We start from the raw sequence: 100003 nt of genomic DNA on the forward strand, positions 1-100003 counted from the left end.
ATCGTAGCTTGGCTTCGGCAGGCTCAGCTCCTCGTCTACGTAAGTGTATAGGAAGCGGTTCGCTCTGCGGATCAAATCCGGATAAAGCGACTGCGGCAGCTCGATTTGCTCATGCTTCACATAATCCTGCCACAGGGCGAATAACACAAGCGCCGTTTCGTCCTCTTGGATCGGCAGCTGCTCGCGGCCCTGATGCAAATACGGATGCCAGGAGGAGCCGACTGTGCCGTCCGGATTGTATTTATGTTGCAAATAGCCGTCTTCCGTAATCGCGCGGGCGCAAAAATGGAAAAAGGGCACGATTGTTCCGTGATAACCGGCCATCGTCATGGCATAAGCCACAAGCGCGCCGTCGCGCGGCCACATATAGCTGTAATGATCGCGGTTGTACTGCATAATGTCCGTGTCGTTGGCGGCAATAATAGCGCCGTTTTCATCCACCTGCGTGCGCACGATTAAGAGACTAAGCTTAAACAGCTTAATCATTTCCGGGGTTAGGTCGGCATAATCGCGTTCCGACTTATTGACCCAGCGCTGCCAGTAAATTTTTACACGGTCGAGCAAATGGCCCGGTCCGCTTTCGCGCACGTACTGATTTAAAGCGTACACCTCATCCAATGAATGTCCGGCCGTCATCCAATAATTGTAGGAAGCTTCGCCGTGCGCCGGGATGGTATGCTGGACACCTATCGTACTGTCCACGGAGCCCTGGGCAATCGGGTTGCCCATAAGGTGGCCGTCCTCGGCGTCACGCCAGGTGCCTTCCGCTTGATGGAATCGCTTGACCCCTGTGGAAAACTGGGTAATGCCTTTGGACTCGGAGCAGGCGTCAAACATGAAATAAGAGTCTTTTTTGTAATGGAATACGGTGTTGTTCTTCGGGTAATAAGCGGCGGTATCGCCGACCTCGGTTTCATTAATCAACAGATCCTGGTGGAAAAAGAGGCGTACCTCTCTAGGCTGAGCGTCATGATTGACGACAGTAACACGGCGCAGAAAAATACAATCACGCTGGTGAACGCCGTCATTAATGTGAAGCGTCAGTCCAAGCTCATGGTTTTGCGCGGTTACTTCCGTGACAAGAGAGTCTTCTGTATACGCAAGGCGAAACGCCCAGCTGCCGTCCTGAAGCCAGGAGAACCGTCCGTCCACCCAGACGCCGAAGCGGCACCAAAAGCCGCCGACATGGTTCAACTGGCCGACAAACGGGAAGTAAATATCCCGGATGTAGCAATTCCGGTCTAAATTGATCAGCATTTTTCCGTTTCCGACCACTAATTGTCTAGGCAAACCTCTCCACATCCTTACCGAAAAGTTTTTTATAAGCGATTTAATGTCTACGTTATTTTAACCTTTCCAGAAAGCCCTTGTTTTACTAATTGAATTGAAGAGGATTGTTCTCGGGCTACGCCTTCACCGGTTTGGTACGAATGATTTCCATCAAAAAATCGTATTTGTTGTCTGATTCGGCGAGCTTTCGGAATTGATTTTCCGGAACGGAGGGACAGACGGAGGCTTCTCCCGTATGATAGTGGACAATGACGGAAGACGTTTCAGCATCATAGCTGACGCAAGCGATTTGCTTGCTGCCGATAGGAATCATTTCCATGGTCACGCACCTCTTCTCATGTAGTGGCTTGCGCAAGGCTTACTAACCCAAAAGATATGCGGTTCCAGCTCGTCATATGTAAGTGGCGGAGAAGGCTGCTGCTAAAATTTGAAAAAAGGAATTTTGCCGTTCAGCATCGAATACGTTTTTGTCAAAAGAGACAACGAATCTATCGTGGAACGCGTCGCCCTGACAGGGAAAAGCGAGGAGGTCGTGCATATGAGTTTTTGTTGCGGAGCAAGTATGATCGGTACGAAAGGAACGGTCAAGCATGACCGGACGCAGATCCACAATGTTCCGTTGTTGTTTTGTCCGGTATGTCACCGGATTGAGGTGCATTATTGGATCGAGAAGGAATACGAGATCCTGTTGGAATATGCGCAAGCGGATGAAGCGTCGGAAGTGGACTTTGAGGAATTCGTGGAGCTTTCAGATGATGATGAAATGTACGAGAACTGCGTAAACCACGATGATGAGGATCCGCTTCGGGTCGTCAAGGATCAAATTGATATGGCGCTCGATTTGCTGGCGGTGGCGAAGCAGATGAGCGACGAGGACTGGTACGAGGAGTTGAAAGTTCGGCTCCGGGTTCTGAGTCAGCGCAAGGAAAAGCTGCTTCGCAAGAAAGCGAAAAAATCGTACCGGTTTTAGCAGCCGGGTTTCTATGGGCGGAGGTTCTCCGCTCTTTTTTTAATGATTAGAAAGCACAGGGCTTCTGCGGGGCTGAAGGTCTTCTTATCGTTGCGATTATACCGGCTTATCGGTAGACCATTCTAGAACATTTTTCACAAAATGTTAAAAAACTTGAAAATGGCTTGTCCGATATCGCAACTTTCGTTATTATTTTACAGTCAAAAGTAGGTGGGAAGACCCCCGCATTGCGCTTCGCGCAAGCGAATCTTATAGATGTGAGGTGGAACGGTGCTACTGGTCCTGTTCAAAAAATTTATCGGCAAACGCGACGCTGCCGGCGCGGGCGGTTCTGCCGATTCTCCGGAGAGCCTCATCGCTCGCATTCAAGAAGGCGATATGAAGCTGCGCAATCGATTTATTGCGGAATATCAGCCTTATGTAGCCAAGGTGACAAGCCGTTTTTGCAAACGATATATTGATCCAGCCAGAGACGATGAATTCAGCATTGCGTTAGCGGCTTTTAACGAAGCGATTAATCAATTTTCCGCTGAAGGAGGCAGATCGTTTCTCGGCTTTGCCGAAACGGTTATCCGCCGCAGATTGATCGATTATGTCCGCAAGGAGCAGCGCTTTACCGGTCAAACGCCGATGAGCTCGTTTGAAGTGGAGGACGAGGAAGATAACGTTGTGAATCCGGTCGAAGTTCAGGAGGCGGTAAGCCGGTATGAAAAGGATCAAACGGCCGAGGCGCGGAGAAGTGAAATCCTCGATTTCACCCGCTGTTTATCCGAATTTGGGATTAGCTTCGAAGACCTGATTTCCGTGTCGCCCAAGCATAGCGATTCACGCGAGAGCTTGTTTCAAATCGCTCATACGCTCGCATCGTCGGCTCCATTAATGCGGCAGCTGCTCGGAACGAAGATGCTTCCGATCAAGGAGCTGCTCGAGAACGTGGAGGTATCGCGCAAAACGTTGGAACGCAACCGCAAATATATCATAGCGACGGCCTTAATTTATTTCGGCCCGTACCCATACTTAAAGGAATATTTACAAATGCCAGGATCCCAGGCTGAAAGGAGTGACACGGATGAATAAAGGGATCGTGATGGACATTCAGGGCAGCGAGCTGATCGTGATGACACCGGAGGGTATGTTTCTCAAAGTGCCCCGGGCAGGCCGGATCTGCGAAATCGGTGAAGAAATTGTATTTAGCCCTGCTGCAAACCGGATTCGACCGCTTGTGATGCGATGGGGAGCAGTTGCCGCCGCGGCGATCGTCATGTGCATCGTGCTGCTGAACGGCTTACCGGGCATGCATAAGGGGAGCTTTACTGTTGTCGCTTATGTGGCAATGGATATTAACCCCAGTGTTGAACTCGGTATTAACGAAAGTAAGGATGTCGTTGAAGCTCAAGGGTTGAATAAGGACGGTATTGAGCTGCTTCAACAGGTTAACATTGAAGGCCAAAAGCTGGAGGAAGCCGCGGCATTAATTATGGAGCAAGCCGAGAAAACCGTACTAAAGGATCAAGAGGATGCAAACATCGTGATTACCAGCACACTGATTAACGACCAAGTGAAGCTGAGCGAATCGGAAATTGTGTCCAGCGTCAAAACGAAGGTTTCCAAGGTCATTCAAGAGCATCACCCGGCTGCACCGGAAAAGCTAGTCGTCACCGCATTGGAAGCTCCTGCGGAAATCCGCGAGGAAGCGATTGTGCAGGGGGTTTCGGCAGGCAAGCTGATGATTTACTTAAAGGCTAAGGATGAAGGAGTTCCGGTAACGATTGAAGAATTCCAGGGCCGCTCGGTCAATGAGGTAGCCAAGGAATACGAAGGCATCGGCAAGCTGCTGTCCTCGGGACCGAAGCTGACGCGGGAAATGGTGAAGCAGCTGTTGGAGGAAGAAAAGAACGGCGAGCTGGATAAGAAGGTAGAGAAGGCGAAATCCGAGGGGAAATCGTCGGGGAAAAACAATAGCGAGAATAAAAAGGTGGAGAAAGTAGAAACCGTCCGCCCGGTTGATACGAGGGAAAGCACGAAGAAAGAAAACACGTCCGAAAAGGATGAGAAGAAAAACGAGAAACCAAATGCGAATTCCAATGGAAATTCAAATGGAAATTCAAATGGGAAACCGGCTTCGAATTCGAATTCCAACTCGCGAAATCATTCGCCGTCCGGCGGTAATAACAGCACCAAGCAGGACGACAGGGACGACGATGAGGATAAGGACGACAAAAAGAACCAAAACAGGGGAGAAAACGGAAACAAAAAAGAGGACAACGACCGGGATCGAAATGCAGGGAATTCGCCGGTCGTTTCCCCTGACGAGATAAAGGAAGGGCTTGAAAAAGCGAAGGAAAAGGTCGAGGAAAAGCTCAAAGAGTCAAAAGAGAAAATGGAAGAAGCGAAGGAAAAAGCAGAAGAAGCGAAGGAAAAGCTTAAAGAAAAGATCGAAGAAAAGATCGAAAAAAAGCAGGAAGAGAAAGGGAAAGACAATGAGAACCAAAAGGGCGGCGAGGGAATCCCTTCTTGGCTTAATACAAAGGAAAAGAATTAAGGATCCTTTTGCGGCGTTCGTGCGTACAAGCACGGGCGCTTTTTTTCATTTTGTGGACATTTGGCTGAATTGAAGTTGAAATTTTTCTGGTGGGAAGGACTTTGATTATTTTATGTCGAAAGTGTGAAGCGGAAATGAAAGTCAGTAAAACGAACCTGCGATAAGTTGTTAGCCCATGAAGTTGACTCATTCAGTCAATCCCTTATAATGAATACTAGGCTGACACTACAAAGACAGGGCGCTTGGACTTCCAAGCGCCCAACTATTTCTCCTGAAGGAGATTTTACGATGTCAGAAATGTTAAAGTCGGAGCAAGTAGTAGTTTTAGGACAATCGCAAAGACAAGGCGAGCTGTATGAGCAGGCCGTTCGGGATTTGAACGCGGTCATTTCCGTGAAGAACAAATACGAGCATATTTTACAGCACATGGATACCTGTGTTTTCTTAGTGGACCAGGCCGGTTTTGTTTCCTTCGTAAATATTCCGATGGCGAAGCTGCTTAAGGTTTCAAGGGCGCTGCTTACCGGCTGCGATTTGAAGACGCTGCTGCGCCATCCGTTGATTCCCCGGTCCAGACGGAAATTAATTTACCGTGTTTATATCGAAATGTTTCAGCGACGACGTACATATTATGAGTTCAGCGACTCGGACAATAGGCATTATTTGGTGACGGTTACATACCCAGACGAGCTGGACGGCGATTACTTAATCAGTGTAAAAGACGTAACCGATTTTCGCAGAATCGAGCAGTCTGCGTACCGTAACGATAAGCTGGCTATGCTGGGCAAAATTGCAGCGGCCATTGCTCATGAAATCCGTAATCCGCTGACTTCGGTTCGGGGCTTTATTCAGCTGCTCCAGCCTTATCTGGCGAAGGTAGGCAAAGAGGAGTACGGCAATGTCATCGTACAGGAAATTGACCGCGCGAATGAAATCATTCATGAATTTTTAAATTCCTCCAAGCCCTCTGCCCCGGTAATTGTAGATACGGATGTCACCTCGCTGCTTAAAGAAGTGATACTGCTGACGGAAAGCTCGGCGCTGCTGGCCGGCTGTGAAATTCGCTTGGAGCATGCCGATGAGGCTTTGCTGCGCGTGGATGCCAAGCAGATTAAGCAGGTGCTGCTGAACGTAGTGAAGAATGCGGTGGAGGCTATCAAGGGCTCGGATAACGATGGAAGAGGAATTGTGCGGATTACATGCCATAAAGCCGGATCGTACGCACAAATTTCTGTTCAGGATAACGGCAGGGGAATGGATGCGGTGACGCAGTCCCGATTGTTTGATCCATTTTTTACGACGAAGGAAGAAGGAACCGGGCTTGGCCTTGCGGTCTGCTACCGGATCATCAAGAACCACTCGGGTTTTGTTCAGGTGGAAAGCGAGCCGGGGATGGGAACGACCATTTTGGTGGTGCTCCCGCTAAAACCAAGATAGTGGTGCAGGAGGGAACCTCTTATGCGATATACGGAGTTTGGAAAAACAGGCTGGAAAACATCGGCGCTAGGCTTCGGCGCGATGAATTTGCCGGGGGTGCCTCTGGAGCAGGCGAGAGAAACACTGCATTATGCACTGGATCAGGGCATTAACTATATCGATACCGCTGCAGGCTACCGCAACAGCGAAGAAATATTAGGAGAATGTATCTCGGGGCGCAGGGATGAATACTTTCTGGCGACCAAGACGAATAAGCGGGATTACGCTTCCGCGAAAGAAGAAATCGAGCGCAGCTTGAAACGGATGAAAACAGACCGAATCGATCTGCTGCAAATCCACTATGTGAATTATCCCGATGAAATGAAGAAGATCATGAGTGAGGATGGAGCGTACCGTGCGGCTCTGGAAATGAAGGAGAAGGGCTATGTGCGCTTTATCGGCATTACCGGCCATCGCCCGGAGCTGCTGGCGCGCTGGATTCAAAAATGGCAATTTGATCAGGTGCTGTTTCATTTGAGCTTGGTGCAGCCGTTTGCGCTGGATGAGCTAATTCCGGCGGCGACGCGGCTTGGGATGGGCAAAACGGCGATGAAGCCGTTGTCGGGCGGCTTTGTCCAGCCGGTAGAAAAGGCGATTCGTTATCCGTACAGCCAGGACGTACATACGACGATTTCCGGAATGGTAAGCATCGACGAAGTAAAGATGAACTTGGCCGCAATGGAGCGGGAGGTCGAAGCGGAGGAGCGCGCGGAGCTTGAGCAGCTTGCCGGGGATTTGTCCGTGCACGACTGCAGGCGCTGCAATTACTGCTCCTGTCCGGTCGGCATCGCCATTCCGGATGTGATGATTTCCAGTGTCATTCGCGATAAGCTGGGCTTGCTGCCGAAGGGCATGGCATTCTTTGAGAAAAATAAGGAAAAGATACTGGCATGCGCCGAACACGAGCCTTGCCGAGACACGCCGCTGTGCGAGCAGAAGTGCCCGTACCAGCTTCCGATGCAGCGCGTGATTCAGGAGGCAGCTTCGTTTTACGGCTAAAAACGGTTGGCGGTGATGATATGACGACGGAATGGACTTGGAGAACCGGCGCCTTGTGCGGCGTCGATGCTTTACCACTGGAGCGCATAGAGGACGCGGAAGCGCGCTATGCGCTTCTTTTGCTGAGCGGGGGCGGCGCCGTGCCGGAGGCGGTACAGGCGCTGCTGCCCGCAGAGCTTGCCGCTGCGCTGCAGGAGGATGCAGCGGCGGCGGGGCGGTTCCGCGGCGAGCTTGGCGAGACGCGGGGGTATTCGGTGTATGGCGGAGGCGCGCTCCGCTATGTGGTGGTTGCGGGGGTGCGCAAGGCCGGCGTTAGGGCGGCCGATGCGCTTCGCTTGGCGGCAGCCGCGGCCGTTCGGGCGGCGGTGCGCGAGGGGCTTCGCGAGGTCCGCGTAGCGTGGACCGCGGATGCGGTTGGCGCAGCCGCAGGCGGCGCGGACGCGCGCAGCGCGAGCATTGGCGCGGGAGCGGAGCGCGTGGGCGGCGCGAGTGCGCGGGCAGGCGCGGCGGTACGCGGCGCCTTTGGCCCCGGCGGGGCCAGCCCGGCTGCAGGCGCAGGCGGCGTCCCGCTGTCTGCGGCGGAGGCCGCTTACGCTGCAGCCGAAGGCGCCCTGCTGGGCGCGTACGCGCCGGCCGCCTACAAGAAGGATAGCGCCCCCCGCAGCTTTGCGCTGCGGGAGCTGCGCATCCTTCTTGGCGGCGCGGACCGCGATGACGCCGTCGCCGCAGACGCGGCCGTACAGCGTGCGCTTGTCGCCGCCGATGCCACAAACTACGCCCGCGATCTAACGAATCTGCCGGGCAATTTCTTGACGCCGGCTCTGCTCAGCGTCGAGGCTCAGCGGATCGCCGAGCAATATTCCGCAGCAGGCCTGCACTGCGAGGTGCTGGAGCGGCCCCAGCTGGAGAAGCTCGGCATGGGCGGTCTGCTCGAGGTGGGCAAAGGCAGCGTTAACGATCCGGTGATGATCGTAATGAAATATCAAGGACTGGCCGAGTGGAAGGAGCCGCTCGGACTGGTCGGTAAGGGCATTACCTTTGACACCGGCGGCATTTCCTTGAAAAAGGGCCCCGGAATGGAAGAAATGGTCAGCGACATGGGCGGAGCAGCGGTGCTGCTTGGTGTAATGGCTGCTGCGGCCGAACGGCGCCTGCCGGTCAACCTGATCTGCGTCATCCCGGCAGCGGAGAACATGCCTTCCGGCGAAGCATACAAGCCCGGCGATGTGATCACGACCTACAGCGGTCGTACCGTCGAGGTGCTAAACACCGACGCCGAAGGACGCATCGTGCTCGCCGATGGTATGACCTATGCCAAGGAGCTTGGCGCGGTGCAGCTTATCGACGTAGCGACGCTAACGGGCGCCGTGCTGATCGCACTGTCCGATGTGGCGACCGCCGCCGTCGGCAACGATCAAAGGCTCATATCGGGGCTGCTCGAATCAGCCGAGGAAGCCGGCGAACGCCTATGGCAGCTGCCTTCCTACCCGGAATACTGGGAGAAGCTGAACAGCCGCATCGCCGATGTGAAAAACGCAACCAGCCCGGACAAATGGGCCGGGGCAATTATGGGCGGGCTGTTCATCGGAACCTTCGCGGACGACACGCCCTGGGTGCACCTAGATACCGGCGGCACGGCCTGGCTCTGGAGCGAACGCGGTGTCGATCCTGTCGGCGGCACAGGCTCCATGGTTCGAACATTAATTCGCTATGTAGAGAAACCGGACCACATCGCCCGGTAGAAAACTATAGTTGATCTATTAGAGGAGCTGCAGCAAATGCACTCCTCTTTTTTATGTTTACTTAGTTGGTGGAGGTTGGAAAACGACTTCTTTATATCATTTTTCGACGAATATTGCTATAATTCGAACTGTGTTATGTCGAAAATTGTAGAATTGAGAACGTGAACAATATAACTATTGGAGTAAATGATATGAAGAATTTCAACAAAGGCTTCACCTTAAAGTTTTTATTCACAACCACGATGTTTGTTTCATTTATTCTAACCTTATTCATTTGTGCCATTATTGGGTATCGAAGTGAAATGGCTTCACTCATTAAAAACTCGCTTGATCATAATCAGATCCATGCCAACAAGCTGGCGGCAACCGCAGACGTCTTGTTAATTTCAGCGAAGCGTTCGTTAGCGATCGTCTCCAAGAGTGTTGGTGAAGGAGACTCCGCCAATGATTTGCAAAGCAAGCTGGACTTAGCCATGGCAGGGAACAATGTATACAACTCCGTGTTTATAACGGATAACGAAGGGGTCATTACCCAAAGCTCACCGAATAGTCTTGGTGTGGTTGGACGGAAGCTGACGAGCGAGGGAGCCCTACAATCGATCGAAAGCAAAAAACCGCTCATCTCTGATCCCTATATAGGAACAACCGGACGGCTGCTTGTCCTCATTTCCCATCCTATTTTTGACGAAAAGGGGACGTATAAAGGCTTTGTCGGAGGCAATATTTACCTAAGGGGAAAGAACATCTTTGAAACGCTGTTAAGCAACCAAATGCCGATTGAACATGGCTCCTATCTTTATGTTGTTTCAAAATCGGGAGAATTGATCTTTCATCCCGACGAGTCCAGATTAGGGCAAAATGTGCTTGAAAATGCTGCCGTTCAAGAGGTTGTTCATTCCAAAAAAGGAGCCATTCGAATCAAGAATACTGCGGGCGTGGACATGTTAGCCGGATATTCTCCTGTTGATTCAGCGGGATGGGGAATTGTCTTCCAAACGCCGACGCAGGAGCTGTTAACCTCAGCAATTAATCTTGTTTTTGATATGTTTCTGCTGTCCAGTCCTTTTATTTTGTTATGGATGGTATTGTGTTATTGGGTTATTGGGGTCATTTCAAAACCGTTATACGACCTTGCTCAGTTCGCGCGCAGGCTGTATGGGCAAGATCAGGAACGCGAGCCTCTGTTTCCAAGTAAGCACAAATTAAACTATGAAGCGAATGAACTGTATAGAACCTTTTCGAAAGCTGTAACTTCCATGCAAAGCCACATCAATGAGCTCTCTTTCGAAGCAACGAAGGATCCTTTGACGGGTTTGGAAAATAGAAGAACAATGGAGATGCTGCTGCAAGAGTGGATCAAAAATCAGGTTCCATTTAGCTATATCATCATTGATATCGATCATTTTAAATCTGTCAATGATACGTTTGGGCACCAAAAAGGGGATGAGGTGTTAAAGTTTCTCGCGGACAAGCTGAAGGAGCTCACACGCGCTGAAGATATTTGCTGCCGTTTCGGCGGAGAGGAATTTGTGATCCTATCCCCGCAAGCAAATTCTTCGGAGTCTTACCGCATGGCGGAGAGATTAAGGCTGGAAATGGAAAACACGGTGTGTCCAATCGGAAAATCGATTACGGTTTCCATCGGTATCGCGTCATCACCCAAGGATGGATTGGTCCTGCCGGAGATTAAGGATAAGGCAGACCAAGCGTTATACTCTTCGAAGAATAATGGAAGAAATCAAGTAACCGTCTTTCGTTGATGGGTACAAGAGCAAATAGATAGTACTGCTTGAAACAAAAGCGACCAGCCCCAGTTACGGAGTGGTCGCTTTTTTTTGTTTATCGCCTGCTTAACCGGCAGGGAAGGCAGACATTTTCGCAATCGCGTGTTATGCCTGCATTTGTTTGGAGGAAGCCCCGGCACCGCTTGAGATTGAACCGCGCTTCAGCCGGACAACGGCCGCCAGATCCTCGAGGCGAACCACAAATTGCGTTGCTTCGGTCACGGGAACAGGCAGCGCGGAGCTGCGCTCCTTGATTGGCTTCAGTTGAATGCCCACCCAGCCTTTTTTACGTGGATGTGCCACAAGATCATAAGCAAGCACGCTGATGGGAGTTCCGCTGCCGCTAATAACCGTTTTTTGCAGGTAGAGGTCCTCCACGGGAAAGTACAACCTGCTTTTATTCCAGTAGATTGCCTTCGGATCGAAAGTGATCGTCATTAGCCCATCTTCTGCAGATGCAGTAAAGGTGAAACGGTGATCCCTGTCCGGCTTAATATATTGGTTGGAAGGGATGTCCGGCAAAAATGGAACTAAAAATACTAAAAACAAGCTGGCCGCGTATACAAGGGTCGGCGATTCATTGTTCACCGCTAAGCCCAGCAGTACGATGAAAATGACCGTTCCGGCTATTCCAATCCAAAAATTAGTACGAGACATCATATTATACCCCTTACGTAAAAGTTCGGTTTCCATTATGATTATGCTATTGTATTGTAGCATATCGCCCAAAGGAGCGGAACCTTTCATGATTTCCATCCCTGCCTTCAAGAAGGCAACCAAAATGTCCCCATCCCTCACCCGCAAAGCGATGTACGCGAGCACCTATGAGGGAATGACCGCACTGATCGTGATGAACACGTTAGGCGGTCCTTTTTTAACCGGTTATCTGCTGCTTCTAGGCGCGAACTCCCAACAAATCGGGTTCGTGCTGGCGATTCAGCCTTTGGCGAATACACTGCAAATCGTGGCTGCTTTTGTCATGCAGAAGCTGAACAATCGGAAGCTCGCACTCACGGTTCTTGGGGGCTTGCACCGTGCGCTTTGGGTTGCAACGGGGCTTATCCCGCTGCTGCTTCCGCAAACCTGGTGGATCGCTTCATACATTGCGCTTTACAGCTTATCGTTTGTGCTGGCATCCGGCAATGCCGTGATCTGGTCATCCTTGATTTCGGATACGGTGCCAACCAGGCTGCGGGGCCGGTACTTTGGCATTCGCAACGCGCTTTCTTGGGCGGCGGGCAGTGCGTTCCTGCTGATCGCAGGACAGATTATGGATCATTTTCCGGACATGAAGGGCTTTTCAATATTATTTATGATTGCGGCGGTAGCGACCGTACTCAATATTCACGGATACATGCTTTATGCGAACCCGCCTTTTGAAAAATCGCAGCAGGCGAGTCCTTGGAGCATGCTGCTGACTCCGTTTAAAGACAAGCTTTTTATCGGAGCCTCGCTTTACTTGTCCCTATTCATTTTTGTGCAAAATATCGCGATTCCTTTGTTCTCTTACGTGATGCTGGACATCATGAAAATCAGCTACAGCTGGGTATCGATTTTGACGACGGTTCAAATGCTTACGATGATGGTCGCCTACTACGTATGGGGCAATTGGAATGCAAAATACAGCAGCCGTACGCTGCTATATTGGACACTGCCGGTGTTGGCGCTCTCCTGCCTCGTCTGGGGACTTAACGCGGTCATGCCTGCTCTTGTCATGCTGGTTGCAGCGCATATTTTTCTGGGCTTCGGGCTCGGAGGCTACCAGCTGCTTTCCTTCAATTATATTATCGGAGATACGCCGAAGTCGGAGCGACCGATGTATATCGCGGTGTTTTCCGCATTGACCGGTCTAACCGGCTTTCTCGGCCCGATGGCAGGCGGCGCGATCTACGCGGCTGCGGTCGACTGGCCGTACTGGATGCAATCGTTTGGCATCGCGGCTATTGTGGGCTTCCTGCTGCTGCTGATCGCTTTGCTCGGCAGGGCGGTACTATTTCGCAAGTAGTAATGAATAGATCCTAGGGTTCAAGATTGAGCCTATAGGATCTTTTTTTATTATCAATGTAAATTCGGTGGCAAAACAATGTGTAAAAGGCGTGTGTCTTATCTAAAACGTCAACAGCTTCCACAGCCACTTAATAAAATGATGGACCACCGGTGTAATAGTGTTGCATCGAAGAATGTGCAACATTTTCTGGATTGGTTTCGTTATAGGGACAGCATTACCGATATCAAAAATCGGATTTTCAGCTTATTCTTTTAGTTCATTTATTCAAAAGGAGGTTTGGATATGGTTGCTTGGCTTAATCTTGGCAGCCTCGTGCTAGGAGCAATCGCATGGCTTCTCCCAGCTATTAATATATCTAGATATAGTAAGCGTTCTGAGAACTGGGTTACTCTTGCTATGGTGAGCATAAGTGCTTGTTCCATTTCGCTGTTTTTCCAAATTTATAGCTTTTACGAACGTGTAAGGTCCGAGGATTGGTCCGCTCTTATGGATACAGTAAGTGTTATCGCAACTGTTCCGGCAATTTTGCTCATCGGTACGATCCTATTAAATGGAATTACATGGTATATTTACCGCGACAGGACAGCATCATAGAAGGTACGAGCCGCCTTTTCATGAAGGCGGTTTTTTTATCTAGTTAAGATGTATTTAAGAGATGATTAAGAACTTCATGCTACAATCAAAAGTATTGAAAAAGGGTGGATTGAAATGATATTGATTTGAAGAAGGAGAACCTGAATTGAAACGATTATTTCGAAAATGCACAGTAATCGTAAGTATGCTATTGGTAGCAGGCGCTTTTTTGTTCACAGCTTCGAAAGCAGCTCCGAACGACAAAATCGAGGAGATCAATCGGTTTGTTGAAGAACAAAGGCTGAAAGGGAAAATACCGGGGATTTCTCTGGTCATTGTAGAAAAAGGCGAGACGGTTTACGAACAAGGATTCGGATATGCCGATCTAAAGGAAAAAAAGCCAGTAACCGGAGATACCTTATTCGAATTAGGCTCGACAACGAAAGCCTTCACAGGGTTAGCTATATTTAAACTGGAGAAGGAAGGGTTGCTGAAGCGGACGGATGAAATCACGAAATACCTGCCATGGTTAGAGCTGATTTACAACGGGCAGCAGCAAAGGGTTACCATCGATCAGCTGCTCCATCACACAAGTGGTATCCCTTCTACCACCATAACGCTAATCCCGGAGAGCCATAAAGAGAATGCCCTAGAGGCAACCGTTAAGACATTGATAGGCCGGCCGCTTAACCGTGCGCCTGGAAGCTCGTTTGAATATGCTACCATTAATTATGATGTTCTAGGTCTACTCATCGAAACGGTGACCCAAATCCCCTACGATATTTATATGAAAGAGCATCTTCTTCATCCGATCGGGATGCATGACTCCTTCGTTGGACTTCATCAGGTGGCGTCCGACAAGCTGGCGGTTGGCTATAAACTAGGATTTATGAGGGAGCAGGTGTACACACCGCCCGTGTACCGGGGAAATATCCCTGCAGGATATATCGTCAGCAATGCTAAAGATATCGCGAAATGGTTACACATCCAGGTAGGTGCTGAGGTTCATCCTTTGATTGGAAAAGAGTTAATCGAAGCTTCACATCTTCCCGATTTATCTGTAGCCCCCTTTGATCAAAATACGCATTACGCTGGCGGCTGGGGAGTACTACAAGAAAATAATCGGACATACATTTTGCACTCGGGAGAAAATCCGACCTTCTCCTCTTATATGATTATGAATCCTAGCGAACAAATCGGAATCGCTGTTATGGCGAACATGAAGACGAGCTTTACGACAGCCATTGGCCAAGGAGTCATGGACCTATATGAGGGGAGAGCGGCAAACTCTAATCATGCGGACAGCTTTCAAACACTGGACCAAATCGTAACCTTTCTCTGTATCCTCATAGGTTGTATTGGTGCAGTTTTCGTTTTTCTGACGATATGGCTAATCACTAGGTTGGCGGGTAAGAAACGAAAATGGACAAGGATCACCGGAATTAGAGCTTTGGTTTTAGGGGTACATGTCTTAATTGTAGGAAGCGGAGTATTCTTAGTGCTTATGGCCCCCAACCTGCTGCTTGGCGGATTGCCATGGAGTTTTATTAAGGTATGGGCTCCTACGTCGCTCACGTTCTTTTTATATAGTTTTCTAGGCTGCTGCCTGATTTATTTGATATGGGGATTGATGCTTCTTTTTACGAAAAGAATGCGCAGTCGAAGGCTTGAAGCTGATAGTTAATCTAAGCCTGTTTGTCATGAATTTATCGTTGGTCAAATAAATGCAGCGTGAACTGACCTTGAATCCAAAAAAGGGTATAATAAAAGACATGTGAACTCTTAACAGAAAGAGGGGATTTGAGATGTCAGAGCTTTTACATAAAGCGGATCGCGTTCCGCCGGGGCAAACGCTGACGGATGGTTTTCCGGTTTTGCATTACGGCAGCGTGCCGCATTATAAGGATTTAAGTAAGTGGGATTTTAAGGTGTTCGGCTTGGTGGAAGAAGCGGTGACGCTGTCCTATGATGAATTTATGGGGCTGCCGAAGCAGGAATACAAGAATGACATTCACTGTGTCACGACGTGGTCGAAGCTGGACAATACGTGGGAAGGTATTCCGGTGTCAGCTGTGATGGAGCGGGTGAAGCTGAAGCCGGAAGCAAAATATGTGATGCTGCATGCTGAGCATGGCTGGACGACGAACCTGCCGATCGAGGACTTTTTGGCGGAAACCTCGTTCTTCGGATTGAAGCATAACGGGGTGGAGCTGACTCCGGATCATGGGTATCCGGTGCGCATGGTTGTTCCGCATCTGTACTTCTGGAAGAGCGCAAAGTGGCTGCGCGGCATTGAGTTTATGGAGCGGGATAAGCCGGGCTTCTGGGAGATGAACGGGTACCATATGTACGGAAATCCTTGGAAGGAGCAACGCTACGATTTTGATTAAAAGGAAAGGGGGGAGGGTCGACTTTGTCCATCGTTTAAGCCCTCCTGCCCCGTACAATTAATAAAAGCTAAAACAGCCTGATCCTCTGAACCAATCAAGAGAGATCAGGCTGTTTTTTTATTATTTCAAAGCCCACAGCCCTCCGGCATCATCGGCTGCGTACACATTTCCATCGGCATCTACAGTGATTTTGATGATATTCCCTGTCCCTTCAAGCTCACTGCGCAGCATTTCCTCACCATCGATCCCTGCTGCAAGATCTCCAGTTTTCGATCCAAGCATAACCGTGGCTTCCGCATTTGAATTGGTTCCGAGCAAATAAAGCAAGTCTTTCAGGAGATAGAGCATGAACGATGGGCCATCGACCTTCTAAGTCCGACTCTTGCCTGAATCGGCTTCCTTCACATGAAGAAATTGTAGAATCATAGGGACTAGGAGGACGAAAAAACCACAAATCAGCCCAACGGTATAAAAACCTCCTGTATGCAATAACCCCGATGCTAAAGCGGTTGAAAATGTCATGCCAAGATAAGTAGCCGAACTGTTAAATGCAAGCACCGTTCCCCGAAGTGCGGGGTTCAATTCGGACATAAATGTTGTTAAGGAAGACTGACCAACCCCGGTTGCAAAAGCCCAAATAAATTGTAAAACAACGGCAGCATAAAACCACGGTGTCATAAAAGGAATACTAACGATAAAAACTGCACAGCAGAGGCACGCAATCATTAATATACGTTTGCGGCCAAAGCGGTCGCTCATTATTCCCCCGAACCGATTCCCTAGAAAGTTCCCGAGCCCGGCAATTGAAAAAATAATTCCAAGCACTGCAGCCGATACTCCAAAGTTCACGGTGTAGAAAATACCCATATTCGCGAATAATCCTTGAAATGCCGCCCACCAAAGGAAAGTACTCAGTAAAGCAAACGGGATACTTCGATTAGAGAAGAGTAGGGCAACACTTTTACCGACCGTAAAATTATGATTCATGCTTTGGGTACCTATAGGAAGAAAAAGCCAAGCTATGTACGTTAGTGCCAATGTAATTCCGCCTACAAGTAAAAAACTCACTTTCCATGAAACGATCTCCGTAAGAAATAATCCAAGCGGTATGCCTAGCAGGTTTGCTGCTCCCATGGCGCCGGTAATCCTGCCCATCGCTCTACCGCGAAGCTCGGAACTTATCGTGTCGCCGATTAATGCAAACACACTCGGCATTACCATAGCCCCCCCAATCCCTGCGATACTTCGCAGCAGCAACAACTCGTAGAGGCTGCTTCCAATGGCAGTAAAAGCTGTCCCCAAGCCAAATAAAGCAAGTCCGGCAATGATCATTTTCTTTCTCCCGATGCGATCCGAAAGTGGACCGAACAAAGGGGCGGCCAAGCCGTAAAATAACGCATAAGAGGTAACCAATAGTCCACCGGATTCGATTGGAAAACCAACCTGGTTGGATAATATAGGTATTAAAGGAGCAATAATGAGGGCGTCTATTCCCACAAGAAATGAGCAGCACGTTAAGACAAAGATCAATTTGTTATGATTCATGATGGAGTCTCCATTCGTTGTTATATAATGAAAAATCCCGGCATAGGCCGGGACTTTATGCAGCTAGAAGCTGGATCTTCGGCTTTAGTTTGTTTCGTGTAGATATAGCAAAATCATTGCAGTTTTTTTACAACAAAGGTTGCGTATGGACGCAGTTGATTTAATTTGAGCGTTCTTTGTAATATAATTACATAAAATACTACTGTGGATCGGAGGGATTGGAATGGATAGCGAATTTGACTATCTGACAAAAGACGCTTTGTTATTAAAAAATCTTGTTGTTGCCATTGGCGAAGTTTCCGAAATTACAGGCGTCCCGACACGACAAATCCGTTATTGGGAAGAGAAGGGCTATATCTCCTCTATGACAGAAGGGGAGGGGACGACACGACGGTATGGTTATGTAACGATTAAAAAGATTTTGCTCATTAAAGAACTTCTTGATGATGGGTTTACATTGGATGCGGCGGCACAGAGAGTTGAAAAACGCATGGCAACCATTAATCAAGCGTTTGAGAAGCTAGTCAATGACATGTCTAAGGCAAAATAAGACGATTATGCTTTAGAAAATAGGATTTGGGGCGGATGGTGAAGATCATTCATTAGGTTTGGTACATCTGCATATAATCTTGCTCCAAATTCCGAGTTTAAGGCCACTTTCATGAGCTCTTCACTTTCAAATTCAAAGGAAGCGATTATATAAGGAGAAAATAAGCTGAATTGGGATTCAGTCACGTAGGAGTGATGAACGTTTTGAACCCCAGGCAGTGCATATATTAACGGGAGATGGACATCGATATAATGCCGGTTGAAACGGTCTGCGTTCTTAGGCTGTTCTAAGATAACGGTAACTTTCATCATTTTGTATTCCTCCTTAAGTGGAAATCATTGACGAGTAAGCAGCCACCGATCAAGGAGCTACTGCTCGTTTTCCGGTAGTTTGCCGATTGCTAAACATTGATCTATCCAAGTTATCCCCGATATTTTCCACCCTTCTTCTTCTCGAACTATGGTAAAACGCTCACCGCCAATTGCGTTCTTTTTCCCGGAAGATTTTCGTATCGCAGTATCAATACAGGATTTGGATTTTAAAGCTGGTGCTTCCTCGTCAATAATTCGTAGCCGTCCGGCGGCCGAATCGTAATCGTAGACAAACAATGCATGTTTGACTGGCCTTGCTGTTCTATTGGGGTTTCAATATGCGGAAAGTAGACACAACCTTTCTTCCTATGTATAAAATCTACATACATTGTAACTTAACTACAATTAGTGTCAATATGTTTCTGTTGGGCTGATTAAAATAATTGTAATTACAATCACGATAATGGATTCTTGGAAGATAATGATTCTATGGATTTACCGAAAAGTCATGATATAATGGCAACAAAAAAAGGTTCATCCAAAGAAAGCGTATACAATCAGTGGGATGAATGGGAGTAGAGTAGGATCAATGCATTTTACATAGCTGTATAGTCCTCAAACTTTCCTAACATATAGAGGATATACTAGACAGGATCTGAATACTCGGAACTGGGGGAGTTTTATGTTTAAGAGATTTGGGAGTTCCGAAAAAGCAACGGCTGCAAAACCATTTCAGTACGAGGTTCATATGAATGTGGTTGGAGATTTAGTTAACCAAATGGAAATGGTCCAATTAACGCATAACGATCTTCAATTGTTAGTTCACATTCAGCCTTATGTAAAGGCGAATATCGAATCGGTTGTAACGAGATTCTATGCAAACTTGGCGCATGAAACCTCGCTCCAGCAAATTATTAATGATAACAGCAGCGTCGAACGGTTGAAAAAGACGTTAACCTCACACATCGTTCAAATGTTCGATGGAAAGATTGACCAAGCCTTTATTGAACAGCGGTTTAAAATTGCACATATTCACTCCAAAATCGGTCTGCAGCCGAAGTGGTATATGTGTGCATTTCAGGATCTGCTTCTTTCTTTAATGGACGTTATTACTACCATTCCTGCGGGAGAAATTAGCCACTTGGATGCCATCCGGGCGGTTACGAAAATTATAAATATTGAGCAGCAAATCGTATTGGAAGCTTATGAGCTCGAAAATGAAAAAACGCGCAAGCTCTATGCGGAAACGAAAACGAAGATTACACAGCAGGTGTCCACAAGCTCCGTGGAGCTCGCATCCATCACAGAGCAGTGCAGCGCTTCGCTTCAGGAAATTTCTTCGCAAACTCAAGAAATCGTAAGCAGCGCGAAAAAAGCCCTGGAAGGATCGCAGAAGATTGAGAAAAACTCCGTAGATGGCAAAAGCCGTCTTGTCAATCAGCAGACGATTCTCCAAACGGTAGACCAAGGGATCGCGGGGATCTCGAAGGAGATTTCGGTCCTTCAGGAAGTATCCGGCCAAATCCAAGCGATTACCAATATAATTAAAGAAATCGCTGATCAGACGAACCTGCTGGCCCTCAACGCATCCATTGAGGCTGCGCGGGCTGGAGAGCAGGGAAGAGGCTTTGCGGTGGTAGCCGGAGAGGTGAAAAAGCTGGCGGAGCAAACCCGTACTGCATTGTCCGAGGTAACGGATCTGATCGGAAAAACCGGCAGTCAGATCGACATCGTAACGAAAAGCCTTCCTTCGATCTCTGCAAGCATCTCACACGCCACCACGTCCATGCAGGAAACGAGTGAGTTTTTCAATCACATTGTAGAAAGCGCAGCGTCTATTAAGGGTGATAATATGCGGATCGAGGACGAACTTGCTGCTTTTGCAAAAGTGATCGATGAGATATCCGGGGCGGTTAATCTTGTGGCCTCTTCGGCTGAGGATTTAACCGGATTAGTCCAAGGATTATAAAGGAATTAAGGAGCTGCCCATGCAAAGGGAGCTCCTTTTTTTGTTAGCAGGTCTAAATGTCCGTAACGAGAAGCTGAACTATGTAAGGAAGTGAAAACGAAAAAAAGACCCTGAATTGGCCTTAGCCTAGGGTCTCTCAGATTATAAAATTATTGGGTGTTGCATTTAAACGGAGGCAGCCGCAGCTATTTATTCCTCCGCTACATCGTAAATGACTCGAGCGATTAAATCCTGATTATAGTTGCCAAAGTTTTGGCCGTAAATGGTCAAGCCACCGGTTCGGCCATTCTCGGAAACCGCAAGCTTAAATTTGAGATCCGACTGCTGATTGAGGCCGATGTCGTTGATCGTTACATTGGAAATCCGGCAGCCGTCGATGAAGGAGCCTTCATCATTGATTCTCAGCAGCTTGATCATCCCGAATTGATTAAGATGGGGCGGCCACCAATCTGGATTGTGGGTGCCTTTCTCCCCGCCAAAATCTCCGGGCGAGGTCCAGGTTCCGAGCTCGATGTTATTTAAATAAAAGATAATATCCGACGGATAATTGTTGTTGTAGCTTGGAGCCTCCGAGCTCAGTTCCATTGTGAATTGCAGCTCTTTAAAGCTTTGATTTGGTTTTAAGTAGTTCGGAATCCGATATTCCAAAAAGCCGCGGGTCAGCCAGACGATCCCTGCATTAATATGCTGCGGGTCGGCAAAATAGCGGGGATCGTCAAATTCCCCGATAATGCTGTCCTTCGTGGCAAGTCCGCAGGTGGGTACAGCCTGATAATCGCAATAATGGCCTACTTTAATATCTACCTCGTAAACATGATCCTCGCCTTTGGGCTTGAGCTCAACGGTAAGCAGGTCCTCATTTAGATAACAAATTTTTTGAAGCCCGTGCTTGCCAACTGCGGTCGTAATATCGATTAATCCGCTATCCTCGAGCTTTTTGATATGCATCGTCACCGCGCCGTTCGTTAGCCCAAGCTTTGAGGCGATTTCATTTAAATTTAAGCTTTCATGCCGCGTAAGCAGCTCCAAGATTTCGATGCGAATGTCCGAGCTTAGCGCTTTAAAAATATTAAGGCCGGACCGAAGGTTCTTTATATGAATCAAGGGTCGATCATCGTCCTCTCATTGAATGTTTATCATTTTAACTAAGTATAAAACAAAATGAGGATACTGAAAAGAAAAATCTAAAATAAAGGATTTTCCAAATTAGCTAATAACAAGAGATAAATTGAATGAGATATGGACAAATAGTAAGAAAAATGTGAAAAATTTAAGGTGTTCTAATAAAAAAAATATACAAATAAAACGAAAACGCATACAAAATTAGCGTTGACAAATCATACCGTGATTATTATCATAATAAATATAAATCAATTTAAAAAAGTTTAAAACTAAAGGCTTCAAGCCCGAAAGGGTTTAGCATATTAATTCTATGTATATGAGGGGGAACCAAGATGAATAAGCGCTTATTAAGCATGCTTTCCGTTTTGCTCGTATCCACTTCCGTCCTTGCAGCATGCTCGGGGAGTAGCGGAAATGAAAGCGGTGCCAAGTCTGAAGGAGGAGAAAGCGGCGGCGGCAAAACAACGAAGCTGGAGTTTTGGACGTTTCAGCAGCTGCATGCCAACTATTATACGGAGATGGCGAAGAGATGGAACCAAGCCAACCCGGATAAACAAATTGAGCTGGTCGCTAACGTGAGCCCGTTTGATGATGTGCACAATAAGCTTCTTGTATCGCTTCAATCCGGCAGCGGTGCTCCAGATCTAGCTGACATTGAGCTTGGCAAGTTCCCGAACTTTATGAAAGGGGAGCCGCAGCTTGAGCCGCTTAACGATATTATCGAGCCGGAGCTGAATAACCTGGTCAAATCCCGCTTTGATATTTATGCAAAGGGCGGAAAGTATTATGGTGTAGATTACCATGTAGGCGCTTCCGTTATCTATTATAACAAAGAATTGCTAGATAAGGCAGGCGTAAATCCGGATAATATTAAAACTTGGGATGATTACGCGAAGGCAGGAAAGCAGGTCTTGGAAAAAACAGGCGTTCCGATGACTACGCTCGAAACTACTGAACAGTGGTCGATGTGGCTGCAAACCGCGCAGCAGCCGGCAAAGGGAGATTTACTGAATGAGAAGCTGGAGCCGAACCTGGACAGCCCGGAAGTGGTTAAGGTGATGAAATGGCAGCAGGAGCTGATGAAGTCCGGCGTTGCGGTTTCCGCTCCAGGCGGTTTCCACCATGCGGAGGAATATTTCGGCTTTATGAATTCCGGCGGTGCCGCTTCGATTTGGATGCCGCTCTGGTACATGGGGCGCTTTACAGACAGCATGCCTGATCTGAAGGGCAAAATGATTGTACGCCCGATGCCGGCTTGGTCCGCAGGCGAGCCGCGTTCGGCAGGTATGGGCGGAACGGCGACAGTTGTTACGAAGCAGTCTAAGAATGTAGAGCTGGCGAAGCAATTCCTGGCCTTCTCGAAAATTTCCAAGGAAGGCAGCACGGCGACTTGGACGGAGCTCGGGTTTGATCCGATACGCAGTGATGTTTGGACCTCCCCGGCGATGAAAGAGAAAAACAAGTTTACAGATTATTTCGGAGATAACATTTTCGATGTTCTGACCCAAGTGAAGGATGAAATCGAAGGCATTAATATCGGTGAAAAGACACCACAGGTAATCGATGCGATTAAGACTCAGGTCAATGCGCGTATTCTTGTGGATCAGGAAGATGTAAACAAAGTACTTACTGAGGTTAATAATTCACTGAAATAATAATTAACGAAGCAGCGTATCACTGGCCATTCCTGCCGGTGATACTGCTGTTCGGGAGGGAGGTATTCAAATGGCGGGAAGTGCCCCCGAAACAGCGCAAGTCGTAAAGGGGAAGCAGGTAGTCAAACGGACGAATTTTTTATATTCACAGAGGCTCGCGCCGTATGTTTTTGTTCTTCCGTTTTTGATTTCCTTCGCGGTGTTTTTCGCGTATCCGGTATTATCGGCGATCAATATGAGCTTTCAGCATATTGTACCGGGCGAGGCCGAATATGTAGGCTTTAAAAATTATCAAGAGCTGATGAATCCGACGTTCTGGAAGGCCATTCAAAACAGTACGATTTACACCGTATTGACGATTGCTTTGTTAATCCCGATTCCATTGGTTCTGGCTGTTTTCCTTAATTCGAAGGTAATGGTGTTCAAAAACTTTTTCCGCTCGACGCTGTTTATTCCTGCTTTGACCTCGGTTGTTGTTGCAGGTACGGTGTTCCGCCTTGCATTCGGGGAGCTTGAGGGGTCGCTGATGAACTCGATCATCACTGCACTCGGCTTTGAGAAGCAGAAATGGCTGGGCAGCCAGTGGCTGGCGATGATGACCCTGCTGATTTTAGCCTGCTGGCGCTGGATCGGCATTAACCTTCTCTATTTTATGGCTGGCTTGCAAAACATCCCGAAGGAGCTTTACGAATCGGCCTCCATTGATGGAGCGACAACGTGGAAGCAATTTACTAATATTACGGTTCCGCTGCTGAAGCCGATTACGATTTATGTATTTACGATTAGTATTTACGGCGGCTATGCAATGTTTACCGAGAGCTACATGCTATGGAGCGGGAACCGTTCGCCGAAGGATATCGGGCTTACCATCGTCGGTTACTTGTACCGCACCGGCTGGGAGCAGTTTAACCTTGGCCTCGGATCCGCGGTAGGGATTGTGCTTCTTCTAATTACATTTACGATAACCATCATCCAGCTGAAATTTTTTGGATTGTTCAAAAAGGAGGATTAACCGATGGAAACGACACGAACCTCGGCATGGACAATCAATCGGCTGCTGCTGCTCTTGTTATTCATAGGGTTTGCGGTATTCGCGCTGTTTCCTTTAATCACTTTGACTGTTGCTTCTTTTAAGCCGGCCCAAGAGCTGATTCGTTTCGGTCTGAATTTGCGGTTGGATAAGGAACTGCTCACTTTCGATAATTACAAACATATCTTTTCGCCCAAAGAGCACTACTTAACTTGGTATAAAAACAGCATCCTGATTACGGTGATTTATACGGTGCTGTGCTTGCTTTTCTCCTCCATGGTCGGTTACGGCTTGGCGGTTTATAAGTTTAAGCTGCGCAATGTGGTTTTTGTTTTGGTGCTTGTTATTATGGCGGTGCCGGTAGAAATCATTATGCTGCCGCTGTATCAGCTGGCGATTAAATTGAAGCTGATCAACAACATGTGGGGTGTCATTTTACCGTTTATCGTTGCGCCGCTGCCGGTTTTCTTTTTCCGCCAGTATGCCGCAGGGCTGCCCAAAGATTTTCTGGATGCGGGACGGGTGGACGGCTGTACCGAGTACGGCATTTTCTTCCGCATTATGATGCCGCTCATGCTGCCTGCGTTTTCCTCGATGGCCATATTGCAGGCGCTGTGGAGCTGGAACAACTTCTTGTGGCCGCTCATTGTTTTGAACGACACGGATAAGCTGACGATTCCAATCGGGCTATCCACGCTGCTTACGCCTTATGGCAACAATTATCAGGTTTTGATCGCCGGCTCGGTGTTTGCGATTATTCCCGTACTTATCGTGTTTGTATTTTTCCAACGTTATTTTATAGAAGGAATGACGGCTGGCGGGGTAAAAGGGTAGGGATAAGCAGCTTAGGGGGTTAGAAAATGCAACAAAAAAAGCTGGTCCTCCTGATGGCGATGGCGACCCTTTGGCTCTTGCTCCTATTGCCGGGCTGCAGCGGCAGTGATTTCTCGGGACAGCGTTCGAAAGGAGAATCCGCGGTGTATCATAATCCGGTTATCGAGCAGCGCGCCGATCCATGGGTTTACAAGCATGAAGACGGATACTACTATTTCACGGCGTCAGTGCCTGAATATGATCGAATCGAGGTGCGCCGAGCCCAGACGATTCAAGGGCTGGGCGATGCCAAGCCGGTTACGGTGTGGACGAAGAAGGAAAGCGGAGTGATGAGCCAGCATATTTGGGCGCCTGAAATTCATTTTATCGATGGCAAATGGTACATCTACTTCGCGGCGGCGAGGGAGGATGCGCCGTTCGATCACCGGATGTATGTGCTGGAGAATAGCTCTGCGAACCCGCTGGAAGGGTCTTGGACGGAAAAAGGCCAGATTAAAACGGAATGGGAGTCGTTCTCTCTCGATGCCACCACCTTTGAACACAAAGGAATCCGCTATCTCGTCTGGGCGCAAAAGGACCCGAGAATTCACGGGAATTCGAATTTGTATATTGCCGAGATGGAAAATCCTTGGACGATTAAGGGAAAACCATCGATGCTGTCGCGGCCGGAATTTGCGTGGGAAACGATCGGTTTTCATGTTAATGAAGGGGCCGCGGTGCTCAAGCGCAACGGCAAAATTTTTATGACCTACTCGGGAAGTGCGACCGATGATAATTATGCGATGGGGCTGCTAACGGCTGACGAATCGGCGGATGTACTCGATCCGAATTCATGGTCGAAGTCGGAAACTCCGGTGTTTCGCAGCAGTACGGAGCACGGCCAGTATGGGCCGGGCCATAACAGCTTTACCGTTGCCGAGGATGGCGTCACGGATGTGATGGTATACCATGCGCGAAATTACAAGGATATTCAGGGTGATCCGCTGTATGACCCGAACCGGCACACACGTGCTCAGGCTTTCAGCTGGAAAGAGGACGGAACGCCGGAATTTGGAGTGCCCGTACCTGATGCAAAACCCGAAACGTAGCGAGAACCTGACTCCAAGTATGTCGGGAAGTTTTCGCAGTAAGATGCTAGGAATATAGATAATGGAGGAGAGAGTGCTATGGTGTATTCACAAGAGACGATTCATAACCCCGTGCTGGAGCAGCGCGCCGATCCATGGGTTTATAAGCATACGGACGGTTATTATTATTTTTCTGCTTCGGTACCGGAGTACGACCGCATTGAAATCCGCAGATCTCGCACGATTCAAGGGCTTGCGGAAGGGGAAACGGCTGTCGCTTGGCGAAAGCGGGATACGGGCTTAATGAGTGCTAATATTTGGGCGCCAGAAATTCATTATATTGACGGCAAGTGGTACATTTACTTTGCCGCCGCCCACACGTCGGAGACGATGAACGGGCTGTTCGACCATCGCATGTATGTGCTGGAGAACGAATCGGCCAATCCGCTTGAAGGAGAATGGGTGGAGAAGGGGCAGCTTAAAACAGATTGGGAATCCTTCGCATTGGATGCGACGACCTTTGAACATAACGGTGTCCGGTATTTGGTCTGGGCGCAGAAAGACCCGAATATTACCGGCAATTCGAATTTATATATCGCGGAAATGGAAAACCCGTGGACGATTAAAAGCCCGCAGGTGATGATCTCTAAGCCGGAGCTGGAATGGGAGATTATCGGATTTTGGGTAAATGAAGGGGCGGCCGTACTGAAACGCAACGGGCGGATCTTCATTAGCTATTCGGCGAGCGCGACGGATTACAATTACTGTATGGGGCTGCTGTGGGCAGTGGATACAGCGGATTTGCTCAATCCGGATTCATGGACAAAATCGCAGGTGCCTGTGTTCCAAAGCAACAGCACAACCGGGCAGTATGGACCGGGCCATAACAGCTTTACCGTTGCCGAGGATGGCATCACGGATGTGATCGTTTACCATGCGCGTAATTACAAGGATATTGAGGGTGATCCGCTCTATGACCCGAATCGGCACACCCGTGCGCAGGCGTTCACATGGAATGAAAACGGTACGCCGAATTTTGGAGTACCGGTGCCTGACACCGTCCGCGAGCGGGTATAGCTGAATTTATATTAGAATACGCTGCAAATGAAATAGATGAAAACCCACTCAGCCGCATCGAAGATTATTCGAGCTGCCAGTGGGTTTTCTTTTTCTTTAGGTTTGCCGTTTCTTAAATTCCGATTTGTGCTCATACATCGCTTCGTCAGCCAAGCGGACGAGCTCCTCCGCAGAGAGCTTCATATCCTTCTCGTACCGCTGCAGGCCGTAACTGAACGTAATCGGATAAGGCTTGACTCCAGCTGCATTATAAATTTCAAACGCATGCAGCGCTTTCTGCCAAATCGCTTCAACTTCACCCACTGATTTATTGACGAATAAGAGAATGAACTCGTCCCCGCCGTAACGAAACAGCGTATCGTTCGTATCCAGCTTCGCCTGAATAATCCGGCAAACCGTACGAATCATGTCGTCTCCTTCAGCGTGACCGTAACTGTCGTTAACCAATTTAAGGTTATTAATATCGATGAAGCATATCGTGAGCGAGCTCTCCTGCATCTCCGCTTCCAGCAGCTCAATGCCCTTTCGCCGGTTGAGAACGCCAGTTAGAGTATCGGTGGATGCGTGAATCGTCAGCTCGCTCTCCAGCTTTTTCAGCTCAGTAATATCTGTAATCCCCGCAAGGATACACCGCTCATGATCGTAATCCACAAGCTCGTAATTGACCAAGACCCATTTGTAATCCGGTCCGATTTTCCCCTCAACATGGACATTCTTGATACTGCCCTTCAGCTTCAGCTCTTCTACTATAGCCGCTCGTTCCTCTGCGTGTTTGTAAAGAAAGCGTGCATTTCGATCCCTGGAATTGACATCGCGAAGCTGAAAAAATTCAACGGCTTTATCATTAATGAGCTTAATCTTTCCTTGCTCCAGGGTCGTGAGAATGAGCGGAAACGGGTTAACCTCAAAAAACTTCCGGAACTGCTCGCTCTGTTTTTCAAGCTGAACTTTGGAATAATGATTTTGCTTTTGATACGAATACATGACGAGCACGATCATGAAGGCGACAAAAGCCGTCACCGTGGTGTTGATTTGCTTGGACATTAACAGCTGCGCATCCTTGTTGACAAAGGAGAGCGAGTATAGGAAGAACGTATGATTCACGCAAAGAACGGCTAAAAACTTAACGGGATGAATGGGGAGCACAACGGAAACACCGATGGTAATCATAATGTAAGCATCGACATTGCCTGTCAGCTGCTGGCTGTTCAGCGAGGCGACTGCACCCATTAGTAAATAAAGGGAGCAGCTTATAAGAATAAGCGTCTCAGCCCACTTCGATGTCAGAAACGCAGGCTTGCTGTGAATAAAGCGGTATAAAGCCAAGTAGCAAGCGGATAAAACAAACCCGGATAAATGAATCAAGGCAAGAGTATGGCGGAAGCCGGGGGTGCCGGTTTTGGTGTAAAGGACGAAATCTGCATAAACATAATAGGCATATAGAAATAGCATGACGATCGAAATACTTTGCAGCCGGTTTAATAAATGCCCGCGGTGCATCGTCCTGAACTCCATGCTGCCGTAGGATAGGGCAAGCTTTGTTTGGTTATAAATGCTTTGAATGCGGGAAGACAGAAATGGGAGTATGCGCATGATGTTATCCTCTGTGATGATTTGTAATGATTTTATCACAATTGGATGCAAACAGATAGAAAAAGAGTGGACGGACAACGAAGGAGATAATTTTTTGATAGGGCATGAATGGAATTTTAAATAATCGGAATAGTAAAAGATGTAAATTTATTCCGCAAGTTGGAAACGAGAGGAAGGAGCGCTGCTATTGGACATTGCGATTATGGGGGCCGGTCTTTCAGGGTTAGCATGCGCCATAACCTTAGAACAGCACGGGGTTACACCGCATGTGTACGAAAACAGAAGCCGGGTCGGAGACCGGTTTGTCAGTGCGGAGGTCTTATTTTCGTTCATTAGCCGTCCCGTAAAGGATTGTATTGAGTACTTGTCCGAACAATTTCATTTATATTTGCAGCCTTTGGCAAGCGTTCAAAACTTATTGATTTATTCTCCGAATGCGGCAGCCTCGATTGACGGATATTTAGGATTTACCAATTTGCGCGGGAGAGAGCAGGAGTCATTTGAGGCTCAACTCAGCCGTCAGCTGAAAACTCCGATTACATTGAATTCGCAAAAATCGTACGAGCAGCTGCTGCGTGAGTATACCCACATTGTGATGGCAACCGGCGATGCGGATTACGGTGTTAAAACGAATAATTTTCGCAAAGATTTTACGGTATGCATTAAAGGTGCGATGGTGGAAGGAAGCTTCGACCGAAACACAGTCCGAGCATGGCTTAATTACGACGCCTCTCCGGGAGGCTACGGGTATCTCATCCCGATTTCGGAACAGAAGGCGAATATCGTTATTGCGTATTCAGAGCATCGGACCGGTGTGGTTAGGCAAATGGAGCCTTCATGGGATTTGTTCAAAGGACTTGTTGAGAAAGAGTTAGGGCAGACCTTGCGTGTTACCGATCATTTTGAAATATCTCAATATGCGGTTGGGATTTGTAATGAGGGAAGAATCGGCAACACTTTTTTTGTAGGGAATTGCTTTGGCTGTATCATGCCCTATCTTGGATTCGGCCAATTCGCGTCAATCCTGACCGGAGTGTATGCCGCTTACGATCTGCTCGGTCTCGGCAAGTATGAGGAGCTTACGGCAGCGATTCGGCAAAGCTATGAAAATTCACTTGTGCTTCGCAGAAGCATGGAGCAGCTGACGAATAAGGATTTGGATCTTGTTGTGGGCTTTCTAGACGGGTACTGGGGAGACAAGCTGCTGAAAACGTCACGGTTCGATCCGTTTAAAGTGGCCAGCTACTTATTGCGTCCCTATGTAAAGCTCAAGGTTGGAGCTACATCTTGAGCATTTGAATGATGAATGAAAAGGGGAATGGGTTTTGCCAACAGAAAACGCAGCAGCACTGACCTCTTCCGAAGTCGGTTATGTTTGGTCGGGGTACATGATTGATGACATGTCGATTCAATTTCTCAACGTATTTCATGAGCAGGTGAAGAGTCCGGCTATTCAAAAGCATATTCAAGCGGCAAAGACGCTTGCCATGCAGCAAAACGAACAGCGGAGGAAGCTTCTTACGAATGATGGGTTTCCGGTGCCGATCGGATTTAGCAAAGAAGAATCCGACCCGTCTGCTCCGTCTCTCTTTACCGAGCATTTTTTTTACTTTTACTTGATGAATGCCTCTCGGCTAGGCTTGCATTTCTATTCCGAAGCGATTTCCAATTCGGTACGGGAGGATGTCCGCACGTTCTGTGAAAGCTGTTTCCGGGATGCCACTCAGCTGTATATGAACTTAATCCGCGAAATGATGGAGGGAGGGCTCTATATTCCCCATCCTTCCATTCCTGCACCGGAGCAGGCCGAATTCATACAGAAGGAAAGCTTTTTGCACGGCTGGTTTGGCGATACGCGCCCGCTGCATAGTATGGAGATGGCAAACTTGTACAAATCAGTGGAGATTATTTCGATCATCATTGCGATGTGCACTGCTTTCGGACAAACGGCGGAAGGGCAGGATACCCGAACGATGATGCACCGGGGGCGTGAGCTGGTTAGAGAGCATTATCATCGCTTCGGCGAGCTTTTAGAGGAAAGTGATCTGCCCGTACCGGCATTAAGGGATGCCGATGTAACGGCGTCGGTTACGCGGTGCTTCTCCGACCGGTTGATGCTTTGCCATACTGCGGGCTTGTTTGGGGCGCTTATTACCCATTATGGACAGGCTTTGGGCACGGTTATGAAGCATGACCTCGTCAAGGAGTATACCATGCGGATCGGCGAGGCTGGGGCGTTTTCGCACGATTTGACGCAACTCTTAATTTCGCATGAATGGCTGGAAAAGACGCCGGGGGCGGTCGATCGGAAAGCGCTGCTCAGTAGATGATAAAGCGGAAAGGCGTCATGTGGACATAATTTACAAAAAAAGCGATGTGAGTTAATTCCTGCTTAATACTTCAGGAGTACGCTGGTATTATATCGGACATGGTTACTGATGTCACGGGTTGAGAATTGGAGAAAACCCTTGTTCAGTGAAGTGTAAAAATAAGCTGGGTCTGCGCACTGCGACCCGTCTGGCTTGTTTTTGCCTTTGCGAGCAAGGGTTATTTTTTATGGGAAGAGGCAGAGCAGTGACGGGATACGGAAAACAACGCAGAACAGATATGGCAGCCGGCAAAGAGCATGTGCTCGGCTTAAACAGAGGAGGCAGCGAGCAGCTGCAAGCTCGTGTGAAAAATGGCGGGCGATTGCCGCTGGATCAATATCAAGCTTATTTATTTGACTTGGATGGAACGGTTTATTCAGGGGAGAGCTTAATTCCCGGTGTTAAGCCGGCATTGGACAAGCTGCGGGCCGCCGGGAAGGCGCTGTTGTTCGTGACGAATACAACGGTACGCACAAGAGAGCAGGTACGGGAAAGGCTGCTCGGCTTAGGGGTGGAATGTGCGGAGGATGAGGTCATGACCGCGCTGTGTGCGGCCGGGGCGTATTTTCAAGAGTATGAGCCGGATGCCACTGTGTATATGGTTGGCGAAGAGGCGATGCGGGAAGAGCTGCTGCGCTGCGGCGTGCACCTAACGGAGGAGCCGCTGAAAGCATCGCATGTGCTGGTCGGCTTGGACCGGCAGTTTACATACGAGCGTTTGACCGCAGGAATGAATGCGCTCCGCAACGGCGCGCTGCTGATCGCGGCCAACCCGGATCCGTTTTGCCCGATTGACGACGGGGCGATTCCCGATACATGGGCGCTGGTCAAGGCGCTTGAGACGGCGAGTCTGCGTCCGACGTTTCGGGTGATCGGCAAGCCTTCCGCTTATTATGCGAAGAAGGCGCTGGAGCTGCTGAAGCTGCCGCCTGAAGCCTGCCTAATGGTTGGCGACCGGCTTGAAACGGACATCCGCTTCGGCATTGCGAACGGGATGGCTACCGCGCTTGTGCTGACGGGAGCCGATTCCCGAAAGGATATGATCTTAGCAGGAGTAGAGCCGGATTACGTGCTTGCCTCTTTATTGGAAATTGTAGGAGAGAGAAGACCGTATTTGGGCCGCATCGGGGATTTGGCACCTTAATAGAGCAAAGTTTGTATAGGCGAGGCAAGCGGCAGTACCCTTCGATGAATGAAGGATCAAATAAGGTGACGAAACAGAGGAGGATGTTTTGGAATGAAGAAAATGCTGTTATCGGTGCTTGCGGCAACCTTTTTAGTATCCGCATGCGGACAAACGGAATCGACGAAGCCAACGAATGAGGGAACCAAGCCGGCTGCGGCTCAGGAGAAGAAGGAGGAGGTCAAGCCGGTTGAGCTGGAGTTCTACTTCCCTGTAGCGGTAGGCGGGCCAATTACAAAGCTGATCGACGAGCTGGCCAGCGATTTCCATAAGGAGCATCCGGAAATTACGGTAAAGCCGGTCTACGGCGGCAGTTACCAGGACACGATGACGAAAGTGGCCACGGCGGTACAGGGCGGAAACTCCCCTGACCTTGCCGTACTGCTGTCGACTGACTTATACAGTCTGCTCTCCATGAACGCGATTGAGGATTTAACTCCGCGCTTTTCGAAGGAATACTTTAATGGCTTTTACGAGGCGTTTATGGGCAATACACGTTCTGGAGATACGGTTTGGAGCGTTCCGTTCCAGCGCAGCACGATTGTAATGTATTACAACAAGGATGCATTTAAAACGGCAGGGCTGGACCCGGAGAAGCCGCCGGCAAACTGGACGGAGCTGAAGGAAGCGGCCAGTAAGCTTACGGTAAAAGACGGATCGGGCAAGGTGACGCAGTGGGGAATTGAAATCCCGAGCACCGGCTATCAATATTGGATGCTTCAGGCGCTTTCACTGCAATCGGGAACGAATATCGTTTCGGGCGACGGGAAAAAGGTGTTCTTCGACAAGCCGGAGGTGCAAGAGGCGCTGCAATTTTATGCGGACTTAGGCCGCAAGGACAAGGTCATGCCGGAGGGCGTGCTGGAGTGGGCAACGGTGCCATCCGATTTCATCAGCGGCAAGACGGCGATGATGTACCATACGACGGGCAACCTGACGAAGGTGAAAAACGACGCCAAGTTTGATTTTGGCGTAGCCTTCCTGCCGGCGAACAAAAAGTACGGTTCCCCTACAGGCGGCGGCAATCTGTATGTGTTTAAAAACATCCCGGAAGAAAACAAGAAGGCCGCGATCAAGTTTATCGAATTCGTGACCCAGCCGGAGCGGGTGGCGAAGTGGTCGATCGATACCGGATATGTGGGAACGACGAAGGCTTCCTATGAAACCGAGCTGCTGAAAAATTACGTGAAGCAGTTCCCGCATGCGGCTGTCGCGAGGGACCAGCTTCAATATGCGGACAGCGAGCTTTCTACGTATCAGAACGGACAAGTAACGAAGCTGTTTAATGACAACATTCAAGCCGTACTGCTTGGTAAAATGTCGGCTAAGGAAGCGCTGGAGAAGTCGCAGCAGCAGGCGGATGCGATTTTGAAAAACTTCCAAAAATAAGGCGCGCTTGGAAACGGGGTTGTCATGGCACGAAGCCGTGGCGGCCCCGTTGTTCTACACAGCGGAGGGGGATTTCAAGTGAATGTACGCGCGCTGCGCGCTAGACGCTGGAGGGAAAATGCACTTGCCTATGCGCTGCTTTTGCCTTCTCTTCTTTTCTTAGCATTGTTTACGTTTTATCCGGTAATGAAATCGATTCGTCTTAGCTTTTACAGCTCAACCTTCGGCAGTGAAAGCTTCGTCGGGCTGGAGCAGTACGCCCAGGTGCTGCAGGACGAGGTGTTCCGCCAATCACTGGTTAACAATGTGCTGCTTGCGGCGGGAACGGTGCCGGTAAGCATCCTGCTTGCGATGTATTTGGCGGTTTGGGTGAACGGAAAGCGGAAGGGCAACGGTCTGCTGCGGGCGGCTTTTTTTTATCCGACCTTTCTTCCGATGATTGCGGTGGCGAATATTTGGCTGTTTATTTACACGCCGGACTACGGTCTGCTGGATAAGCTGCTTGGAGTGTTCGGCGGAGCGGGACCGAATTGGCTTGGCGATCCGGATTGGGTCATGCTTTCGATGATCGTGATGATGATTTGGAAGGAAGCCGGATTTTTTATGATCTTTTATTTGGCCGGGCTTCAAGGCTTGCCGAGGGATATTTATGAAGCGGCGGAGCTTGAAGGCTCCGGACCACTGCGTACGTTTCGCACGATCACGTTTCCGCTGCTCATGCCTACGACGCTGTTCGTACTCATTATCGCAACAACGAACGCCTTTAAGATGGTTGATCATCTGTACATTATGACGAAGGGCGGACCGAACAACGCCAGTAATTTGCTGCTCTATCACATTTATGAGACGGCCTTCAGCTTTTGGGATATGGGGAAGGCTTCCGTGCTTACGGTCATTTTGCTGGTGATTTTGCTCGTCCTGTCGATTTTTCATTACGGGTATTTGGATCGTCGGATTCATTACAAATAAGAAAGGGGGAACCTGCAGTGGCATTACGCATCGTAAACCGCTCAATGGTCGCCGTGCTAGGAATAATTTTCTTCATTCCGCTTGTGTGGACGCTGTGCACATCGCTTACTCCGGCTGCGGATGTCATTACCCGGAGCAACCCGTTTGCGGTGGGCAGTCCGACGCTGACCAACTTCGCGGCGGCTTGGGAGACGATTCCCTTTGGGCAATATTATTGGAACACGTTCGTTATCGTTACAGGGATTTTAGCCGTTCAGCTGGTAACCGCGACGTTAGCGGCTTATGCCTTTGCCCGGCTGCATTTCGTTGGCAGCAGCATCGTGTTCGTTCTGTTTTTGACGCAGATCATGATTCCGCCGGATATATTGCTGTTTCCGAATTATTCAACGATGAAGGAGCTCGGTCTGATCGACAGCAAGCTTGCGATCATGCTGCCGTATTGGGCATCTTCCTTCGGCGTATTTTTGCTGCGGCAGACGTTCAAGCAGGTGCCGCTTGATTTGGATGATGCCTCCAGGGCGGATGGCGCCTCCTGGTGGCGGACGCTTTGGCATGTGTACCTGCCGGCCGCCAAGCCGACCTACATTGCGTTCGGGCTGATCTCGGTCAGCGCGCATTGGAACAACTTTATGTGGCCGCTCATTGTTACGGACTCGGTGGAGACGCGTCCATTGACGGTGGGAATTGCGGTTTTTGCCCAGTCGTTTGAAACCGGCGCGCAGTGGGGCACGGTGACCGCGGCGACGATGCTCGTTATTATGCCGCTTCTGCTCGTATTTTTCTTGTTTCAGCGGCAGTTCGTCGAAAGCTTTATGCATTCCGGGCTAAAATAAGGTTGGAACGTGCGGACCACACGGAGATCGCCTTGGAGAGCGGTGAATCGGCTGTGGAATGGCAGTGAATAGAAGGCTTCACGAACGTGCGCATTCGTGAAGCCTCTTTTGTTTTATGTTTTTGCTTTTTCGCCTCGGAGCGAACGTTTACTAGAGTTTTCTACGGCTTCGGGTTCAGGCTTTCCCGGTTTTTTGGGAGTTTGCCGAAGCTCTGCATGGAACGATTTTAACATCGAAAAGGTCATTAGCAGCAGCACGAGGGCCAGCGGAAAGGCACTCACGATGATTGCCGTTTGGAAGCCTTGAAGTCCGCCGGAGGACATAAGGATGACCGCTGAGGCCGATAAGGTAAGCCCCCAAGCAATTTTCACAAAATTCGGCGGGTTCAGGCTGCCGAACGTGGTCATCATGCCGAGAACAAAGGTGGCTGAATCCGCGGACGTAATAAAAAATGTGCTGATTAGCAGAAGGGTGACGATGACCAGCAGTAAGGTCAGCGGCAGGTGCTGATACACATAAAACAGAGCCGCTTCGAGGCTTTGCCCGGAAACATCAAGACCCAAAACATGCTCCATATAGATGCCGGTCCCGCCGAAGACGCCAAACCAGATGGCGCATACAATCGACGGTATGATTAACACCGCAATCACAAATTCCCGCACGGTTCGCCCTTTCGATACACGCGCAATAAACGTTCCCACAAACGGAGCCCAGGCGATCCACCACGCCCAATAGAAGATCGTCCATGAGCGCAGCCACTCTGCGTTCCGTTCATTGAACGGAGCAAGCCGCATCCCCATCGCGAGCAGGTTCTGCACATAGGTCCCGAAGGTAGTTGTGAAAAGATCCATGAGGAAAATCGTCGGACCCAAAAACAGGAACAATACAAACAAAAGAAGTGCGAGCACCATATTGGCATTACTTAAGTACTTAATCCCCTTTTCGACCCCTGTGCTCGCTGAAAGAATGAACAAGACGGTAACCACTGCCACGATGGTTAATTGAGTAATGAAATTATTTGGAATGCCCAGCACATAGCTTAGCCCGCCATTAATTTGCGCAGCGCCAAGGCCAAGAGAGGCGGCAACACCGAAGATCGTAGCAAAGACAGCGGTCATATCGACGATTGTGCCAAGGGATCCTTTCACCCGATCGCCAAGCAGCGGATACAAGGTTGCACTCATGAGCCCCGGCACACCCTTACGGAACTTATAATAGGCAAGCGCAAGTGCAATGGTGGCATAGATGGCCCATGCATGAAAGCCCCAGTGCAAATACGTATACTGCAAAGCGAGCTTGGCGCTTTCGTTCGTTCGGGCTGCACCGACCGGAGGGTTGGCATAATGAGAAATCGGCTCAGATACGCCGAAAAATAGCAGCCCGATCCCCATCCCGGCGCTAAACAGCATGGCAAACCAAGTGGAGCGCTTGAACTCCGGCTTGTCGTCATCCTTCCCCAATTTGATTTTGCCGTACTTGCTGAAAATCAAAAAAATCGCGAAAAAAAGAAAGAATGTCGCGGTCAGCTGATAAAACCAGCCGAATCGGATTAAGAAGAACGATTGCAGCACATTCATGCTTTGGATAAGCTGCTTCGGCCAAATCGCTCCCCACATGACAAAGATTATGGATACGACTATAGAAATCCAAAAGACGCGGGAAACCTTCCCCATACCGAAAACCTCCTCCTTTGCAAACATTATCCCAATCCATGCATTGGATTATGTAAGTTCGTCATTATCATCCGCGAATGGTTAGGATAATTTGCCGCACTCGGAACACTCTATTTTAGGTAAAGGAGGAAGCGGGCCATGATAAAAATTTTACTTGCAATCTTCGGGATCCAAATCGTTTACGTAACTGCGTTTACGCTGCGGATGATATTGACCCTAAAAGGGTTAAAATACATCGCTGCCGCAATCAGCACCTTTGAAATTACGGTGTATGTGCTGGGGCTAAATATGGTGCTGCAGTATTTAAATCATTGGTCGAGCTTGACCGTATATGCTCTTGGTTATGCGCTCGGCATTATTATCGGCGCATGGATCGAAGAAAAGATCGCACTCGGTTATGTCACCTTAAAAGTAATCAGCCAGCAGATGAATGGACACATAGAGAAGGCTTTGCGGCAAAAAGGGTACGGTGTGACCTCGTGGGTCGGCTCTGGACGGGATGGCGAGCGTTCGGTGATGGAAATTTTGGCGAAGCGGAAAAACCACGAGAAATTGTATCGTCTGATTTTGGAGGTGGATCCGAAAGCGTTTGTGATCACGATTGAACCGCGGCATTTTCACGGCGGATTTTGGACGAGCGTCATCAAGCGCTGATTTCCGGGGGCTGAGGAATAACCTGCCGTTGGCGGGGGAACGTTTTGCTTTGGAGGTGACAACAATGAAAGAAGCGCGTCAAACGTACAGAAGCGGTGAACGTGCGCCGAATTCGGGGACCTTTGAAACAGTAACCGGGCGAAAAATGCAGTACCGTCAGGGAGAGCTGTTCCAAGCTTGTCCGGACACCGGCAAGGAGACGGATTGGAAGCACTGTGATGCGTAAGACGGGGCCAATGTGATCAGCTTGGGCGCTGGTGGGCTGTAGTTCATGATCTCTTACGGGGAGGAGGAGAAGCGGATGGAAGAAACGAATGTAAGGGATTCGATCATGGTTCAGGACGAGCAGGGCAATACACAGCAGTTTGAAGTGGAAGCACTGTTCGATATGGAGGAGCAGACGTATGCGCTGCTGAAGAGCGAGGACGATATTGTATTAATGCGTGTTGTCGGCGAGGAAGACGAGGAGCAATATTTGGAAGGCATCGATAATGAGGAAGAGGCGTTGTCGATTTTGGATGCGTATCAAATTGCAGTGGAAGCGGCTCCTGCCGAGTAAGCAATCGGATCAACTAAGTACCGGTTGAAGAAAGCCTCCGTCAAGTACAAACGAGACGGGGGCTTTTTGTCGGTTCATGATTATATGATGTATGTTTGAGAGTTAGGTTTCATCGGAAGGATAGGCGGTTTGCTTCAATCGATCCAACGAAAGAGAGTCTTGGGGGGCGCCGAGTAAGGTTTCAAAGATTTGCAGCACCTTGCGCACGCGGTGAGACCGTTCTTCATCGTTCCATTGGAATACAGAAGGGTCAAGCCAAAATTGAAAGCCTGTCAGCATAAATTCAGCTACCAGCTGGGGCTGCTCGACTCGAAAAGTACCCTCGCGGTTGCCCTGCTCAAGCAAGGAGGCGAGCATGGGGGCGGCCTGCTTCACCATTTGAACGACCATGCGCTGATGCAGAGCAGTGTTGTTTTCATGATGCAAATACTGGAACACATCCGAGTGTCCGTTCTCCTCATCCAGCTCATGCAGGAGCAGGGAAGCGAGTTTTTGCAGGCCGGTCCGTGAATCGGACATGACGATTTCTTTCATGGGCCCCAGGATGGCATGCAGATGCCTTTCGATGAGCGCATCCGCCGCCTCTTCCTTGGACTTGAAATAATAATAGAAGGTGCCTTGGGCGACACCAATCTGCTTTACGATATCGCTGACTGACGTTTGCTGGTAGCCTTTGGTCCCATACAGCAGCTGAGCGGCGTCTAAAATTTCATTTTTACGCTCCTCCGGGTTCTTGCTAACTCTAGGCATGAGAAAGCCCTCCATTCCTCTCTACTTATTAAATCAGCGGCGGAGGCTCTCCGTCAAATTCTTACATCGATGGCGCCTTATACGTTCGTTATTGATACTTGGAAAAATACCGCACGCATTCCCGGATCGTATATTCCCGGCCAATCGGACCCCACGCATCCCATTCCCTGCTGTCCGGGACGTACACCTGATTCGTGTACACGGCTTGCAGCCCCTGCCAAAGCGGATTGCGCTGCAGCGCCGACAACGCGGAGGCATCGCTCCACAATACGAGAATCCGCTCCGGATCCAAGGAAACCAAATCGAGAAAAGCATCCTCCCGGTAGGAATATCCGGGCGATAAGTCATGCGGCTGAAAGCCGAGCTTTTGAAACAGCAGATCCATCATTGCATGGGAAGAGCCGTCGTAGAGCCGAAAATGCTCTTTGGTGACGCGGATGACGGCCCAGCGCCCTTTGCGGGTAAAGGAGGACAGGGCATCGCGGCCTGTCCGTTCCACCTGCCCGATGCGGGCGACGATCGACTCGGCCGCCGCCTCCTGACCCACTTTTTCCGACAAGGTTGCCAGGTAGTCGCTCCAATTCGGATGGTCATCGATGAATACCGTCCCGGAATAGCGGTCCCACTGCTTGTCGTAGGGGTTGTGCCGGAAGCTCATTTTCAGCGTCATATCGGGCTCCAGCTTGGCTACCTCGCTCCAAGGGATATGACGCTCCGCATTCAGTGGAATCGTTTCGCCAAGCTGGCTGCGCAAATAGCTGGGGAAGCCTCCCTCGAAATGGCTGGGAAACGCGGGAGCGGCAATCGGCGGAATGCCGAGAGCAACCAAGTGGTCCTGCAGAAAGATGTTGCTGACCACGGCGATTCTTTTTTTATGACGCTTCCGGTATAGGGTCGGCGATACGCCCTCGTTCTGCTTGAATACGCGGCTGAAATACAGCTCGTCCTGAAAGCCGACGCTGCGTGCTACCTCCTTCAGGCTGCGGCTCGGCTGTGCGAGCAGCTCCTTCGCATGCTGGATGCGCAGGCTGGATAAATAGCCGCCCGGCGTCAGTCCGGTTGCACGCTTAAATGCGCGGCAGTAGGAGCTTGGCGTCAGTCCGGCCAGCTGTGGAAGCTCCCCGAGGGGAATCGGCTTCATATAGTTTTGCTTCATAAATTCAAGCGTTCGTTCCACGGGGCCGGCATCCGAGCTGCTGTATTGCGACGCCGCCTCCTGCAGAAGATCGAGCAGCTTATACAACAGCTTTTGCTCATAAAAGGACATCGCCGTGGTCCCAGTGAGATTTCGCGAGCGGGGATGGAGGCGGAGCAGCTGCTCCAGCACGGAATTGATCCGAGCGCGACGGGAGGCGGGGGTCGTCATACTTTGGTTAGGCAGAAAAGGCAGGCTTGCGGGCTCCGGAAATTCGGATTGTGCTTCTGTCTTCCTGCTGGTAATTAGATAATCAGGTGAAAGGCGCAGCCCGAAATAATGAATGAAATAAAGAGACAAGGGCTGGGTGCCGCTGGATGCCAGCGCGACCCGCATCGCGGGAGTGACCGACACAAAGCTTCCCGGCGACAGGTCATGGATGCGTCCGCTCAGCTGAATGGTACCGGAGCCCCGGACAACGTAGACGAGTGTGCTGCGTTCCGCGATATATGTCCGAAGCCGGAAGTCCGGTGCATAATCATGCTGCTTGATAGAGGTGATGAAAAAAGAAACGTAGGGTGCGCTGTCCATATGATCCCGCCTTTGTTCGCGTCAACAATTGATAACCATTATCACTAATTATAAAAAAGGATGGGCCAGGAAGCAACGTTTGATCGGGGAAAGGGACAATATTGTCCATAATAAAAAGGCAATGTGATGTATAGAAATGCGTCAAGGGCTAGTTTATCATTGGTAATGATAATTGTTATCAATTAGAAAAAGGGCGGTACATCGACGGGGTCGGAGGTGGACGAAGAAACACGCACGCTTAGGGGGAACAGGTCGAGTGAATCGTTTGCATAGCAGCAAGGCCAAAGGGCTTATGCTCATCTGCGGACTGCTGCTGCTTGCTGTTTGTATGCTGGCCAGCATGCTGCTGGGCTATCAGCGTTTTGGCATCAAGGAGCTGTGGGAAGCGGGCGTCCGCTTTAACGGCTCCGCAGAGCATCTGCTCCTCCGCACGGTACGGCTGCCGACGACGCTGATCGGAGCGGCGGTCGGGGCAAGTTTGGCCGTCGCCGGAGCGTTGATGCAGACGCTGAGCAAAAATCCGCTCGCGTCGCCCTCGGTGCTGGGCATCAACGCGGGAGCGGTATTGATGATCGCGATCGTACTCGCGGCCACCGGAGCGGATTTGTCCAGCGGACAGCTGATCTGGTTTGCCTTTGCCGGCGCAGGAGTGACCGCCGTCTTTGTCTCGGCCCTTGGAGCGGCCGGGAGCAGGGGCTTTGAGCCGGTCAAGCTGACGCTGGCGGGAGCGGCGGTTGCCGCGTTCGCTTCGGCGATCACCTCCGGCTTGATGCTCCTGAACGAGGAGTCGCTGCAGGAGACGCTGTTCTGGCTTGTCGGCTCCGTCTCGGGGAGAAAGCTGGAGCATTTGAGTGCAGTAGCGCCTTATTTAGGCGTAGGTCTGGTGGCGGCGCTGCTGCTCGCGAGGTCGCTCAATGTGATGGGGATGGACGATGACATCGCCAAATCGCTTGGGCAGTGGACGTCGCTGGCCAAGGGCGCTGTAATCGCAGTCGTCATCGTCTTGGCCGGCGGTTCGGTTGCCTTGGCCGGGCCGATTGCGTTTGTCGGCTTAATCGTGCCTCATATTTGCCGATACCTTGTCGGAAGCGATCACCGCTGGCTGCTGCCGTACTGCGCCGTTGCCGGGGCGATCCTGCTGGTGGCTGCGGACACAGCCTCGCGCTTCCTTCTTATGCCGAAGGAAGTCCCTGTCGGCGTGACGACAGCGCTGCTCGGCGTTCCCTTCCTCATTTATTTGTCGAGGAGGAGGATGCACGAATGAAGCAGGGCCTAATGGGATTACGAAGGCCGGCAGCTGCAGCGGCAGGGCTGGGGTTGGCGCTGCTTGCTGTCTTATTCGCACTGATCGTCGTCAGCGCTTCGACGGGGACAACGCGGATTCCGTTCTTGGAAGCAGCGGCTGTGCTGCTGGGGGGCGGGGATGAAGCCCAGCGGATGATCATTTTTAACCTGCGGCTGCCGAGAACGCTCGCAGCCGTGCTGGTCGGCTCGGCGTTGGCCGTTTCCGGGGCACTGATGCAGGGTGTGTTCCGCAATCCGCTGGCTTCGCCGGATCTGATGGGAGTCAGCGGCGGAGCCTCGGTGCTGGTCGTGGGCTTCTTGACCGTGACGGCAAGCAGATACAGCATTCATCTGCTGCCGTTCATCGCGGTATGCGGCGCGTTTGGTGCAGCGGCTATGATCTATGCGCTGGCTTGGAAACGAGGCGTCGGCACCTTCCGCCTGCTGCTGATCGGCGTCGGCGTATCGACAGCCGCCTCTGCACTGACGACCTTTCTGCTTATTAGCGGGCCGGCTTATATGGCTTCCCAGGTGCTGAACTGGCTGACGGGAACGTTATACGGCACCTCGAAGGAATATGTCTGGACCCTGCTGCCTTGGGCAGCGGTATTTATCCCGGCGGCATGGGCGATGTCCCGCCATTTGAACGTATTGGCGCTTGGCGACGCCACCGCTGTAGGACTGGGCAGCGCGGTCAACCGGACGCGCTTGCTGCTGCTGTTCTTCAGCGTGGCCTTGGCCGGGGCCTCGGTTGGAATTGCGGGCAATGTCTCCTTCGTAGGGCTCATTGCCCCCCATATGGCGCGAAGCTTGGTCGGGAACAACCACGCGAGGATGATTCCAATCAGCGCTTTGCTCGGCGCGCTGCTGCTTGTATTGGCCGATTTGGCCGGCCGCACGCTGTTTTCGCCTTATGATTTGCCGGCGGGCATCTTTACGGCCGCCTTCGGCGCACCGTTTTTCTTTTACCTTTTATACAAGAGAAAGGGAAGGTAAGAGGCGCATTAGAATGTAGGAAGAGGATCGACAAACATTACATTACATAAAGGGAGAGAGCTTTCATGGTACGCACTAAAAAGAATTCGTCATGGTTATCGTTCAGCATGCTTCTCGTTATCGTATTTTCACTGGTGCTGTCCGCTTGCGGTCAGCCGGAAACAACAAAAACACCGGCCGGGGAAGGCGCAGCGAAGCAGGGAGAGAGTGCGGCTCCGAAGGAGCAGACACCGCCAGCGGAGACGAAGCGCGTCGTTAAGCACAGCATGGGCGAAACGGAGCTGACCGGTACGCCGAAGCGTGTGGTCGTGCTGACACAGGAAGGAACGGAAGCGGTGCTTGAGCTTGGCGTAAAGCCGGTGGGCGCGGTGAATTCCGGGCTGGGCGACACATGGTTCCCGCATATCGCCAGCGAAATGCAGGGCGTAACGGAGCTGGGTGACGAGGCGCAGCCGAACCTCGAGCTGATCGTCAGCCTGAAGCCGGATCTGATTTTGGGCAACAAGGTGCGTCATGAAAAAATTTATAACCAGCTGAAGGATATCGCTCCAACGGTGCTTTCGGCAGACCTAGCCGGCAAATGGAAGGAAAACTTCAACCTGTATGCGGAAGCCTTGAACAAGAAGCAGGAAGGCGAAAAGGCGATGGCCGCTTACGATGCGAAGATCAAGGAAGCGAAGGATAAGCTTGGCGCGAAGACGGCAAAGCAGGTTTCGATCGTCCGCTTCCTGCCGAATGCGGTTCGCATTTACCAGAAAGATACGTTCGCGGGTGTGATTTTGAAGGATATCGGCTTTGCTCGCCCTGCGGCACAGGATAAGGACCAGTTCATGGAAGTCATTACGAAGGAACGAATCGCCGATATGGATGGCGATATCATGTTCTACTTCAATGCGGATTATGATGAGAAAAAAGGCGGAACGAAAAACCAAGAGGAATGGATGAAGGATCCGCTTTACACCAACCTGAAGGTTGCTAAAAACAACATGGCGTTTAAGGTGGACGAGGTGACTTGGAACCTTTCCGGAGGAATTAAATCGGCAAAGATGCTGGTTGACGAGGTTGTAAAGTACGGCGAGAAGCTGAAGTAGAGAAACGTTGTTTTTATATGGGTAATAAGGCTGTAAATCTTGGCGCTGTGGAGCATTGTAAAATGCTTTCACGGCGTCTTTTTCATGTCTCGTAGTTGCAGAAGGGCAGCGATGGTAATGGTGGTTAATGACATTAAATACATCAAACTAGGTGGAAAAACGAGATATATGAAGTAATGTTGAGTATATAGGTTTTTTTCAGGGGGTTTTCGGTAAGGGTAGCTGGAGGGAGGGAAATGCTAAGCAACCACTATATTTTATGGTATAATTATATATTTGGTTATTGTGTCTATCTTCCCCGTGTGATAAAAAATAGTAGTCACTTTTGTAAGATCGAAGCTGCTGTATGGAGGAAGCCAATCGCTCGCTCCGCAAGTTTCTGGATTACGAGCTTGAGACGGTAATTTGTTATCATGGCGGCCGAGCGGATCAGGATGCTGCCGGACAGATTAGAAAGTTAATTAAGGAGCTGTAACATTCATGAGAATCGTACGTTTTGACGAAAGCGTCGGTAGAGCCATTCAGGCGTTCGGCTCCAACCAATTTATCATTTCAAAGGTAGTGCGGGCGGAGCCGAAGTTTGTGCAGATCGGTTACGCGCATCTGGGGACGAACGGACTTATCGGTTATCATCAAGCCGCTTGTCCGCAGCTTCTGGTTGTCGTTCAAGGCGAAGGCTGGGTGCGAAGCGGAGAGGGCGAACGGCTCCCGGTGAAGGCCGGGCAGGGAGTGTACTGGGAGCAGGGGGAATGGCATGAGACGGGAACGGCCGGCGGGTTAACTGCGATGCTTATCGAAGCAGATGCTCTGGATGTGTCGGGGCTGCCGGAAGTGGAGTAACACTAGGGTTTTTCTCCTCTGGGGGCTGAAAAGGATTCGTGCGGAAGCTGGAGCTAATGCTGCGTGCAGAAATTGATACGCTTCGATATGACGGGAATGAATGGGGATGGGGGAAATGGTTACATTAAAAGTGACTGAACCTAAGGAGGTTTTCCCCATCGACTGGTTTGAGGTAACGATCCGTTCCGCCGCTGCGTTTGGAATTTTGTTCTTATGGGCCCGGATTCTCGGGAAAAAGCTGATTGCTCAAATGACCTTCTTCGAATTTATTGCCGGTGTTGCGTTGGGGTCCGTAGGGGCTAACATCATGTTTAATGTCAGTATTAATGTTGCGCTAGGGGCACTGGGGTTGTCAGTTTTTGGTATACTGGCATTTTCTGCGGATCTAGTAGCCTTAAAAAGCTTCCGTGGACGTAAGCTGCTCGATTCCGAGCCAACACTGCTGATTCGTAACGGCGAGATTCTAGAAGATGGTATGAATAAAGTTAGAATGACCATGGATGAGCTGCAGATGATGCTCCGTCAAAAGAACGTGTTTTATTTCGACCAGGTGGAGCTAGCCTATTTTGAAACGAACGGTACGGTATCGGTTTTAAAAAAACCGGAGTATATGCCTGTCACACCAAAGGACATCAACCTAGCTCCTTTACATCGGGGACAGCCGCAAACCGTAGTGATCGACGGCAAGGTTCTGGCAAACAGCCTGAAGGCTCTTGGTAAAGACGAAGCGTGGCTGCGGAAAATGCTTCGGCAGAAGGGGATCACCGATGTCTCCGAGGTGATGTTTGCCCAGGTGGATCTGCTGGACCAACTATATATTGATAAGCGAAACGATCACGAGACCGTCGTTCACTAGGCTGTCTGGATGAAGAGAACGGGTGCGTTGGAAATTCCAGCGCACCCTTTTTTCCGTGATGTTGAACATGATATAGTCATATCAAAACAAGAGGAGGGCTGCCGATGGAGCAGTTAACGCTGCTGCTCTTTGAGCGGATGGGCATCTTGCTGCTCATCACGTTTATTTTAACGCGCATTCCTCAGTTCCGCTCGCTGCTGGATAAGCGGATGAATATGAAAACCGGCGTCACCTTTGCATTGTTTTTCGGCTTGGTCAGCGTAGGCGGCACGTACGCCGGGGTGACGGTCAGCCCTTCCACAATCGATACCTCTTTTCTCGCCTCATCCCTGGCGGCGAATGAAGCGATGGCCGACTCCGCGCTGATCGGCGTGGTGATGGCGGGGTTTCTCGGCGGGACCGCCGTAGGCCTCGGGGCGGGCGTTTTGTCGGGGCTGCACGCCTACTGGATGGGAGGCATTGCCGGGACGGCGGATCTTTGGTCGACGCCGATTGCCGGGCTGTTATCCGGGCTCGTGGCGCGTTTTTTTGCGGAAGAGCGGGTTATTTCGCCGGTAAAGGCGTTATTTATTAGTGTATTTGCGCCAATTATGCAAATGGGCGTTATTTTGATTGCGAATGAGGCGTCGGAACCCTCCATTCGCCTTGTAAATTTGATCGGCGTGCCGATGGTCATCGCCAACAGCATCGGCGTCGGCATCTTCGTAGCGATGATATTGGCGGCTTTGCGCGAGGAGGAGCGGGCGGCGGCCTCGGAGACGCAGCGGGCGCTGCATATTGCCGAGATGGCTTTGCCTCATCTGAAGCAGGGGCTCAGCTTTGAGACGGCGGAAGCGACCGCGAGCATTCTGCGCCGGGAGCTGCGCGCGGGTGCCGTGGCCGTCACCGACACCGAGGTGATCCTCGCGCATGTCGGCATCGGAACGTCGCGGCATGTCCCGGGGGAGCGTATCGCGACGGATTTATCCCGCTTGGCGATCGAAACGGGACAAATCCAGATTGCCAAGGAGCGCGAGCATATTCAGCCGCATCACCCGGCGCTCGGCGCGGCGCTGATTGTGCCGTTCCAGCGCGGCGGTCAGGTGGCAGGCCTCATTAAGCTTTATTACCAGAGTGTTCGGCAGATTCGGCCGGTAGAGGAAGTGTTTGCGCAGGGGCTCAGTAAGCTGATTTCCATTCAGCTCGATATTGCGATGGCCGAGCAGCTGCAGGGCCTCATGAAGGATGCGGAGCTGCGAGCGCTGCAGGCGCAAATTAATCCGCATTTTTTGTTTAATACGCTGAACGCCATCGTCACGCTCATCCGGGTTGATCCGGATGCGGCGAGACGGGTGACGGTACAGCTGGGCAATTATATGCGGATGAATCTAACGATGACGCAGTCCGCACTCGTGCCGCTGTACAAAGAGCTGGAGCATCTGCAGACGTACCTCGACATCGTGAAGGTCCGTTTTGCCGAGCAGCTGACGATCGGTTATTTTTGCGAAACCGGGCTGGAGGGGGTATCCATTCCTCCATCTACCCTTCAGCCGCTGGTAGAGAACAGCATCCAGCATGGCTTGAAGCAGCGGACAGGCAGCGGCGGTGTGATCCGAATTCAGCTGCGCAAGCAGGACGACCGTGTGCTCGCCGTTGTAGAGGATAACGGGGAAGGCTTTCCGCCGGAGCTGCTGGAGCAGCTGGGCAATGCTCCGATCCAGGGCGGAGAAAGCACGGGGCTTGGCGTGCATAATGTAAATCAGCGGCTGATCAGCTTATTTGGCCCGGAAGCGAGGCTGAGGTTGTCCAATTTGCCGGAAGGCGGGGCAAGGATTCAATTTATGATCCCATATCGGATGTAGGATAGGAGTGAAAATAGAGTGAAGGTAATGATTGCAGAGGATGAGAGGCTGGCGAGGGAAGAGCTGCTCTATTTGCTTTCCAAGGTGGAGGATGTGGAGCTGCTTCCGTACGCCACGAATGGGCATGAGCTGCTGGAGCTGGCCGCTGTACATTGTCCGGATGTGGTATTCTTGGATATTCATATGCCGGGATTGGACGGCGTAAAAACGGCGCATAAGCTGCTGTTGACGGTGCCGCGTCCTTTCATTGTATTTGCAACCGCTTACGATCAGTATGCGGTCGAGGCATTTCGGCTGGACGCAGCGGATTATTTGCTGAAGCCGTACGATGAGGAGCGGCTTCAGCAAACCTTAAGCCGCATTCGGGCGCTGCGCGGCAGCTCAGCGGCGCGCACGGGGCCGGATGCTGCGGCTGTGCTTGCCGCCGGCGGGGTGTCCGCCGCCGCACCTGAGCAAAAGGATCGCTCCGCCGCCGCCGAATGGGGCCGCACGGCCGCGGCGACCAAGGTAAAGCTGCTCGTTGACGACGGCAGCAAAATGGTCGTGATCGATCCGCAGACGATCGGCTATGCGGTGAAAGAGGAGAAGCTGACGCAAATTCACACCATGGACGGGCGCGTGCACGCGGCGAAGCAAACCTTGCAGGATTTGGAGGATAAGCTGGTTGGTTATCCATTTTTCCGGACTCACCGCAGTTACTTGGTCAATGTGGATCATATCCATGAAATCGAGCCGTGGTTTAACGGGGCATATAATGTAATTTTGAATGACAGCAAACGGACGAAGGTGCCCGTGTCGCGGGTTGCCGCCAAGGAGCTGTTGAGGAGACTGCAGGGGGAATAACATGTCCCGTTTTACGTTTAAGGCTCATTTTTGGTAATTCAGGATTGGATTCCGACATTTCGCGCCGGATTGCCCCCTTCCGGGGGATCGCATGCTACAATAATAAAGCGCTTACATTTAGAGGGCGCAATGAACGGCAATGGAGGGGACGATTCGATGGACGCACTGGAGAAGAAAGAAATTTTGCCTGCAGACGGCGGGAAGCATAACCTCAGCCAATACGACGAGACGTACAACACATTCCGCTTTGAAGAAGTATACCCAGAATTTAGCTGGCATACGACCGGTAATGTGAATATAGCTTATGAAATGATCGATCGTCATGCGCTCGGAGCGAATAAGGACAAAACCGCATTGATCTATGCCGACGATCAGCGCACGGAAAGCTACACTTATGATGAAATGCGCAAACAGTCAAACCGCTTTGGCAACGTGCTTCGCGGTCTTGGCGTGGAAAAAGGGGATCGGGTGTTTTTCTTCATGCCGCGGTCGCCGGAAATTTATTTTGGTATGATCGGGGCGCTCAAGATCGGCGCAATCGTCGGACCGCTGTTTGAGGCCTTCATGGAGGGCGCGGTCGTCGACCGTTTATCCGATGCAGGCGCGTCGGTGCTGGTAACGACTTCAGTGCTGAAGCAGCGGGTACCGCGGGAGAAGCTGCCGAACCTAAAGCATGTCATCATCGTTGACGAGCAGCCGACCAATGAGAACGGCGAAGTGAGCTATCATGAATCGATGGCCGAAGCATCCGAGGCTCTGGAACTGGCTTGGGGAACACTTGAGGATCCGATGATTTTGCACTATACCTCGGGCTCGACGGGCAAGCCGAAGGGTGTGCTTCACGTTCACGGCGCGATGATTCAGCAGTATATTACCGGCAAATGGGTGCTGGATCTGCAGGAGGACGACGTATATTGGTGCACCGCCGACCCGGGCTGGGTAACAGGCACCTCGTACGGCATGTTCGCCCCTTGGCTGAACGGTGCAACCAGCTTGGTGCGCGGCGGACGTTTTTCAGTGGACTCCTGGTATCAAACGATCCAGCAGTTCGGCGTCACCGTCTGGTACAGCGCACCGACCGCATTCCGCATGCTCATGGCGGCGGGCAACGACTCGGTAGCAAAATATGATTTCAGCAAGCTGCGCCATGTGCTTTCCGTAGGGGAGCCGCTTAATCCGGAGGTCATCCGGTGGGGACTTCAGGTTTATGGAAAGCGTATACACGATACTTGGTGGATGACTGAAACAGGCGCTCATATGATCGTTAACTTCCCGTGCATGGAAATTCGTCCAGGCTCTATGGGTAAGCCATTCCCGGGCATCCGCGCAGCGATCTTGGACGATCGGGGCAATGAGCTGCCGCCGAATTCGCTGGGCAACCTGGCGATCCAAGCCGGCTGGCCGTCCATGATGCGGCGAATTTGGAACAACCCGGCGAAATACGAGGAGTATTTCCGGATTCCAGGCTGGTATGTCTCCGGAGATTCCGCCTATATGGACGAAGACGGCTACTTCTGGTTCCAGGGGCGCGTGGACGATGTTATTAACACATCGGGGGAGCGCGTTGGTCCTTTCGAAGTGGAAAGCCGGCTCGTTGAGCATCCGGCGGTCGCCGAAGCGGGAGTAATCGGCAAGCCGGATCCGCTGCGCGGCGAAATTATTAAAGCGTTCATCTCCTTGCGTGAAGGGTATACCCAGTCTGAGGAGCTGCTTGAAGATATCCGGTTGTTTGTGAAAACAGGTTTGTCCGCCCATGCGGCGCCGCGCGAAATTGAGGTGCTTGCGAAGCTTCCGAAGACGCGATCCGGCAAAATCATGCGGCGGGTATTAAAAGCGCAGGAGCTTGGGCTGCCAACGGGAGACTTATCGACGATTGAGGATTAATAGATAATCAGGAGGGATTCGCGTGAAGCAAAAACCGGCAACGAATGTCTACAGTCAAGTTGTGAAGTCCGCTTCATTCCAGAAGCTGATGGACAGTAAAAAACGATTTATACTGCCGATGTCTATTTTCTTCCTCGTCTTTTATTTCGTGCTTCCGGTAATGACGTCGTACTCGAGCGTCCTGAATCAGCCTGCTTTCGGAGCCGTAACATGGGCATGGGTGTTTGCTTTCGCGCAGTTTATTATGACTTGGGTGCTTTGCTCTCTCTATTCGAGAAAGGCGGTCCAGTTTGATGAACAGGCGGAAAAAATCAAAGAAGAGCTGCGAGCCAGCCTTGGAAAGGCGGAGTAACCAATGATGAACACAGCGTTTCTCCTATTTCTGATTATTGTCGCCGGTACGCTGGTCATTACGTATTACGCAGCGAAGAAAACGAACACCACGAGCGAATTTTACACGGCCGGAGGCGGTTTGACCGGCTGGCAGAACGGCCTTGCGATCGCGGGCGACTATATGTCCGCCGCTTCCTTCCTTGGCATCGCCGGCATGATCGCGTTATACGGCTTTGACGGGTTTTTCTACAGCATCGGGTTTCTTGTCGCGTACCTCGTCGTCTTGTACTTGATCGCGGAGCCGCTGCGTAATCTCGGTAAATACACGATGGCCGACATGATTGCGGCCCGTTTCGACAACAAGAAGGTGCGCGGAGTTGCGGCGCTGAACTCGATTACCATTTCGATCTTTTACATGATCGCGCAGCTGGTAGGTGCGGGCGCATTAATTAAGCTGCTGCTTGGGCTCGATTACACAACTTCGGTACTCATTGTCGGTGTGCTGATGACCGTCTATGTCGTATTCGGCGGCATGACGGCAACGAGCTGGGTGCAAATTATAAAGTGCGTGCTGCTGATGGCCGGAACGTTTATTATCTCTTTGATCGTATTTGCGAAGTTTGATTTCAGTGTCATGGCGATGTTCGAGCATATGAAAACGGCAACGCCGCTGGGTGACAGCTTCCTGAACCCGGGCAACAAATTTAAGAGCGGGCTCGATACCATTTCCTTGAATATGGCGCTTGTGCTTGGAACAGCGGGGCTTCCGCATATTTTGATCCGTTTCTTCACGGTAAAAGACGCACCGACTGCACGGAAATCGGTTGTTGTGGCCACTTGGATTATCGGTATTTTCTACGTCATGACGATCTTCCTCGGCTTCGGCGCTGCGGCGTTCGTTGGTCATGATGTAATTGTCAATGCAAATGCGGCCGGCAACATGGCTGCACCGCTGCTGGCCAAAGCGCTTGGCGGAGACTTCTTGTTCGCTTTCGTATCCGCAGTAGCCTTTGCAACGATTTTGGCCGTTGTCGCTGGGCTCGTGCTTTCCGCCGCTTCTGCTTTCGCCCATGACTTTTACAGCCACATTGTCCGGAAGGGTAATGCGACGGAAAAAGAGCAGATGATTTCGGCAAAGCTTGCATCCGTTGGGGTTGCGTTAATCTCTATTGCACTGGCTCTGTTTGCACAGAAGCTGAATGTTGCGTTCCTCGTTGCGCTCGCTTTTGCGGTAGCGGCAAGCGCCAACCTGCCGGTTCTCGTATTCACGGTATTCTGGCGCCGGTTTAATACGGCCGGAGCGGTAACAGGCATGCTGGTCGGATTGTTCAGCGCCTTGTTCCTTGTTGCGATCAGTCCGAACGTATGGGCGCCGGAGGCCGGCAAAGCGATCCTAGTCGGCAATCCGCTGATTGAACTGACGAACCCTGGCATTATTTCCATTCCTCTTGGTTTCTTGGGTGCCTACATTGGAACGCTGCTTTCCTCGAAGCGTGACGATGCCAAATATGATGAGATTTTAGTGAAGGCTAATACGGGTTCGGAAAGAGGCTAGTATGGCAATTTAGCTAGGTCCGGCACCTAGCCAAAGCGCTAAGACGGACCGGGTTCGCGAATGCAGCCCGGTCTGTCTTTTTTTAAACTGACACAAATTTACGCATCGCTTTTTAGTCTAAATATGATATGATAAATATCAAATTGACAAGAGCAGGCTGTGTGTAACTGGCGAAGCGTGGGGGAACCACGAGGGAGCACACAGTGATAACGCCGTACGCCTGGGCAAAGTGTTTGACGACCAACGGTCCGTTGAATGCTTTTTTTATTTGCTGGAGAAGGGAAGAGCAGATGTGACGGTAGCTTGGGAGCTGCTTACGTTCATTGGAACGGTAGCCTTTGCGATGAGTGGATCGATTTCCGCTATGGAGGAAGAGTACGATATTTTAGGAGTTTATGTGCTTGGGCTGGTGACTGCCTTCGGAGGCGGACTGATCCGTAATGTGCTGATCGGCGCTTCTCCGCTGATGCTTTGGCAGCACAACAGTCTCTTGATTACGGCGGCAATCGCGATTTCCGTAGTGTACTTTGTTCCGGATTTATGGTTCCGTCATATGCGGAAATGGGTGTTCTTCGACGCTGTAGGCTTATCTGCGTTTGCCATCCAAGGCGCTCTCTATGCCGCACAGCAAAATCTTCCTCTTCCGGCGGTCGTCATGGCTGCCCTGCTGACCGGCAGCGGGGGGGGGATTATACGCGACCTGCTTGCACGAAGAAAACCGCTCATTTTCCGTGAAGAGGTGTACGGCGTATGGGCGATGCTTGGAGGGCTTGCGATCGGCCTTGGCTTCGGTAGAGAAGGCTGGCAGCTGTATGCGTTGTTTGGTGTTATTTTAGGCTTACGGATGCTTTCGGTACACTTCAATTGGCGGCTGCCAAGAAGGAAATTCCATTTGTCAAGAGTGGGGGAGCCAACAAAACGCGCGCTTAAAAATTTTTAGAATGCTCCTATATGAAGTTTGTTATATAATTGGATTGTAAACGCTTGTACACGTAAATCCATCCGATGATGGGATACTTTGCCGGAATTAGAACATGATCTTCCGGCTGCCAAGGGTCGATAATCCGTTAATTCCTTGGATTCGTCCAAGGAATTTTTTTTGGGCTTAGTTTGTCGTTTTCAGTCGAAATACTTCGAACTATGTAGTCTTATAAAGGTGATACATTGCGTTCCCGGCTTTTATTAAGAATCAAAGGTGTTGATTTCATGCGGATAACGAACACAAAGATCCCGTCTGCTTTCCGTTCGGCTCTCCTTTATTTCGTGCTAGGAGCTGCGGCGTTTGTTTGTTATTTGTTTCCGTTTCATTTCTTTTATCAGCTGAGCATTATGTTTGGCAGTATCTTTTTGTTCATTACGGCACAGCGCTTTTCGCTGCTGTTGACAGTTCTTCAGATCGCCGGTGTACATATTGCGGCCATGTCAATGCCTGAAACGCAAATTCATGTGTTTCACACTGCGGAGCTAATTGCTGTTGTTTTACTCGCGCAGCTTTTTAAAAAGAACAGGCTTATGCTGTACGATGGGCTGTATTGGCTCATTGTAGGTGTGCCGATTCTAATCGGTGCCCATCTGTTTCGCGGTATGCCGGTCTACACGGAGCTTCAGCTCTTTACCTTTGCCATGGTTATTAACGGGCTGTTTAATGCGATGGTAGCGGAAATAATAGTGAAATATGTTCCCGCCTTGCAAAAAAAACCGACGAATCAATCTATGATGCTGACGATGCCGCAAATTATTCTACATGTTAATTTTTTTGGTCTGGTTAGCATGGCTTTGATGATTTTGGTGACAGGCGGTCAAGCCATGGAGCAGCAGGCGAAGAAGGATATTGTTTCTTCGCTTCGCGATACCAATCTATCCATGAAGCAGATTATTCAATCGTATTCTTCACAGCAGCTGAGAGATCTGCATTTGCGCAATGTGATATTAATGGAGGAGACGAAGGGGAGTCTACTGAAGCAAGCGGACCCGAAAGGCCACGGAGTGGTTATGCTTGATAAACGCGGTCTGATCCTGTCAGTTCCGGACATTCCGGGTTCGCCCCCATGGCTGCGACCGGAGCAGTGGGAGTTCGACAAAAATAATCTTTACTTGTCGCTCCCAAGCAGAGGAGTACTGCTTGCCGATAATGGTTCCCGATGGAAAGAGGCCGCTTATATTCATATGGTCGAGGTAGACAGCTTCGTTTTGTATTTCCGTTGGCCTTTGAATAAGTACTATATGGACTTATATGTTTCTTATTCGCTTCAGTTCCAAAATGTTTTGTATATTGCAGGCTTTATGCTGCTGCTGGTTTTTTTTCTGCACAAGGTACTCGTCCGATCCATTCGGAACTTGATTGATGCAACGACCGATATTCCGACAAAGCTGATCAATGGTGAACGGCTTCAGCTGCCGTCAAACCGGCTGTATGAAATTCAGCTGATTACGGATAATATTCGTTCGATTTCCGGGAAATTGGGAGATATGCTGTCCCAGTCACGTGTCCTGGCCTATTACGATACATTGACCGGACTGCCGAACCGCAGAAATTTTAATGAACATCTCCAAAATTTATTTAGCACAACAGCAGCGGATTCGGAAGTGTCCGTCGCAGTTATGTTTATTGATCTGGATCGGTTTAAGCAGATCAACGATACGTTGGGCCATGGGGTAGGGGACAGTTTATTAAAGCAGGTTGGACAGCGGCTTGAACGGTATATCGGGCAAAACGGGATGGTTGCTCGGCTCGGCGGCGACGAGTTTGTGATCGTGGTATCTCCTGCGGAAGAGAGTGAGATTCACGTTATCGCTAGAAAAGCGCTGGAGGCGATTTCGGAGCCGGTACGCGTGGACGAGCATGAACTGCTGATCGTTGGAAGCATCGGAATCAGCATTGCACCTACGGACGGAAATGATATGGATACCATTATTAAAAAAGCCGATTCCGCGATGTATGCCGCCAAAGGTGCTGGAGGGGATACGTACCATTTCTTCTCCTCCGTTGATGCTCGAAGCCACGCCGAATTTTTCTCGGAGCGTATGTTTATTGAGTTTGAGCTTCGAAAGGCCTTCGAAGCTAGAGAGTTGGAGCTGTATTATCAGCCGGTGATTGATGCCAAAAGTCAAACCGTTGTATCGGCTGAAGCGCTGCTCCGCTGGAGACATAAAGAATGGGGGATGGTATCCCCCGCAAAATTTATACCGGTCGCGGAAAGTATGGGCATCATGGGCGCACTGGGCGAATGGGTGCTGGAAGAGGCCTGCAGGCAAAATAAAGCCTGGATGGACGACGGCGTTGGTGAGCTTCGCATTGCTGTCAACTTGTCCCCGACCCAGTTTAACAAGGGTACCTTTGTCCAAATGATTCATGAGGTGCTGCAAAAGACGGGACTGCCGCCGAGAATGCTTGACCTTGAAATCACCGAAGAGGTTCTTGCTAAACAGACCGAGACGATGAAGGCGGATTTAAACTTATTGAAAAAGCAAGGGGTCCGGATATGGATTGATGATTTTGGGACCGGTTATTCCTCGCTAAGCATGCTGAACAAGCTGCCAGTCAACGGCTTTAAAATCGACCAATCGTTTGTGCGCAATTTGCAAAACCAGCCGGGGAATGTATCTATTATTCGGGCTATTGTCCAGCTGGCTCATATTCAGGGCTGGGGACTCATTGCGGAGGGAGTGGAAACGAGCGAGGAATCGCTGATCCTTAGCTCACTCGGTTGTGCGGAGCATCAAGGGTACTTTTATGGCAAGCCGATGCCTCCTGAACAATTTGCCCAATATATAAGAGAGAGGATGGCCTCGGAGAAGGAGGGGGATTTGGATGAGTAGGCCTATGATTATCGTGCTGCTGACCGTGATGCTCTTATCAGGCTGCACGAGAGGGGCTGAGCTGGTTAGCCCTCCTCAGCAAGCTGTTGTAGATTTTCAATCCAGTCCCGCTGCACTGCGGGTTCTCTCTTCATTTGATAAACCGGTGTATCTGGCTGAGGAGTTTGAAAAGAAGTATCCCGGCATATCCGTTGAATGGACGGTTGTAAAGACTCTTCAAAATCTTTTGGATTCGTTGGCTTCCGAGCCGCCTTTCGATCTTATTGCGTTCGATTACATGTGGTCAAACGAAATGAGCGGTTACGACATATTCGAGGATTTGAACGGACCTCCTTACCATATCGGTCAATATAAGGAGTGGTTTCCGGGGTTAAACTGGGATCGGCTCTCCACCATGCAAGATAAGAAGGTAATCATCGTACCAAGGGATTTGCCTGCTGAGCTGACATTTTATCGAGCGGATATATTGGCAGAGCATGGCTTTCCTTCAGACCCGGAGCAATTAGGCGAATGGATGGAAAACCCGGATAATTGGCTGACGATGGCCAAAAAACTCAAAAAATCCGATGTCGCGATTGTGTCACGCGCCATCGACCCGTTTGTCATGGCTTCGAAGGGACAAGGATTATTTACCGAAAATATGACCGTGTCACTCACGATGGAGCCCTTTATCTCCCTGCTTCATGTCTCTAAGCAAATTCAAGATTTAGGGCTGGACAGTAAAGCAACGATTTGGGATGAAAAGGGCAGAGAGTCTTTGCGTAACGGCAAGCTGGCCATGTTTACTCTCGGAGAATGGGGAATGGAGATGCTTCGGGCATGGTCGCCGCATAATGTTCATTTGTGGAAGACGACCCGACTGCCATTCGGATTGTACGGTATTCATGGTGGTTATGCTTATGCTATTCCAACCTTCTCCAACCATAAATCCCTGGCTTGGGAGTGGATCAAATATACAACGGAAATGGATACAAAGTATCGAGAATCCCTTGCAACTCATTCTTGGTATGATAAGCTTCCGGACACACGTCTAACCCCAGTGGATGGCCGTGGCTACGAAATCATATTACGTTCATTAGATTTGCTTCTTTCCTCGGAGAAATCGCCGGAAGAAATGGCCGTTGAACTGAAGAGTAAGGTTGAGGTGGAGCTTTACCGGGAGATTCAGTATATGAAGAATGCGCAGAACAAAGGAAGACCTCCTGAAGGCGCACCTCCGTTTTTATTCGATAACGAGGGCGGACCGGGGAGGCCACCTTTGGGAGCTGACGAATCGTCCGCTAGAAAGTGACATTTCATCGATACTCGAGATTATTTTAAGTATAGGAAAGCAGTGTGTGCTCTAACGAGACCGCTGCTTTTTTTGTATTCCAGACGGTAGGATCACCTTATGATCTTAAAATAAGAAAATGATCACTGGATTAGTTCATGTCATGATTCGACGAAATTCGTGAAATTTCGCTTGATGTTTTATAGCTTTGCCCCTAAGATAAATCTACTACATACATGAATACCTACCTGAGTCCCAATTCTTTAACAGCCGGAATGGTAGGTAAAGGAGCGATCGAACACCGCCGCAATGGGAGCTGCGGATCTGCATGAAGTCTAGGGATATACGAACTTCTAAAAAAAGAATGTAAACGCTTTACCAATGAGGGGTACTAGGTAATGGGGCCATACGGAAAGATAAAGAGATCGGAAAGGTAGAGACCACCAATGAAAAAGTTTATGATTATCGCCCTCTGTTTTATGTTAGCGCTTTCGATGGTTCCCGCAGTGTCGGCCAATGACACCACAGGAACAACTTCCGTTCCGCCAATTCACGAGGAGACCTTTGAAGACCCGCAGTACTCGCCAGATCCAGTTTCGGTCGGCTCCTTAGCAAATTACGCAATTACGAACGGAGCTGTAGGCTCTTACTTTGCTCAGCTCGTTCCTTATACGGCACCCGTGTGGGCAGCCAATGCGGATAATAAAGTGTTTAAGCTATCCGATAATGGGAGCGGGAGCGTTGTAGCTACCCGGACCTTAGCGGAGAAGCATTCCGGAAAAACGATTGTTGCGGAGTTTGACTATCGCTACGAGGGCTCGGCAACCGCAAATAATCACCGGGTCATCCGATTGAGAAGCAGCGGCGGTGATATTGTATTTATCGAAACGATGAGCGGGGCAATCAGCTATCGTTATAAGGACCCGGTTTCTCTGCTGGATAAGCAGTACATGCCCATCGTACCGTCAGGGCAATTTAAAGCGAATGTGTGGTACCACTTTAAAATTCAAGTGAATTTGAACAATGCGGCATCCGGTGTAACGGTTACGGTTACGGATGAAACGAATAATGTGTACCAACTAAACAATGGAGTGGGCGTCCAATTCTGGGATGCAGCGACGACCACAACAAACAGCAACCTTGCGAAATTTGACCACTCGACATCAGGTGGAAGCGCAGGCGTGATGTACTATGATAACTTCCGTATTTATGAGCCGCAGCTTCCGCCTAATAAGCCAGCTAATGTAAGCGCTGTCGCGGGAAATACACAAATTTCGTTGAGCTGGGGTGCAGCGGATGGCGCGACAAGCTACTCTGTAAAACGGAAATCAGGCTCGGAGCCGTATGTAACGGTTGCACAAGGCCTTACGAGTCTTTATTTTGAAGATGGGAATTTAGTGAATGACACCACGTACACTTATCTTGTCGAAGCGGTGAATGTTAACGGCAGCACGCCTTCGGATGAGATTCTTGTCACACCGAACGGTAATGTACCGCTTCCAGCCAAGACGGAAGGGCTTCAAGGAACTGTGCTTGACAGCTCGGTCATGCTGAAATGGAATAAGGTTGCACCGTCCGGCTCTGAGACCATCAGTTATATTGTAAAACGAAGCACATCCGTTGATGGAGAATTTACTCAGGTCAATTCAGCACCGATTGCTGCCGATCCGGATGAAGCAATCGTACTATATTTAGATTCAATGCTGACGAATGATACGAATTATTATTACAAAGTGATTGCCGCCAGTGTTGCCGGAAAAGGCGAAGAGTCCGACGTTTTGAAAATTGCACCACGGGCACCGCTTTCCAGCCCGACAGGAATTTCCGCTCAGGGCCAGAATAATGCTGTAAAGCTGAGCTGGAACAGTGTCGGCGCTGCTTCAGACTATTCCGTGCTGCGCAGTACGAAAAGCGGCGGCCCGTATGAGCTTGTGGCTGCGCAAATTACCGGAAACTCTTACACTGATCAAGCCGTCGTGAATGGAACGACGTATTACTATGTCGTTACGGCGAAGAATGCGAAAACGACAAGCATGATTTCCGCCCAGGCTTCGGCGGCTCCTTATGCAGCTGCAGCCGGTACTCCCGCGGCGCCAACCGGCTTTCAAGCAACCGCCCATGACGGGAAGGTCAGCTTGTCTTGGCGTGAGGCTGGCGATGCAAGCTCCTACTCGGTGCAACGCAGAGCTCACAACAGCGGCACAGAGTTCGCGGAGATCGCCAGCGTTCCTGCAGGCAGCGGAAGCTACGAGGATACGACGGTCGTGAACGGAACCGAATATGACTACGTCGTAGCGGCAGTAAATGCGAACGGCACCGGCGGATACGCTCCGACGCTTGTTGTTCTTCCAGCCGAGACGCTCACTGTAGATCCAAGTCAGCCTGCGGACCCGGCAGCGAAACGGTTTGCCACCATCCAATCGGCTGTAGACAGCTTGGGAACGACCAATGCGGAGAGAAAGGTTATTTTTATCCGCAGCGGGGTTTATGTTGAGAAGGTCACTGTGACGCAGTCTAAGGTTAGCTTTGTCGGTGAAGACCGCGATGCAACCATTATCCGTTTTGACGACTACGGCGGCTCCGACGGTAAATCCGGCCGTCCGGGATCGACCTTCCAGAGTATGACGGTACAGGTTACCGGGGATCAATTTACCGCATCCAACTTAACGATCGAAAATAGTGCGGCGCCACGAGATATTTACGGCACTGCCGTCGCCCTTTCCTTAAAAGGCGATAAAGCTGTATTCGATAATGTGAAGCTGTTAGGTTATCAAGACACTTTGTATAACGCAGTTGCGGTTTCGGACTCAACGAAGGGACGACAATATTTCCGCAACAGCATCATTCAAGGTGATGTCGATTTTATTTTCGGTGAGGCGCCTGCCGTGGTGATCGAAAACAGCGACATCATCAGTGCTACACATCCGTCCAGCACAAAGACGGGCGGATATATTACTGCAGCAGGCCAGACGAAGCCGGAAGATCCGGGTTATGTATTTATCAACAGCCGTCTGATTAAAGATCCAACGGCCAAAGGTGACTTTTACTTGGGTCGACCGTGGAAAAACAGCCCGAAGGTACGTTTTATAAACACATGGATCGACAGCAATATCATTTCGGCAGGCTGGAAGTCGTGGAACGTTGAACCGGCTTTCTACGGCGAGTACAACAGCTACGGTCCGGGAGCTAATGCGTATGGACGCAGCTCGGCACTGTCCCGCCAAATGTCTGCGGAAGAAGCCAACGCGCTTACGGTTCCGCAAATTTTTGGAGATTGGGACCCGACAGCCGTGGTCATTATGCCAGGCGTGAAGCCGAATCCAACCTTGGGCCAAACCTCCGTATTGTATGACAAAAATCCGGCACTTTCTGCGGATGTTCAGGTTTCCGTGCAGTTCTCAGGCGATGTGCTTAGCGAGATCTCGAATGGCGGAGTGCCTCTGATTGCAGGACAAGATTATGTTGAAAACAACAACGGTATCGTCCTGCAGAAAGCTTATCTGGAAGCTTTGAGCTTCGGCAGCAGCAGTTTGCAGGTGCGTTTTGGTTCGGGCGCTGTTCTTCCGGTAACCGTGAACGTTATCGATTCCTCATTTGCGCAGCAGCCTGCCGCTTCCGAAGCAGGATGGGCTTCGCAGGGAGAGGGAGTATCGGGAGGCATTGGTGCGAACGGCGATAATGTGTACGTCGTTTCGAATCGTTCGGAGCTGATACGAGCGCTTGGTGGAAACAATACGACGAATCGCACGAACAGCGTGAAGAAAATTATTTACGTGAAGGGCACGATTGATGCCAACGTCGATGATAACAACAACCCTCTTGGGTATAACGAATATATTCAAGGCACGGGGTACACGCTGGAGCAATATTTGGCGGATCCGACCAATACAACACTCGAGCAAGGACGCAGCTTGGCGCAAAAAGCACAGGCGGCTAGGGTGCAAATTTACGTCGGTTCAAATACCTCCATCATCGGACTTGGCGAGGATGCCAAAATCGTTGGGGCCAACCTGATGCTGGATAACGTAAAAAATATCATCATCCGCAATATTGAGTTCCAAAATGCGCATGACTTTTTCCCGCAGTGGGATCCGACAGACGGCTCGAGCGGTAACTGGAACTCGAAGTACGATAACATTTCGGTGACCGGCTCCGGCACCATGAATATTTGGATTGACCATAACTCCTTCAATGATCTGAGCGAACGCTTTAAAGGCATTGAGGAGCAGTATTACTTCGGCAAGCATTACCAAAATTACGACGGCTTTATTGATATTACGAAACAGGCGGATCTTGTTACGCTGTCCTACAACCATTTTGCGAACCACGATAAAACGATGCTGATCGGCAGCAGCGACAGCGACGCGATGGACATGGGACGGCTTCGTACGACGATTCACCATAACTATTTTGAAAACATTGTCCAACGTGCACCGCGCGTTCGGTATGGTCAAATTCATTTGTATAACAACTACTACAATTCCTCATCGGAATTAGGGATGCTTTACTCTGTAGGGGTTGGGGCGTCTTCACAGATTATTTCGGAAAACAACTATTTTGAAAATGTCCGTGCACCGATCGCCTATTACGATACTGCATCGGCAGGCGCAATTTCGGATACAGGAAGTCAGTTTGTGAACAGCTCGATCCCTACCTGGAAGGCACCGGTTAGCTGGACACCAATCTATGCATACCAGGCGGAGCAGGCTGGCAGTGTGAGGGATTCCGTGCTGCAGCAAGCAGGGGCGAAAGGACGGACACTGACACCGGCTTCATCTACAGCGGAGCTTGGCTTGAAGGTCTTGGAAAACGGCTCACAGGTACAGCTGAGCTGGCCTACGGTGAGTGGAGCAAGCAGCTATAACGTTAAGCGGAGCACGCAAAGCGGCGGACCATACCTTAATGTAGCAGCAGTGCCGGCGGCGCCAAATGTGCTCTCGGCAACGTATACGGATCATCGAGAAAGCAATGAGGCGGCGTTCTACTATTACAGGGTGTCAGCCGTAGGCAGTAACGGAGAGTTTGTCAGCTGGCCGGAAATTAGCGTAGCGACAGTGCCGGTTGTAATTCCGACGATACCGAGTATGCCGGGCGATGCTCCGACGATCTTGGTTAGCAAGTCGCTTGTAGCTGGCGGAGCGCAGGTTACGGTAACTGCGGCTGCATATGGATTGTCGCAAGCGAAATGGTCTGCAGGATCAGTGGGAATTAGTGACTTCAGTAACGGTGGAAGCGGGATTACAGACTTTACCGGCAGCTTCATCCCTTCCACAGTCACAGAGAATGTGTATCAGGGAAGCTTTACGGTAAATACTCTTGGCGTGTATACGGTCTATGTGAAGGATACAAACGGATACGAATTGGTTCAAGAGCTTACTGTTTCTGAGCTGGGTTCGACACTGCCGCCGGTGATCCCGGAAGAAGATGGAGACGACGGGGCGGGTACAGATGTCCCGGCTCCTGGAACACCTGAACCAACAAACCCGACGAGCCCTTCAGCTCCGACGACACCGTCGGACGAAGATGATGATGAAGCTCCGGCCTCGACATCATCTGGAGGAGCGGCGCAGTCGGCCTCACCGGCACAGGAAACAGGCAAAAAAGACCAGATTATTCTAAACGGCCAGAAGCAGGATAACTTGCTTACTCGCAGTGCAGAGGGTTCGCAGCAGGTATTTACGATAGACAGCGGCAAGCTTACCGAGATGGTCAAAAATCTTGGTGCGAAAGCCATCGTCGAAATTCCGGTCACAGATGCCGGAGACAAGGTGAAAATTAAGCTCAGCGGCAGTATTCTGAACGAATTAAACCGAAATGGCGCGTCGCTAAAAATTACTACCGACTTCGCAGAGTACGCTATTCCGGTCGGTCAAATTTCACTTTCATCCATTGCGGAACGCTTGGGCAATCAGGCGGCAGTCAGTGATATGAATGTGCAGCTTATTATTGAAAAAGCAAGCGGTCAACAGCAGGAAAGACTGAAGCAGAATGCACAAACCAATGGCTTCCGTCTTGTCGGCAGCCCCGTGGATTTCTCGGTACAGGTAACTGCCGGAAATCAATCGGTTGAAGTGAATCGCTTTACCGAGTTTGTTGAACGTTCTATTCCTGTACCAGCGGGTGAAAATCCGGATCGGATCACGACGGCGGTAGTGCTTGAAGCAGACGGATCCATTCGTCACGTCCCGACCAGCATTACTGTGCGTGAAGGCCAGTACTATGCGGACATCCGCAGCTTAACGAACAGCACGTATTCGCTCGTTGCAAATGACGCATCGTTTGTCGATACTGCTGGGCACTGGGGAGACGAAATCATTCGAGATATGGCTTCACGCTTTGTGATCAACGGTTTTACAAAGCAGCAGTTTTCTCCGGACCGCAGTATTACACGTGCGGAGTACGCAGCGATTTTGATCCGCGGCTTGGGACTTCCAAACGATGCACAGAAGAGCGAATTCTCTGATGTGCGCAGTACGGATTGGTTCAGTGGTGCCATCAGTCAAGCGAAGAGCTATGGCTTGATTCAAGGCTACGAAGATGGAACATTCCGTCCGAATTCGGCGGTAACACGTGAAGAGGCCATTGTTATGCTGAATCGCGCCATGAAGCTTGCCGGTCTTTCCGCAGGCTCGCAGGAACAACAATCGGCGGAAGCTGTGATTGCTTCGTTCCAAGACTCTAGTGCGATCAGTACATGGGCGAAGCCGTCGCTATCTTCGGCGGTAGCGGCTGGACTTGTCGGCGGTTACAACAACATGTTGAATCCGTCGAGAGAGATTACGCGGGCTGAGGCAGCGGCCATGGTTCACCGTTTGCTTGTGGCAGCGAATCTAATTAACGCTAAGTAAAGAAAACGAAATGATGAGTGAGGCTGCGAGTTCTCCGGCAACATTGGAAGCTTTGCAAGCCTCGGCTGCACATGCTTTTTGGAGAGGGGGGTCCGTTTGGACTCTTCCTCTCCTTTTTCTATGTAATTTTTATTTCAAGATGGAATGTGCGAAAATGGGAAGATGGGAAATAAAACGATCTGGGAACAAGGAGAGCCAGCTATGAAAACTCGCACAATGCTTTCGATTATTATGTCTTTCGTTCTGCTGATTAGCTTTACCGTTTATCTTGGGTGGAATGGATTGATTTATTGGAGAACGGTGCTACCCGCTGCACAGGACTGGATCTATTGGGTATTATATGCTTTGCTCGCTTATGGCTATTTATTGGCGATGCTGACACGCCGTTTTCTCCCCTACCGGATTTATAAAACGATCAAATGGGTCGGCGCCTATGGATTGGCACTGATGTTTTACGGACTATTTACCGTTCCATTGGCTAATGCGGCTGTTTGGGTCCTTCAGAAGCTTGGCTATTCCTCATCCATGTCCGTCGCAGCGGCTGGAACGGTGGTTATCACATTTCTTGCGATTTTGCTTATGGTAGGTTCACGGAATGCTTGGAGTCCGGTAATTCGGCGTTACGAGCTTAACATTGCCAAAAGGCCGGCCGATGGCAGGACGACGCTTCGCATTGCGGTGGCCTCGGATATTCACCTTGGAACAACCGTTGGCAATGGTCATATTAAACGTCTGCTTCATACGATGGAGAAAATAAAGCCTGACCTTATTCTGATTCCGGGTGATGTGCTGGATGACAGCATTGAGCCTTTTGTCATCGAAAACATGGCAGAAACCTTAAAGAACCTTCGTGCTCCCCTTGGGGTTTATGCATGTTTAGGAAATCATGAGTATATTGGCGGCAACGTCGAAGAATACGTGAAACGGATGAAGCAAATCGGCATTGAGGTGCTTGTAGATCGAACCGTAAAGGTTCATGAGAGCTTTTACGTTGCGGGACGCAAGGACATTTCGTCGGAACGGTTTACGAAGCTCGGACGCATGGGGCTGGAGGAACTGCTCAGGGAGTGCAATCTGTCGCTGCCGATCATTGTGCTGGATCATCAGCCGCATCGTCTGAATGCAGCATCTGAAGCAGGCATAGATCTGATGCTTTCCGGCCATACGCACCGCGGACAAATGATGCCGAATCACCTGATCACCAGAAGGGTGTTTGAGCTTGATTGGGGTTATAAGCGTAAAGGCGCGATGCACGCCCTCGTATCCTCGGGGTTCGGATTTTGGGGCCCGCCGGTGCGCATTGGAAGCCGTTCGGAGGTTTTGGACGTCACGCTGCGGTTTGCGGAAGTGTAAGAGGATGGATTGCGAATAGCTACTGAGCACAAGGACCATTGACAGTGTAGGAATGCCCCTCCTGAGTGATCTTACAAAGGAGAGCTTTCTTATGTTGGTGGTTCTTTTTTAATATAGAGTATTTTGTTTCGAGCGAAGCTGAAGGCGTTGTATATCTTAAGAAAACAACCTCTTAACGTAGGCGCACATCATGGAAAGGCCTCCACAGAGGTCTTTTTATTTTGAAATAGTAGAAAATTCTTGTGTAGAATTTTTGAAATGTTTTAATACCCTAAAGATGTAAATTAAACCATTCTACTGAATATGATGAAGTAAAGCTATACGAAATTTTTTGTTCCTAATAGAAGGGGGTAAGGGGTTGAAGAGGAGAAGTTATATCATTTTGCTTGCGGCCGTTTTGACACTGACATCGGTATGGTTTCCGGTTACACAAAATTCAGCTTTTGCAAATCATGGCCAAAGTGGTTCTCTAAGCTTTGATTTTGAGGACGGCACTCTGCAAGGATGGAGCGATCGAGGTGCTGGAGTAGAAGTAGCTACCGTAAGTGGGCAAGCTTATTCGGGATCCTTCAGCTTATTCACAACGGGAAGATCCAGAACATGGCATGGTCCCCGCATCAATATGCTGGAAACGCTTTCTGAGGATGCGGTTTACGAAGTTTCCGGTTTTGTAAAGCTCCCTGATAAAACAGACACTTCAACTACAAGAATTAAACTGTCCATGGAATCGAAGGCTTACGGAGGATTAATGAAGTGGACGACTATAGCGAATGCTTATGTAAATGATTCTTCCTGGGTACCGATTAAGGGGAGATACAGCTTTGCCGATCCAATGTCTAGACTATACTTGGCTGTAGAAACGGAGAATGAATCCGCAAACATTCTCTTAGATGAATTAACGATTTCAACAATCACACCTCCTCCTCATGATCAAGCGGGTTTATCGATGAGCTTTGAACATTCATCCGCTGAAGGTTGGCAGCCTAAGATGGGGAATGAACAAGTAACTGCATCTACTGCTGCAGCCAGGTCCGGTTCGCAAAGTTTGAAAATAGGGGATAGGTCAGCTCCTTCAGATGGAGCATCACTTGATATTACCAATTCGGTAGGAAGCGATAAACAGTATGAATTCTCACTTTGGGCGAAATTAGAGGAGGGAGCCGAACGCGACGAACTGAAGCTTGGCTTGCAGCTCAGCGATCAGGAAAACACGGATTATGTAACGCTCATAGAAAATGTCGAGGTAACCGGAGAGGATTGGGTACATCTATCCACAAACTATCGTATGAATACGCCGGTTACGGATATTTCATTATTACTGGAAACAAAAAATGGCAGTGCAGCCGTATTTATCGATGATTTTCAATTGAAATACGTACCCCCTCTCGTGATACAGCATGAAATCCCATCTTTATACCAAGTGCTGCAGGAGCATTTTCCACTAGGGATCGGGGCTGCGGTTGAACCCCTCCAATTGTCAGGAGAACATGGGGAGCTTTTAAAAAAGCATTTTAACAGTATTGTTCCGGTTAATGATTTGAAAGCGGAGTGGATTCAACCAACGGAAGGTGATTTCCGGTTTGAAAATGCCGATCGGCTGGTCGAGTTTGCAAGAGAGCACGGGATGTCAGTGAGGGGACATACGCTGGTATGGCATCAACGAACGCCGGATTGGTTTTTCACAGACAGCGAAGGAAGAGATATGGAGGAAGAGACGGATCCGGTAAAGCGGGCAGCGAATAAAGCTCTCTTGTTACAGAGATTAGAGACTCACATTAAGACGGTAGTTGAGCACTTTGGCGAGGATATCTATGCTTATGACGTAGTAAATGAACCTATAGACGATTTCGGAGGTTACCGGGAAAGTAAGTGGTACCGAATCGCCGGTTTGGATTATATACGCGAAGCTTTTCGTTATGCTCGAATGTACGCTCCCCATGCCAAATTATATATCAATGAATACAATACAGAGTCGCCTTCGAAAAGGGAGGACCTTTATGAGCTTGTTAATCAGCTCCTGTCCGAAGGAGTACCCATTGACGGGGTCGGTCACCAAATGCATATTAATATTAAAAGCCCGTCTGTTGAGGAAATGGGAAATGCGGTTGAATTATTTGGCGAATTAGGATTAGATAATCAAATTACGGAATTGGATATGAGTGTTTACACAAATGACTCCGAGAATTATGAAGTTGTGCCGCAGGAGTTAATTGATTGGCAGGGATATCGTTATAAAGAGGTTATACAGGAGCTAATCCAGCATAAGCAATATATTAGTTCGGTGGTTTTCTGGGGGCTTGCGGATGATCATACTTGGCTGAATACATTTCCGGTGAAAAGAAATGAGGCGCCTTTATTATTCGATGAGTATTTACAGGCGAAGCCGGCTTATTGGGGAATGGTAGATCCGACAAAACTTCCTTATCTTGAAGATGGTGTACCCGTCCAATGACGGGTACTTTTTTTGTAGACCTTTCCTTATCTTTTCTGGTTCGGGTTCACAGGCAGTCTAATCGTAACGGTGGTTCCAACATGAAGCTTACTGGACAAGGTCAAGGTACCGCCGTGCTTTTCGATGATGTTTTGACTAATCATCAGGCCTAGTCCTGTCCCATCTTCTTTGGTCGTATAGAAGGCCTCGCCAACCTTTCGCAGCTCTTCTTCGCAAATGCCATTGCCTTGATCGGTAATGCGAATATGTATGCGGTTATGAGGCGCGTTATTCACTTCAATCGTTATACTCCCGCTGCCTTCCATTGCTTCCATGGCATTTTTGATCAGGTTCATAAAGACCTGCTTCATCTGGTCCGCATCACAAATGATTTCAGGCAGCGAATCAGCGGCCTTTAATTCAATTTCGATTCCTTTGTCCTGGGCTGCAGCATTGTACAGGAGCTTAATTTCGGAAAGAATGGTATCAATTCTTGCTGGCTGGAAGCGCGGCTCCGAGGGCTTAGCAAGTAGTAAAAACTCATTAACAATCCGGTTAATCCGGTCGACCTCGGACTTAAGTATGTCCATCTTCCCTTTCAACTGGGCCTCCTTTGACAGCAGAGAAACGTATCCGGATAACACGGTTAATGGATTACGAATCTCATGCGCAATGCCGGCAGCCAACTGTCCAACCATCATTAGCTTTTCAGAGTGCTGAAGCTTGCTCTTTATTGCGACAAGGCGTTTATAAAGTACGTAGGCTAGCGCAGTAATGAAAAACATGAGTCCAAAATAATTTAAAACCGGGATGTGCCATTCCCCCAGGAGAAGGCTGTCCAGCAAATCGAGCCCTCCGAAGAGGCACATCACGAGTGTTCCAGCCATTACAATTTTGGCCTCCGTGCTCCCAATTCGGGCATAATGCCAAATTTGGATAAGCACGATCAAGATGGAGCTGGCAATTACCAGCTGGTAAAGCATCAACGCCATCGGCATATCGATAATATCGAATGCAATGAAGAGCGGTATGAAGCAGGAGAATGCAAGATGAATTAGACTAAGCTTGCGCAAGATGCCTTTCCAGCCGCGTCCAAAGAAATGGGTAATAAAGATGAGCAGGAACGTTTCACCAAAGAAAAACGAGGTGAGTTCGATCCATTCCCACAACCGGCTTTTATCGTAATAAAGATAAATAATATGTATTCGGGTTATGGTATTGACGCCAAGGAAAAAGGTAAAGCACGCAAACGAAAGAAAATACACCTGCCCGCGATAAATACTGTATAAGTAAGCCGCTATTACCGCAAACAGCATGTAAAATACGCCGATTACCAATTGATCGGTATCCTTGAACAACCAATATGTAATAATATCGCTTCGTGAATCGATATACGGCTCGTTAAGAGTGCCGATGAACCGTTCGTCAGAATATAAGTGAAACACTACGGTTTGTCCAAGCTGGTCTTCCGACAGCGAAATGATGCGGACCGGTGTTCCTTCGTACCGGGCGATCTTGGATTCACTCATGTCACCAAAGCTATAAAGCAAGGTACCGCTCTCCGAATACATTTCGAATTTATGGTAACCTTGAAAGACGAGGCTTGGATCCCGCCAATCTCCCTCGGGAAGTGTCGTGCGCAGCCATAGATGATGCCTCTCTTCCCGTCCTGGGGGAGTACGAGGGGCATCGATGGTTTGCCAGGGCTCATCGTCATATCGGTATTCCCATTGATGAATGGGAGCTGCGTCGCTGCTGCTTGGCGTATTTTCGATATAGAGTCGAAATGCTAAAAGCAGCATGAGAAGCACGAAAAAAATGATAAGTAGGGGGTAACTCTTACTTTTATTTGTTGTCATCGGACCTCCGAAGGATCTTTGCAAAAATATCTTGTATAATATTCTCAAAAAAATGTCAAACTCCTTCATTCATCGACATTTTTCAACAAGAATTCTTGCGGCTGCGGCAGGTTGAAGCTGGCCAGGGGTTCTTTTGCAACTAAAAAAACGATGCGGTGTAAGAGGCGTTACAGCGCATCGTCTTTATGAAGAGAGGACCTTATGTCCGATTAGGCTTTGTCAAGGACAGGAGCTTTTCTGCGTGCCCGGAGCTGCTCGAAGGCGTAAGCAAGCCGGATCAGCGCCGGTTCCGTGAATGCGCCGCCGGTAAAAGTGATACCAAAAGGCATGCCGTCCTTCAGGTAACCGCCAGGCACGGCGATCGACGGGTAGCCTGCTTTTGCGGCAATGCCCGCACCGGTTGATTTCGGGAACAGCAGTGCATCCAAGCTGTGCTGCCGAAGCACAAGATCTATGCCTTCTTCACGGGAAAGGCGAATGTCCTTAAGCCGGTCTTCAATATAACGCGGCTCTGTTAACGTGCCTGAGGTTTCTTCGGACCATTTTAGAATCGACTGCCCGTACTTCAGCATGTTCACGGGATCTGCTTCGTTAAAGGCAATAAGCTCTTGAAGGGAATGGACCGGCAGCTTCGGAGATACACGCTGCAAATAGAAATTCAAATCAGCTTTAAACTCGTAACGGAACACCTCAGAGCGGTAGGAGTTCAGCTCTTCGGCTGTCGCGATGTCCGCCGGATCAACGATCACAGCGCCGGCGGAAGCCATCTCCTGAAGCAGGCTGTCAAACAGCGCACGCTCCTCTTCGCTGAGCTTGTCGTGATAGATTTTGCGCGGTACACCGATTCTCGCACCTTGGAGGCCGTCCCGATCGAACCAGCCGCGCAGATCGGTAAGGGGGTGAGCGATGGAGCTGCCTGTAATCGGGTCGTTCGCATCCACCCCGCAAAGCGCTGCAAATAAGATTGCGGCATCAGCTACCGTACGCGCCATTGGGCCTGCCGTATCCTGGCTGTGGGCCAGAGGAATGACTCCGCTGCGGCTGATGCGGCCGACGGTAGGTTTGATGCCTACGATGGAGTTTTGAGTGGCCGGGCTTAGGATGGAACCGGAGGTTTCGGTGCCGACTGCAGCCGCTGCGAAGCCGGCAGCTACAGCGACACCGCTCCCCGTACTGGAGCCCCCGGCAAAGAAGGATTGTCCATACGGATTCAGTACTTGACCTCCCCGCGAGCTGTAGCCGGCTGTCATTCCTTCGGCCATGTAATTGGCCCATTCGGTCATGTTGGCCTTGCCAAGAATAATTGCTCCGGCTTTACGGAGTTTCCGGACGAGGAAAGCGTCCTGCGCGGCGTAATGACCGGCGAGAGCAAGCGAGCCTGCACTTGTGTGCATGCGGTCTGCAGTATCAATGTTGTCCTTAAGCAGGATCGGGATGCCGTGCAGCGGACCGCGAAGCAATCCTTGCCGACGCTCGGCGTCCGCTGCCTCGGAAAGAGCAAGGGCATCCGGATTCAGCTCGAGCACACTGTTTAATCGAGGTCCCTGCCGGTCAAATGTAGCGATGCGCTCCATATAAAGCTGAATAAGCTCATACGAAGTTATTTTCTTTTTCTCCAGTGCAATCTGGAGGTCTGAAATCGTTGCTTCCTCAATATTCTTCATTAAAAAATCCCCGCCTTTTTCAACCATTGCTATCTTACTTTTCTCATACGCCACGGATTTGGACAAGAGTTCATTTTACTTAAATCAAGATTTAGCTCGATTAAGGCGAAGCGCCAATATGGTTACTTGTAATCTTTTCTTTTCCTTTGGATGGAGACGGAAGGGTTTCCAAGCTAAGCAACGTATTATAAAAGGAAGGAATTAGGAAATCTGTTTTGGGAAGAATTACGTTTTCAACAATAAAATCGTGCAGTGAACAGCGAAAGGCAGGGGAGATCACGAGTGGAAATTCAACATGCAGTGAATGTAGTAGAGCGCATTCGTTCTAACATACAGAAGGTGCTGGTAGGAAAGAAAGAGGTTGTCGATTTGCTGCTAACGGCGCTGCTGGCTAACGGACATACGCTGTTAGAGGATGTTCCGGGAACGGGGAAAACATTGCTGGCTAAAGCACTGGCCACATCGATCGACGGGAGGTTTAAGCGGCTTCAGTTTACGCCGGATTTGCTGCCTTCCGATTTGACAGGGATTCATTATTACAATCAAAAATCAGGGGAATTTGAATTCCGCCCGGGACCGGCGTTTACAAACATCCTGCTGGCGGATGAAATTAACCGGGCTACGCCGAGAACGCAGTCGAGCCTCTTGGAATGTATGGAAGAACGGCAAATTTCATTGGATGGTGCCACACATCGGCTGGAAGCGCCCTTTCTGGTTATCGCCACGCAAAATCCGGTCGATAACCAGGGGACGTTTCCGCTTCCGGAGGCGCAGCTTGACCGTTTTATGATGAAGATCCATATGGGTTATCCGACGTCTGAGGAGTCCGTACAAATTTTGCGCAGATTTCGTGAATCCAGTCCGCTTGAGGAGCTGCAGCCGGCCGTCACTGCATCCGAGGTGACGGATGCCCAGCGGTACACCGCTGCTGTTGAAGTGAGCGAGGAGCTGCTTGGGTATATCGTGCGGATTGCAGAAGCATCGCGCAAGCAGTCGGATGTGCTGCTAGGCGTTAGCCCCCGCGGCGCTCAGGCGCTGCTGAAGGCATCTCAGGCGTATGCCGTTATCCAAGGTAGGCCTTTTGTGACGCCGGATGATGTCAAGGCTGTCGCTATCCCAGTGCTCGCACACCGGCTGCTGCTGCAGCATTCGATGCGGATCCGAGATAACAAAGCGGAGGAGCTTGTGCGAAAGCTGTTGAACGAAATCGAGGTTCCGGCAGAACCGTCAGCGTTTGCGAAGCGCGGGTAAGATTCAAGATGAAGCTGCATTGGTTCATTGCGAATATTGCGCTGTTGTTTTGGCTGCTTATTTGGCTGTATTCCCGATATGCGTTAAAGCACATCGGGTATTCCCGTCATTTCTCGGAAAAGGCGGTCTTTGAAGGTGAATCCGTAGAGATGGTGGAGCGAATTTCCAATCGAAAGCTGCTTCCGCTTCCTTGGCTTCGTTTGGAGTCGCGGGTATCCACCGGGCTTGTGTTTGGAAGCCAAGGGGATATGGATATTCGCGGCGGGGAGCAGTTTCAGCATCATTTGAGTCTTTTTAGCTTGCGGCCGTATCGGCAGATCGTACGGAAGCATCAAGTCGTTTGCGCGCGGCGAGGCATCTATAAGCTCAATTCGGCGGCGATGACCTCCGGGGACCCGCTTGGAATTAAAGTTCGTACGGAGCAGGTGCCACTATCTCTTGAGCTTGTGGTGTATCCGAAGCCGGCCCCGCTCGGGGAGCTGCCTTTACCGAGCCACAGCTGGCTCGGGGAGCTTGCGGTTCGGCGCTGGATCGTCGAGGACCCGTTTCTTACGTCAGGGAGCCGAGAGTACCAGCCGGGTGATCCTTTAAACGCAGTCAATTGGAAGGCGACGGCTCGTACGGGAGAGCTGCAGGTACATAAGAAAGACTTTACCGCCGACCACAGGCTTATGATTTGTTTAAACTTCGAGGTGACGGAGTCGATGTGGAGCACGGTCACCGACCCGGAGCGGGTGGAGCGTGCAATTCGATATGCTGCGGCGGTAGCCGATTATGCATTGGCACGCGGGATCGATACGGGCTTGCTCTGCAACGGCTGGACGGAACGGGAACCGAAGGAGGCCGTTCATATTGAACCTGGCGGCGGGATGCCTCAGCTGACACAGCTGCTGGAAACGATGGCTGCGCTTCAGCTGGACAGCTGTGCGGCAATGGACGCACTTATCAAGCAGATGGCCGAAAAGGCGGATGCTTCTACCGACTATCTGCTCATCAGCTGCCATGAGGGAGAGAGGCTAAGAGGAGCTGCCGAAGAGCTGGCAAGGCGGGGCAACGGAATCGAATGGCTTCTTGTTGCGGATCAGGGGGTTGGTTTGCCATGAACGGAAAGGAACGAACGGCAGTGGCAGTGAATCCGCAGAAGCCTTGGGCACAGGTGCTCCGATTCACCGGAGCCAGCGCAATGGAGCAGCTGCTGCTCCTTCCGCTGCTGCTGCTCATTCATGAATACGCAGTGAAAGGCAGCAGCCAGCTGTGGTGGCTTGCTTTGCTTCCGGCTTTCTCGGCCGTGGGCTGTGCTGCTTCGTTACGGCTGCGCGTCGTATGGCAAAAGCTCGCGTTGTCCGCTTTAGGCGGCGGAGCAGCCTTTTACTTGACGGTTACGTCGGCATGGGGGCCTCCGTTTCTTGGCGCAGCCGTCGCGTTCGCGGCTGTATTGCAAGGGGCGACGGTGGCCCGAAGACTCGGCCGGCCCGGATTTTATTGGTTTGCGATTTGCGGCTATTTTGTCGCAAGCTTCTTCTTTGGACGAATTGCAGAGCTTTCTAAGTATACGGATGCAATACTGTGGGCCGGATTGTTCTGTTTGACGGCGGCCATCGCCGCGACAAATACGAGCAGCTTAAGGCATGCCGCATTAACGGGGGAAAAGGTGGGAGGAATCCCTTCCCGGGTAAGGCGTTTCAATCTCGTTTTCTTGACCTCCGTCTTCGTCATATTTGCTTTGCTGGGGCTTCTATTAGGAGGCAGCGTGCTGCAGGGTCTCGTGCAATTGATCGGCGGGGCGATCAGGATGATTTTAATGCTGCTGCGCGGTTCGACGACGGAGATCGCCCCGCCTAAAAATATGAAGCAGCAGCCGCCCCCGGACTTTGGCCCGCAGCCGGAGCAAGGCTGGTTTGCCGAGCTGCTCGATATGCTTTTTCTCGGTATGATTTGGCTCGGGATCGCCGTATTGATTGCAGGACTGCTTTATGTTGGGTATAAGAAGGCCGGGCCGTTTCTGCGCAAATGGATCAGTAAGCTGACCGCATTCCTTCAGCGGCGCAGTAAGGGAGAGCAGCAGTCAGGGTACACGGACGAGGAGACGAGCGTGTTTGAATGGGATGCACTCAGCGGGACGTCTCCAGCTGCATGGCTTCGGAGGGTGACGTCCGGATTCACCCGTCGGCGGGATGATCAAGAACAAGCGGCAACGAACAGCGAAAAGGTGAAGAAGCTGTATCGTGAGTGGCTTCGCGATGCGGTCAGCAGCGGCTACGAGCCGAAGCGTCATTATACGCCTCAGGAAACCTTGCGGGATGTTATGAACTGGTTCACTGGGAAGCAGCAGACCCGGCAGAAAACCGTACAAGGAAATGAGCTTGCTCAAAAAAAGCTTGTCCAGCTTTATGACAAGGCGAAATACTCGGGTGAGGAAATCGGGTTAAATGAGCTTGAAGAGCTAAGGAATACGCAGTCCGGCAAAGGCGGCGGGAGCATAACGTAGAATATAAGATTCATCGCGTGGGGGGAGGAATCATACCTGGACTTACTATTTTCAATAGAAAACCTCGCCAAAAAACGCCATGACCAACCATCAAAATATTTATTTCAAAATGTAACCGCAAAGATTGCAGCCGCCCAGCGAGTCGCCCTGCTAGGAACTTCAGGCCAAGGGAAAAGCACGCTGCTGCGCATCTTCGGATTGCTCGATACTCCGGACGAGGGTGATATGCTGCTTCATAACAGTCCGCTGGCGGAGTGGAAGGCCCACGAGTGGCGGCAAAAGGCCGCCTATGTCGCCCAGCAGTCCGTCATGCTTCCCGGAACGGTTGAGGAAAATTTGCAAACCGTCAGCAGGCTGAACGGGAAGCCGTTCGACCGGGAGTTGGCTAAGCGATGCATGGCTTCCGTCGGATTGAGCGAGCTGAGCTGGTCCAAGAACGCAGCCGATTTATCCGGTGGCGAGAAGCAGCGGACCGCGCTTGTCCGCTCATTGCTGCTTCGCCCGCAGCTGCTGCTGTTGGATGAGGTGACCGCTTCGCTCGATCCGGCAAGCAAGCATTTGGTTGAGCAGTGTTTGTTGGAGTGGAACCGACAGGAGGGGACGGCATACGTTTGGGTAACGCATGATTTGGAGCAGGCGCGGGAGATCAGTGAAACCACCTGGTTTATGGACGAAGGTACGCTTGCGGAGCAAGCATCGACAGCTGCATTTTTTAGAGAGCCTGCTTCGGAGACGGGGCGGCGTTTCATCCAAAACATGCAGTTTGAAAGGGGGGCTACTCCATAATGTCGGGCTATGCACTGGCTTTTACTCTTGTTTTTGTGGCGATCACGGTCTTCCTATCCTTAAGGCAAAAGTTGGGGCTGGAAAAGGAAATTGTGATCGGCACGATGCGCGCCGCAGTACAGCTGCTGCTCATTGGCTACGTCCTGCACTTTGTATTCGATATGAATCATCCGGTATTTATTGCCGCTATTATTTTCATGATGATCGGTACCGCATCCTGGAATGCGGGTGCACGAGCGAAGCAGCTGCCCAAGATTCGTTCCAGAATTGCAGCAGCTATACTATGCACGGAAGTCGTGACGATGAGCGTACTGCTCGGACTCGGTATTATTGAGGCTACTCCTCAATTGATTATACCGGTCAGCGGGATTATTATCGGGAGCTCGATGATCGTGGCGGGATTATTTCTAAACGCCATGCGTCGTGAGCTGGAATCCTCGCGTGGAGAAATGGAGGCGCTGCTCTCCTTGGGAGCAACGCCGAGGCAATCCATTCAGGCGGCGATCAAGCGTTCCGTTCGGTCCAGCATGATCCCGACGATCGATGGGATGAAGACGATCGGGCTGGTGCAGCTGCCGGGCATGATGACCGGCATGATCGCGGCGGGTGCCGATCCGGTGGAGGCAGTGAGGTATCAGATATTAATCGCTTTCGTATTAACATCCGCAGCGGCTATTACAGCGATGATATTAGGAAGAATCAGCTATTCGTTATGGTTTACGAAAGAAGGGCTTCTGCGAGGTATGGAAAAGCAGCAATGATTCTGCGGCTGCTTACAACGAAGGATCTTTTTTGATAAAGCTTCGGGCCAACGCTTCCGCTTGCGGGTCGCGCGTGCGCTCGGAGCTTAATTTTTCCTCCATAATATCGATTAAAATCGGTTCTCCTTTTTCAAAAGCTTTAAACACGGCCTCCTCGGCATTATCCAGCGTTACATCATATCCGGATCTTCGAAGATATTCTTCAAAGTGCTGCAGGGTAGGGGTCTCATTTTCCCCCAAATAGATGACTCCTCGCAATTTCTTTGTTTCATTTTTGCGGATCAGCTTAAATTCGACGGTTTGTTCTCTCATCGCCGCGCAGCCCCTTTCGGAAAGTTTATTTTAAGTTATATAGGAAATGGTTTGAAATGCAGTGACATTTTATACTGTACAGATGGGAAGTGCTGTAATCACAAGGAGACTTTTTACCTTTGGCCAGTAGACGGATTTCGGCTAGAGGATTATGATTACGTATATTTGAGCAGGCAGGTCACCGGGTTGGAATTTGGGATAGGGGAGAGAGAAAATGAAAGCAAAGAGCGCGTTGTCATTGGATTTCGAGCAGCTGTTTATGGACAGCCGGGTTACGAAGGGTAGCGGTCTTCGCACACTACTGCTGCTCTACAAGGGTCAATATTTGAATCTCATTTTATCGCTCATTTTCTTTGTTATCAAGCATTCGCCGGTTTGGGTTATCCCTATTGTAACGGCAGACATGATTAACCACTTGAGCCAACCGGCCGATGGCGATTTGTCATGGCTGTGGATTGACCTCATCATCGTTAGCTTGGTCATCATTCAAAATATCCCGAGCCAAATCATCCATGTCAGCTTTATGAGCCGTTCTTCCCGTCATATTGAGGCAGGATTGCGCGGCACAATGATCCGCAAGCTGCAGCATTTATCCATGTCGTATCACAGTGACCTGCGGTCGGGCAAGCTGCAGGCGAAGGTGCTGCGCGACGTCGAGGCGATCGAGACGCTGTCCAAGCAAATGATGTATGCGTTTATGCCGGCCGTGTTAAACGTGGTCGTGTCGTTTATATTGACTGCAGTAAACAATCTCAGTGTGGCGAGCTTCTTTATTTTGGTGGCGCCGACAGGGATCCTTATTGTTTCATTATTCCGTAAAAACCTGCGGACGCGCAACCGCGAGTTTCGTAAAGAAATTGAAAATATGTCCGGACAAGTCGCTGAAACTGTGGAAATGATTCCGGTCACCCGTGCCCATGGTTTGGAGCAGGTTGAGATTGAGAAGGTCGAAAAGACGCTGCGTGAAATTAAGGGCAAGGGCTACAAACTCGATGTCGCAGAGGCCTTCTTCGGGTCCTCCAGCTGGGTCGTGTTTATGCTGTTTCAAATGGTTTGCTTAGGCTTTACATGCATGATGGCGTACCGGGGCTCCATTCAAGTTGGCGACGTTGTGATGTATCAAGGCTTTTTCCAGACGATCCTCATGTCTGTGAACGGGATTTTGAACGTGTATCCGCAGTTTGCGAAGGGATTTGAATCGCTCAATTCGGTTCGCGAGCTGTTGTCTTCGACAGAAACGGAAGAATATCAGGGGACACAGAAGGCGGATCGCTTAAAAGGAAGCTTTCAGTTCCGCAATGTTCATTTTCATTATAACGATACGGATAAGCACGTGCTGCGCGATTTTAATTTAGAGGTGAAGCCGGGCGAATGCATTGCCTTTGTCGGGGAATCCGGTGCGGGGAAGTCGACGGTACTGAATATGGTAGTCGGCTTCTATCGCCCGACCAATGGCTGGATAGAGGTCGACGGGGTTCCGCTTGACGATCTGGAAATGCGTTCCTACAGGCAGCAGCTGGCCGTTGTGCCGCAAAATACGATTTTGTTTTCCGGCACGATCCGCAGCAACATTACGTACGGCTTGACCGATGTGCCGGAGGAAAAGCTGCAGCAGGTAATCGAGATGGCGAACCTTAAGGATGTTATTGATGCGATGCCGCAGGGGCTGGAGACGTCAATCGGCGAGCATGGCAGCAAGCTGTCCGGCGGCCAGCGGCAGCGCATTGCGATTGCGCGCGCGATGATCCGCGACCCGCAAATTATTTTGCTCGACGAGGCGACTTCTGCTCTGGACAATGTGTCCGAGTTTAAGGTGCAGAAGGCGATGCGCGAGCTGGTGCGGGGACGGACGACGTTTATCGTCGCCCACCGTTTGTCCACGATCCGCGATGCAGACCGCATCGTGGTGATGAAGAGCGGCCAAGTGGCCGAGGTGGGCACCTTCGAGGAATTGATGGAGCGCCGCGGCGCTTTCTACGAGCTGAAGCAGATGCAGGCGTAAGTTGAGATTTACGATTGATGGGCACGCAAATTTTCGGACAGGGTGATTCGTGAGCATCCGATGATCCATCTTCTGTGTTTGCTGTTGAACGAAGCGATAAACTTTAAGAAAGATCCAGAAACAACCGGTTTCCTCAAAGGAGACCGGTTGTTTTTATAGGGTATGAAGGTAGCTTTCCAACAAAATTATTTTTCACTAACTTACAATAAAATTAACAAAAAGTTACTGGAAATACATATCAATTTACTTCCATTTCTATTATAATGATGTAGGAAATTTGTACTAGATTTATAGTTTAGGGAGGAACGACGGTGCGCTTATTCGAGCCGATACTGCAAAACATGACGATCAAGAAACAAAAGAAAGCGAGAGGTCGCAGATTATGGGGGGCTGTTCTGGCAGGTGCCATGCTTGCCTCCTTATGTTCTCCGTGGGCAACATCCAGCACTTATGCGCTGACCGCTGATCCGGTCTCCAGTGGGGGAGCTTCTTCTGGCGGTGGCGGCGTTACTGCTCCAACGGTTGTCCAGTCTGCTCCACTGAACATTTTCCAATGGGTTGTGGATGATCATCGTGGAATGATTTACGCTCTTTCTAGAGAAACCAATGAGCTGCTGTTTATACGTTTAAGTGATTTGGTGGTTGAAACTGAACTGGCAATTGACTCACCTACCGATATTGACTTAAAGGACGGAAAGCTGTACATCCCGACCCAACCGGGCAGCGTTATGAAGGTCGTTGACGTAGAAACTAGGGCTGTAACCGATACGTTTCCATTGAAGGAATCCTCGACTTTGCCGGAACCGGGTTCAGCTACTGTACGTGCAACTTTGGGGGAATCCTCCATTTACTACACGAGCCAAGGGATGAGTTGGACTGATATCATGGAGTATAGCCTCACGACGAAAAGTGAGCGTGTCGTGACAGCAGTCTATGGCAGCAGTTTTTATGGAGATCTGCAGGTAAGTGAGAATGGACAGAAGCTTTATTTTACGAGTTCAGACCGTTTACGTGCTTATGATACCAACGATTTTACTAAAGTTGACAGCGTATCAGTTTCAGTTGATCCTATCTTCATTCAAGCGCCAATGTTTCTAGAGGACTCTGGCTATTTATATTTAGGGAAAGAGCGTAGGTCGGCTAGTGTTATTGATAAGGTATACGGCGAATATCAATCTCCTGTAATTTATGCAAAGGGAGATATTGTATTTGGGGCTCAAGAAATATACAACAGAGAATCGTTCAGTAATTATTTCAATCTCCCCTATAAAGTGATCAAAGCATATACACTGCGAAGCGGAGAGATCGTTTTATACGGAATTGATCAGATCATCCGCAAATACTCGTCCTTAGAGGCTGTAGAGCGGGAAACTGCTTCACTAAAGCTTCCAACAGCGATTCCGCTTCCCTACGGTTTTGTTGATCGATCGGATGAGCAGCAAAAAATTAGCGGTTACTTAGAGTGGGACATGCCTGAAAATACAGATCATTTAACAAGCTTTACGATATATTTCTTAAATGAGTTCAATCAAAAAGTCGGGTCTAAAATAGCAGAGAAGTCGGTGTATACTTCCAAAGGTGGATATTTTCATTATATTTCAAGCATCGATGTTCCTGAAGGTGCAGTAAAGCTGGGGATCTTCCCTAAAAATACCGCAGGTGAAAGTGAGCATGGTGCGAAAGTTCCATTTCTAGATGCTTCGGTATATTTTCCAAGTAATCTATCTCAGGGCTATGTGGACGAGAATCCGATGAGGGGGATTGAGCCGAAGCTGCATTGGGAGTTTTGGCCGAATGCAATAAATAATCCTCCTCTATCTTCAATAATTGTTTACTTGGCTGACAGCAGAGGGCTAATGATTGAAGGAAGTTTGCAGGAATTCTCAACTACAGACGATGATCGTTTTACAACTTGGCCCAGTTCACTTGTAAGTGATGCGAGCTATATTTACGTTCACATGAAGGACAGCTTTGGTAGGATTTCCGGTCTATATAATGTGGAAAGTATTTACGACAACATTACCGGGGAGCCGGTACGTTCCTCTTCTGGAGCGGGAGTGCCGGTTCTAAATCCGAAACTAGAGCATCAATTGTTTGACAGAGATTTGCATAAGGGTGAAATCGGCGGCGAATATATTTGGTTGGAATCCAATGCTCCACAAGATTCGCATACGGGCTATACGTTGTATTTTATGAGTGCTTCGAATGTAAAACTTAAGCCGATCGCGTATACAAAAAGAAAGCAGATTAACGGCGAAAGTCTGATCGTGCTTCCTGAGCATACAAAAATCCCGTCGGGAGCAAGTAGAATCGGATTGTTTATGACGAATGATTATGGTGATAGTGCAGAAGGATACATTACTTCTTTATGGGACGCACCGTATTCGATTCCTACTAATTTAACATTCGTAGATGAGAATGGGAGTCGGGGCGTAATAGACGGAACGATTTCATGGGCAGCATCGGCTGAAGAAACGAATCTGAGTTCTTACGATGTTTTTTATCAAGATTCGAGAGGAGCACTCCTTCCTTTAACAGAGGGCAATTCAGTTTCCGCTGGAGCAGAGTTTTATCAAATGGAATTAGGTGTAAGCCATCCGATAGACGCAACAAGAATCTTAATAAAGCCCAAAAATTTAGCAGGAGAGTACGCGCCCGAGTACGGGATTATCTCGATCAGTGATAATGTGTCTGAAGAACCAGCCGTTGCCCAGCCTCTTCCTATCACAAGGGTAACTCCTTTACTTATTTTTAATGATACGGATGGCAATAGAGGGAAACTGGGAGGAACTGCTGAAATTTATCCGAACAATGAAGACACCATCGTACAGCTGTTTTTTGCGGATCAGCATGGAAATAAACTGCAGCTTATTAACGAAACTAGGGTGACGATCTATAATGGATGGGCCTTAGTTACAATTAAAGAAGGTACCGTCATTCCGCAAGGTGCAGTAAAGATCGGGGTTGTCTCGATTGCTGACAACAAAGAAAGCGAACCTGATTATCTATACTTTACTGATCGAGAATATTCACTACAAATTGACCCGGCAAATGTTCAAATCGTAAATAATACAAACGCCGCAGATCAAATTACGATTACGAATTTGCAATGGGGCGATATTGTAAAGGTGTATGCCACAGAAAATAGGGCATACCCCATTGCAGAAGGAACAGTATCTAAAGATCAAAGCTCGCTTCACCTCTCGGTGCCGCAATTAGGCACGAAGGCGGCGAATGTATATGTTTCGCTCCAGCGAAATTTTGGATTGGAAAGTCTCCGGACCGCTAAAGCCTATGCAGCAGAGCCAACAACCTCTGGCGGCGGAGGCGTAGGTGGTGGAGGCGGAGGCGGTGGCGGAGGTGGCGGCGGCTGGGCTGCTCCAGCCGCAAACGAAGCAGCTGCTACCGGCAGCATTGTCGTTGATCGCTCTAAGATGGAAGAACTGCTTAAGACACGTGACCCGCAAAAGGAATCGATCACGATTCGCAGCTCTTCCGAGGACGAGAAGAATTCCGTACGTGCCGAACTGCCGTACGATGTATTTAAGCTGCTGCTCGAAGGTAAGGGAAGCGGCGTAAACATTGAAACCAAAGGAGCCTCTCTGGAGCTTCCGGCGAGTCTTGTTCGCAGCATCGCAAACCAAGCAGACGCGTCCAGTGGTGAAGCAATCGTTATTAGCGTAAAGCCTATCGATGACACATTGGCGTCTTCGGCTCGCTCCCGTCTTCAACAATCTGGAGCCAATATGATCGGCAACCCTGTTGAATATGTAATCGAGATCATTGATGCTAACGGTAAGGCCAAAGAAATAAATGAGTTCGCAGAATATGTTCGTAGAACGATAACGGTGGATTATCCGGCTGGAGCAGAGGGGATTCAAAGCCTGGCGGCTGTTATGATCGACACTGCGTCGGGGACGTTTTATCCTGTACCGGCAACCTTTACGGCTGACGAAGAAGGTCATCTCCAAGCAAGCATTTATCGCAAGGGCAATTCGGTCTACAGCATTGTGAACAATAACAAACAATTTGCCGACCTCGCGGGCGATCATTACGCGAAAAAATCTGTAGAGGCACTGGCCTCCAAGTTCATCGTCAATGGATACCAGGACGGGACCTTTGGAGCCGATCAATCTGTCACTAGAGCGGAATTTGTTACGATGCTGGTGAAGGCGCTCGGTCTCGTATCCAAAGGAGAGCAAGTCTCGCCGTTCTCCGATGTTCAAGCTGGGGAATGGTATACAAACTCTATCCTAACAGCAGTTCAGCACAAGCTTGTTTCCGGGTACACGGATGGCACATTCCAGCCGAACAAAACGATTACCCGAGAAGAACTCGTTGTTATGGTCAAGAACGCTCTGCAGTCCGCAAACTACAAGAACGTAAGTGATGAGGCATCGATTCAAGAGACGCTTCAACAGTTTACAGATGAAGCCGCCATATCCGAGTGGGCGGGTCCTTCCGCCGCTGCGACGCTAAAAGCGGGAATTATCGGAGGGTTTGAAGACAATACTTTCCGGCCTAACAGCTTGGCAGATCGCGGACAGTGTGCGGTTATGATCCATAGAATGCTTCAAGCTTTGCATTTCACGAATTAATTCAACAAAGCCGTATCCTGGGGAATTACTCCATACAGGATGCGGCTTTTTTTCATGAACGGGACTGCATGACTATCGTATAAAAGCCGGTAAGCGAATAAATCTTCTTGTCAGTGCCTTATGTCGTTTTTATAATAGTATTGAAGAACTAGAAACTGATTACATAATATTGGCAGGAGGCTTAGTCCCATTCGGAAGGTTAGGTATTACCCTCTGTTGCTTGTGCTCCTTGTCGCATTAGTTAGCTGCAGCTCTGTTGGTAAGAAAGAACAGGGGCTTTTTTTGGAAACGTTTTCCCCAGAGGTCGCGGCCCCAAACCATACATTTAAAATTTTGCACGTGATGAGCTACCATTCGCCTTGGATTTGGACAGACGGGCAGTTTTCCGGCTTCCAATCCGGCCTAGGTACAGATGTAAAAGTCGAATATAGAACCGTACAAATGAATGCGAAAAATAACAGTTCGGAGGATTGGCTGAAGTCGAAGGGGGATGAAATTGAACAACTCATCACGGAATGGAAGCCGGACTTGGTTTATACGACCGACGACGAGGCGCAGCAGTATGTTACCTCCAGGTTTGTCCATTCCACCACTCCATTTGTCTTCAGCGGCGTTAATCGGCAACCGGCTTTTTATGGGCTAGATGGAGCTTCGAACGTGACGGGAGTGCTGGAAACGGAGCATTTTGCAGAGAATATCAGGCTCCTTCAAGAATTGGCCCCGAATGTCCGTAAAATCGCGCTAGTATTCGACGATGCGCCTTTATGGGAGCCGGTGATCGCGCGGATTCGTAAGGAGACGGACAAATTTCCTGATATTCAATGGATGGGCTGGGAACCGATCCTAAGCTATAAGGACTATCAAAGCAAGATTTTAGAGTACCAGTCACAGGTGGATGCAATTGGGATCATTGGGGTTTTTAATTTTAAGGACAGCAGCGGAAAAAATGTTCACTATACAGAGGTTCTGAAATGGACGGCGGAAAACAGCATGCTGCCGGATTTCAGCTTCTGGAAGGACCGGGTAGCTCATGGGACGCTTTCAGCGGTCACCGTTTCTGGCTTTGAGCAGGGCTTTCAAGCCGGAAAAATGGCTCGCACGATCATAGTCGAGGGCAAACAGCCGTCAGAGCTTGAGATCCGTCCGACGAAAAAAGGCGAGGCGATCATAAGCTTGGCTCGTGCCAATAAACTCGGGCTGAAATTGAAAAGCGGGCTGTTGCTCGATTCCCTGGTCTATACTCGCTATGAATGGGAGAAATAAGATGCGCCTTACGTCAAAGCTGCAGACCAAAATTATTTTAATGCTGGTTACGATTCTTATCGTGATCTTGGGCGCTAACAATGGAATCATTAAACACTTGTTTGACAGGCAGTATTCCGAAGCCTTGAAGGCACATCTGATTTTGAATGGGGAAAGCCTGCGGAATCAGCTTGAACGAATCCAAGGCTTAGGGATTTCTGCATATGATTTGGTTGGGTTTGATGAACAGTGCCGTGAGCTTGTCGAGAAAAATAGTGATTTATCGTTGGTTTTAGTTACCAATTTAACCGGGAATGTCTTGTTTTCAAGTGATGAGCAATACAAACGAATGACAATTATTCAATCTGATCTGGCATCAGCTGTCCAACAAGCTAAGGAAGGCATTTTTGAGTACACATTGCAAAACGAGCATTATATTGCAGCAGTAGTCCCCTTTCTCGATCAAAACAGGATCAATAAAGCGGGTGCAGTTATCGTTTCAGTTGAAAGCAGCAAGATTCATCAGAAGGTATCGAAGCTGATTCTTTACCCTACGATTCTAACCATATTGTTTGGAATTATCGCTCTTCTCCTCATTATGATTCCGTTTTCCCGTTGGGTGACACGCCCTCTGCACGGCATGGTGGAGCGTATGAACGAGGTGGCTGCCGGCAATATGAGAAGTCTCGTACAGATATCAAGTAATGATGAGGTGGGGCAGCTGGGACAAGCCTTCAACCACATGGTCGGTCAAATTGATGAACTGCTGGAACGCACGGCGCGCACGACAGAGCTGGAAAGTCATTTTCTACTGGAGCAAAAGCAGCGGCAATTGTCAGAGAAGCTGAGAGAGGTGAGCTACTCGGTCAGCTCTACTTTGGATGAATATCAAGTGGTGGAACGCAGCATCGCCGCATGTAAGCAGCTGCTTCCGTACGAAGCAGTAGCCCTGTGGATGCTTAGCGATGATCATCCTCCAAGACGGTTTCCGGAGCAAGGCCGTGTGCCGATCGATGATAAATTTTCGCATGCGGAGCTAAAAAGCGTCATTGTTCAGCTGCGTACGGAGGAACGCCCAATCACTAGGGTGCATTCGGACGGACTCTACTTATTTGTTCCCATACTTGTTAAGCGGAAGCTGATTGCAATGTTCATGATTCTTTCGATGGAAGGCTCCTTTACGACCAGTGAAGTGAGCTTGGCGTTTACCCATGCAAGCCAAGTTGGAATTTCTATGGAAAATGCCAGACTCTATCGCCAAATGAGAGAGATCGCAGCGCTTGACGGCCTGACGGGGATTTTTAACCGGAGACACTTTTTTGAAGCTGGAGCTCAAATTTTTACGGATTGTATACGAGAAGGCATTCCGCTTGGCTTAATCCTGTTTGATATCGATCACTTCAAAAGTGTAAATGATAAATATGGTCATCCTGTCGGAGACAAAGTGCTGAAGGAGGTTGCCGAGGGAACCTTGGAGGTGCTTCGCGACGTGGAGCAAGCCATCTTTGGCCGTTACGGCGGGGAAGAATTTGTCGTTCTTTTACCTGGGCTAGAGGGAGAGGAAGCGGCTGTTCTGACCGAAAACATTCGAAGACGCATTGAAGCTCTCGAATTTTCGACAAGTTTAGGCAGGCTGCGGGTTACCGCAAGTTTAGGCATTGCCATCCTAGCCCCGGATACGCCGACACTGGACGAGCTGCTGAAAAAAGGCGACAAAGCCCTGTATAAAGCGAAGGCTGATGGGCGAAATCGGGTGTTTATGAGTCCTGCCTACGAATAATATGATCTAGATGAATGCGTGCCAATGGCGCGCATTTTTTTATTTTAAAGCATCGATTTGCAAAATGTGCACAGAAGTGGGCCCGAGTGATCCGTATAATTGCGAATCGGTTCGGGGAATTATGTGTAGTAAATGATGGATAAGGTGCGGATACTATGGCTAACAATGAACCAGCGATCAGCGACAACCTAGAACAAAATGAATCCCGCTTAAAACAAGCTTTTCAGCATTGCAGCGATGTAGAATTTCGCAAGCTGAAGCATCCCAAAACTAAGCTTTCCGGTATTTTGATGTACATGAAGGAAGTTGTTGATGTAAACCGGCTGGAGGATCATTTGCTGCAGCCGTTTTTTGAATCTGGAAATATCGAGCCGGAGAACGGGCAGATTGCACTGCTGTGGTACTCGAAGGCTGAATCGATTCCAGCCGTGGAGGCTGCTGTGAATTCGGGAAAAGCAGTGCTTTTACTTGAGGGACAAAAGCACGCGTACGTATATGCGGTTCCTAAAGTCCCGGAAAGGGCGGTGGAGCAGCCGCCGACGGAGGCCGTCATCCGCGGACCGCGGGAGGGGTTTACGGAGCGTGTAGGCGTTAATGTGGCGCTCATTCGACTGCGGATTAAGAGCTCAGCCTTAAAGTGCGAAGTATTTACCGTAGGCAAAAGGACGAAGACGAAGGTTGCATTAATGTACATGGAGGATATCGCCGATTCCTCCGTGATCAACACGGCCCGCAAACGCATTGAATCGATTGAAATCGACGGAGTGCTGGAGAGCGGCTATATTGAAGAGATGATTGAGGATAAGGCATTTTCTCCTTTTCCGCAGCTTCAGTATACGGAGCGTCCGGATAGTGTTTCAGGGCAGCTGCTTGAGGGGAAGTTCGCTGTTATCACCGATGGGACACCATTTGTGCTGACTGGACCCATCACCTTTTGGCAAATGCTGCGCTCTCCCGAAGATTATTATGAAAGATATTTATTTTCAACTCCATTATTATGGCTGCGTTATTTATTTCTTTTTATAGCCATTTTTCTGCCTGCGATCTACATCGCGACGACGACATTTCATCAGGAGATGATGCCGACAAGTCTTGTTCTCAGTATCGCGGCAGCGAGGGAAGCGATCCCTTTTCCGGTCTTAATCGAGGCGCTTATTATGGAAATCTCTTTCGAAGCTCTCCGTGAAGCGGGGATTCGGCTGCCGAAAACAGTAGGTCAAACCGTTAGTATATTAGGAGCTTTGGTTATCGGACAAGCGGCAGTAGAAGCAGGAATTGTTTCCGCCCCCATGGTTATCGTCGTTTCCATGACAGGGATTGCCTCCTTTACTATCCCAAGGTTCAATTTTGCGATCTCCATTCGTCTGCTGCGCTTTCCGCTAATGCTTTTCGCAGGTATGTTTGGATTGTACGGCATCATTGTTGCCACCGTTATCATAGCGGCACATCTTTGCAGTCTTACCTCATTCGGTGTGCCATATATGACAGGAGTTGCTCCGCTAAAGCTAAGTGACCATAAGGATATATTTATTCGCGCTCCTTGGTGGAAAATGCGCAAGCGGCCTAGTACAAGCAACGGCGCGGATCCGCAGCGGCTAGGACGAAACAGGTTCGGGGCAAAAAAGAGAGGTGGAGGAAAATGAGGCCGAGCAGCCGGTTGCCGCTTCTTGTTCTCGTACTAACTGTTACCGGGTTTATTTCCGGCTGTTGGGACCGCAAGGAGGTAAACGATATTGTGTTTGTTTCCGCAACGGCGATGGACAAAGTAGAGGGCGAGGAGCCTTACCGGGTCACCGTACAATTTCCTCTGCCCAGTAAAATGGGGGGAGCCGGTTCCGGAGGCGGCGGGGGCGGTACGCCCGGTGAGGATACGTGGTATATTGACTCGGCAGCAGGTAAAACGATCCGTGACTCCAATCAAAAGCAGCAGCGAGCACTTTCCCGGCAGCTGTATTTTGCCCATCGAAGGGTCATCCTGATCGGTGAAGATTTGGCCAAAGCAGGGATCGCGCCGATTATCGATATTATGGCTCGCGTCCCGCAAAACCGGATGAGCGCAAATTTGTTAATCACAAAGGGACCGGCGCAAGAGGTGTTAAATGCGAAAGTTCCCACCGAATATGTGACAGGTGAGGTTCTCAGGGAGCTTGCAACACGAGCGATGAAAAAGCCGATCGATATCGTTGATGTGATCGATAAACTACTTACTCCTGGGATTGATCCCGCCATATCGTACGTGGTAAAGGAGACAACCAAGCCGGGTGAAAAAAAGCTGGAGAAGCCGACGGTTGTTTTGAAAGGACTCGCTGTATTTCGGGAGGATCGCTTGACAGGAATGCTGGAGGGGGAACTCGCTCAGAGCGTGCTTCTAGCGATGAATCAAGCGGATAAACCAACCGTTACCGTAAAATCCCCGAAGGGGGAAGGTCATTTGACGGTACAGATTAGTAAGTACGATGTTGATTATATTCCTAAGGCGGGACCGGAAGGTCCGGAATTTGAGCTGCGGTTGACAGGGATTGGGATGCTCATGGAAAATGCCTCTGTTTTCAAAGTCTCCACAACCATGGGGATGCAAAATATAAGTAAATTGGTCAACGAAAAAATTGTAGAGACGACAACGAAAGGAATTCAAAAATTGCAAAAGGAATACCAATCCGACCCGATTGGCTTCGGTGACAAAATTAGACGGAAGGATGCTGCATACTGGCGTCAGTGGGAGAAATCCTGGTACGAGACGTACAAGACCATGAAGGTGAACGTGATTTCGGAAATGGTCGTGGAGCATCCTGGGGTTATGCTTGCTCCTGCAGCCATACCCGACCAGCTGCAAGAATAAGGAGGGTTGGAGGTGAATAAATCGGAGCTTACCCGCTATCAAAGTGTTCTAATCGCAGCGGGTTTTACATTGAATGCAACGCTTATCAGCTTACCATCGGTTCTAACGAAATATGCGGATGGTAATTTTTGGTTTTCTTATTTACTTGCCTATTTTTATGGTATAGCTGTTGTCTATTTCATATCAAAGACCGCATCCCGATTCCCTGGGAAAGATTTATTTGTCTCTTTAATTGAATGGCGTGCATGGGCAGGAAAGGCGGTAGTCCTGCTCTACACCGGTTTTTACCTGTTTATCCTAATTCGTGATTTGCGCAGTACCGTAGACTTTATAGAAATTTCGTTATTGAATCACACTCCGCTGCCGATGATTATGGTTTTACTTATTGCCACGACTGTGATTGCAGCTGCAGGAAAACCAATGACTTTTGCCCGAATGAATGAGCTGTGGCAGCCGTTTTTACTTTTTATCATCGTGCTGCTGCCTGTTTTCCTTCTCGGAGACATTGACTTCAAATACTTATTTCCCGTTTTTGAAAAAGGATTACTGCCGCCGCTTCAAGCTTCGTGGTACCTTATTCCTTATCTTGGAGAAGCGATCGGGCTTGCTTTTATTGCAAACAGTCAATCGTGGATGCCCCGGGCTGCGGTGATCGGCGTCACTATCGGAACGGGGGCGCTTTTTATACTACAGGCTACTGTTATTCTTACACTAGGAACAGAGCTGCCTTCGCGGCTTTTGTATCCTAACTATGAGATGATCCGGCAGATCAGCTTGACCGATTTTTTGGACCGGTTTGACTTGCCTATTGTGGGGATCTGGCTCCCCGCGATGATGGTGAAAATCAGCTTTAGTCTTTACATTGTGAGTCATGGACTAGGGCGTATTTTTTCACCGAAAAGAGAGAAATTGATGGTTTTCGTGTTGGGATTAATTTCGGGCATCCTCGCACTATATCTATTTCGCGATGCTTTGCAGGTGTTCGCTCTAAACTATGTTTGGGTGCCGTTTGCTGTTGTTTTACAGCTAGGCCTGCCGCTTCTGATGTTTATGTTCGTAAGACCGAGGAAGGCGGATAAGCCGGGTCCAAAAAATGAAGACAAGAGTCAGCAGAATAAAGATAAACAGAATAAGGAACAGCAGAACCAAGATCAACAGGATCAAGAGAACCAGCAACAAGGTGAACAGCAGCAGCAGGGAAATCAAGAACAAGATCAACAGAATCAACATACCCAAAACAACCAAGAACAACAAGGCCAAGAGCAACAAAATCAAGATCAAGAGCAACAAAATCAAGATCAACAGGACCAAACGCAGAACAAAAAAGGTCAACGCAAATCAAAGCAAAAAAGTCATCTTCCTAAAAATCAAGCGGAAACGACTCAGAATCAATCTGGCAGCAATAACAACTTATAAAGCCGAATCATTTTACGGAGTAGAACAAGCAGGGGGATGAATGGTAGAATAAAAAGAAAACTTCATTTTGGAAGGATTGGCTCTATTGTCTGTAAAACAACTGATAGTACTAGCGGGCGTGTTGTTATTCCTGCTAGGCATGTTTACGGTCGGAGGACCGTTTTTGCTTGCTTTAATTGTTGCCATATTAATAGAGCCTGCACTGCTCTTCATCACCCGGGTAACGAAGCTGAGCAGATTGTGGACGGCTGTCATTTTATGCAGCTTGTTCACGTTCCTTGCGATTGGGGTGATCCTGTTTATCGGGGTGAAGGTCACTGCCCAAGCAACCGTCTTTTTCAAAATGGCTCAAGACTTCCTGATTGTCGAGGTCCCCAATTGGAAGGTCCAGTGGGTGAGCTGGGCGGAAAAGTTATCTCCGGAGCTCCAAGCTGGCATTGAGAAAAGTATTGATGGTATGACGCAAACAGCGGCCGGCATCGCCGGTAATATTTCGCGATCGCTGGTGAATATGGCTGCCAAGCTGCCGGGTATGTTTATCGCATTGATTGTATTCGTCATTGCACTGTATTTGTTTAGCATCAGCTTGCCATCAATGAAACGATCTTTTTTAAACTTTTTTTCAGAACGATCCCGTGACAAAATGGATCACGTCCTGGTTTCGCTTCGCGGTTCCATTTTCGGTTTTTTGCGGGCGCAGCTGTTGATCAGCACAATCACCTACATCATTGTGGCTGTCGGACTTCTGCTCATGAACGTTGATTTCCCGTTTGCGATTGCCCTGCTGGTTACCTTGGTCGATGCGCTTCCGATCCTCGGCTCCAGCGCCGTGCTGCTTCCGTGGGCCGCTGTCAGTCTTGTCACAGGGGAGCCTCAGCTGGGAATAGGCCTTCTGCTCTTATTTCTCGTGCTGGCGGTCGTACGCCGTATTATTGAGCCGAAAATCCTCGGTGATTCCGTCGGAATCAGTGCGATCTCCGCTCTAGTTGCTCTTTACGTTGGCTTCCAACTAGTGGGGGTTATCGGATTGTTTTTAGGGCCGGCTGTCGTTGTCATCTTCCAAGCGCTTCGAAAAGCAGGTTTATTTCAGTTTAAATTCGATATGGACTAAGCGGCGCGAAATCCGCTGTTCGTTCATGAACTATTTGATCCCGTCTCGGTCATGTACACCATAGCCAAGGCGGGATTTTTCTGTTTGGAAAATTTTAGGTAAAGATGAACCATAGCAAAATCGATGATTTTTTGACATAATATTCAGGGGAAAGAATAAGACGTTGGATGGATAGATTTCACCCGGATTCAGGAGGAACGACCTAACGAGTCGGACACGAATTGAACGGGATTGATAGGGTTTGTGGATGGGGGGATTCGTTTTATGAATAGTATTTTGGAGCTATTGCGGCAGATCGTCATTTTTCAAGGACTAGATTTCGAGGAACTGGAACGGATTGCGCCTCTCTTTTCGGAAAGAAAGGTTCCAAAAGGCACGGTCCTATTTTGTGAGGGAGACCCTGGTCACGAAATGTATATTATTAAGTCGGGGCTCGTGAAAATACATCGGCTTGAAAGCAACCGGGAAATTATATTAACCTTGTTCCGGCAGGGGGATTATTTCGGAGAGATGGCGTTAATTACACCGGGACAGACGAGGTCGGCTACGGCTGAAACGCTGGAAACGACGGAGCTGTACGTTTTGCTGCGCGAAAACTTTAATGAATTTCTATTAAAAACCCCCAGCATAATGATGAAGCTGCTCGAGACGACGATGGAGCGCATGCGCAGGACCAATGAACAGATCGAAGACCTATCCTTTTTGGATGTACGTTCCCGAATCATCAAGCTGATCATAAGACTAGGAGAAGAATACGGCAAACCGGTTGCCGATGGGGTGTTAATTGAAATGAAGCTGACTCATCAGCATATTGCCAATATGGCCGGTACAGTTAGAGAATCGGTTACGAAAATTTTGCAGGAGCTGCAGCTGGAGCAAGTGATTGATGTGCAGAGTAAAATGATATTAATTAGACGAGCGGAGGAGCTGCAGAAAAAAATTATGTATTAGCCCTATTGAGGTATACTTCATTCCGAAAACGTGAATTGTAAGAAAAATGCTTCATGAATCGTTACGATTTCTTTACATAGAAGAAAAAGGAACTTTGAAATTTGTGTCGAATTATGAATGTTTGGCAAATTGTTTTATGTAGTCATCATTATCATTTACAGAAAGTTGGAGGCTAATGATTCAGTTTAAAAATGTTTCGAAGGTATACCCGAACGGCGTTGTCGGTCTCAAAAACATTAATTTGAGCATCGCCCCGGGCGAGTTTCTTGTCATTGTAGGTCTTTCGGGGGCCGGGAAATCTACGCTGCTCCGTTCTATTAACCGCCTTCATGAAATTACAGAAGGGGAAATTTTGATCGGCGACAAGTCAATCACTGCAGCGGCTGGCGGCGAGCTTCGCCGGATGCGTAGAGATATCGGCATGATCTTTCAAAGCTTTAATTTGGTAAAACGTTCGACAGTGCTTCGTAACGTTATGTCCGGTCGCGTCGGTTATCATTCCACTATGCGTACGCTTCTGGGATTGTTCCCGAAGCAGGACGTGGAGCTTGCATTAAAGGCGCTGGAACGCGTCAATATCAAGGAAAAGGCGTATACCCGTGCCGACCAGCTGTCGGGCGGTCAGCAGCAGCGTGTATCGATTGCGCGTGCGCTTGCGCAGGAGGCCAAAATCATTTTGGCGGACGAGCCTGTTGCGTCTCTTGACCCGTTAACGACACGTCAAGTTATGGATGACTTGAAGCGAATTAATCAGGAGCTTGGAATTACAACGGTGGTCAACCTTCATGATATTGATCTGGCGCGTGAGTACGCCACCCGAATTATCGGGATGCGGGCTGGAGAGCTTGTATTCGACGGTAGTGTGGAGGAGGCGACTGACGAAACGTTTATGGGCATCTATGGACGTTCGTTACGAGAAAACGCAGCGGAGGTTCAAGCATAATGGCGGGCGATAAACAACCTTCCAATCCAAACAAAGGATTACAGCCTCCTTCGCAGCTCAAAACACAGCTGACTTTCGTTCTTATCCTGCTCCTGCTCGTGGGAAGCGCATATCAAACCGATGCTTCCTTCGGCAAGCTCATTACAGGAACCGGAGAAATGATGGAACTGCTGGCCGACATGTTTCCGCCGGACTGGGCTTACATAGACACGATCTGGGAGGCCATGCTTCAGACCATTCAAATGGCGGTCATCGGAACGACGGTAGGCGGATTGCTTGCGATTCCAGTCGCGTTCACAGCGGCGCACAATGTATTTGGCTCCAAGCTATTACATAATGCATCCCGCGTTATTCTGAACCTGATCCGGACGATCCCGGAGCTGCTGTTCGCAGCGGTGTTTGTAGCGATTTTCGGGATTGGGCCGTTTGCCGGGGTGCTTGCAATCAGCTTCTTTTCGTTCGGGTTAATTGCCAAGCTGTTCTATGAATCGATCGAAGCGATTGATCCGGGACCGTTAGAAGCAATGACTGCTGTTGGGGCGAATAAAATGCAGTGGATTCACTTTGGAATTGTTCCTCAGGTAGTGGCTCAGTACGTAGCCTACTTCTTGTATACCTTCGAGGTAAACGTACGTGGGGCGGCGATTCTTGGTATCGTTGGAGCAGGCGGTATCGGTCTTTTCTTGGACCGTTCCTTGAACCAGCTTCGGTACGACCGGGCAGCCACGATTATTATTTTAACGCTGGTGATCGTCTTGATTATTGACTACGTCAGCACGAAAATTCGGGAGAAATTGTTATGATGAACGAAGTGGTAAAACCGAAACGTTTTCGCATCCGTTTTTGGCTTGTCGGATTGATCATACTGGCGATTTACTTGTGGTCGTTTACCGGCCTTGAGTTTACGGGAATTAAGGAAACCTCGGGAGAAATCTCGCTAGCGATTTTACGAGGTCTCATTCACCCCGACTGGCATTACGTACCGGGTGAAGAGGGGCTGCTGGTTGGGTTGTATGAGACGCTGGCCATCGCAATCCTGGGTACGTTCATTTCTGCAGTGCTTGCGGTTCCGTTTGCTTTCTGGGCAGCGGCGAATATGAGCAAGCGCAGACAAGTATCCGGCTCCGGTAAATTTGTATTAAGCTTTATTCGGACCTTTCCGGAAATCATTATGGCGATTATGTTTATTAAAGCGGTAGGGCCGGGTCCCTTTGCCGGGGTTTTGGCGCTCGGTCTGCATTCGATTGGGATGCTTGGCAAGCTTTATTCGGAAGGAATCGAAAATTTAGATATGGGGCCTTCGGAAGCGCTGACCGCTTGCGGTGCAAATCGGATCCAGACCATTTGGTTTGCGGTCATTCCGCAGGTGCTGCCTTACTTCTACTCCTTTACCCTGTACCGCTTTGAAATTAACATTCGTTCCGCATCCATCCTGGGGATGGTCGGAGCGGGGGGCATCGGGGCTCCGCTGCATTTTGCTTTGGAAGCCCGCGGATGGGACCGTGTAGGCATCATATTGCTTGGGATTATCGTGCTGGTAACCGTGATCGATATGATTTCGGGCTATATCCGTAAACGGATCGTGTAATGAATGAAGCAGTAGCGTTTTTGAAACAAGATTTATGTGATAAAAGATTAGTGTGATAAACCATTTATGACGGTAATCAATTTGTTGCTGATAAGAAGTTCGTTTGGTTGATATGCTGGACGAGCTAGTGTCAGGGGCAAGTGCCGGTGATTACCTGTCGATGCGGCTTTGGCAGGGTATATAGGTGGAATGAAAGAATGGTTGTTGGGAAGGCTGTTTCGAGCCCAACAACCGTTTTTTTTGTTTGTAATGAGGTGGTTAGTACACGTGATGGGATGACTCGATGACTTGGAGTATTACTTGATTTACACGGGAATGGCATCGCTTAAATCCTTCATCTTATTTTGAGCAAGAAAAAAGCCCTCGCAATGGAGGGCTAATTATCCAAACAGGCATGCGCCGAAATTACTTGATTTCTTGACCTACAGCCTTTGCATATTCACGAACAGGCTGGAAGTTTTCGTCTTTACCTTCAGCATAACCCTTGTGGGAGTAAACGTCGCTGATGATTTTTTGGCCTTCCGGATCTTTACCGATCGCGATGAATGCGTCAGCAAGCTTCTTGCGGAAATCCTTGTCCATGTCGGAACGAACGGAAATCGTATCGTTCGGGATTGGAGCTGTGTAGTGAATAACCTTTGTCGTTTCGAATACGTCCGGCTTGTCCTTCACAACGTTGTTACGAGCATCTTCAAATACGGTTGCTGCATCAACTTCGCCGTTCAGTACAGCAAGGATTGCTTTGTCATGGCCTTTAACAGTGATACCAGTTACGTCTTTCTCCGGGTTCACGCCAGCTTTGATCATTTCAGCTGCCGGGAACACATAACCTGCGGAAGAAGTTACGTCTTGGAACGCGATTTTCTTGCCCTTCAGGTCAGCGATCGAAGTAATCGGGGAGTCCTTCTTAACAACGATCATTGCACGGTAGAAGTCAACCAGATCAGCTGTCGGCTTGCCTGTTCCTTCAACTACACCAAAACGCTGGGATTGAAGAAGAAGGTCAGCCGCTTTTCTTACGTCATGCGCAAGAACATATGCGTTCGGAGGCAGGAAGCCAACATCAACTTGCTTGGAGTCCATAGCTTCGATGATCGTGTTGTAGTTTGTCGAAACCGAAACCTTAACCGGGATGCCCAGACGGTCGCTAAGAAGCTTTTCCAGCGGCTTCGCCTTCGCTTCAAGCGTTTCTGCTGCTTGGGAAGGAACGAACTGTACCTTCAGCTCTTTCGGAACATAGCCAGCAGCTGCTTCTTGTTTGTTTTCTCCGCCTGCTGGGGCTTGTCCTTGACCCGCGTTGTTTGTTTCTTCTTTCGTGCCGCAGCCTACTGCTAAACCAGCAGCCAGCACCATAGTAAGACCCACTGCAGAAAACTTTTTGAACATCTTTTGTTTCCCTCCTGTGTGCTTTTTGACCGAAGTCGAACACGTAAAATATATTAGCAGAGAATTCCAAGGAACGGAAGTTAAAGTTTTATTAACTTGTGGGGAAAGGTCGAATTTTTCTGCGAAAAATCGTCGAACCTTGCCGTATTCCGTTCCTCTGCCAATAATGTGGTATAGTGGTCTTATCGAAACTTTTTCAGCCGGAGGACTGTTATGATTCCGATAGACCGTACATCAATCACTCTTTTAGAAACAAGCGACTTACATGGAAATATATTGCCCAAATCTTATGCAAATCATGAGCAGCTAGAGCTGGGGATGGCGAAAGTGTACACATTAGTGGAGAAAGAACGGCAAGAAGTGCCCTTTACCCTTGTTATTGATAATGGAGATCTGCTGCAGGGAACCCCGCTCGTATACCATCATGCCCGCGTGAACTCTGCTCCGCCGAATCCGATGGTGCTGGCCGCAAATGCAATGGGGTATCATGCAGCGGTAATCGGCAATCACGAGTTTAATTACGGAATGGAATATTTCTTAAAGGCGGTAAACGAAAGTCAATTTCCGTGGCTCAGCGCGAATTTGCTTAATGAAGCGGGAGAGCCGATGTTTGGACCGCCATATAAGGTGTTTGAAACGGAAGCCGGAGTAAAGATCGGCTTGCTTGGTTTGACCACCTCCTATATCCCCAATTGGGAAAACCCTAATCATATTCAAGGGGTTGTGTTTGCCGACCCGGTGGAGACTGCAAAGCGGTGGATTCCGGTGCTTCGCGAGCAGGAAGGTGTAGACGTTGTCATCGTTTCGTATCACGGCGGATTTGAAAGAGATTTAGATACCGGTGAAGCGACGGAGCCATTGACCGGTGAAAACCAAGGCTACGAGTTGTGTAATGCGGTAGAAGGCGTGGATGTACTGCTGACAGGTCACCAGCACCGAATGATTTCTCAGGTGCTTCCAAACGGAGTGGCAGTGGTGCAGCCGGGACATGCCGGACGTGCGCTGGGCAAAGTGAAGCTTGAGCTGGAGAAGCACAGCGAGGAAGGCTGGAAAATCGTAAGCAAGCATACGGAGCTGCTGTCGGTTGAAGGGGTTCAAGAGCACGAGGAGCTCGTTCGGTTGAGCGAAAGCTATGAAACAGAGACGCAGCAGTGGCTGGATCAGCCGATGGGCCGAATCAAAGGAGATATGACAGTTCGCGATGCGAAGCAGGTTCGACTCAAGGACAACCCGCTCATTGAATTTATTAATCGTGTGCAAATGGAAATATCGGGAGCTGAAATTTCCAACACCGCATTGTTTGATAATACGTCGCCGGGCTTTCCTCCTGAAGTAACGATGCGCCATATCGTATCGAATTATATTTATCCGAACACGCTTAAGGTGGTTCGCGTCAGCGGACGAGACGTACTGGAGGCGCTGGAGCAGACGGCGGAATACTTTATGGTCGATGCGAATGGACAGATTGAAGTGAATCCAAAGTTTGTGGAGCCGAAGCCGCAGCATTATAACTATGACATGTGGGAAGGCATTGAATACCGCCTGAATGTGGCAAAGCCGGCAGGCCAGCGGGTCGAGTTTGCGAGATTTCAAGGGAAAGATCTGGATCCGGACAGTACTTATGATGTCGTCATGAACAATTACCGCGCAGGCGGGGGCGGAAATTATTTAATGTTTCACGGCAAGCCGGTAGTGAAGGATATTCCGACGGATGTGTCGGAGCTGATCGCCAATTACATTTTCGAGCGCGGCACGATTGAAGCGGATTGTGACGGAAACTGGGAGGTTGTCGCAGAGTAATCCGAGGGAAGGAGCTGGGCGGCGATGGAGATCTATGCATCCGGGGACCGCGCGCTGACGCTTCGGTTCGGAGAGGCGCCGACAGATGAAGTGAGGGCCTCGCTTCGGGCGGTAATGCAACAGCTCATGGATAAGCCGTTAGCAGCAGTGCAAGAAGTGGTACCGGCTTATACGACGCTGACGCTTCTGCTAGATCGGGTAGTTGATGACGAGATAGCGGAGACTGTTCGAAGATATGTGGAAAAGGTGATCCTGCCACGTGATGGAACCGAGCCGGAGGATGTCAACAGCTGCTCAGCGGAAACGGATGAGGAGCAGCGTGCTGAACGTGACTGGAGCGTGTCGATTCCTGTGATTTATGGGGGAGAGCATGGACCGGATCTGCAAGAGGCAGCAAGCCGCTGCGGGCTTTCGGAAGATGAGGTGATCCGGCTTCACAGCTCCCGGAGCTACGAGGTTTGCATGCTTGGCTTTGCGGCGGGCTTTCCTTATTTGCTCGGGCTGCCTCCCGAGCTGGCCGTGCCGCGCAGAGGAACGCCGCGAACGAAGGTTCCGGCAGGCTCTGTTGCGATCGGCGGAGTACAAACGGGCATTTATCCGTCGGAGCTTCCGGGAGGCTGGAGCATTATCGGGCGGACGCCATTGAAGCTGTTCGACGCGTACCGTGAGCCGCAGGCGCTGCTGCGAGCGGGCGATCGGGTACGTTTTGTCCCGGTAACGGCAGATGAAGCGTCTGCATGGGCACAAGCCGGCGTCGCTGGCGGAGCTCCGGCAGACGGCGAGGCCATGCGGCTCGATGCCGCAGGGGAACAGAGCAGCGCGGCAGTGTGCGAGGGTGAAACGAGTGCGCCGGCTGAAGGTGCTCGCTTAAAGCGGGGAGGGTCCCTTGGCGGCGATGCAGCGGCGGGGGCCTTGCTCGTCGAGCGGGCGGGTCCGCTCGCGAGCGTCCAGGCCGCTCCGCGCATCGCGGGCCGCGCCTTGGGCGTGGCGCCCGGCGGCGCCGCGGACCCGCTCAGCCTGCGGATTGCCAACGTACTCGTCGGCAATCCGCAGGACGCGGCCGCGCTCGAGCTGACGCTCGGCGGCGCGGCCCTCATTTGCGAGCGCGATACGCTGCTCGCGGTTTGCGGCGCCGACGCGGCGCCGCAGCTGGACGGCCGCCCGCTGCCGATGTGGCGGCCCGTCCTAGCCAGGGCCGGAAGCCGCATCGGCTTCCGGGCCCCGCTGCGCGGCTGCCGCGTCTACGTCGCGGTCGCCGGCGGCATCGATATGCCGCCGTGGCTCGGCAGCCGCGCGACGGACCTGCGCGTCGGCGCAGGCGGCTACCGCGGGCGCGCGCTCCGCGCCGGC

The 100003-nt window shown here is 49.9% G+C and carries 77 protein-coding genes and 1 riboswitch (1 of these 78 running past the window's edge); of the genes, 62 read left to right on the forward strand and 15 right to left on the reverse strand.

Annotated features, from left to right (window positions below):
* Both GQS10_RS09290 and GQS10_RS09295 read right to left on the reverse strand, forming a co-directional pair.
* Nucleotides 1-1290, reverse strand: partial view of a glycoside hydrolase family 15 protein gene (locus tag GQS10_RS09290; RefSeq protein ID WP_166241306.1) — the 5' portion only. The gene continues 678 nt to the left of window position 1, outside the view; 1290 of the gene's 1968 nt are visible here — the first part of the coding sequence; it begins with the start codon at nucleotides 1288-1290; its stop codon lies beyond the left edge, outside the window.
* A 115-nt stretch (nucleotides 1291-1405) separates the two neighbouring features.
* Nucleotides 1406-1609: a KTSC domain-containing protein gene (locus tag GQS10_RS09295; protein WP_166241308.1), complete on the reverse strand. Its 204-nt coding sequence runs from the start codon at nucleotides 1607-1609 to the stop codon at nucleotides 1406-1408.
* 219 nt (nucleotides 1610-1828) lie between these two features.
* On the opposite strand from GQS10_RS09295, the gene GQS10_RS09300 reads away from it, so the two are divergent.
* The 7 genes from GQS10_RS09300 to GQS10_RS09330 all read left to right on the forward strand — a co-directional run bounded on the left by GQS10_RS09300 (nucleotide 1829) and on the right by GQS10_RS09330 (nucleotide 10779).
* Complete coding sequence (locus GQS10_RS09300; RefSeq protein ID WP_166241310.1) at nucleotides 1829-2260, forward strand: hypothetical protein; 432 nt, start codon at nucleotides 1829-1831, stop codon at nucleotides 2258-2260.
* Nucleotides 2261-2530: 270 nt separating this feature from the next.
* Entirely contained in the window at nucleotides 2531-3337 is an 807-nt protein-coding gene (gene sigI / locus GQS10_RS09305; protein ID WP_166241312.1) for an RNA polymerase sigma factor SigI, read from the forward strand.
* Complete coding sequence (locus GQS10_RS09310; protein ID WP_166241314.1) at nucleotides 3330-4802, forward strand: anti-sigma factor domain-containing protein; 1473 nt, start codon at nucleotides 3330-3332, stop codon at nucleotides 4800-4802. Before sigI ends, GQS10_RS09310 begins: the two co-directional genes overlap by 8 nt.
* A 288-nt stretch (nucleotides 4803-5090) precedes the next feature.
* On the forward strand, nucleotides 5091-6239 hold the full coding sequence (locus tag GQS10_RS09315) for an ATP-binding protein (RefSeq protein ID WP_166241316.1): 1149 nt from the start codon (nucleotides 5091-5093) through the stop codon (nucleotides 6237-6239).
* A gap of 21 nt (nucleotides 6240-6260) precedes the next feature.
* Nucleotides 6261-7277, forward strand: coding sequence for an aldo/keto reductase (locus tag GQS10_RS09320; RefSeq protein WP_166241318.1), 1017 nt, complete (start codon nucleotides 6261-6263; stop codon nucleotides 7275-7277).
* The gene (locus GQS10_RS09325) at nucleotides 7169-9019 is read left to right on the forward strand and encodes a leucyl aminopeptidase (RefSeq protein WP_243735067.1); all 1851 of its coding nucleotides are present in this window, start codon (nucleotides 7169-7171) and stop codon (nucleotides 9017-9019) included. The genes GQS10_RS09320 and GQS10_RS09325 overlap by 109 nt, the downstream gene beginning before the upstream one ends.
* Before the next feature lie 191 nt (nucleotides 9020-9210).
* Nucleotides 9211-10779 carry a sensor domain-containing diguanylate cyclase gene (locus GQS10_RS09330; protein WP_166241320.1) on the forward strand — a complete coding sequence of 523 codons (1569 nt, stop codon included), beginning with the start codon at nucleotides 9211-9213 and terminating at the stop codon, nucleotides 10777-10779.
* Nucleotides 10780-10908: 129 nt separating this feature from the next.
* Here GQS10_RS09330 and GQS10_RS09335 read toward each other — a convergent pair whose 3' ends face one another.
* Nucleotides 10909-11460 (reverse strand): hypothetical protein, encoded by a 552-nt coding sequence (locus GQS10_RS09335; RefSeq protein WP_166241322.1) that lies wholly within the window; start codon nucleotides 11458-11460, stop codon nucleotides 10909-10911.
* Between the two features lie 88 nt (nucleotides 11461-11548).
* Between GQS10_RS09335 and GQS10_RS09340 the strand changes: the two genes are divergently transcribed.
* From GQS10_RS09340 to GQS10_RS09350, 3 genes are all read left to right on the forward strand, one after another.
* Complete coding sequence (locus tag GQS10_RS09340; RefSeq protein ID WP_207952203.1) at nucleotides 11549-12808, forward strand: MFS transporter; 1260 nt, start codon at nucleotides 11549-11551, stop codon at nucleotides 12806-12808.
* A gap of 781 nt (nucleotides 12809-13589) precedes the next feature.
* Nucleotides 13590-15068 (forward strand): serine hydrolase domain-containing protein, encoded by a 1479-nt coding sequence (locus GQS10_RS09345; RefSeq protein WP_166241324.1) that lies wholly within the window; start codon nucleotides 13590-13592, stop codon nucleotides 15066-15068.
* A gap of 121 nt (nucleotides 15069-15189) precedes the next feature.
* Nucleotides 15190-15774, forward strand: coding sequence for a sulfite oxidase-like oxidoreductase (locus GQS10_RS09350; RefSeq protein ID WP_166241326.1), 585 nt, complete (start codon nucleotides 15190-15192; stop codon nucleotides 15772-15774).
* A 120-nt stretch (nucleotides 15775-15894) separates the two neighbouring features.
* Here the strand turns inward: GQS10_RS09350 and GQS10_RS09355 are convergent, their stop codons facing one another.
* Both GQS10_RS09355 and GQS10_RS09360 read right to left on the reverse strand, forming a co-directional pair.
* Nucleotides 15895-16056 (reverse strand): hypothetical protein, encoded by a 162-nt coding sequence (locus GQS10_RS09355; protein WP_166241328.1) that lies wholly within the window; start codon nucleotides 16054-16056, stop codon nucleotides 15895-15897.
* Between the two features lie 87 nt (nucleotides 16057-16143).
* Nucleotides 16144-17319 carry an MFS transporter gene (locus GQS10_RS09360; RefSeq protein ID WP_166241330.1) on the reverse strand — a complete coding sequence of 392 codons (1176 nt, stop codon included), beginning with the start codon at nucleotides 17317-17319 and terminating at the stop codon, nucleotides 16144-16146.
* Between the two features lie 223 nt (nucleotides 17320-17542).
* Between GQS10_RS09360 and GQS10_RS09365 the strand changes: the two genes are divergently transcribed.
* Nucleotides 17543-17869 carry a MerR family transcriptional regulator gene (locus GQS10_RS09365; protein WP_166241332.1) on the forward strand — a complete coding sequence of 109 codons (327 nt, stop codon included), beginning with the start codon at nucleotides 17543-17545 and terminating at the stop codon, nucleotides 17867-17869.
* 5 nt (nucleotides 17870-17874) lie between these two features.
* Here GQS10_RS09365 and GQS10_RS09370 read toward each other — a convergent pair whose 3' ends face one another.
* Nucleotides 17875-18180: an EthD family reductase gene (locus GQS10_RS09370; RefSeq protein WP_166241334.1), complete on the reverse strand. Its 306-nt coding sequence runs from the start codon at nucleotides 18178-18180 to the stop codon at nucleotides 17875-17877.
* A 682-nt stretch (nucleotides 18181-18862) separates the two neighbouring features.
* On the opposite strand from GQS10_RS09370, the gene GQS10_RS23475 reads away from it, so the two are divergent.
* Nucleotides 18863-20149: a globin-coupled sensor protein gene (locus GQS10_RS23475; RefSeq protein ID WP_279537961.1), complete on the forward strand. Its 1287-nt coding sequence runs from the start codon at nucleotides 18863-18865 to the stop codon at nucleotides 20147-20149.
* Between the two features lie 189 nt (nucleotides 20150-20338).
* Here GQS10_RS23475 and GQS10_RS09380 read toward each other — a convergent pair whose 3' ends face one another.
* A complete protein-coding gene (locus tag GQS10_RS09380; protein ID WP_166241335.1) occupies nucleotides 20339-21253 on the reverse strand; it encodes an ArsR/SmtB family transcription factor in 915 nt (304 codons plus the stop codon).
* Between the two features lie 350 nt (nucleotides 21254-21603).
* Between GQS10_RS09380 and GQS10_RS09385 the strand changes: the two genes are divergently transcribed.
* The 5 genes from GQS10_RS09385 (at nucleotide 21604) to GQS10_RS09405 (ending at nucleotide 26934) form a co-directional block, all read left to right on the forward strand.
* Nucleotides 21604-22926: an ABC transporter substrate-binding protein gene (locus GQS10_RS09385; protein ID WP_166241337.1), complete on the forward strand. Its 1323-nt coding sequence runs from the start codon at nucleotides 21604-21606 to the stop codon at nucleotides 22924-22926.
* Between the two features lie 70 nt (nucleotides 22927-22996).
* Entirely contained in the window at nucleotides 22997-23938 is a 942-nt protein-coding gene (locus tag GQS10_RS09390; RefSeq protein ID WP_166241339.1) for a carbohydrate ABC transporter permease, read from the forward strand.
* A gap of 3 nt (nucleotides 23939-23941) precedes the next feature.
* Nucleotides 23942-24790 (forward strand): carbohydrate ABC transporter permease, encoded by an 849-nt coding sequence (locus GQS10_RS09395; RefSeq protein WP_166241341.1) that lies wholly within the window; start codon nucleotides 23942-23944, stop codon nucleotides 24788-24790.
* A 26-nt stretch (nucleotides 24791-24816) separates the two neighbouring features.
* Complete coding sequence (locus GQS10_RS09400) at nucleotides 24817-25878, forward strand: glycoside hydrolase family 43 protein (protein ID WP_243735068.1); 1062 nt, start codon at nucleotides 24817-24819, stop codon at nucleotides 25876-25878.
* 78 nt (nucleotides 25879-25956) lie between these two features.
* On the forward strand, nucleotides 25957-26934 hold the full coding sequence (locus GQS10_RS09405) for a glycoside hydrolase family 43 protein (protein WP_166241343.1): 978 nt from the start codon (nucleotides 25957-25959) through the stop codon (nucleotides 26932-26934).
* Nucleotides 26935-27030: 96 nt separating this feature from the next.
* Here the strand turns inward: GQS10_RS09405 and GQS10_RS23645 are convergent, their stop codons facing one another.
* Nucleotides 27031-28566 (reverse strand): diguanylate cyclase domain-containing protein, encoded by a 1536-nt coding sequence (locus GQS10_RS23645; RefSeq protein WP_166241345.1) that lies wholly within the window; start codon nucleotides 28564-28566, stop codon nucleotides 27031-27033.
* A 148-nt stretch (nucleotides 28567-28714) separates the two neighbouring features.
* Between GQS10_RS23645 and GQS10_RS09415 the strand changes: the two genes are divergently transcribed.
* The 6 genes from GQS10_RS09415 (at nucleotide 28715) to GQS10_RS09440 (ending at nucleotide 35270) form a co-directional block, all read left to right on the forward strand.
* On the forward strand, nucleotides 28715-29818 hold the full coding sequence (locus GQS10_RS09415; protein WP_166241347.1) for an NAD(P)-binding protein: 1104 nt from the start codon (nucleotides 28715-28717) through the stop codon (nucleotides 29816-29818).
* Between the two features lie 34 nt (nucleotides 29819-29852).
* Nucleotides 29853-30857, forward strand: coding sequence for a DUF3231 family protein (locus GQS10_RS09420; protein ID WP_243735069.1), 1005 nt, complete (start codon nucleotides 29853-29855; stop codon nucleotides 30855-30857).
* A 226-nt stretch (nucleotides 30858-31083) separates the two neighbouring features.
* On the forward strand, nucleotides 31084-32040 hold the full coding sequence (locus tag GQS10_RS09425) for an HAD-IIA family hydrolase (protein ID WP_243735070.1): 957 nt from the start codon (nucleotides 31084-31086) through the stop codon (nucleotides 32038-32040).
* Nucleotides 32041-32133: 93 nt separating this feature from the next.
* Nucleotides 32134-33468 (forward strand): ABC transporter substrate-binding protein, encoded by a 1335-nt coding sequence (locus tag GQS10_RS09430; RefSeq protein ID WP_166241349.1) that lies wholly within the window; start codon nucleotides 32134-32136, stop codon nucleotides 33466-33468.
* Between the two features lie 78 nt (nucleotides 33469-33546).
* The gene (locus GQS10_RS09435; protein ID WP_341805035.1) at nucleotides 33547-34437 is read left to right on the forward strand and encodes a carbohydrate ABC transporter permease; all 891 of its coding nucleotides are present in this window, start codon (nucleotides 33547-33549) and stop codon (nucleotides 34435-34437) included.
* 44 nt (nucleotides 34438-34481) lie between these two features.
* Nucleotides 34482-35270, forward strand: a complete 789-nt coding sequence (locus GQS10_RS09440) for a carbohydrate ABC transporter permease (RefSeq protein WP_166241470.1) — start codon at nucleotides 34482-34484, stop codon at nucleotides 35268-35270.
* A 113-nt stretch (nucleotides 35271-35383) separates the two neighbouring features.
* Here the strand turns inward: GQS10_RS09440 and GQS10_RS09445 are convergent, their stop codons facing one another.
* Entirely contained in the window at nucleotides 35384-36943 is a 1560-nt protein-coding gene (locus GQS10_RS09445) for a glycine betaine uptake BCCT transporter (RefSeq protein ID WP_166241353.1), read from the reverse strand.
* A 138-nt stretch (nucleotides 36944-37081) separates the two neighbouring features.
* Here GQS10_RS09445 and GQS10_RS09450 point away from each other — a divergent pair, with 138 nt between their 5' ends.
* The 3 genes from GQS10_RS09450 (at nucleotide 37082) to GQS10_RS09460 (ending at nucleotide 38156) form a co-directional block, all read left to right on the forward strand.
* On the forward strand, nucleotides 37082-37597 hold the full coding sequence (locus tag GQS10_RS09450) for a DUF2179 domain-containing protein (protein WP_166241355.1): 516 nt from the start codon (nucleotides 37082-37084) through the stop codon (nucleotides 37595-37597).
* A gap of 64 nt (nucleotides 37598-37661) precedes the next feature.
* Complete coding sequence (locus GQS10_RS09455; RefSeq protein WP_166241357.1) at nucleotides 37662-37823, forward strand: hypothetical protein; 162 nt, start codon at nucleotides 37662-37664, stop codon at nucleotides 37821-37823.
* A 75-nt stretch (nucleotides 37824-37898) separates the two neighbouring features.
* Nucleotides 37899-38156 (forward strand): DUF1292 domain-containing protein, encoded by a 258-nt coding sequence (locus GQS10_RS09460; protein WP_166241359.1) that lies wholly within the window; start codon nucleotides 37899-37901, stop codon nucleotides 38154-38156.
* Between the two features lie 102 nt (nucleotides 38157-38258).
* On the opposite strand, the gene GQS10_RS09465 is transcribed toward GQS10_RS09460, so the two are convergent.
* Nucleotides 38259-38906, reverse strand: coding sequence for a TetR/AcrR family transcriptional regulator (locus tag GQS10_RS09465; RefSeq protein ID WP_166241361.1), 648 nt, complete (start codon nucleotides 38904-38906; stop codon nucleotides 38259-38261).
* 88 nt (nucleotides 38907-38994) lie between these two features.
* Nucleotides 38995-40632 carry a helix-turn-helix domain-containing protein gene (locus GQS10_RS09470; protein ID WP_166241363.1) on the reverse strand — a complete coding sequence of 546 codons (1638 nt, stop codon included), beginning with the start codon at nucleotides 40630-40632 and terminating at the stop codon, nucleotides 38995-38997.
* 292 nt (nucleotides 40633-40924) lie between these two features.
* Between GQS10_RS09470 and GQS10_RS09475 the strand changes: the two genes are divergently transcribed.
* The 17 genes from GQS10_RS09475 (at nucleotide 40925) to GQS10_RS09550 (ending at nucleotide 67897) form a co-directional block, all read left to right on the forward strand.
* Complete coding sequence (locus GQS10_RS09475) at nucleotides 40925-41896, forward strand: FecCD family ABC transporter permease (protein WP_166241472.1); 972 nt, start codon at nucleotides 40925-40927, stop codon at nucleotides 41894-41896.
* Entirely contained in the window at nucleotides 41893-42912 is a 1020-nt protein-coding gene (locus tag GQS10_RS09480; RefSeq protein WP_166241365.1) for a FecCD family ABC transporter permease, read from the forward strand. Before GQS10_RS09475 ends, GQS10_RS09480 begins: the two co-directional genes overlap by 4 nt.
* Before the next feature lie 65 nt (nucleotides 42913-42977).
* Nucleotides 42978-44003 carry an ABC transporter substrate-binding protein gene (locus GQS10_RS09485; RefSeq protein ID WP_166241367.1) on the forward strand — a complete coding sequence of 342 codons (1026 nt, stop codon included), beginning with the start codon at nucleotides 42978-42980 and terminating at the stop codon, nucleotides 44001-44003.
* Nucleotides 44004-44349: 346 nt separating this feature from the next.
* Nucleotides 44350-44478 carry a hypothetical protein gene (locus GQS10_RS23480; protein WP_279537962.1) on the forward strand — a complete coding sequence of 43 codons (129 nt, stop codon included), beginning with the start codon at nucleotides 44350-44352 and terminating at the stop codon, nucleotides 44476-44478.
* Nucleotides 44479-44483: 5 nt separating this feature from the next.
* On the forward strand, nucleotides 44484-44843 hold the full coding sequence (locus tag GQS10_RS09490) for a cupin domain-containing protein (protein WP_166241369.1): 360 nt from the start codon (nucleotides 44484-44486) through the stop codon (nucleotides 44841-44843).
* Nucleotides 44844-44958: 115 nt separating this feature from the next.
* The gene (locus tag GQS10_RS09495; RefSeq protein ID WP_166241371.1) at nucleotides 44959-45699 is read left to right on the forward strand and encodes a DUF421 domain-containing protein; all 741 of its coding nucleotides are present in this window, start codon (nucleotides 44959-44961) and stop codon (nucleotides 45697-45699) included.
* A 104-nt stretch (nucleotides 45700-45803) separates the two neighbouring features.
* A complete protein-coding gene (locus tag GQS10_RS09500; RefSeq protein ID WP_166241373.1) occupies nucleotides 45804-47540 on the forward strand; it encodes a LytS/YhcK type 5TM receptor domain-containing protein in 1737 nt (578 codons plus the stop codon).
* Nucleotides 47541-47567: 27 nt separating this feature from the next.
* Nucleotides 47568-48383 carry a LytR/AlgR family response regulator transcription factor gene (locus tag GQS10_RS09505; protein ID WP_166241474.1) on the forward strand — a complete coding sequence of 272 codons (816 nt, stop codon included), beginning with the start codon at nucleotides 47568-47570 and terminating at the stop codon, nucleotides 48381-48383.
* A 156-nt stretch (nucleotides 48384-48539) separates the two neighbouring features.
* The gene (gene acsA / locus GQS10_RS09510; protein WP_166241476.1) at nucleotides 48540-50267 is read left to right on the forward strand and encodes an acetate--CoA ligase; all 1728 of its coding nucleotides are present in this window, start codon (nucleotides 48540-48542) and stop codon (nucleotides 50265-50267) included.
* 22 nt (nucleotides 50268-50289) lie between these two features.
* A complete protein-coding gene (locus tag GQS10_RS09515; RefSeq protein ID WP_166241375.1) occupies nucleotides 50290-50619 on the forward strand; it encodes a DUF485 domain-containing protein in 330 nt (109 codons plus the stop codon).
* A 3-nt stretch (nucleotides 50620-50622) separates the two neighbouring features.
* A complete protein-coding gene (locus GQS10_RS09520; RefSeq protein ID WP_166241376.1) occupies nucleotides 50623-52155 on the forward strand; it encodes a solute symporter family protein in 1533 nt (510 codons plus the stop codon).
* A gap of 153 nt (nucleotides 52156-52308) precedes the next feature.
* A riboswitch (ZMP/ZTP riboswitch) is annotated at nucleotides 52309-52388 on the forward strand.
* A gap of 110 nt (nucleotides 52389-52498) precedes the next feature.
* Complete coding sequence (locus tag GQS10_RS09525) at nucleotides 52499-53095, forward strand: trimeric intracellular cation channel family protein (RefSeq protein ID WP_243735083.1); 597 nt, start codon at nucleotides 52499-52501, stop codon at nucleotides 53093-53095.
* Nucleotides 53096-53361: 266 nt separating this feature from the next.
* Nucleotides 53362-55974: a putative bifunctional diguanylate cyclase/phosphodiesterase gene (locus tag GQS10_RS09530; protein WP_166241380.1), complete on the forward strand. Its 2613-nt coding sequence runs from the start codon at nucleotides 53362-53364 to the stop codon at nucleotides 55972-55974.
* Nucleotides 55967-57265: an ABC transporter substrate-binding protein gene (locus GQS10_RS09535; RefSeq protein ID WP_166241382.1), complete on the forward strand. Its 1299-nt coding sequence runs from the start codon at nucleotides 55967-55969 to the stop codon at nucleotides 57263-57265. Before GQS10_RS09530 ends, GQS10_RS09535 begins: the two co-directional genes overlap by 8 nt.
* Nucleotides 57266-57690: 425 nt before the next feature.
* Nucleotides 57691-64092 carry a pectinesterase family protein gene (locus GQS10_RS09540; RefSeq protein ID WP_166241384.1) on the forward strand — a complete coding sequence of 2134 codons (6402 nt, stop codon included), beginning with the start codon at nucleotides 57691-57693 and terminating at the stop codon, nucleotides 64090-64092.
* A gap of 201 nt (nucleotides 64093-64293) precedes the next feature.
* Nucleotides 64294-65445, forward strand: coding sequence for a metallophosphoesterase (locus GQS10_RS09545; protein ID WP_166241386.1), 1152 nt, complete (start codon nucleotides 64294-64296; stop codon nucleotides 65443-65445).
* Between the two features lie 397 nt (nucleotides 65446-65842).
* The gene (locus GQS10_RS09550; RefSeq protein WP_166241388.1) at nucleotides 65843-67897 is read left to right on the forward strand and encodes an endo-1,4-beta-xylanase; all 2055 of its coding nucleotides are present in this window, start codon (nucleotides 65843-65845) and stop codon (nucleotides 67895-67897) included.
* Nucleotides 67898-67923: 26 nt separating this feature from the next.
* On the opposite strand, the gene GQS10_RS09555 is transcribed toward GQS10_RS09550, so the two are convergent.
* Complete coding sequence (locus tag GQS10_RS09555; RefSeq protein ID WP_166241390.1) at nucleotides 67924-69678, reverse strand: ATP-binding protein; 1755 nt, start codon at nucleotides 69676-69678, stop codon at nucleotides 67924-67926.
* Between the two features lie 266 nt (nucleotides 69679-69944).
* On the reverse strand, nucleotides 69945-71399 hold the full coding sequence (locus GQS10_RS09560) for an amidase family protein (protein WP_166241392.1): 1455 nt from the start codon (nucleotides 71397-71399) through the stop codon (nucleotides 69945-69947).
* Between the two features lie 282 nt (nucleotides 71400-71681).
* Here GQS10_RS09560 and GQS10_RS09565 point away from each other — a divergent pair, with 282 nt between their 5' ends.
* The 5 genes from GQS10_RS09565 to GQS10_RS09585 are packed head-to-tail and all read left to right on the forward strand — an operon-like array spanning nucleotide 71682 to nucleotide 76685.
* Nucleotides 71682-72650 (forward strand): AAA family ATPase, encoded by a 969-nt coding sequence (locus GQS10_RS09565; RefSeq protein ID WP_166241394.1) that lies wholly within the window; start codon nucleotides 71682-71684, stop codon nucleotides 72648-72650.
* Between the two features lie 8 nt (nucleotides 72651-72658).
* Complete coding sequence (locus GQS10_RS09570; RefSeq protein ID WP_166241396.1) at nucleotides 72659-73753, forward strand: DUF58 domain-containing protein; 1095 nt, start codon at nucleotides 72659-72661, stop codon at nucleotides 73751-73753.
* The gene (locus GQS10_RS09575; RefSeq protein ID WP_166241398.1) at nucleotides 73750-75138 is read left to right on the forward strand and encodes a DUF4129 domain-containing protein; all 1389 of its coding nucleotides are present in this window, start codon (nucleotides 73750-73752) and stop codon (nucleotides 75136-75138) included. Before GQS10_RS09570 ends, GQS10_RS09575 begins: the two co-directional genes overlap by 4 nt.
* Nucleotides 75139-75192: 54 nt before the next feature.
* A complete protein-coding gene (locus GQS10_RS09580; protein WP_341805039.1) occupies nucleotides 75193-75924 on the forward strand; it encodes an ABC transporter ATP-binding protein in 732 nt (243 codons plus the stop codon).
* Nucleotides 75924-76685 carry an ABC transporter permease gene (locus GQS10_RS09585; RefSeq protein ID WP_166241400.1) on the forward strand — a complete coding sequence of 254 codons (762 nt, stop codon included), beginning with the start codon at nucleotides 75924-75926 and terminating at the stop codon, nucleotides 76683-76685. The genes GQS10_RS09580 and GQS10_RS09585 overlap by 1 nt, the downstream gene beginning before the upstream one ends.
* A gap of 12 nt (nucleotides 76686-76697) precedes the next feature.
* On the opposite strand, the gene GQS10_RS09590 is transcribed toward GQS10_RS09585, so the two are convergent.
* Nucleotides 76698-76997 (reverse strand): response regulator, encoded by a 300-nt coding sequence (locus tag GQS10_RS09590; RefSeq protein WP_166241402.1) that lies wholly within the window; start codon nucleotides 76995-76997, stop codon nucleotides 76698-76700.
* A 214-nt stretch (nucleotides 76998-77211) separates the two neighbouring features.
* Between GQS10_RS09590 and GQS10_RS09595 the strand changes: the two genes are divergently transcribed.
* The 12 genes from GQS10_RS09595 to phnE (GQS10_RS09650) all read left to right on the forward strand — a co-directional run bounded on the left by GQS10_RS09595 (nucleotide 77212) and on the right by phnE (GQS10_RS09650) (nucleotide 95467).
* Nucleotides 77212-78999, forward strand: a complete 1788-nt coding sequence (locus tag GQS10_RS09595; protein ID WP_166241404.1) for an ABC transporter ATP-binding protein — start codon at nucleotides 77212-77214, stop codon at nucleotides 78997-78999.
* 311 nt (nucleotides 79000-79310) lie between these two features.
* The gene (locus GQS10_RS23650) at nucleotides 79311-83597 is read left to right on the forward strand and encodes an S-layer homology domain-containing protein (protein ID WP_166241406.1); all 4287 of its coding nucleotides are present in this window, start codon (nucleotides 79311-79313) and stop codon (nucleotides 83595-83597) included.
* A 342-nt stretch (nucleotides 83598-83939) separates the two neighbouring features.
* Complete coding sequence (locus GQS10_RS09605) at nucleotides 83940-84860, forward strand: ABC transporter substrate-binding protein (protein ID WP_166241408.1); 921 nt, start codon at nucleotides 83940-83942, stop codon at nucleotides 84858-84860.
* A gap of 1 nt (nucleotide 84861) precedes the next feature.
* Complete coding sequence (locus GQS10_RS09610; RefSeq protein ID WP_166241410.1) at nucleotides 84862-86619, forward strand: diguanylate cyclase; 1758 nt, start codon at nucleotides 84862-84864, stop codon at nucleotides 86617-86619.
* Nucleotides 86620-86774: 155 nt separating this feature from the next.
* Nucleotides 86775-88262 (forward strand): spore germination protein, encoded by a 1488-nt coding sequence (locus tag GQS10_RS09615; RefSeq protein ID WP_166241412.1) that lies wholly within the window; start codon nucleotides 86775-86777, stop codon nucleotides 88260-88262.
* Complete coding sequence (locus GQS10_RS09620) at nucleotides 88259-89458, forward strand: Ger(x)C family spore germination protein (RefSeq protein ID WP_166241414.1); 1200 nt, start codon at nucleotides 88259-88261, stop codon at nucleotides 89456-89458. Before GQS10_RS09615 ends, GQS10_RS09620 begins: the two co-directional genes overlap by 4 nt.
* A gap of 12 nt (nucleotides 89459-89470) precedes the next feature.
* Complete coding sequence (locus tag GQS10_RS09625) at nucleotides 89471-90874, forward strand: endospore germination permease (RefSeq protein WP_166241416.1); 1404 nt, start codon at nucleotides 89471-89473, stop codon at nucleotides 90872-90874.
* Nucleotides 90875-90959: 85 nt separating this feature from the next.
* Nucleotides 90960-91985, forward strand: coding sequence for a sporulation integral membrane protein YtvI (ytvI, locus tag GQS10_RS09630; RefSeq protein ID WP_166241418.1), 1026 nt, complete (start codon nucleotides 90960-90962; stop codon nucleotides 91983-91985).
* A gap of 264 nt (nucleotides 91986-92249) precedes the next feature.
* Nucleotides 92250-92936, forward strand: a complete 687-nt coding sequence (locus GQS10_RS09635; protein WP_166241420.1) for a Crp/Fnr family transcriptional regulator — start codon at nucleotides 92250-92252, stop codon at nucleotides 92934-92936.
* Between the two features lie 175 nt (nucleotides 92937-93111).
* Complete coding sequence (phnC, locus tag GQS10_RS09640) at nucleotides 93112-93879, forward strand: phosphonate ABC transporter ATP-binding protein (protein ID WP_166241422.1); 768 nt, start codon at nucleotides 93112-93114, stop codon at nucleotides 93877-93879.
* Nucleotides 93879-94682: a phosphonate ABC transporter, permease protein PhnE gene (gene phnE, locus GQS10_RS09645; RefSeq protein WP_166241423.1), complete on the forward strand. Its 804-nt coding sequence runs from the start codon at nucleotides 93879-93881 to the stop codon at nucleotides 94680-94682. Before phnC ends, phnE (GQS10_RS09645) begins: the two co-directional genes overlap by 1 nt.
* Nucleotides 94679-95467, forward strand: coding sequence for a phosphonate ABC transporter, permease protein PhnE (phnE, locus tag GQS10_RS09650; RefSeq protein ID WP_424991779.1), 789 nt, complete (start codon nucleotides 94679-94681; stop codon nucleotides 95465-95467). Before phnE (GQS10_RS09645) ends, phnE (GQS10_RS09650) begins: the two co-directional genes overlap by 4 nt.
* 405 nt (nucleotides 95468-95872) lie before the next feature.
* On the opposite strand, the gene GQS10_RS09655 is transcribed toward phnE (GQS10_RS09650), so the two are convergent.
* The gene (locus GQS10_RS09655) at nucleotides 95873-96853 is read right to left on the reverse strand and encodes a phosphate/phosphite/phosphonate ABC transporter substrate-binding protein (protein ID WP_166241425.1); all 981 of its coding nucleotides are present in this window, start codon (nucleotides 96851-96853) and stop codon (nucleotides 95873-95875) included.
* Nucleotides 96854-97066: 213 nt separating this feature from the next.
* On the opposite strand from GQS10_RS09655, the gene GQS10_RS09660 reads away from it, so the two are divergent.
* Nucleotides 97067-98653, forward strand: a complete 1587-nt coding sequence (locus GQS10_RS09660) for a bifunctional metallophosphatase/5'-nucleotidase (RefSeq protein WP_166241427.1) — start codon at nucleotides 97067-97069, stop codon at nucleotides 98651-98653.
* A 24-nt stretch (nucleotides 98654-98677) separates the two neighbouring features.
* On the forward strand, nucleotides 98678-100003 hold a 1326-nt coding region (pxpB, locus tag GQS10_RS09665), incomplete at its 3' end, for a 5-oxoprolinase subunit PxpB (RefSeq protein WP_166241429.1).

It is taken from the genome of Paenibacillus turpanensis, from assembly GCF_011421635.1.
GTDB lineage: Bacteria > Bacillota > Bacilli > Paenibacillales > YIM-B00363 > Paenibacillus_AK > Paenibacillus_AK turpanensis.

What these genes read in the sequence shown, in the direction of transcription:
- GQS10_RS09295 (WP_166241308.1), bottom strand. Translation starts at nt 1,609, where the DNA reads ATGGAAATGATTCCTATCGGCAGCAAGCAAATCGCTTGCGTCAGCTAT.
- GQS10_RS09300 (WP_166241310.1), top strand. Translation starts at nt 1,829, where the DNA reads ATGAGTTTTTGTTGCGGAGCAAGTATGATCGGTACGAAAGGAACGGTC.
- GQS10_RS09310 (WP_166241314.1), top strand. Translation starts at nt 3,330, where the DNA reads ATGAATAAAGGGATCGTGATGGACATTCAGGGCAGCGAGCTGATCGTG.
- GQS10_RS09315 (WP_166241316.1), top strand. Translation starts at nt 5,091, where the DNA reads ATGTCAGAAATGTTAAAGTCGGAGCAAGTAGTAGTTTTAGGACAATCG.
- GQS10_RS09320 (WP_166241318.1), top strand. Translation starts at nt 6,261, where the DNA reads ATGCGATATACGGAGTTTGGAAAAACAGGCTGGAAAACATCGGCGCTA.
- GQS10_RS09325 (WP_243735067.1), top strand. Translation starts at nt 7,169, where the DNA reads ATGCGCCGAACACGAGCCTTGCCGAGACACGCCGCTGTGCGAGCAGAA.
- GQS10_RS09330 (WP_166241320.1), top strand. Translation starts at nt 9,211, where the DNA reads ATGAAGAATTTCAACAAAGGCTTCACCTTAAAGTTTTTATTCACAACC.
- GQS10_RS09335 (WP_166241322.1), bottom strand. Translation starts at nt 11,460, where the DNA reads ATGTCTCGTACTAATTTTTGGATTGGAATAGCCGGAACGGTCATTTTC.
- GQS10_RS09340 (WP_207952203.1), top strand. Translation starts at nt 11,549, where the DNA reads ATGATTTCCATCCCTGCCTTCAAGAAGGCAACCAAAATGTCCCCATCC.
- GQS10_RS09345 (WP_166241324.1), top strand. Translation starts at nt 13,590, where the DNA reads ATGCTATTGGTAGCAGGCGCTTTTTTGTTCACAGCTTCGAAAGCAGCT.
- GQS10_RS09350 (WP_166241326.1), top strand. Translation starts at nt 15,190, where the DNA reads ATGTCAGAGCTTTTACATAAAGCGGATCGCGTTCCGCCGGGGCAAACG.
- GQS10_RS09355 (WP_166241328.1), bottom strand. Translation starts at nt 16,056, where the DNA reads ATGCTTGGATCGAAAACTGGAGATCTTGCAGCAGGGATCGATGGTGAG.
- GQS10_RS09360 (WP_166241330.1), bottom strand. Translation starts at nt 17,319, where the DNA reads ATGAATCATAACAAATTGATCTTTGTCTTAACGTGCTGCTCATTTCTT.
- GQS10_RS09365 (WP_166241332.1), top strand. Translation starts at nt 17,543, where the DNA reads ATGGATAGCGAATTTGACTATCTGACAAAAGACGCTTTGTTATTAAAA.
- GQS10_RS09370 (WP_166241334.1), bottom strand. Translation starts at nt 18,180, where the DNA reads ATGATGAAAGTTACCGTTATCTTAGAACAGCCTAAGAACGCAGACCGT.
- GQS10_RS23475 (WP_279537961.1), top strand. Translation starts at nt 18,863, where the DNA reads ATGTTTAAGAGATTTGGGAGTTCCGAAAAAGCAACGGCTGCAAAACCA.
- GQS10_RS09385 (WP_166241337.1), top strand. Translation starts at nt 21,604, where the DNA reads ATGAATAAGCGCTTATTAAGCATGCTTTCCGTTTTGCTCGTATCCACT.
- GQS10_RS09390 (WP_166241339.1), top strand. Translation starts at nt 22,997, where the DNA reads ATGGCGGGAAGTGCCCCCGAAACAGCGCAAGTCGTAAAGGGGAAGCAG.
- GQS10_RS09395 (WP_166241341.1), top strand. Translation starts at nt 23,942, where the DNA reads ATGGAAACGACACGAACCTCGGCATGGACAATCAATCGGCTGCTGCTG.
- GQS10_RS09400 (WP_243735068.1), top strand. Translation starts at nt 24,817, where the DNA reads ATGCAACAAAAAAAGCTGGTCCTCCTGATGGCGATGGCGACCCTTTGG.
- GQS10_RS09405 (WP_166241343.1), top strand. Translation starts at nt 25,957, where the DNA reads ATGGTGTATTCACAAGAGACGATTCATAACCCCGTGCTGGAGCAGCGC.
- GQS10_RS09425 (WP_243735070.1), top strand. Translation starts at nt 31,084, where the DNA reads ATGGGAAGAGGCAGAGCAGTGACGGGATACGGAAAACAACGCAGAACA.
- GQS10_RS09430 (WP_166241349.1), top strand. Translation starts at nt 32,134, where the DNA reads ATGAAGAAAATGCTGTTATCGGTGCTTGCGGCAACCTTTTTAGTATCC.
- GQS10_RS09440 (WP_166241470.1), top strand. Translation starts at nt 34,482, where the DNA reads ATGGTCGCCGTGCTAGGAATAATTTTCTTCATTCCGCTTGTGTGGACG.
- GQS10_RS09445 (WP_166241353.1), bottom strand. Translation starts at nt 36,943, where the DNA reads ATGGGGAAGGTTTCCCGCGTCTTTTGGATTTCTATAGTCGTATCCATA.
- GQS10_RS09450 (WP_166241355.1), top strand. Translation starts at nt 37,082, where the DNA reads ATGATAAAAATTTTACTTGCAATCTTCGGGATCCAAATCGTTTACGTA.
- GQS10_RS09455 (WP_166241357.1), top strand. Translation starts at nt 37,662, where the DNA reads ATGAAAGAAGCGCGTCAAACGTACAGAAGCGGTGAACGTGCGCCGAAT.
- GQS10_RS09460 (WP_166241359.1), top strand. Translation starts at nt 37,899, where the DNA reads ATGGAAGAAACGAATGTAAGGGATTCGATCATGGTTCAGGACGAGCAG.
- GQS10_RS09465 (WP_166241361.1), bottom strand. Translation starts at nt 38,906, where the DNA reads ATGCCTAGAGTTAGCAAGAACCCGGAGGAGCGTAAAAATGAAATTTTA.
- GQS10_RS09470 (WP_166241363.1), bottom strand. Translation starts at nt 40,632, where the DNA reads ATGGACAGCGCACCCTACGTTTCTTTTTTCATCACCTCTATCAAGCAG.
- GQS10_RS09475 (WP_166241472.1), top strand. Translation starts at nt 40,925, where the DNA reads ATGCTCATCTGCGGACTGCTGCTGCTTGCTGTTTGTATGCTGGCCAGC.
- GQS10_RS09480 (WP_166241365.1), top strand. Translation starts at nt 41,893, where the DNA reads ATGAAGCAGGGCCTAATGGGATTACGAAGGCCGGCAGCTGCAGCGGCA.
- GQS10_RS09485 (WP_166241367.1), top strand. Translation starts at nt 42,978, where the DNA reads ATGGTACGCACTAAAAAGAATTCGTCATGGTTATCGTTCAGCATGCTT.
- GQS10_RS23480 (WP_279537962.1), top strand. Translation starts at nt 44,350, where the DNA reads ATGGAGGAAGCCAATCGCTCGCTCCGCAAGTTTCTGGATTACGAGCTT.
- GQS10_RS09490 (WP_166241369.1), top strand. Translation starts at nt 44,484, where the DNA reads ATGAGAATCGTACGTTTTGACGAAAGCGTCGGTAGAGCCATTCAGGCG.
- GQS10_RS09495 (WP_166241371.1), top strand. Translation starts at nt 44,959, where the DNA reads ATGGTTACATTAAAAGTGACTGAACCTAAGGAGGTTTTCCCCATCGAC.
- GQS10_RS09500 (WP_166241373.1), top strand. Translation starts at nt 45,804, where the DNA reads ATGGAGCAGTTAACGCTGCTGCTCTTTGAGCGGATGGGCATCTTGCTG.
- GQS10_RS09505 (WP_166241474.1), top strand. Translation starts at nt 47,568, where the DNA reads ATGATTGCAGAGGATGAGAGGCTGGCGAGGGAAGAGCTGCTCTATTTG.
- acsA (WP_166241476.1), top strand. Translation starts at nt 48,540, where the DNA reads ATGGACGCACTGGAGAAGAAAGAAATTTTGCCTGCAGACGGCGGGAAG.
- GQS10_RS09520 (WP_166241376.1), top strand. Translation starts at nt 50,623, where the DNA reads ATGATGAACACAGCGTTTCTCCTATTTCTGATTATTGTCGCCGGTACG.
- GQS10_RS09525 (WP_243735083.1), top strand. Translation starts at nt 52,499, where the DNA reads ATGAGTGGATCGATTTCCGCTATGGAGGAAGAGTACGATATTTTAGGA.
- GQS10_RS09530 (WP_166241380.1), top strand. Translation starts at nt 53,362, where the DNA reads ATGCGGATAACGAACACAAAGATCCCGTCTGCTTTCCGTTCGGCTCTC.
- GQS10_RS09535 (WP_166241382.1), top strand. Translation starts at nt 55,967, where the DNA reads ATGAGTAGGCCTATGATTATCGTGCTGCTGACCGTGATGCTCTTATCA.
- GQS10_RS09540 (WP_166241384.1), top strand. Translation starts at nt 57,691, where the DNA reads ATGAAAAAGTTTATGATTATCGCCCTCTGTTTTATGTTAGCGCTTTCG.
- GQS10_RS09545 (WP_166241386.1), top strand. Translation starts at nt 64,294, where the DNA reads ATGAAAACTCGCACAATGCTTTCGATTATTATGTCTTTCGTTCTGCTG.
- GQS10_RS09555 (WP_166241390.1), bottom strand. Translation starts at nt 69,678, where the DNA reads ATGCTGCTTTTAGCATTTCGACTCTATATCGAAAATACGCCAAGCAGC.
- GQS10_RS09560 (WP_166241392.1), bottom strand. Translation starts at nt 71,399, where the DNA reads ATGAAGAATATTGAGGAAGCAACGATTTCAGACCTCCAGATTGCACTG.
- GQS10_RS09570 (WP_166241396.1), top strand. Translation starts at nt 72,659, where the DNA reads ATGAAGCTGCATTGGTTCATTGCGAATATTGCGCTGTTGTTTTGGCTG.
- GQS10_RS09575 (WP_166241398.1), top strand. Translation starts at nt 73,750, where the DNA reads ATGAACGGAAAGGAACGAACGGCAGTGGCAGTGAATCCGCAGAAGCCT.
- GQS10_RS09585 (WP_166241400.1), top strand. Translation starts at nt 75,924, where the DNA reads ATGTCGGGCTATGCACTGGCTTTTACTCTTGTTTTTGTGGCGATCACG.
- GQS10_RS09590 (WP_166241402.1), bottom strand. Translation starts at nt 76,997, where the DNA reads ATGAGAGAACAAACCGTCGAATTTAAGCTGATCCGCAAAAATGAAACA.
- GQS10_RS09595 (WP_166241404.1), top strand. Translation starts at nt 77,212, where the DNA reads ATGAAAGCAAAGAGCGCGTTGTCATTGGATTTCGAGCAGCTGTTTATG.
- GQS10_RS09605 (WP_166241408.1), top strand. Translation starts at nt 83,940, where the DNA reads ATGAGCTACCATTCGCCTTGGATTTGGACAGACGGGCAGTTTTCCGGC.
- GQS10_RS09610 (WP_166241410.1), top strand. Translation starts at nt 84,862, where the DNA reads ATGCGCCTTACGTCAAAGCTGCAGACCAAAATTATTTTAATGCTGGTT.
- GQS10_RS09615 (WP_166241412.1), top strand. Translation starts at nt 86,775, where the DNA reads ATGGCTAACAATGAACCAGCGATCAGCGACAACCTAGAACAAAATGAA.
- GQS10_RS09620 (WP_166241414.1), top strand. Translation starts at nt 88,259, where the DNA reads ATGAGGCCGAGCAGCCGGTTGCCGCTTCTTGTTCTCGTACTAACTGTT.
- GQS10_RS09635 (WP_166241420.1), top strand. Translation starts at nt 92,250, where the DNA reads ATGAATAGTATTTTGGAGCTATTGCGGCAGATCGTCATTTTTCAAGGA.
- phnC (WP_166241422.1), top strand. Translation starts at nt 93,112, where the DNA reads ATGATTCAGTTTAAAAATGTTTCGAAGGTATACCCGAACGGCGTTGTC.
- phnE (WP_166241423.1), top strand. Translation starts at nt 93,879, where the DNA reads ATGGCGGGCGATAAACAACCTTCCAATCCAAACAAAGGATTACAGCCT.
- phnE (WP_424991779.1), top strand. Translation starts at nt 94,679, where the DNA reads ATGATGAACGAAGTGGTAAAACCGAAACGTTTTCGCATCCGTTTTTGG.
- GQS10_RS09655 (WP_166241425.1), bottom strand. Translation starts at nt 96,853, where the DNA reads ATGTTCAAAAAGTTTTCTGCAGTGGGTCTTACTATGGTGCTGGCTGCT.
- GQS10_RS09660 (WP_166241427.1), top strand. Translation starts at nt 97,067, where the DNA reads ATGATTCCGATAGACCGTACATCAATCACTCTTTTAGAAACAAGCGAC.